This window comes from Paraprevotella clara YIT 11840, assembly GCF_000233955.1.
Taxonomy (GTDB): Bacteria; Bacteroidota; Bacteroidia; order Bacteroidales; family Bacteroidaceae; genus Paraprevotella; species Paraprevotella clara.
In genome coordinates this window covers 1-84,878 of the sequence record NZ_JH376604.1, presented here as the reverse complement: position 1 = coordinate 84,878, position 84,878 = coordinate 1, and the positions used below count along the sequence as shown (strand labels likewise).

General features: G+C 43.2%; 83 protein-coding genes and 1 pseudogene. 32 read left to right on the top strand and 52 right to left on the bottom strand.

From position 1 onward, the window contains the following. The 3 genes from HMPREF9441_RS10065 to HMPREF9441_RS10055 form a co-directional block, all read right to left on the bottom strand. A partial coding sequence (locus HMPREF9441_RS10065; RefSeq protein ID WP_008620785.1) for a glycoside hydrolase family 3 N-terminal domain-containing protein occupies positions 1-2,032 on the bottom strand: 2,032 nt, incomplete at its 3' end. 180 nt (positions 2,033-2,212) lie between these two features. Next, a complete protein-coding gene (locus HMPREF9441_RS10060; protein WP_008620783.1) occupies positions 2,213-4,534 on the bottom strand; it encodes a DUF4861 family protein in 2,322 nt (773 codons plus the stop codon). Positions 4,535-4,683: 149 nt separating this feature from the next. Then, positions 4,684-5,625 carry a TIGR01212 family radical SAM protein gene (locus tag HMPREF9441_RS10055; protein WP_008620781.1) on the bottom strand — a complete coding sequence of 314 codons (942 nt, stop codon included), beginning with the start codon at positions 5,623-5,625 and terminating at the stop codon, positions 4,684-4,686. Positions 5,626-5,726: 101 nt separating this feature from the next. Between HMPREF9441_RS10055 and HMPREF9441_RS10050 the strand changes: the two genes are divergently transcribed. Continuing rightward, positions 5,727-7,934: a S9 family peptidase gene (locus tag HMPREF9441_RS10050; protein ID WP_008620779.1), complete on the top strand. Its 2,208-nt coding sequence runs from the start codon at positions 5,727-5,729 to the stop codon at positions 7,932-7,934. A gap of 119 nt (positions 7,935-8,053) precedes the next feature. Here the strand turns inward: HMPREF9441_RS10050 and HMPREF9441_RS10045 are convergent, their stop codons facing one another. The 4 genes from HMPREF9441_RS10045 to mtaB form a co-directional block, all read right to left on the bottom strand. Then, positions 8,054-8,761, bottom strand: coding sequence for an SAM-dependent methyltransferase (locus HMPREF9441_RS10045; RefSeq protein WP_008620777.1), 708 nt, complete (start codon positions 8,759-8,761; stop codon positions 8,054-8,056). Next, complete coding sequence (locus tag HMPREF9441_RS10040; protein ID WP_009388874.1) at positions 8,761-9,744, bottom strand: gliding motility protein GldB-related protein; 984 nt, start codon at positions 9,742-9,744, stop codon at positions 8,761-8,763. The genes HMPREF9441_RS10045 and HMPREF9441_RS10040 overlap by 1 nt, the downstream gene beginning before the upstream one ends. A gap of 122 nt (positions 9,745-9,866) precedes the next feature. After that, the gene (locus HMPREF9441_RS10035) at positions 9,867-10,883 is read right to left on the bottom strand and encodes a glycosyltransferase family 2 protein (protein ID WP_008620774.1); all 1,017 of its coding nucleotides are present in this window, start codon (positions 10,881-10,883) and stop codon (positions 9,867-9,869) included. An 18-nt stretch (positions 10,884-10,901) separates the two neighbouring features. Beyond that, on the bottom strand, positions 10,902-12,245 hold the full coding sequence (gene mtaB / locus HMPREF9441_RS10030; protein WP_008620772.1) for a tRNA (N(6)-L-threonylcarbamoyladenosine(37)-C(2))-methylthiotransferase MtaB: 1,344 nt from the start codon (positions 12,243-12,245) through the stop codon (positions 10,902-10,904). 250 nt (positions 12,246-12,495) lie between these two features. On the opposite strand from mtaB, the gene HMPREF9441_RS10025 reads away from it, so the two are divergent. Then, positions 12,496-12,711 (top strand): PG1828 family lipoprotein, encoded by a 216-nt coding sequence (locus tag HMPREF9441_RS10025; RefSeq protein WP_008620771.1) that lies wholly within the window; start codon positions 12,496-12,498, stop codon positions 12,709-12,711. A gap of 186 nt (positions 12,712-12,897) precedes the next feature. Here the strand turns inward: HMPREF9441_RS10025 and rplI are convergent, their stop codons facing one another. The 3 genes from rplI to rpsF are packed head-to-tail and all read right to left on the bottom strand — an operon-like array spanning position 12,898 to position 13,974. Continuing rightward, positions 12,898-13,344, bottom strand: a complete 447-nt coding sequence (rplI, locus tag HMPREF9441_RS10020; RefSeq protein WP_008620769.1) for a 50S ribosomal protein L9 — start codon at positions 13,342-13,344, stop codon at positions 12,898-12,900. 18 nt (positions 13,345-13,362) lie between these two features. Beyond that, positions 13,363-13,632 (bottom strand): 30S ribosomal protein S18, encoded by a 270-nt coding sequence (gene rpsR, locus HMPREF9441_RS10015; RefSeq protein WP_172604765.1) that lies wholly within the window; start codon positions 13,630-13,632, stop codon positions 13,363-13,365. After that, entirely contained in the window at positions 13,633-13,974 is a 342-nt protein-coding gene (gene rpsF / locus HMPREF9441_RS10010) for a 30S ribosomal protein S6 (protein WP_008620765.1), read from the bottom strand. A gap of 225 nt (positions 13,975-14,199) precedes the next feature. On the opposite strand from rpsF, the gene HMPREF9441_RS10005 reads away from it, so the two are divergent. Together HMPREF9441_RS10005 and HMPREF9441_RS19065 are read left to right on the top strand one after the other, a co-directional pair. Then, the gene (locus HMPREF9441_RS10005) at positions 14,200-14,646 is read left to right on the top strand and encodes a MarR family winged helix-turn-helix transcriptional regulator (protein ID WP_008620763.1); all 447 of its coding nucleotides are present in this window, start codon (positions 14,200-14,202) and stop codon (positions 14,644-14,646) included. Between the two features lie 103 nt (positions 14,647-14,749). Then, the gene (locus tag HMPREF9441_RS19065) at positions 14,750-14,926 is read left to right on the top strand and encodes a hypothetical protein (RefSeq protein WP_230315489.1); all 177 of its coding nucleotides are present in this window, start codon (positions 14,750-14,752) and stop codon (positions 14,924-14,926) included. Between the two features lie 52 nt (positions 14,927-14,978). Here the strand turns inward: HMPREF9441_RS19065 and rprY are convergent, their stop codons facing one another. The 3 genes from rprY to HMPREF9441_RS09985 all read right to left on the bottom strand — a co-directional run bounded on the left by rprY (position 14,979) and on the right by HMPREF9441_RS09985 (position 19,753). Next, positions 14,979-15,683: a response regulator transcription factor RprY gene (gene rprY, locus HMPREF9441_RS09995; RefSeq protein WP_008620761.1), complete on the bottom strand. Its 705-nt coding sequence runs from the start codon at positions 15,681-15,683 to the stop codon at positions 14,979-14,981. Positions 15,684-15,688: 5 nt separating this feature from the next. Next, positions 15,689-17,242, bottom strand: coding sequence for a sensor histidine kinase (locus HMPREF9441_RS09990; RefSeq protein WP_008620760.1), 1,554 nt, complete (start codon positions 17,240-17,242; stop codon positions 15,689-15,691). 351 nt (positions 17,243-17,593) lie between these two features. Further along, entirely contained in the window at positions 17,594-19,753 is a 2,160-nt protein-coding gene (locus tag HMPREF9441_RS09985) for an elongation factor G (RefSeq protein WP_008620759.1), read from the bottom strand. 170 nt (positions 19,754-19,923) lie between these two features. On the opposite strand from HMPREF9441_RS09985, the gene hemW reads away from it, so the two are divergent. Continuing rightward, a complete protein-coding gene (gene hemW / locus HMPREF9441_RS09980; protein WP_008620757.1) occupies positions 19,924-21,114 on the top strand; it encodes a radical SAM family heme chaperone HemW in 1,191 nt (396 codons plus the stop codon). Here hemW and HMPREF9441_RS09975 read toward each other — a convergent pair whose 3' ends face one another. The 10 genes from HMPREF9441_RS09975 to nusB form a co-directional block, all read right to left on the bottom strand. Beyond that, positions 21,115-21,813 (bottom strand): DUF4827 domain-containing protein, encoded by a 699-nt coding sequence (locus HMPREF9441_RS09975; RefSeq protein WP_008620755.1) that lies wholly within the window; start codon positions 21,811-21,813, stop codon positions 21,115-21,117. Between the two features lie 24 nt (positions 21,814-21,837). Further along, on the bottom strand, positions 21,838-22,875 hold the full coding sequence (locus HMPREF9441_RS09970) for a DHH family phosphoesterase (protein WP_008620752.1): 1,038 nt from the start codon (positions 22,873-22,875) through the stop codon (positions 21,838-21,840). Positions 22,876-22,933: 58 nt separating this feature from the next. Beyond that, complete coding sequence (locus HMPREF9441_RS09965; protein ID WP_009388873.1) at positions 22,934-25,051, bottom strand: ComEC/Rec2 family competence protein; 2,118 nt, start codon at positions 25,049-25,051, stop codon at positions 22,934-22,936. Between the two features lie 45 nt (positions 25,052-25,096). Next, on the bottom strand, positions 25,097-25,747 hold the full coding sequence (gene rpe / locus HMPREF9441_RS09960) for a ribulose-phosphate 3-epimerase (RefSeq protein WP_008620748.1): 651 nt from the start codon (positions 25,745-25,747) through the stop codon (positions 25,097-25,099). A gap of 294 nt (positions 25,748-26,041) precedes the next feature. Then, positions 26,042-26,635 (bottom strand): RNA polymerase sigma factor, encoded by a 594-nt coding sequence (locus HMPREF9441_RS09955; protein ID WP_008620744.1) that lies wholly within the window; start codon positions 26,633-26,635, stop codon positions 26,042-26,044. Positions 26,636-26,839: 204 nt separating this feature from the next. Next, complete coding sequence (locus HMPREF9441_RS09950; protein WP_008620743.1) at positions 26,840-27,286, bottom strand: DUF5606 family protein; 447 nt, start codon at positions 27,284-27,286, stop codon at positions 26,840-26,842. An 85-nt stretch (positions 27,287-27,371) separates the two neighbouring features. Further along, positions 27,372-27,971 (bottom strand): dephospho-CoA kinase, encoded by a 600-nt coding sequence (coaE, locus tag HMPREF9441_RS09945; RefSeq protein ID WP_008620742.1) that lies wholly within the window; start codon positions 27,969-27,971, stop codon positions 27,372-27,374. Between the two features lies 1 nt (position 27,972). Beyond that, complete coding sequence (locus HMPREF9441_RS09940) at positions 27,973-28,977, bottom strand: CdaR family protein (protein WP_008620741.1); 1,005 nt, start codon at positions 28,975-28,977, stop codon at positions 27,973-27,975. Between the two features lie 5 nt (positions 28,978-28,982). Next, positions 28,983-29,300, bottom strand: coding sequence for a preprotein translocase subunit YajC (yajC, locus tag HMPREF9441_RS09935; RefSeq protein WP_008620740.1), 318 nt, complete (start codon positions 29,298-29,300; stop codon positions 28,983-28,985). 12 nt (positions 29,301-29,312) lie between these two features. After that, positions 29,313-30,245 carry a transcription antitermination factor NusB gene (gene nusB / locus HMPREF9441_RS09930; RefSeq protein ID WP_008620739.1) on the bottom strand — a complete coding sequence of 311 codons (933 nt, stop codon included), beginning with the start codon at positions 30,243-30,245 and terminating at the stop codon, positions 29,313-29,315. 127 nt (positions 30,246-30,372) lie between these two features. On the opposite strand from nusB, the gene HMPREF9441_RS09925 reads away from it, so the two are divergent. Both HMPREF9441_RS09925 and HMPREF9441_RS09920 read left to right on the top strand, forming a co-directional pair. Continuing rightward, complete coding sequence (locus tag HMPREF9441_RS09925; RefSeq protein WP_172634937.1) at positions 30,373-30,762, top strand: DUF3276 family protein; 390 nt, start codon at positions 30,373-30,375, stop codon at positions 30,760-30,762. A 113-nt stretch (positions 30,763-30,875) separates the two neighbouring features. Then, the gene (locus tag HMPREF9441_RS09920; protein ID WP_008620737.1) at positions 30,876-32,108 is read left to right on the top strand and encodes a DUF707 domain-containing protein; all 1,233 of its coding nucleotides are present in this window, start codon (positions 30,876-30,878) and stop codon (positions 32,106-32,108) included. A 176-nt stretch (positions 32,109-32,284) separates the two neighbouring features. On the opposite strand, the gene HMPREF9441_RS09915 is transcribed toward HMPREF9441_RS09920, so the two are convergent. From HMPREF9441_RS09915 to HMPREF9441_RS09815, 20 genes are all read right to left on the bottom strand, one after another. Beyond that, positions 32,285-33,346: a hypothetical protein gene (locus tag HMPREF9441_RS09915; protein WP_008620735.1), complete on the bottom strand. Its 1,062-nt coding sequence runs from the start codon at positions 33,344-33,346 to the stop codon at positions 32,285-32,287. Next, on the bottom strand, positions 33,321-34,094 hold the full coding sequence (locus HMPREF9441_RS09910) for a galactosyltransferase-related protein (protein ID WP_008620733.1): 774 nt from the start codon (positions 34,092-34,094) through the stop codon (positions 33,321-33,323). Before HMPREF9441_RS09910 ends, HMPREF9441_RS09915 begins: the two co-directional genes overlap by 26 nt. 17 nt (positions 34,095-34,111) lie before the next feature. Then, complete coding sequence (locus tag HMPREF9441_RS09905; RefSeq protein ID WP_008620731.1) at positions 34,112-35,296, bottom strand: hypothetical protein; 1,185 nt, start codon at positions 35,294-35,296, stop codon at positions 34,112-34,114. Between the two features lie 12 nt (positions 35,297-35,308). After that, entirely contained in the window at positions 35,309-35,908 is a 600-nt protein-coding gene (locus tag HMPREF9441_RS09900) for a hypothetical protein (RefSeq protein ID WP_008620730.1), read from the bottom strand. A gap of 34 nt (positions 35,909-35,942) precedes the next feature. Continuing rightward, entirely contained in the window at positions 35,943-38,141 is a 2,199-nt protein-coding gene (locus HMPREF9441_RS09895; RefSeq protein ID WP_008620728.1) for a peptidase domain-containing ABC transporter, read from the bottom strand. Between the two features lie 7 nt (positions 38,142-38,148). Continuing rightward, positions 38,149-39,435 (bottom strand): HlyD family efflux transporter periplasmic adaptor subunit, encoded by a 1,287-nt coding sequence (locus tag HMPREF9441_RS09890; protein WP_244949732.1) that lies wholly within the window; start codon positions 39,433-39,435, stop codon positions 38,149-38,151. A 39-nt stretch (positions 39,436-39,474) separates the two neighbouring features. Further along, positions 39,475-41,289 carry an erythromycin esterase family protein gene (locus tag HMPREF9441_RS09885; RefSeq protein WP_008620716.1) on the bottom strand — a complete coding sequence of 605 codons (1,815 nt, stop codon included), beginning with the start codon at positions 41,287-41,289 and terminating at the stop codon, positions 39,475-39,477. Continuing rightward, the gene (locus HMPREF9441_RS09880) at positions 41,273-42,112 is read right to left on the bottom strand and encodes a hypothetical protein (protein WP_008620714.1); all 840 of its coding nucleotides are present in this window, start codon (positions 42,110-42,112) and stop codon (positions 41,273-41,275) included. Before HMPREF9441_RS09880 ends, HMPREF9441_RS09885 begins: the two co-directional genes overlap by 17 nt. Before the next feature lie 486 nt (positions 42,113-42,598). Continuing rightward, positions 42,599-42,865 (bottom strand): hypothetical protein, encoded by a 267-nt coding sequence (locus tag HMPREF9441_RS09870; protein ID WP_008620700.1) that lies wholly within the window; start codon positions 42,863-42,865, stop codon positions 42,599-42,601. Positions 42,866-42,887: 22 nt separating this feature from the next. Further along, positions 42,888-44,138, bottom strand: a complete 1,251-nt coding sequence (locus tag HMPREF9441_RS09865) for a glycosyltransferase family 4 protein (RefSeq protein WP_244949730.1) — start codon at positions 44,136-44,138, stop codon at positions 42,888-42,890. A 7-nt stretch (positions 44,139-44,145) separates the two neighbouring features. After that, on the bottom strand, positions 44,146-45,135 hold the full coding sequence (locus HMPREF9441_RS09860) for a glycoside hydrolase family protein (protein WP_244949729.1): 990 nt from the start codon (positions 45,133-45,135) through the stop codon (positions 44,146-44,148). An 8-nt stretch (positions 45,136-45,143) separates the two neighbouring features. Continuing rightward, entirely contained in the window at positions 45,144-46,601 is a 1,458-nt protein-coding gene (locus tag HMPREF9441_RS09855) for a TolC family protein (RefSeq protein WP_008620695.1), read from the bottom strand. A gap of 21 nt (positions 46,602-46,622) precedes the next feature. Then, positions 46,623-48,101 (bottom strand): beta-1,6-N-acetylglucosaminyltransferase, encoded by a 1,479-nt coding sequence (locus HMPREF9441_RS09850; protein WP_008620694.1) that lies wholly within the window; start codon positions 48,099-48,101, stop codon positions 46,623-46,625. Between the two features lie 57 nt (positions 48,102-48,158). Beyond that, complete coding sequence (locus HMPREF9441_RS09845) at positions 48,159-49,010, bottom strand: YqhG/Tai3 family protein (RefSeq protein ID WP_008620693.1); 852 nt, start codon at positions 49,008-49,010, stop codon at positions 48,159-48,161. After that, the gene (locus HMPREF9441_RS09840; RefSeq protein ID WP_008620691.1) at positions 49,010-49,633 is read right to left on the bottom strand and encodes a hypothetical protein; all 624 of its coding nucleotides are present in this window, start codon (positions 49,631-49,633) and stop codon (positions 49,010-49,012) included. Before HMPREF9441_RS09840 ends, HMPREF9441_RS09845 begins: the two co-directional genes overlap by 1 nt. Next, positions 49,608-50,207, bottom strand: a complete 600-nt coding sequence (locus HMPREF9441_RS09835; protein ID WP_244949728.1) for a hypothetical protein — start codon at positions 50,205-50,207, stop codon at positions 49,608-49,610. Before HMPREF9441_RS09835 ends, HMPREF9441_RS09840 begins: the two co-directional genes overlap by 26 nt. Before the next feature lie 18 nt (positions 50,208-50,225). Continuing rightward, positions 50,226-50,819, bottom strand: a complete 594-nt coding sequence (locus HMPREF9441_RS09830; protein WP_244949727.1) for a hypothetical protein — start codon at positions 50,817-50,819, stop codon at positions 50,226-50,228. Continuing rightward, positions 50,812-51,432, bottom strand: a complete 621-nt coding sequence (locus HMPREF9441_RS09825) for a hypothetical protein (protein ID WP_244949726.1) — start codon at positions 51,430-51,432, stop codon at positions 50,812-50,814. The genes HMPREF9441_RS09830 and HMPREF9441_RS09825 overlap by 8 nt, the downstream gene beginning before the upstream one ends. 7 nt (positions 51,433-51,439) lie before the next feature. Continuing rightward, positions 51,440-52,819, bottom strand: a complete 1,380-nt coding sequence (locus HMPREF9441_RS09820; protein WP_008620687.1) for a hypothetical protein — start codon at positions 52,817-52,819, stop codon at positions 51,440-51,442. Beyond that, entirely contained in the window at positions 52,776-53,765 is a 990-nt protein-coding gene (locus HMPREF9441_RS09815; protein ID WP_008620686.1) for a UDP-glucuronic acid decarboxylase family protein, read from the bottom strand. Before HMPREF9441_RS09815 ends, HMPREF9441_RS09820 begins: the two co-directional genes overlap by 44 nt. Positions 53,766-53,900: 135 nt before the next feature. On the opposite strand from HMPREF9441_RS09815, the gene HMPREF9441_RS09810 reads away from it, so the two are divergent. Further along, entirely contained in the window at positions 53,901-54,515 is a 615-nt protein-coding gene (locus HMPREF9441_RS09810; protein ID WP_008620685.1) for a DUF707 domain-containing protein, read from the top strand. Between the two features lie 11 nt (positions 54,516-54,526). Beyond that, positions 54,527-54,979, top strand: coding sequence for a hypothetical protein (locus HMPREF9441_RS19310; protein ID WP_009388870.1), 453 nt, complete (start codon positions 54,527-54,529; stop codon positions 54,977-54,979). Positions 54,980-55,100: 121 nt separating this feature from the next. Here HMPREF9441_RS19310 and HMPREF9441_RS09800 read toward each other — a convergent pair whose 3' ends face one another. The 4 genes from HMPREF9441_RS09800 to HMPREF9441_RS09790 are packed head-to-tail and all read right to left on the bottom strand — an operon-like array spanning position 55,101 to position 61,254. Further along, complete coding sequence (locus tag HMPREF9441_RS09800) at positions 55,101-58,451, bottom strand: type I restriction endonuclease subunit R (RefSeq protein WP_008620683.1); 3,351 nt, start codon at positions 58,449-58,451, stop codon at positions 55,101-55,103. A gap of 7 nt (positions 58,452-58,458) precedes the next feature. Then, positions 58,459-58,617: a hypothetical protein gene (locus HMPREF9441_RS18635; protein WP_008620682.1), complete on the bottom strand. Its 159-nt coding sequence runs from the start codon at positions 58,615-58,617 to the stop codon at positions 58,459-58,461. A 14-nt stretch (positions 58,618-58,631) separates the two neighbouring features. Further along, positions 58,632-59,753 carry a restriction endonuclease subunit S gene (locus HMPREF9441_RS09795; protein WP_008620681.1) on the bottom strand — a complete coding sequence of 374 codons (1,122 nt, stop codon included), beginning with the start codon at positions 59,751-59,753 and terminating at the stop codon, positions 58,632-58,634. Between the two features lie 4 nt (positions 59,754-59,757). Beyond that, the gene (locus HMPREF9441_RS09790; RefSeq protein WP_008620680.1) at positions 59,758-61,254 is read right to left on the bottom strand and encodes a class I SAM-dependent DNA methyltransferase; all 1,497 of its coding nucleotides are present in this window, start codon (positions 61,252-61,254) and stop codon (positions 59,758-59,760) included. Positions 61,255-61,823: 569 nt separating this feature from the next. Between HMPREF9441_RS09790 and HMPREF9441_RS09785 the strand changes: the two genes are divergently transcribed. The 4 genes from HMPREF9441_RS09785 to HMPREF9441_RS09770 all read left to right on the top strand — a co-directional run bounded on the left by HMPREF9441_RS09785 (position 61,824) and on the right by HMPREF9441_RS09770 (position 64,840). Next, a complete protein-coding gene (locus tag HMPREF9441_RS09785) occupies positions 61,824-63,077 on the top strand; it encodes a VapE domain-containing protein (RefSeq protein WP_244949725.1) in 1,254 nt (417 codons plus the stop codon). A gap of 145 nt (positions 63,078-63,222) precedes the next feature. Then, a complete protein-coding gene (locus HMPREF9441_RS09780) occupies positions 63,223-63,816 on the top strand; it encodes a 50S ribosomal protein L25/general stress protein Ctc (RefSeq protein ID WP_008620676.1) in 594 nt (197 codons plus the stop codon). Between the two features lie 14 nt (positions 63,817-63,830). Beyond that, positions 63,831-64,394, top strand: a complete 564-nt coding sequence (gene pth, locus HMPREF9441_RS09775; protein WP_008620675.1) for an aminoacyl-tRNA hydrolase — start codon at positions 63,831-63,833, stop codon at positions 64,392-64,394. An 8-nt stretch (positions 64,395-64,402) separates the two neighbouring features. Continuing rightward, a complete protein-coding gene (locus HMPREF9441_RS09770) occupies positions 64,403-64,840 on the top strand; it encodes an RNA-binding S4 domain-containing protein (RefSeq protein ID WP_008620674.1) in 438 nt (145 codons plus the stop codon). Here the strand turns inward: HMPREF9441_RS09770 and HMPREF9441_RS09765 are convergent. Beyond that, positions 64,837-67,086: a cation:proton antiporter gene (locus tag HMPREF9441_RS09765; protein WP_008620672.1), complete on the bottom strand. Its 2,250-nt coding sequence runs from the start codon at positions 67,084-67,086 to the stop codon at positions 64,837-64,839. The two genes, HMPREF9441_RS09770 and HMPREF9441_RS09765, sit on opposite strands and share 4 nt — an antisense overlap. A gap of 6 nt (positions 67,087-67,092) precedes the next feature. After that, the gene (gene pepT, locus HMPREF9441_RS09760) at positions 67,093-68,316 is read right to left on the bottom strand and encodes a peptidase T (RefSeq protein ID WP_008620670.1); all 1,224 of its coding nucleotides are present in this window, start codon (positions 68,314-68,316) and stop codon (positions 67,093-67,095) included. A gap of 202 nt (positions 68,317-68,518) precedes the next feature. Here pepT and HMPREF9441_RS09755 point away from each other — a divergent pair, with 202 nt between their 5' ends. From HMPREF9441_RS09755 to HMPREF9441_RS09730, 6 genes and pseudogenes are all read left to right on the top strand, one after another. Continuing rightward, positions 68,519-72,568, top strand: coding sequence for a DUF5013 domain-containing protein (locus HMPREF9441_RS09755; RefSeq protein WP_008620668.1), 4,050 nt, complete (start codon positions 68,519-68,521; stop codon positions 72,566-72,568). Positions 72,569-72,712: 144 nt separating this feature from the next. Then, positions 72,713-73,516, top strand: coding sequence for a UDP-2,3-diacylglucosamine diphosphatase (locus tag HMPREF9441_RS09750; protein ID WP_008620666.1), 804 nt, complete (start codon positions 72,713-72,715; stop codon positions 73,514-73,516). Further along, on the top strand, positions 73,513-74,670 hold the full coding sequence (locus HMPREF9441_RS09745; protein ID WP_008620663.1) for a glycosyltransferase family protein: 1,158 nt from the start codon (positions 73,513-73,515) through the stop codon (positions 74,668-74,670). The genes HMPREF9441_RS09750 and HMPREF9441_RS09745 overlap by 4 nt, the downstream gene beginning before the upstream one ends. 506 nt (positions 74,671-75,176) lie before the next feature. Then, a pseudogene (locus tag HMPREF9441_RS09740) lies at positions 75,177-75,516 on the top strand (type II toxin-antitoxin system RelE/ParE family toxin). Continuing rightward, on the top strand, positions 75,497-75,802 hold the full coding sequence (locus tag HMPREF9441_RS09735) for a helix-turn-helix transcriptional regulator (RefSeq protein WP_008620651.1): 306 nt from the start codon (positions 75,497-75,499) through the stop codon (positions 75,800-75,802). Before HMPREF9441_RS09740 ends, HMPREF9441_RS09735 begins: the two are co-directional and overlap by 20 nt. A 156-nt stretch (positions 75,803-75,958) precedes the next feature. Next, positions 75,959-76,150 (top strand): DUF6722 family protein, encoded by a 192-nt coding sequence (locus HMPREF9441_RS09730; RefSeq protein WP_008620649.1) that lies wholly within the window; start codon positions 75,959-75,961, stop codon positions 76,148-76,150. A 789-nt stretch (positions 76,151-76,939) separates the two neighbouring features. Here the strand turns inward: HMPREF9441_RS09730 and HMPREF9441_RS09725 are convergent. The 3 genes from HMPREF9441_RS09725 to HMPREF9441_RS09715 form a co-directional block, all read right to left on the bottom strand. Beyond that, entirely contained in the window at positions 76,940-77,620 is a 681-nt protein-coding gene (locus HMPREF9441_RS09725; protein WP_009388869.1) for a hypothetical protein, read from the bottom strand. Between the two features lie 8 nt (positions 77,621-77,628). Continuing rightward, on the bottom strand, positions 77,629-77,979 hold the full coding sequence (locus tag HMPREF9441_RS09720; RefSeq protein WP_008620643.1) for a DUF6864 domain-containing function: 351 nt from the start codon (positions 77,977-77,979) through the stop codon (positions 77,629-77,631). A gap of 65 nt (positions 77,980-78,044) precedes the next feature. Next, complete coding sequence (locus tag HMPREF9441_RS09715) at positions 78,045-78,431, bottom strand: hypothetical protein (RefSeq protein WP_008620642.1); 387 nt, start codon at positions 78,429-78,431, stop codon at positions 78,045-78,047. Positions 78,432-78,569: 138 nt separating this feature from the next. On the opposite strand from HMPREF9441_RS09715, the gene HMPREF9441_RS17825 reads away from it, so the two are divergent. The 13 genes from HMPREF9441_RS17825 (at position 78,570) to HMPREF9441_RS09655 (ending at position 84,738) form a co-directional block, all read left to right on the top strand. Then, entirely contained in the window at positions 78,570-78,761 is a 192-nt protein-coding gene (locus tag HMPREF9441_RS17825) for a hypothetical protein (protein WP_008620640.1), read from the top strand. Between the two features lie 46 nt (positions 78,762-78,807). Continuing rightward, positions 78,808-79,098, top strand: a complete 291-nt coding sequence (locus tag HMPREF9441_RS09710) for a helix-turn-helix domain-containing protein (protein WP_008620638.1) — start codon at positions 78,808-78,810, stop codon at positions 79,096-79,098. 2 nt (positions 79,099-79,100) lie between these two features. Continuing rightward, complete coding sequence (locus tag HMPREF9441_RS09705; RefSeq protein ID WP_244949724.1) at positions 79,101-79,451, top strand: hypothetical protein; 351 nt, start codon at positions 79,101-79,103, stop codon at positions 79,449-79,451. A gap of 317 nt (positions 79,452-79,768) precedes the next feature. Beyond that, positions 79,769-80,128, top strand: a complete 360-nt coding sequence (locus tag HMPREF9441_RS18630) for a hypothetical protein (RefSeq protein ID WP_172634936.1) — start codon at positions 79,769-79,771, stop codon at positions 80,126-80,128. A gap of 531 nt (positions 80,129-80,659) precedes the next feature. Continuing rightward, positions 80,660-80,878, top strand: a complete 219-nt coding sequence (locus HMPREF9441_RS09695) for a hypothetical protein (RefSeq protein WP_008620634.1) — start codon at positions 80,660-80,662, stop codon at positions 80,876-80,878. Between the two features lie 17 nt (positions 80,879-80,895). Further along, positions 80,896-81,138 carry a hypothetical protein gene (locus HMPREF9441_RS09690; RefSeq protein WP_008620632.1) on the top strand — a complete coding sequence of 81 codons (243 nt, stop codon included), beginning with the start codon at positions 80,896-80,898 and terminating at the stop codon, positions 81,136-81,138. Positions 81,139-81,145: 7 nt separating this feature from the next. Then, entirely contained in the window at positions 81,146-81,445 is a 300-nt protein-coding gene (locus HMPREF9441_RS09685; protein ID WP_008620631.1) for a hypothetical protein, read from the top strand. Positions 81,446-81,465: 20 nt separating this feature from the next. Then, positions 81,466-82,404, top strand: coding sequence for an ATP-binding protein (locus tag HMPREF9441_RS09680; protein WP_008620630.1), 939 nt, complete (start codon positions 81,466-81,468; stop codon positions 82,402-82,404). Beyond that, the gene (locus HMPREF9441_RS09675) at positions 82,385-83,179 is read left to right on the top strand and encodes a hypothetical protein (protein WP_008620629.1); all 795 of its coding nucleotides are present in this window, start codon (positions 82,385-82,387) and stop codon (positions 83,177-83,179) included. The genes HMPREF9441_RS09680 and HMPREF9441_RS09675 overlap by 20 nt, the downstream gene beginning before the upstream one ends. Continuing rightward, complete coding sequence (locus HMPREF9441_RS09670) at positions 83,172-83,612, top strand: DUF3127 domain-containing protein (RefSeq protein WP_008620628.1); 441 nt, start codon at positions 83,172-83,174, stop codon at positions 83,610-83,612. Before HMPREF9441_RS09675 ends, HMPREF9441_RS09670 begins: the two co-directional genes overlap by 8 nt. Before the next feature lie 3 nt (positions 83,613-83,615). After that, complete coding sequence (locus HMPREF9441_RS09665; protein ID WP_008620627.1) at positions 83,616-84,053, top strand: hypothetical protein; 438 nt, start codon at positions 83,616-83,618, stop codon at positions 84,051-84,053. A gap of 2 nt (positions 84,054-84,055) precedes the next feature. Continuing rightward, entirely contained in the window at positions 84,056-84,286 is a 231-nt protein-coding gene (locus HMPREF9441_RS09660; RefSeq protein ID WP_008620626.1) for a hypothetical protein, read from the top strand. Further along, on the top strand, positions 84,283-84,738 hold the full coding sequence (locus tag HMPREF9441_RS09655; protein WP_008620625.1) for a DUF4494 domain-containing protein: 456 nt from the start codon (positions 84,283-84,285) through the stop codon (positions 84,736-84,738). The genes HMPREF9441_RS09660 and HMPREF9441_RS09655 overlap by 4 nt, the downstream gene beginning before the upstream one ends. The last annotated feature ends 140 nt before the right edge of the window (positions 84,739-84,878 follow it).

Sequence of the window (84,878 nt, the reverse complement as noted above, 5' to 3'; positions counted from 1 at the left end):
AGATGGCATCGCACGATTCCAACTCCGGTACCAAGGCCATGGCGGAACCCGAGCAGTTGACGAACACCACTTTCTTGCCCGCTGCCTTCAACGCCTTCAGGATGTCGCGCTGCACCTGAGGCAACTCGATAGAAGTACGGTCGCCTCCGGCAAAGCCCGGACAGTTGACGTGGTTCTTTTCCTCACCCTCCAAATCCGGAGATATGCCGCCTACGAAAACAACCGTGCCGGCATCTTTCACACGGTCAACCACTTCGGCGGGAGAAACCTGACGACGAACACCCACGTCGAACTTCAACAAAGCCTCACCCGCAGCCTGCATGTACTCGATTTTAATATCATAATCTTTCCCTGCCGTGGCATCCAAGGCGTATTCTCGCTTTTCGCGGGCATGCTCGCCCCAGTAATCAATGACCTTCTCGCCGTTCACATACACGCGGTAACCATCGTCTCCTTCAATCACCAAATCATATTTTCCACCCTGCGACGGACGGAAAGTACCTTCGTACACCGCTGTGAAGTTTTGCAGGTTCACTCCTGCCGCAAACACGGTATTCCCTCCGTTGTTCTTGTTAATCGGAGTGGCTAATTCCTGCGTGGCGACCGCCTCTCCTTTCATCTCCAGATTATTCCAATACGTGGCCTTCAATCCCGTCCTCCCGTCGTGCGACAACTGATGGAAATAAGAATCGAAGACTTCATTACTCAGAAGGTCGCACCCTTTTTCATATCGCACGTCACGGCCAAGCCTTTCACGAATACCGTCCAAGACCGTATAGGTATGCGAAGGCGTACCTTCGTAGTTTCCCCACTGCATGACGGAATCCACCGCGTTCGGCCCCATTACGACGACATCGCCACGCGTCTTGTCCAAAGGAAGCACCCCGTCGTTGTGCAACAAGACCAAAGACTTACGGGCAATGTCCAAGGCCATCTGCTTATGCGTCTGGCAATCTACAGTATCTATGCCGATGCGACTCCAAGGCACCAACGAGTCGTCATCCATTTCCCCGAGCGCAAAACGGGCTTCCAACAAACGGCAGAGACTGGTGTCGATACGGTGTTCCGTTATCAATCCCCTATCGACTGCCGCTTCCAATTGCATGTAATCCCCCCATCCGCATTCCAAGTCCGTCCCGCTGGTTACTGCGGAAGCACTGGCTGTAGCGGCATCGGGATGCGTCTCGTGCAAGCCCGGGTTGAAAAAGTCACCGATGGCACCGCAATCGCTCACCACCACATATTTAAATCCCCATTCGTCGCGCAGGATTTGATGGAGCAGGCGTTCGCTCCCGCAACAGGGTTCTCCCTCGAAACGCTGATAGGCACACATCACTTCTTTCACATCGGCTTCTTGGACCAATACCTTGAAAGCCGGCAAGTAAGTCTCCCACAAATCGCGCGGGTCAAGCTGTTCCACGTCGAAATAATGACGCTTGGCTTCCGGCCCGCTATGCACGGCATAATGTTTCGCACAAGCGTGCAACTTGTCATACTTGGCATCCGCAGGACCTTGCAAGCCCCTGACCACAGCCACACCCATCCGGGAAGTCAGGTAAGGGTCTTCTCCCCAAGTCTCTTGCCCCCGTCCCCACCGGGGATCGCGGAAGATGTTCACATTGGGCGTCCAAAACGTCAATCCTTCGTTCATCTGCCCGTAGCGGCCTTTTTTGTGCGCATCGTGATATTTCGCACGAGCCTCGTCGCTTACCGTCGTGTACACGGCCTCCACGGCCTTATCGTCGAACACGGAAGCCATACCCATGGTGATGGGATAAACCGTAGCGACTCCGCTACGGGCCACTCCGTGCAACGCCTCGCTCCACCAGTTATAAGGCTTGATGCCCAAACGCTCCACTGCGGGAGAAGAATTAATCATCAAAGAAGCCTTCTCTTTCAGTGTCAACCTCTTCAACAAATCCTCAGCCCGTTCACGAGGAGACAAATCAGGATTCTTGTAAGGTTCGTTCTGTGCCCAGCCTATATCAGCCACGACCAACCCTAACCACAAAACAAATACAGTATTTTTCATGCTTATTTAAATTATAAATGATTCTATCCTGCAAAATAAAATAATTCGCCAAAGAACAGACATGGAGAAAAACACTAATTGCATGGATAATATTAAGACCGCCCCGCCCCATAACGTAAAAGGTCGGTCCTGCTTTTTTGCAAAACCAACCTTTTGTTCAAAACGGCATCGCGACACAACTTATTTCAATGTCACGGCCAAAGGCGTTTTCAACTGACGGCCGTACCGCTCCACGTTTTCCTGCCAAACGGCCATATCCGGCATGTCATACTTGCTCCATGCGGAACCGAAATAACAGGTAAAAGTATCACCCGGTTCGTAGTTGCTGACTCCTACCACATGCCCCACGGCACCAGCCTCTTCTTTCGCCATCGGTACATATTCGACCGACTTCAAGCCTTCGGGGAACAAGCAAGCGATGTATATCAGCCCGTTCATCGCCTCCGGATGATCCATCGCATCGGCATACGCCACATAACCGAGTTTTTTATTCATTACATACGCATCCGGCATACTCTTATGCACGGCAATACCGGCAGCCACCTTACGGGCTTCACTTAAATTGGCATAAGTCACTTCACATTTGTTCAGATGCGTCCCCTTGTCCAGTGTAATGACACGGGTTTCCACCACATCCTTATCCTGACCGATTTGTACCGGGGCAAACACCATACGGGCAGAAAAGCGCAACGGCCCCATGTCCAGGATTTCCACCTCTTTATAACATAAGGGATAGACAAAGGCCTTCCCTTCCATCAAAGCGGGCACACCGGCTCCCATCGTCGGGCCTACCGTATAGGCATCCATTCCGTAACCATGGTCGCGGTGGTAAGTCAACGTACGATGCAAAGCGGCACACTCGCCTCCACGTCCGGCCTTACGCAACTTGTCCTGCAGGCCGTACGAAGTCAACTCGCTATGGTAGAAAGTTTCGAGCATCGGATAAGGCACATTCTTATTAAACACATCGAAACCATAAATGCGTTGTCCGCTTTTCTGGATGGCCGGACCGTATGCCCGCCAACCGTTCCGGTCGTTTTCCCAAGCCAAATCGTCTTCACGCGAAGCATACACACGTCCCCACGACGTGAAACGGTAGTCGGCCGGTAAGCCTTTCACAATAGTCAGTTCGGTGGAAGAAGCGGGACGAACGAAAGCCTGCAACAGGAGCTTACCGTCATGAGTCAACTGATAAGGCACTTCTGCCCTGTCTCCGTCATACACCACAAACTGACGTCCGCCACCGATACCGAGTTTCTCAAATATCGTCTTAGCCTCCAGTTCCACCACATCGTTACGGTTGTCTTTCGTCGTATTCCTTACCTCTACTTTTATGGAAAGGGAGTTCTTATCCTCCACGCTACCATCCAGATAACGCACACGTTCGCAAGCCGCCAACAGCCAAGCCCCCGTACCGAACGGTGCCTGCGACCGAGCATCCACCTTACGGGTCGGGTCGGGCTTCTCGCCAATGGGCTGCACATAACCGATGCTGCCATTGGGCTGAAGCGCCGTAGAAACCAGATAATTCCAAGCTTTCTCAATCACCGGAGCATACTCGGCCTTGTCCAGCAAACCATGGTTTACGCCCCACATCAGGCCGTAGGCAAAGAATGCCGTACCGCTCGTCTCCGGTCCCGGAGCATCCTCTTCGCACAACATACTGCGGCTCCAATATCCTTCCGGCCTCTGGCAGCGTGCCACACCTTGCGCCAACTCCCTGAACCGTTTCAAAAAGAAACCGCGGTGCTCATAGTCCTCCGGCATGTCGCCCAGTACCTTGGCCAAACCTGCCAACACCCATCCGTCGCCACGCGCCCAGAAACTCTTTCCGCCACTGGCAGTCTTCACTTTGGGATAGATATACTTCGCGTCACGGTAATACAACTGCGCCTCCGCATCATACATCAGGCTGTCGCTCCACAAGAAGTTATCGTACATGCGGTCCAGAAACATGCGGTCACCCGTCAACTTATACATCTTCGTCATCAACGGCATCACCATGTAGAGGGCATCCGCCCACCACCAGAACTTGTTCTCATCCAAATGACAGGCGTACGTCATTACCTCCTTCGCACGGGCTACCTTATAATCGGCCGGATTCAGATTATACATGTCGATGTAGGTCTGGAAACAAATCTGCCAGTCACCGAACAACACGAAATCCTGCCCCTCGCCATACGTCTTGTACTTCCAGTTCCGTTTGTCATCGCTGTTTGCGCCCCGCCAACGGTTATGCTCGCACCATTGCTGGCTGTATTCATAATAAGCAACCTTCCCGGTCAGCCTGTAAGCTTCCATGTTTCCGGTGTAATAAGCGGCGTTGTCCCAAAAAGCACGCGTCTTGGGCGAATTGTTCGCCTGCCAATAGTCATTTACTTTCTCTATCAGCCGCAAGACGTCAGCCGACCCCGCGCTGCCTTGTCCTGCCGCAGGAAAAAGCACACCTGCACACCACAAGACCATCCACACGCGCAAAAACTTGAAATCAAAGTGTTTCATGTAGATTAATATTAATAATTAATGAATTGGTTCTTCATGCTTCGCATGTTCCGCAAAAGTAAATAAAAAAAACATAACCACGAAGCTTTTTACGGATTACCTTCCTAAAAAGCAGTATTTTGTGCTCGCGAACAATCGCAAACATACGCCTAACGGGTTTGCTCCCTGCGGTCGGCAAGCCTTCCCTGCCATGCGCCCCGCTCCTTCATCCTGCGCTTCAACCGTTCGGTAAACTCATAGTTTTTCAGTCCCCAGTCGGGAGCAATCAGCAAGTCCTTAGGAGATTGCGATACAAAACGCTCCAATACCAAATCGCTCCTCAGGCGTTCGATATAGTCGATAACCAGCTCGATATATTCATCCGCCGTATACAGATGAAACTGTTCCGGATGCAAAGCATACTCGTGTGCCATACGTGTGCCCCTTATCAGTTGAAGTTGGTGGATTTTCAAAGCGGTCAGAGGCAAACGGGACACCAACGCAGCCTGCCCGACCAACTCGTCACGCTTCTCTCCGGGCAGCCCGAGGATGATATGCCCACCGGTTCGTATGCCTGCATCCGCCGTACGCCGGACGGTTTCCGCCGTCTCGGCAAACGTATGCCCGCGATTGATGCGGACAAGCGTCCCGTCGTCCACACTCTCTATCCCGTACTCCACCATCAGGAAAGTACGGCGGTTCAGTCCGGTCAGATAATCCAGCAATGCCTGCGGCATACAGTCGGGACGCGTGCCAATGACTATTCCCACCACATCCGGCACAACCAAAGCTTCTTCATACTTCCGGATAACCTCATCTACTTCTCCATACGTATTCGTATAAGCTTGGAAATAAGCCAGGAACTTCATATCCGGATACTTTCGTCCGAAAAAGCGCTTGCCTTCCTCCAACTGCTCCGTAATCGTTTTCTCCGTACGGCAATAGGCCGGATTAAACGTCTGGTTGTTGCAGTAAGTACATCCGCCCCAACCTTTTTCCCCATTACGGTTAGGGCAAGTAAAACCCGCATTGATGGAAATCTTTTGTACTTTGAAAGGAAATTCCCGACGCAAGAATTCTCCGTAGTCTGTATATAAATAAGGTATAGCCATACTTTTTAAACCGTTATTGCCTCGCAAAGATAGAAAAAAAACTTATCTTTGCGATAAAATAGTTCTAAGGTTAAGATATTATCCATTACATCTAAAATAAAATGAAAAAGATTACAACCTTTTTAGTCGGATGCCTCCTGGCAGCCGTTCCCGTACATTCGAATGCGACGGGACTTTCATTAAAAGAGTTGTGTGCAGGCGAATATGCCGCCAAACGCATCTATGGCGTGAACCCGCTCAACGACGGAGAAAGCTATTCCCGGCTGAGCGACGATCACAAACAAATCATCACCTATTCCTTCAAGGACGGACAGCAAAAAGACGTGCTGTTCGACGTGGCTACGGCAAGGGACGTCAAACTGGAAAAGATAGACGGCTACATCCTGTCACCGGACGAAAAGAAAATGCTGATACAAACGGAAACGAAACCCATCTACCGTCATTCCTTCACTGCCGTGTACTATTTGTACGACATTGCCAACCGCACCCTCACCCCCTTGTCGGACAACGGCCCTCAACAGTCGCCCAAGTTCTCTCCGGACGGCAATCTTGTCGGTTTCGTCCGCGACAATAATCTGTTCCTAGTCAAACTGCTGTTCAATAACAGCGAAAGCCAAATCACCAAAGACGGGAAATTCAACGAAGTCATCAACGGTATCCCCGATTGGGTGAACGAGGAAGAGTTCAGCACAAGCAGTTCCTTCGACTTCAACGCCGACAATACCATGATAGCATGGATCCGTTATGACGAAAGCAAGGTGTCTACGTTTTCCTTCCCATGGTACAAAGGCAGCCATCCGTCCAAAGAACAGTATGCGGAATATCCGGGCCGCTATGAATATAAGTATCCTATGGCCGGCACCACAAACTCCACCGTCAGCGTACAGACGTTCGATATCAAGGCCCGTGTAATCCGCACGATGAAACTGCCTCTCGAAGCCGACAGTTATATTCCGCGCATCCGGTTTACCAGCGACCCGGCCAAACTCGCTGTCTTCACATTAAACCGCCATCAGGACTGCCTGGAAGTGTACATGGCCAATCCGCGCTCCACGGAATGCAAAAAAATCCTGCGCGACAACGTGGACAAGTACGTCAGTGAAAACGTCTTTAAAAACCTGGTCTTCTATCCCAACCGTTTTGTGCTGACCAGCGAGCGGGACGGATACAACCACCTTTACCTCTACGACTTGAACGGCAGCCTGATAAAAAAGGCCGTCGGCGGCCAACTCATCGTCAAAAGTTTCTATGGATACGACACGGCGGACGGCAGTTTCTATTTTTCCGCCAATCCGGCAGACGACCCGATGCACACGGCCGTTTACAGGAGCGACAGCAAGGGCAAAATAGAAAAACTCTCTGCAGAAGAAGGTGACAACAGTGCCATATTCAGCAAAAACATGAAGTATTACATGAATGTCTATTCCAACATCCGTACACCGTACGTGACCACCCTTTGCAACCGCAACGGCAAGACGCTGAAAGTACTCGAAGACAACCAAGCATTAGTGGCCAAACTCAACAGCCAGAATTTAGGGACGCGCGAGTTCTTCCAATTCACTACGGGAGAAGGCATACAGTTGAACGGCTACATGGTCAAACCTGCCGATTTCAATCCGGGCAAGAAATATCCCGTCGTCATGTTCCAGTACAGCGGTCCCGGTTCTCAACAAGTCCTCGACTCTTGGGGAACCGGCAGCATGGGCGGCACCTTGTATGAACAATACTTGGCACAACAAGGCTTCATCTGTGTCTGCGTGGACGGACGGGGCACCGGAGGACGGGGCGCAGAGTTCGAGAAATGCACCTACCTGAACTTAGGCTACTTAGAAGCAAAAGACCAAGTGGAAACCGCCCTTTATCTGGGTACGCTGCCCTACGTTGATGCCTCGCGTATCGGTATCTGGGGTTGGAGTTACGGAGGCTTCAACACACTGATGAGCATGAGCGAAGGCCGTCCCGTCTTCGCAGCCGGAGTCGCCGTGGCTCCTCCTACTTGCTGGCGTTACTACGACACGGTCTACACGGAACGCTTCATGCGCACCCCGAAGGAAAACGCCGCCGGATACGCCCGCGGTCCGATAAGCCAAGCCGACAAGTTGCATGGCAAGCTCCTGATTTGCCACGGCACGGCCGACGACAACGTCCACTTCCGCAACTCCATGGAGTATGCCGAAGCATTGGTGCAAGCCGGCAAACCGTTCATGATGCTCCCCTATAACAACCGCAACCATAACATCACCGGTGGCAACACCCGTAACCATCTTTACACGAGCATCACGAATTTCTTCATCGAAAATATGAAGTAAGTATTCCGTACTGAGCCACAGCGATTTACATTCTGCGCCAAACGAAAAATCAATCTCAGGAGATTGAAAAACGAATCTCCTGAGATTGATTTTTTATTCTAAAGAAGTCATTCCTGCCCCTACTTGTAAATCAAGAATATGGCCGGAACCTTGGATAAATCCGGAAGAGAATGTTTCTTCCATTCCTGTACCGTTCGTGTTCTTATATACTCTTCTTTACAAGTTATGCCTGCCGCCACACAAAGACGGGTCTGTGGACGGCATGTCCGAAGAATCTCCTCGAACATCTTGGCATTACGGTAAGGTGTCTCGATGAACAACTGGGTCTGATGTTCCGTATATACCCGCTGTTCCAACATTTTAATACGTTTGGTCCGTTCAGCCGGGTCTATCGGCAGGTAACCGTTGAAAGCAAAACTCTGCCCGTTGAAGCCGGACGCCATCACGGCTAAAATCATGGAAGACGGCCCCACCAAAGGAATGACCCGCAGTCCCTTACGTTGGGCAATGGCCACCACATCGGCTCCCGGGTCGGCCACAGCCGGACAACCGGCCTCCGAAATCACACCGACCGGCATCCCTTGTTCCAAAGGGTGCAGATAGGACGCAAACGCTTCCGGAGAGGCGTGCTTCCCCATGGCGTAAAAAGTCAACTCATCTATATTGATGTCTCGATCCACCTTTTTCAGAAAACGGCGGGCCGAACGCAAATCCTCCACGATGAAATGTCTGATGTTCCGGATAACCTCAGTATTATAATCCGGCAAAACCTGTGAATGAGGTGTATCCCCCAACGTGACAGGTATCAAATAAAGTGCTGGTTCCATTACTTTTTGTTTGCTGACGGATGATACCCCGACTCACGGAGAATCTTTTCATAATCATTCTCATGAAGCAATTCACCGATCGTCACCCGGGGATGTGATTTCATATAATGGTCTATGATTTGCAAGCCCAACCACAAACCTATCTGATCCGGGCTGTCCTTCCCGATATAAGGCGTAGTTCCACGAGGCTCCATGAAAAGCCTGATCATCGTCAAATCTGCAGAAGTCAGAACACCATGCCCCATTAGCCAATTCCATACTTCTGTTTCGTTCTCCTTGTACCAAAGCACGCGTTCTTCTTCAAAACCTGCTTCTTGCTCCAAAGAGATATTCCGGCAATGCGCAATCACCCAATGTATCTTCCCGTAATCTGCGATATAATCCAACAAGGTATGCACCTTATCGTCCGGCAAAGGATATTCATGGGACAGATAATAGAACAAAGCATCCGACACCAACCAACTTCGATCCATTACCCGACGCTGATAATCATGATAATATTTGCGGTACAAAGGATAGTCACGCCCCAAATACTTGTCCAGACTGATACCCAACAAGCTGTCGCCCACCACAATACTTTGATTCAAACCGGATATCTGAGTATACATAAACGGTATACGGAAACTGGGGTCAGCCTTCTTGACTTGCTCGAATACCGAAGAGATTTCTGCTTCCTCCACATTCAAATCCGTGTACTCATCATGCACGTCTTCCAACAACACCTGCATAGTGGAGTCAAGATAATACTCCCGCAAACGCTGTTCGATACGCGGTTCCTGTACGGCTCCGATAGCCAACACCTCTTCTATAAGCAACCGTGTCGCAGCCGGGTATTCCGTATTCATACGCTGGAGAGAAGTGAAACTATTCAAGGAAACGAATTCATCAACCAAACGGTCATAACGGAATATTTTTTCTCCTTTATCCGACTGGCTATCCGTCCACCAGGGAACGGAACTCCACCGACAAGAAGAAAAAAACATAGTCAGACCTATTAAAATCAATAAAACTCGCTTCAAAACTTATTATTCGTTAAATACGCATACAAATATACAAACAAATACATTAATCACAAACTATTTTACTAAAAAAAGCAAAAAGAAAACTATATATGGGGCAAATCGGAGTATTTATGACGATTTTGGAAATAGTAAGCCCACAAAATACTAAACCGAGCCTGTTCCGGAATCGGATTCACGACCATACGGGACAGATTTTCCTTCCGGGAGGCCCGAAAATCTTTCTTTTGCTTTCTGAAATCAGCCCTCGCCCGAAATACAGCCTGAAAAGACCGTCTCTCTCCTTTCAGCAAAAATTGGAGAGCTGCCAGTCTGTCCAGCCAAAAACGACAACGCATGACCGTACTTAAACGTTCATCCGGCAGATTCTTATAAAGCATATAAAGGTTATTCCGGAAATTCAAATAGGTCTTATTCGGGCTTTCCTTGGGCAACGTGCCTCCCCCTACATGATAAACCACAGCCGACGGTATACAAACGATATCGTATCCGCGACTGCGTAATCGCCAACAAAAATCTATCTCCTCCATGTGGGCAAAAAAACGGGCATCCAAACCTCCGACTTCATGATAAACGGCACTACGTACCATCAAAGCGGCTCCGGTGGCCCAAAAAACAGGTGCCACAGTATCGTATTGCCCCTCATCGGTTTCCACCGTATTCATTATACGCCCCCTGCAATACGGATAGCCCCAAGCATCCATGTATCCTCCTGCCGCTCCCGCATACTCAAACTTATCCGGTGCATGCCAACTTAAGATTTTGGGTTGGCAGGCTGCTACCTCCGGATGAGTATCCAAATACTGCAACATGGGAGAAATCCAATCGTCTTTCACCTCCACGTCCGAATTCAACAAAACAAAATATTCGGCCTCAATCTGTGCCAAAGCCCGGTTATACCCCTCGGCAAAACCATAATTCCGTTCCAATAAGATTGTTTTCACTGCAGGAAAATCCACAGAAAGAAGCTCCAACGACTTATCCGTAGAAGCATTGTCGGCCACATATATCTCTGCCTGTGTATGAGCCAGCACACCAGGCAAAAAGCGACGAAGCATTTCTTCTCCGTTCCAATTTAAAATGACTACAGCCACTTTGTCCATATCCTTCCCCTCCTACTATTATAATAAGGTGGCACGCAAAGCCGATCTGTCTGCATTAAAATCTCCCAAACGTACACGGACAATCTGATTGTCCAGATTCCCTTCGACAGGCAATTCCACCCGGATATAGTTGGCCGTAAAGCCATGCATCACTCCTTCCGTTCGGGACCTTTCCAACAGGACCTCGGCCTCGGTTCCGATGTAACGCCGATAAAACGCTTCCCATTTCGCATCAGACAGCTCCAATAGCCGTTGGCTACGTCGATGTTTCTCCTCAGGCGAAACGGAATGTTCTATTTTCAGAGCCATCGTTCCGGGACGCTCCGAATAACTGAACACATGCAACTGACTCACATCCAACGAACGAATGAATTCGAATGCTTCTTCAAAACACTCCTCTGTCTCGCCCCTTGTACCTACAATCACGTCCACACCGACAAAGGCATCAGGCATCAGTTCCTTCACACGTGATATCTTCTCTGCAAAAAAATTTGTAGTATAACGGCGACGCATAAGCTTCAACACTTCATCACTACCGCTTTGCAATGGTATATGAAAATGAGGCATAAACGCACGCGACTCTGCACAATAAGCTAATACTTCCTCTGTCAGCAAATTGGGTTCGATGGAAGATATACGATAACGGGCTATGCCTTCCACCCTATCAAGCGCTTTCACCAAATCCAAAAAGCTCTCGCCGGTGGTCTTACCGAAATCTCCGATATTCACTCCGGTCAACACTATTTCACGGCCGCCCTCCGATGCTGCTTGTTCTGCTTGACGAACCAATGAGGCTATGCTACCGTTACGGCTACGCCCACGAGCGTATGGAATCGTACAATACGTACAATAGTAATCGCATCCGTCTTGCACCTTCAGAAAATAACGTGTCCGGTCGCCACATGAACAGGAAGGGACAAATGTATGTATATCTTTCGTAGGTACTGTGTAAGCCTCGTGCTCCGCATCAGCTAGTTTACGTTCTGCCGGCAACAAGGGCAAACGTTCCTCTAAATAACGCAATATATCTCCTTTCTGTTCTGCCCCTAAAACCAGATCCACTCCGTCGATGGCAGAAACCTGCTCCGGTTTAAGTTGAGCATAACAGCCCGTCACCACTACAAAGGCACCGGGATGTTGTCTCACCAACTTGTGAATAGCCTGCCGACATTTATGATCGGCGACCTCTGTCACCGAACAAGTATTCACCACACAAATATCGGCACGTTCTCCGGCTCGCACCGTCCTCACTCCCATCTCCTTCAACAAACGCCCTATTGTAGAAGTCTCTGCAAAATTCAACTTACAGCCTAACGTAAAATATACGGCTTTCTTCCCCTCAAAAACGGATGCTTCTGTCATATCATCTATAGTATAATCCAATCTTAATCACTGTTCTAACCGCAAAGTTACATAATTCTATGGAATAGCACACAGAGAACCTCGAAAAATTAACAGTACATAAAATATTGATTCATTGCAACTTATATAAGTCTTAAAAAATAAGTATCAAAAAAAAGAGGGCAAAGTGTACAACATATCAAAAAAGTATATACCTTTGCAATGTTTTAATAAGCAATTGATTGTTTTACAGATTTAAAAAAGCAAAAAAATGAAAAAGTTAGCATTTTTGTTCGTAGCTTTCGCAGCTATTTCTTTCGCATCTTGCGGTAACAAAACTTCTCAGGCTGAAACTGCAGCAGATACTGACACTGTAGCTGTAGAAGAAGAAATCGTAGAAGTTGATTCTGTAGTTGCTGATAGCGCTGCCGCTGATGCTGCTGTAGTTGCTGATAGCGCTGCTGCTGAAGCTCCTGCTGCTGAATAATTCAGTACAGATACGAACTAAAAGGAACAAGAGATCATACGCGAGTATGGTCTCTATTTTTTTATACCGATTCCTTATTTTCGGAATCTATCTCTTTTAGCACGATAAATCTGATTAATAAAAAAGGGGAACACCCTTCATTGGATATTCCCCCTATAAATAACACACAATATAAATAGCCCTTAATTAAGCTTCTTCCGCTACGACCTCAAAAGGTATCTCAACAGAAACTTCCTTATGCAATTTTACAGTAGCATGATATGAACCCACTTCCTTCACATCTTTCACTACAATAATCTTACGGTCAATATCAAAACCAAGCTTCTTCAACTCGTCTGCAATCTGCAAACTGTTTACCGAGCCATAGATGACACCCGTAGCACTCACCTTAGTAGGAATAGTCAAAGCAACCTCAGCCAACTTATCAGCCAATGCCTGAGCCTCATTCTTGATTTTCTCCAACTTATGAGCACGCTGCTTCAAATCCTCAGCCAACATTTTCTTGGCAGAATCGGAAGCAATCACAGCCTTACCGGTAGGAATAAGGTAGTTACGACCGTAACCTGACTTTACGTCTACAATATCATTCTTGTAGCCCAAGCCTATAATATCTTCTTTCAATATAATTTCCATGCTTACTCCTCCTTATTATTATTTCATCATATCTGTTACAAATGGAAGAAGTGCCAAATGACGGGCTCTCTTGACAGCCTGTGCTACACGACGCTGATACTTCAAGGAAGTACCTGTAATGCGACGGGGCAAAATCTTACCCTGCTCATTCAAGAATTTCTTCAAGAATTCGGGATCCTTATAGTCAATGTACTTAATACCGCTTTTTTTGAAACGACAGTACTTTTTCTTCTTCACGTCTACGGTCGGCGGAGTCAAATATCTGATTTCTGATTGCTGTGCCATGATTTAATCCTCCTTTTTTGATTTGTTATTTCTTCTCTTCTCAGCGTATTCTGCTGCATACTTCTCCATTTTGATAGTCAAAAAGCGAAGTACTTTCTCATCACGACGGAAATTGACTTCCAAAGTTTTAATCACTTCAGGCTGTGCCTTGAACTCCATAAGGATATAAAAACCCGTGGATTTCTTTTCAATGGCGTAAGCCAATTTCTTCAGGCCCCAGTTCTCTTCATTGATAATCTCTGCACCATTGTCAGTGAGGATTCCTCTGAACTTGTTGACCGCTTCCTTCATCTGATCGTCAGATAAAACGGGAGTTAAAATGAAAACGGTTTCGTATTGATTCATAATCCGTTAAATAAATAATTAATAATGTTTTTGCAAAAATGCGGTGCAAAATTACGCTTTTCTCTGCTATTATGCAAATTTTCCAGACCTTAATTCCAATCAAAGCCTTAAAAAAGAGGAGCTGGAAAAGCAGTAGCCTGAAGCTTTAAAGAAATTTAATAAGCTTACACAGCCGCAATCTATAATAAATATCATACCTTTGTATGGTCGAACAATCTGAAGGACATGAGCGAACAATTCAATTTCGATATAAAATTAATCTTTGCCATCCTGAACGGGAAGGTGTCGGCTGCAATCAACCGTAAGCTCTACCGTAACTTCCGGCAGTATAATGTAGACATTACTCCGGAACAATGGACGGTGTTGCTGTATCTATGGGAAAAAGACGGTGTCACGCAACAAGAATTGTGTAACGCCACTTTCAAGGACAAACCGAGTATGACACGGCTGATCGACAATATGGAGCGTCTGAATCTCGTTGTCAGAATATCCGGAAAAACAGACCGGAGAATCAATCTGATTCATCTGACCAAGACTGGACGGGATTTGGAAGAGAAATCGAGATTTATCGCCAACAAGACCCTGAAAGAGGCTCTGCGCGGCCTCAGTGTGGAAGAATTAAGCATAAGCCAGGAAGTTTTAAGAAAAGTGTTTTTAAACACAAAAGATTAAAATGCTCCTTTCCCGTCTTTTTTTCTATGAAAAGTTTCGGAGTTTAAATAATTATGCTTTAATTTGTAGGCTGAATGGAGAAAAACATAAAAAGAAACATACAATGAATAATTTTTTAAAGAATTTGGGTATTCTCTTAATCGTTCTGGGAACTGCGGTATTGGTTCTAAGTTATGTGTGCAACTGGCTTGATTATAACTGGCCTAACGGTATAGCTTTATTGGCTATTGTGGTCGGTATTATCGTCCACATTGTCATGAACAAGAAAATACAAGATTAAGAGGTATAAAAAATGGCCCCGGATATCCTCAAGGAAATCCGGGGCCTCTATCTTATTCCTCTTCTGTTGTGGGGATAATCAGACGATAGCCTTTTCCATGGACGTTGTTGATCTCGATGGAAGGATCGTCTTTCAGATGCTTGCGCAATTTTGTGATATACACATCCATGCTCCGTGCATTGAAATAGTTGTCATCAATCCAAATCGTCTTCAAAGCCAGTTCACGCTGTAATACATCATTGGCATGTGCACAAAGCAATGAAAGCAACTCGCTCTCCTTGGTTGTCAACTTGGTCTGCTTGTCACCGATAGCCAAAATCTGCCGTTGCGTATCGAAAGTGAAACGACCTAGTTTATACATATTCGTTTCTTTTACTTTCTTGCCTCTCACACGGCGTAAGATGGCCTCCATACGGAATACCAGTTCTTCCATCGAAAAAGGTTTGGTGATGTAGTCGTCAGCCCCTATTTTAAATCCGTCGAAAATATCCTCCTTCAGGTTCTTGGCCGTCAGGAATATGATAGGTATTTCAGCATTGACCTGCCGGATTTCCTGTGCCAACTGGAATCCATCCTTTTTAGGCATCATAACGTCCAACACACACATTTCATAACGGTTCTTCAAGAAGGCCTTGTAACCGGCATCTCCGTCCGGAAACAGTTCCGCCTCATACCCCTTGGCCTGTAAATACTCTCTCAGCAACATGCCCAGGCTCTCATCGTCCTCGCATAATAATATTCGCAATTTTTCTTCCATAATTCTTATTTTTTTATTGTTGGTAATGTGATTATAAATTTCGTTCCATGACCGTATTCGCTTTCTGCATGTATCACGCCATTCTGTAGCCCCACGATCTTCTTGACGTAGGCCAGTCCTAAACCGAAACCTTTAACGTCATGTTTATTGCCGGTATGCACACGATAAAACTTATCGAAAATCCTCTTCAAATCATCTTTCTGTATGCCTATGCCGTTATCTTCTATTGAAATATTGATCTTGTCCCCCGTATTCCATGTCCGAAGAGTCAAATGCAGTTCCACATCATCACGCTTATATTTGACTGCATTGTCCATCAAATTGAATATCACATTCGTAAAGTGCATCTCATCCACATAAATCTCCGCCTGTTCGGCTTTGAAATCAGACGATATGCTTCCTCCATTCTGCGACACCTTCAAAGTAAACGTCTTAATGACTCCCGCCAATAACTGATGTGCATCCAACTCTTTCTGCTTAAAAGCTATGTTATCTCTGTCGTACAAAGACATTTGCAATACTTTTTCCACCTGAAAACGCAAACGTTTGGTCTCATCGTTAATGACCCGTGAAAGATTCTCGTACATCGCCTCACTCTTCTTTATCGACTGGTCGCTCAGCATCTGGGCTGCCAATGAAATAGACGAGATCGGGGTCTTGAATTCATGCGTCATATTGTTGATGAAGTCATTTTTCATTTCCGTCACCTTTTTCTGGCGGAATATCACATATATCGTAAAGACAAAAGTGACAAACAGAATGATGGTAAAGGCCAATGCCGGAATCATCATCCGTGCCGTTTCCAGCAAATAGGAGTTCATATCCGGAAAATGAATCCTCACAATGCCGATTTTACCCGCAGGATCATTACGGAACAAGACCTGGGAATATGAATAGTCTTTCCCTTTCTCTTCGTAGTCCGGGCAACGGTATACTTCTCGTCCGTCATTGGTAGCCACCGTGAAATGATAAGGAATACTGATTCCATTATTTTCAAGCGCATTACGGATGTCCTGATCCAGCAATTTGAAATTAATCCGCTCTTCCAGAGGTTTCTCACTCGCTTTATACAAGATAGTGTATATTACTTCATCAAGCAAACCCTTATGATATACATACGCATTCTTCACATACTCCTGAAACGACCTGGTGGCCTCGTCAATCGAATTATTACGCTCGATACGCAACACTTTCGGCATAGTAGAAGGATGCTTCACTATCGTATGCAATTCGAAATCGGAATATATCTTTTCACCTCCGTGTGCAGCTCCTACCCCGTTGCTCGCATCTGCGGTACCGACTGCCCCTCCCATATAAAGCTTGGGCAAAGAATCCGAACTCGGGCTTAAATTGTCCCGCGTAAAGTTCTCCAGATAACGAAACGTCTCGTTCTGCTCCAAGTTACGGGATGCCTGATTCAGACTACGAACTACGGATTCGTCAAATTGCTCCTTCCGCATCTTCACCATCTGCTCGATGTAGCGCATCTGCAACAAAAGAAGTCCCAAAAACGAAACTCCGATAATTACACTTACTATCCAGATTGTAGACCTTTTCATATCAGCAAATATACATATCGAAAACGGGCATTAAGCTCATAAAAACTTATTCCTTCATTGAATTTAACGTTATTAACAATAAAGCAGCATAAAACGATTTATACAAGCAAATAAGGATTGCTTTATCTTAAAAACGAGCGATTCTATGGCCAACAGAAGGATATCCGTATATATTCCTCAAACGAAGCCTCTCACATGTCCTATAGATAAGTTTTTTATTGTGCGGCAAACGAAAAATCATTTGGCTGTGATTGATTTTTCGTTTGGCGCAGAAAAAATCCCGCCTTTCAACTTACTTGTTCACCCAAGCAAAAAAGTCGAAAAGCGGGATACCTTCAGTAGCTTAGTTTATTATTCTTCTTTATCTTGTTTAGCTTCAAAATCCTTAATCAGTTTCTCCTGTACGTCTGCCGGTACCAATTCGTAGCTGGCAAACGACATGATGAAAGAGGCACGACCACCGGTAATGGAACTTAAAGAGGTGCAATAATTAGACATCTCTTTCAACGGCACTTTAGCCACAAGTTTCTCATAACCGTTCTCGCTGGTCATCCCCATAATCATACCGCGGCGTCCTTGCAAATCGCTCATCACATCGCCCATCTTGTCGCTGGGAACAAAGACCTCCACATCGTAAATAGGCTCCAAAATCTTCGGACCGGCCTCTTTAAACGCCATGCTGAAAGCGTTGCGCCCGGCCAACATAAAAGAAATCTCATTGGAATCTACGGGATGCATCTTTCCGTCATACACGATGACACGGACATCACGGGCATAACTACCCGTCAACGGGCCTTGTTCCATACGCTGCATCACACCTTTCAGAATAGCCGGCATGAAACGGGCATCGATGGCACCGCCCACCACGGAGTTGATAAAGACGAGCTTGCCGCCCCACTCCAAGGGTACTTCTTCCTTGCTACGCGCATTAATCCGGAATTCTTGTCCGTTGAAACGATATACTTCCGGATCGGGCATACCTTCATAATAGGGTTCCACAATCAAATGCACTTCGCCGAACTGCCCCGCTCCTCCCGACTGTTTCTTATGACGGTAGTCGGCACGCGCAGCCTTCGTAATAGTCTCACGATAAGGGATACGAGGTTCTTCGAACTTGATGGCTATCTTCTCATTATTTTCCATACGCCACTTCAACGTGCGTAAATGGAATTCCCCTTGTCCGTGTACCAGTATCTGACGCAATTCTTTGCTCTGCTCCACTACCCACGTAGGATCTTCCTCACGCATACGGTTCAAGGCATTCATCATCTTCTCAGTCTCTGCCTCGTTCACGGCCTTTACCGCACGGGTATATTTCGGATTGGGGTATTTGATGAAGTTGAAGCGATTCTCACTATTTTTATCATTCAACGTATTTCCCGTCTTCACATCCTTCAGCTTCACCGTGCAACCGATATCTCCGGCCACCAGTTCTTCAACCTTGATACGGTTGGCACCGGCACAAACGAACAACTGCGACATGCGTTCTTTCGACCCGCGGTCGGCATTGTTCAAATCATCACCTTCATGCACCTTACCACTCATCACCTTGAAATACTGTACCTCGCCGATATGAGGTTCTACGCCGGTCTTGAAGAAATAAAGTGAAGTCGGACCGTCCGCATCGGGAGTCACCTCCATACCTCTGGTATTATGCACTTTGGGCATCTCGCTGACGAAAGGCACGACATTGCCCAAAAATTCCATCAAGCGCCGTACCCCCATATCCTTTCCCGCACAAACACAGAACACCGGGAACATCCCCCGTGCTGCCAATCCCTTGCGGATGCCCTCACGCATCTCGTCTTCGGTCAGCGTTTCGCTCTCAAAGAACTTCTCCATCAATGTTTCGTCGTTCTCGGCAGCGGCCTCGACCAATACCTTGTGCATCTCCATGGCCTTCTCTTTCTGGTCTTCCGGGATTTCCTCTATCGTCGGTTCTCCACCTTCAGGCCCCCAGGAGTATTTCTTCATCAGCAACACGTCAATCAAGGCATTGAAGTCCGGCCCCGTTTTTATAGGATACTGTACCGGAACAACCTTGTTACCGTAAATAGAAGTCAACTGCTCCAATATGGCATCGTAATCGCACTTTTCGTCGTCCAACTGGTTTACCAGAAAAATCACGGGTTTACCTAACTTTTCCGTATATCTGAAATGATTCTGCGTCCCGACTTCCGCACCGTATTGCCCGTTCAGCAACAACACGGCCGTATCCGTCACATTCAGTGCCGTCAACGCCGCACCCACAAAATCATCCGAACCCGGACAGTCTATGATATTCAGTTTCTTATTGTTCCATTCCACATGATATACTGTGGAAAAAACCGAATAACCGTATTCCTGCTCCACCGGAAAATAGTCGCTCACTGTGTTTTTCGCCGTGATTCTGCCACGACGTTTTATCAACCCGCTTTCATAGAGCAAGGCTTCTGTGAGTGTTGTTTTACCGGAACCATCATTTCCCAACAGGGCTATGTTTTTAATCTCGTTTGTTTGATATACTTTCATCGTGTAACATTTAAAGGTAACAACTAAACGGCACGAAATTTAGCAATAAAATCCCACACAGCCAACGATTCCGTGATTTTGTTAATTATGTTTTTAAACATAGTCCGCTTTATTGGGCTATTTTTACCCCTTTCACTACCTTTGCACCACAGTTTTACACCTTATTATATATGGCCGGAATTTACATCCATATTCCATTCTGTACAAGCCGTTGTGTATATTGCGACTTTTATTCCACAACATACGGGGAAAAAGACAAAGCTTACATAAGTGCCCTGACGAACGAATTGCGTTTAAGGGCAAATTACTTGCAACAAGACGGGCAAATGCCCGTAATTGAAACGATATATATAGGAGGCGGGACCCCTTCTACGCTCGATACGTCTTTACTCGAACCTATCTTCGAAGTACTATACCGAACGTACCACGTGTCCGACCGGGCAGAAATTACCATCGAGGCCAATCCGGACGACCTCACTCCACAAAAAATCAAATCACTGCGCACTCTGCCCGTCAATCGGCTAAGCATGGGGGTGCAGACATTCGACGATGGTAAGCTGCGTTTGCTCCACCGCCGACATAACGGGGAGCAAGCCATCCGCGCAGTACATGACTGTCAGGATGCCGGATTCGACAACATCAGCATCGACTTGATTTACGGCCTTCCGGCACAATCCCTTCGCGAATGGGAAACGGACGTGAACACAGCACTTTCCTTGAACGTACAACATATTTCGGCATACGCACTCATCTACGAAGAAGGCACACCGCTTTGGGAAATGCGCAAACGGCATGTCGTGGAAGAAGCTGACGAAGAACTAAGCCTGGAAATGTTCAGTCTTTTAATGTACCGGCTCGAAAATGCCGGTTTCGAGCATTATGAAATCTCCAATTTTGCCCGCCCGGGCCTCCGCTCCCGACATAATTCCAGTTACTGGAAAGGCATTCCTTATCTGGGATGCGGCCCTTCGGCTCATTCTTTCGACGGACGTAACCGACAATGGAACCATCCGGATCTGAACGTCTATATAGACCAAGTAGGGAAATGCCTTTCCTCTGAAGACTTCAACCACGCACCATGGATAGAGCAGGAAGAGCTGAATCTGTACGAAAGATACAATGACTGCATCATCACTTCCTTGCGTACGTCCGACGGACTGAATCTGAGCGAATTGAAACGAAAATTCGGCCAACCATTAACGGATTACTGCCTGCAAGCTGCCGCTGTCCACCTGAGAAACGGACAGCTCGAAATTACGGAAAAAAAAGAGCAAGCCCCCGAAGGCTTGCTCAAACTGACACGCCGGGGAATCTTTCTTTCCGACGGCATTATGAGTGATTTGCTTTACGTTCCAGACTGACTAATTCCTCATCTCCTGATAAGTGATTTCATAAAAACAGGGGTATACATTGGAAGAAGCATCACTATGCCCCTGTGAATGCGGTACAATGAGACGTACTTTGGCTATTTCTTCATCTGCATTGATTTGACGACCGATATTGATATAGGTTAAAGGAACCAGCCACCCCGCAGGCACTGCTTTCGAACCGTAATACTGATACATCGCCCCGCCCCCGTTCACTGACGTATTGAAAGAAGCGGTAAAGGTGCCGTAAGTATCCGTCACATCCATGATATCAGGATTCGTCTGCCAATAAGCCGAATTGTTCGTAGTCTGCACGGAATCTCTCAATATATTGAACTCCGTATAACGGCAAATGATGCGCTTTTGCTGGCCGTTCTTCATCTTTTCACCCGCCCCTTTACGTACAATCTGCATATACACACCGGTATTCTCAAAGACTACGTATTCGTTTCTTTCGAGATTGGTCGTACTGTCTTGGGCATAAAACTCCCCTTCGGAAATCGTATTGATTTTACCGACATGAATCAACTCTTCCCCATCGCTCAAACGAATCACAACATCGCGGTTCAGAAAAGCCGAAATGGCATCACGCTCTTTCTCCCGTTGTTCGGCGTAGGTTTCTCCATTATCACAACTCTGCAATCCCCCTCCTACACCTAACAGAGCAAACAAAATATAAACAATCTTTCTCATATTTAGTTTTTTATAAATCACATTTTATCTATCTGTCAATAGAGAAGCATATTTCTTCAAAGCTTTGCGGACAATCTGTACGGCCTCATCCATCGTACAAGAAAGTTCCCCGCCCGAAGCATTCAAATGCCCCCCGCCATTGAAGAACTCCGCCGCCATCCGGTTACAAGGAAAATCATCCACAGAACGCAAAGACACACGGATATTATGACGTTCGGTATCTTCACGCAGGAATACCGAAAGACGGGATTTTCCGATTTGGAGCGGTATATTCACGAAACCCTCCGTATCGCCTTTCTTATGCGAAAACCGTTTCTGTTCTTCTCTTGTCAAAGTCATCAATGAAGCATGATATTCCGGAAAATACTCCAGTTTGACATATAGCATATACCCCATCAGCCTAAAACGCTCGGCTGAGTAATTGAAAAACACATTGCGGTATATCTTGTCTTTGTCGATGCCTTTTGTCAGTAAGCGGCCTATAATATAATAAATATCGCTGCGATTGGAATTATAGGAAAAACAACCGGTATCCGTCATCATTCCGGTGTAAAGACATACCGCTTCTTCGTATGTCATCGGATCCAAGCCCTCCAACTGCACCAATATACGATAAAGCAATTCACACGTCGAACTCATCTCCTGCCGAGAAACGACCCAATCACAAAAGTCTACAGGATCAAGATGATGGTCTATCATGATCTTAGGAGACTGGGAATCCGTTACGGGTTTCTGTAACCCCTGTAAACGATCGGGGGCGTTGAAATCCAAACAAATAATCAAGTCGGCAGCCGCTACCAAAGGAGCCACTTCGTTTTCATGTTTCTCATAGATACGGACACGTTCCACTCCGGGCATCCATTTCAAGAAATCAGGAAAGATATTCGGTACCACGGGCTGAGCATTCTTGCCTTTTCGCCAAAGGAAATGAGAAAAAGCCAAAACAGCCCCCATTGCATCCCCGTCGGGAGACACATGACAAGTTACAATGATATTGTGTGCCTTATCCAACAACGTACACAAATGTTGCACGTCAACTTCGGACAAGAGATTATCCAACATATAAAAATCGTATTACGGTTTATAATTTACAAATATACTATAAAAAGTCTGCTATTCCTCAATTTAAAGCAACTTTTAACGCTCCTTTGACTTCCATGTCATAGAAATTCCAACCTAATCTGCTACATTCTTGAATATAACGCTTCCTGTCACCTCGCCACAAGGAAGCATCCAGCACCACACAACGGGGATTGAACAAACGGGACAGTTCATGCAGACTGCCATGATAGCCGCGACAAACATAAAGAAAATCAACCTCAGCCCGATGCATGCCTTTTATCCCATCCCAGCGGTTATCCGTAAGCATCAAAAAGGAGATGCCGTTCCTACCCGCCACCAAGCCATGTACGGAAGAAATGTAATTATCCCTAAAATCACCGGTCACGACCACGGGTACGTCCGAAAGTTTCTTTTCCCAAAAGGATTCCGAGATATAAGACATACGCTCTCTCACACTATCCTCTTCAGTCGAAAACAAATAAGAGCGTTCTGATGAATAAATCACGTGAACAGACGGACAAGAAGAGTGATTATAAAACACGATTTCCGGTCGGATCCTGCAAAACTGCCTGTTTACAGCAAAGGCACACAAAGTCAATATCACACTCATAAGTCCGAATTGTACCCGTCGGGTATAAGAGCGGCAGAAAGGCATCACCCAAACACACAATACCACATAGCACCATACCGTAAACCATAGTGACCAATCCGTATGGATCACCGCATACGGCCACTCCATCATCGCACGCAGACAATCATTTTGCCACGTGCCCAACCGGGCAATCCACCATGCACAAACTGTTGTACCGATACCGGTAATCCCAGATAATAATATCAGAGGCATCCCATAAATCAATAGTGCCGTTAAAGGAGATATTACCAAAGTCGCCCATGCCGAATAAAACGAAAATGTACCGAAACGATAAGCCACCAAAGGAACGGTGAACAACTGCGCTGCGAATGACACCAACAAACTTTGAAAAATCCACCTCACATAACGCCATCGCATCAACGGCAACTCCTGAAACCGGGGACATATCGTCAGAATACCGAACATGGCTAAAAAAGATAGTTGAAAGCCCACATCATAGAACCATAAAGGATTGATGCACAACATCAACACCGCACTCATGGCTAAAGAATTAACTGAAAATCCCGAACGGCCGACCAAAGAACCGGCCAACATCAAGGAATACATCAGTGCCGCCCTCACAAGAGAAGGAGGCAAACCGGCCAAAAAGGTATACCCCCAAACCAGTACCGTAGCAAGCATCGCCCCCAGTAGCCGCAAATAGCGCCTCCTACAATAGTTCAGTATAAATAAATTCAACATCGCTACCAAAAAGCCAAGATGCATGCCAGACAGAGCCAACACATGACTGACACCGACTCCCGCATAAATATCCTTTAACTCATCCGACAGTCCCGACTTTTCCCCTAAAGTCAAAGCTGCAAACAAGTCCAAAGCCTCACCCTGCAAACCGGTATTACGATATACCTCCAATATTCTATCTCGCCATAACAGAGCTTTGATGCGCAAATCTACCCCCAAAGAAAGATGCCGTTCCTTATCCTCATATCCATGGATTCGTTTCCAACGCTCCTTTCCGATGAATACACGGCCTGATATACCTTTCACGGCCAAATATTCCGCATAATCGAACTCTTCCGGATTACCTTTGTTTTTCGGTCTCCGGATACGCCCCTTAAAAACCAACTCATCTCCCGTACGCAAAGTTTCCGCCAAAGAATCCCGCGAGAAAGTCAACCATAATTTACCGGTTTGCCTCACAGAAGAACCGTCGTCTCCGGCCACCAACATAGCCTCTGCCCCTACCGTACGGGATGAAATCTGAGGAGTATTCAACAATATGGCATGATATTCACGTTCCTCATCCGTCCAAACCCCACGTAGGTTCTCCCACGCATAAAAGGAACGCCACAATCCGAAAAAGAAAAACAGAAAACAAACAGAAACACCGAAAGACACGTAGCTTCTCAACTCACCATGACAAGCACGCCGATGCAACGAATATATACCTGCCCACAAACACCAACCACCGCTTAGCAATACTCCTATGGAAAGAAAAAGTCCGGCCCAACCGCTACTTTCCGCATATTGCCACAACAATCGTCCCAGCCACAAACCGGGAAGAAGCGGAACAGCCAGCCTCACAAAAGGGTATTTCCGCCAAGATTCCGAACAATCTCCAGTCAGCGTTTACAAATTTTTCAAAACACGAATCTCTTCTATGGCATCTGCCGCATGAAAAACAGCACTTCCCGCTACCAACACATCCGCACCGGCCTCGACCAACAACCGTCCCGTATCACGGTTCACCCCACCATCTACCTCTATCAAGGCTTTCGACCGGCTTCCGTCTATCATACGGCGCAATTCCCGCACTTTATCTAATGTATGGGGAATAAATGTCTGGCCTCCGAATCCCGGATTGACAGCCATCAACATAACGATGTCCACATCCTCGATGATATCTGTCAAAGACGAAACAGGAGTGGCCGGATTCAATGTCACTCCGGCTTTCATACCGGTCTCCTTGATTTGCTGTACTACACGATGTAAATGCGGACAAGCCTCTACATGTACATTCATGGAATAAGCCCCCAAAGCTTTCACCTCATTCAGAAACTTTTCCGGTTGCACAATCATCAGATGCACATCCAGCGGCTTCTCACACAAACGAGCCACATACTTCAAAACAGGAAAACCGAAAGAAATATTGGGAACAAACACACCATCCATGATGTCGATATGCAACCAATCGCATTCACTACGATTAATCATGTCCATTTCCGATTTCAGGTTCCCGAAATCGGCGGACAACAGGGAAGGAGCCACAAAATGCTTCATAGTACATATATTTTAAATACGTATATATGCACAAAGTTATATTAAATATCCTATATGCGCAAGCAAGCACACTGTAAAATATGCCACCTTACTTCAAAATCATTCTGGCAAACTCACCGTCTGCAAATTCCAATTCTTTATAACTGCGTGCGAATAGCTTCAGAAAAGCAATAGTCCGCCGCGACGGTCGCTGCATTCCATTAGGTATAGTTATATCCATAAGCTGTCAGGTTACTTAAATCTGCTATTATAACGCTCTGACCGCTTATTTAGTATATCGCAGGATAGTTATTTTTAAGAAATAGCCAAATGAAGTTCCTTTTTCACCGCCATCTTACGTAAGTTCAACAAAGCATAACGCATACGGCCTAAAGCCGTATTGATACTTACCCCTGTTATATCTGCAATTTCCTTAAAAGACAATTCCTGATAATACCTCATGAAAACCACTTCTTTCTGGTTTTGGGGCAAGTGTTCTACCAACAGTTTCACATCATCAAGCACCTGTTCCCGCACCATTTTGGATTCCACATTCGTTTCAGCCAATTTGATGTCATTGAACAAATCATACTCCACTTCATCGTTAGACACACAATTCTCATTGCGGGTCTGCCTGAAATAATCAATAATCAAATTATGGGCAATGCGGGTAATCCATGCCTGAAACTTGCCATTTTCCACATAACGTCCCTGCTGAATAGTCACCACAGCTTTCATAAACGTTTCCTGGAATATATCATCAGCCACATCTTGATTGTGCACAATAAAAAAGATATAAGAAAAAATCTTCTCTTCATATCTCTCCAACAAGATGTCAAAAGCACTATTATTACCTCCGGCATACAGTTTAACCAACATTTCGTCAGTCAAATTTGCAAAACTCTCCATCCTTCTTTATTTTATAGTTAAGTAAGAGTATTCCGATAGGCAATAAACGTTTAATAATTAATAAATGAGTTAACCGGATGCAAATAAAAGAAGAAATTTGGAATTACACAAATTTACGGGCAAAAATTATTCTCTGTTTAAAAAAACAGGGGGAAAACACATCCATGCCCTCCCCTGTTATTTGTACATTCTATACCTTTAGATTTATTCCTGTTCTGCCCGGTCGGATATATGGTCTCCCTCCGTAGGAGCCAAAACCTCGTCAAAATCCGTCATACCGGCCTTGACCAACAAATTATACCAGCTTACCAACTTCTTGATATCGGCAGGATAAACGCGGTCACGATCATAATTAGGCAATATCTCTGCAAAATAAGAAGCCAGTTCCTCACGTGAAGCCTTTTTATAATCAAAAGCAGAAAGCTGACCCTTCTCTTTTTTCTTCAGACTATTCAAAACTTCTCTCAAAGGCACTTCACCCTCATCCGTATACATGGCTATATCTGCCAGGGAAATTACCTTATCGGTAGCAAAAGCCGGCATACGTTTCTTCACCTCGTCCAGCGTTTCTACAATCAAACTACGGTTTCCACGCGAAACCAACTTATACAAACCGGGTTTTCCGGAAATAGCCAAAATCGTTTCTAACATATTCAGGTTTATATTTTATTTTTCAAAACAAATGCAAAGATAGCCCTTCACCTACTTTTTTTCAAAATCTTCTTTCTAAAAAAGCTTAATCTTCACGCAGCCGCCCCCTGTCAATCTTCACCCATATATCTCTTAAGGCACCCTCCACATCCGAGCCCCCATCATTATTTATAATATAATGCGCCCGTCTGCAACGCTCTTCGTCCGACATCTGGGCTGCCATACGCGCTTTTACCTGAGCTTCGGAAGCCCCGTCGCGTTTCATGACACGCTCCAAGCAAACTCTTTCCGGAGCACGTACCAACAAGACTTCATCCACCAAACGGTCGAAACCGGACTCGTAAAGAATGGCACATTCCATAACGACCAACGGTCCGTCCTGCTTATCCACCCATTGCAGGAAATCATCCTGCACCACCGGATGTACAAGCCGGTTGATACGCTCTGCATGGAGCGGAGAGGCAAATAAATATGAAGCTATCCGTTCACGGTTCAATGTCCCGTCCGGCATATAAGCCCGCTCTCCGACCCAATCCACCAATCCCCGGCGAATGGTTGCAGATTCCATCATCAAACGCTTTGCCTCCTTATCCGTATCATATACGGGAATATGCCGACGACGTAATAAATCCGCCACATAACTTTTCCCGCAACCAATACCCCCCGTAAGACCAACCTTAATCATATCACTCGTTTTCTTCCTGTACTTGTTCTATCAGATAATCCACCTCAGAAGGGTCTATACGCACATTCGATACTCCAGACGGCATCGACTTTAGATGAAGCTGTATTTTCGGACTGCGGTTCTTCATTAGTTCTTCGTACGTGACAGCCAATACAAAATCGTCCGCCGTAATTTCCTTAAACCGACTCATCCCCACACGAAAAGTAACTTTTACTTTTGAAGGAAATGTACGCAAGTCCTTACTACCGGGAAAATTCACGCCGAATACGGGTACTTCCACCGTTTTCTCCGTATATAAATCTATCATCACATTCATCTCCACCTGATCGGGGATGAACTTCGCCCCTCTCACAGGACGCAACATGCTTATCGTCTTTTCGTTAGCAGACAAATCCGAAAAATAAACCGGAGTGATAAAAGCTTCGGTTATGGTATCCAAAATAGCGGAAGGCGCCAGCACTTCCACCGAATCAGGTGTAAACTCCACCCGTTGCAAGTAATACTCCGGAGAGGTTTCCACGACTCCGGCCAACTTGACCGGAACCTTCTTACGAGCACCTTTATTAAAAAAAAACTCCAGTGTATCCGGTTTTAAAGACACAATACGAGTGGAAGACAACAACTGTGCCTGTACTTTCTTCTGGACATCCAAAAGCGTAACGGAAACACGTCCTGAAGCGTTTCCCTTGTCATAATCCTTATAATCCACCCGTACAGGAACTTGTTCCGTACCATAAATATAACGAACCAAAACCGTACCTTTATCTCTTACCATAACATTTAAATCAGAAGGCAAATCCGATGTAATGACCACATCAGACGGCACATTCTCCAATTTCAAAGGCACTTTCAATTCTACATCGAATGTCTCATTCAAAGATTGCAACAGCCAAAAAGCCGCAGAGACGAAGAAAAAAAACAAAAAAATCAAGAACTCCTTGTTTTTAGGCCCTAACAAGAAGTTCTTGACTGTAGTATAGTATTTCTTGAACTGAACTGAATCCATTACGGTTATTTACCTGCGGCCGTGTCGGTCGGCACACCGGCATACACTGAATTCTTAGCGATTTTAATTTTTACGCCGGAGGCTATCTCCACCATCAATGTATTATCAAGTTCATTCACTTCTTTCACTTTTCCATAAATTCCGCCTGCCGTTACCACATCGGTACCCGGAACGATACTGTTTCTGAATTTCTGGATTTCTTTTTGTTTCTTATTCTGAGGACGAATCATAAAGAAATACATGATGGCGAAAATAGCGACCATCATAATAATCATAGACATGCCTCCGCCTTGTTGCTGCAATAAAATTGTCAATAAATTCATGGTTATATTATTTTAATTGTTTGTCTTCTCTAATTTTTTCTCTGCTACTAATTTTTTGGAAACGGCATCCAACAATCCATTCACGTATGCCCCACTACGCGGCGTACTGTAGATCTTGGCTATATCTACATACTCGTTTAATGAGACATTCAACGGAATATTGGGAAACGTCAGAATCTCTGCCAATGCGATTTGCATAATCAACAAATCCATAAGGGCAATCCGATTGAATTCCCAGTTCTTCGTGTTGTCGCTTATCAGTTTACGGTAATATTCCGCATTCAACAACGTGTTACGGAACAAACGATGGGCGAATTCCCGATCCTCTTCATCCTTGAATTCCGGTAAAAGTTCCTGATCGGCTCCTTTGGCCTCGTCAAAACGCTTGATGGTCTTCAGCACAAACGTATCCACGATATATTTGTCATCATTCCAATACAGGCTCATGTCTTCAAGCAAAGAGTCCAGCTCTTCATTATTACAAATGACATTCTTATATATCTTGCGCCATAACTCCCGGTCCTGTGCATAAGAAGACTCTGCCGACGCCATATATTCTTTGTAGTAATCCGTCTCTATTATTTGCTTGTACAACGAACGCACAAAATCCTCCTCGTTCACCCAACTTTTTTTCTGGTTTTCACGAAAATCCAACAGTTGTTTATTCACTTCCAACTGCATGATAAAACGATTGTCAATGAACTTCGTGCTGGGCGGTTCGCCCACCTTGATACGGTTATACCTACTTTGCGCCGTCTCTACGGCACGTTCTGCTATCCGGTTGATTTCTACCATTAAGGTCAATAGATAATTATACAAATCGTATGCTTTGGCCAGACTGAAAAAAAGCTCTTTTTCCGCCGTATCTATGTTCTTCCCCCCATTTTGGTAATAAGCATAAGTAATCTGAACAACCTTTAAGCGTATAATCTCTCTGTTTATCATATAATATTATATATTGTAGTGCAAAAGTACGTATTTTATAGATAAAAAGACCATCTTTCCCTCATTTTTTTTGGATGTTTTAAAAAATATTCTCAATTTTGAAGTAGTTATTTATAAACCGCAAAATATGGAAGATTTCAAAAAGAACCAAGAAAGGGATAAAGACATAGTCTTTTCCAAATCCGTAAAGGCAGGAAAACGCATTTATTATGTGGATGTGAAGAAAAACAGAAAAGGTGAATTATTCATAGCCCTCACAGAAAGCAAAAAAGTCATATCGGGCGATACGGAATCTCCATCCATAAATTTTGAAAAACATAAAATATTCCTCTATCAGGAGGATTTCGAGCACTTTATGTCCGGGTTGGAAGAAGCTGTGAACTTCGTCCGCGCAGAACAGCCAGGAATAGAACCGCGACAAAATTACAATACAACAGGTGATGAAAGTAACATAAGTTCAGATTTGAAAATTAACATGGACTTAAACGTGGAAGATATCGGATTAAATGTAGAATAACGCTAACATATAAAGGAAGTAAAAGGATAGGTTTGGAATCACATGATTCTAAACCTAATCTTTAATAGCTCCAAAATTTGCTTCCGGAAAGATTAACCTAATATTCCAAACTCATGAAACAAGCTATACTTTTTTTAAGCGAAAAATCGGATTTCTGTATAACTGAAAAATTCAACCATTTATCAGGAACATATCGTTCTGATGAAAACGATATCATTTTTCTTTACCACCAAAAAGAAAAGCTTGTACCCGATACGATTAAAAAGTTCCCTCACTATATATTCACATCCAATATTTTACAAGATATGGGATATCGGGCTATAGCTCCACACCTGATTCCAGGTAGTAACCATTTCCCAATTCTTAAATTTTACCTGTCACATCCTGATTATGACTACTATTGGCTCATCGAAGACGACGTGTATTTTAATGGTAATTGGAAATCATTTTTTGCCCTCTTCACAACATATACATTTGATTTTATATCAGCATACCTGAGAAAATACCAAGAAGAGCCGGATTGGTATTGGTGGAATACCTTGCAAACAGGACGTGAAAGAATCGACGAGGAAAATAAGATACATTCATTCAATCCAATATATAGATTATCCAGACAGGCTCTTGCATACCTCCACGAAGCACTTTTAAACGGTTGGAGTGGACACCATGAAGTATTAATTCCAACTTTGCTATCACAACGGAAATGTAGCATGGCAGATATGGGTGGAAACGGGCACTTTGTTATTGATGGATTTCACAACAAACTTTACGATAAAAATACATTTTCACATCTTCCGTTACCCATCCAAGAAGAAAAACCCAATATGCTTTATCATCCCATAAAGGAAAAGTACATGCCTACGTCATATAAACTAAAAAAATATTGCGTGATTTCTGCTGTTGGTTCAAAAAGCTTGCACAAGAAATGGCTTCAAGGCAAAGAGTCTACTTTGTTTGACTTACACCTCATTGTATATGATCAATCATTCAATACCTTTTATGAAGACGCAGTCTTTATCAGTTATCATAAAGGGAACAAGTTAAATTTAGTATTTGATTACTTACAACACCATCCTGAGTATTTGGAACATTACGACTATTTTTTTCTTCCAGACGATAATACTCAAACCGATGCCTACCATATCACCAGAATGTTTGAATTAATGGAGAAATACCATTTGGACATAACCCAACAAGCGTTAATAAACTCTCATTTCAGCCATTCTCATCCCCTGTACGAAGAATCATACTTTATAAAAAGTACCAATTCTGCAAAAATAATGACCTATTTTTTCTCACGTAATGCCCTGAAAAAGGCTCTTTCCACATTTTACACAAATCACTAATCAATACCAACCATAACTACATATCCCCATTATCACCATTACAACGACACCTTCAGGCACAATACAATTTTGCTTAACAAAAGCCAATACTCCATCTGGATACATCTAAAAAAATCCACAAAAAAAACACTCACGAGAAAAGCTTAAATACGGATATATAGTTATATCCAGAAAGTTTAGGAACTATTTTTTCTGAACATTCTATATATTAACATGCTCACAACTAATCCTCCTATGCCATCCAATAACACACACTTATTTCCAAACGGCTCATTATCATATTGAGTACCCAATATCAAAAATAACTCTTCCACCTCTTGCTTGTATTTTTTATCATTCAATAACACTAAAAGGAATAAAATTTCAACATTTTTTGAAATAGAACATATAGATAGACAATTTCTAACCAATTTATCATAGTCATAAACCATTAAAATTTTATTACAAACATCATCTATATTCATAACATTATTGATTTTATTCAGCACCGTTAATAAATATAAGACATTCCATTGTTCTTGGGGTAACTCTATACTAGTACCTAAGTTCTTTATAATAAAAGATATAAGTTTTTTCACCTTTACATTATAAATATCCAACTTATAAAGTTCATACAAAAAATACAATAAACAAGGAAGGTTCCACATCAAATCATATGTTTTTTTCTTTTCATTTAGGGATTTTATATTCTTGTTCAACAATCTTTCAATACAATCTAATACATCAACAGCCAATAACTGTTTGCAATGTAATGTTCTCAAATTTTCTTCACCAAAAGCACCATTTCGAATACAATATAAAAAATAAAAACCAAAGCCCAATATGCCATTTTGAATATTCAATTCAATAGGAGGACAATGAATTAAAGACTGACTCACTATTCCCCAAATCTTTTGCAGTTTATTCTTTGCATCATTATCAATAATCAAAAAACCACGTCCCATTAAATATTCTAACCCTAAACCATAGTCTAATAACCCTCCGTCAAATCGAATAGGAAAATGAATATTATTACCTATCTCCAAAATATCCTCAAATAATGACTCTGCAAACAACTCGTAATCCTTTTGTTGATATACGCTATTAAGTTCATAAAACAGAATCACAAGGCCCATTTTCCCCTTCAACAGACTTACATCCTTAGATTTCAAATCTTTTGAAAGAATCTCAAAAGAAATCTGTTTAATAAAATCATCTATATTTTTCATATCATCACCAATTCCAATGTTTAATTTCATCACATAATTCTTTTTTAGACATCTTACATATCCTAAGCAATTCTTTGATTGAATCTTCTTCTCTTTTATAGTCTCCGAAACAACTATTAATCCCTCTTGGGTGAGACAAATGAAACATTGGTCCCTCAACTCTTTTAATATTATATTCTAAAATTTCCCATCTCTTTAGCCTTTCTTGATCTTCAGGCCCCCAACCATAAAAATTCTCATTTTCCCCTCCAGAACAACTATACATAAATCTATTCGCAAGAAACCCTCCTCCTATCGCATAAATGCCATAAGGCAAAACAAAGTGATTCTGTACCGCATATAAAGACTTTATATCTGAGGATACAATAAATAATTTTCTATATTTCAAAGTTGTATCTAAAAAACGTCCATCATAAGGATATACAATATCAGCACCCCCATGCCTCAACAGTTGTATAGAACTTATAATTTGTTGACACGAAACAATAACATCAGCATCCCAAACAGCCAAAAAAGGAGTCACAACAAGCTTGCTTAAAACATTCAAGTATTTAGTTCGATGAAAGACAGGATTTTTATCCTGCATATAAATATAGTCCACTCGAGAATCTAACAACTTTTCCAAAATATTATTCTTAACCTCGCAAGCTTCCAAAACGATTATTTTTGTATCAAAACAATGTAATAAATAATTAGTAGAAGCTATAATGTTCTCTATACGTTCTATCGTATCCAAGCGAACTGGTATAATAAAAGTCAAATCTTTCAAATACATCATATTATTCTACTTATAAATTATTTCAAATTAACAATCCAAGATATTAATTCCTTTTTAGCCATTTCATCCATTATATAATAATTATACACAAATGTTTCATTAGATTCACTTTTTGTTTTCAAATCAACATCATATTCTATTTTTTTACGACTTAATCCATGGCCTAAATCTCTAAAAAAAACAATTTCAAAATTACTTTTTTTATACTTTCTTTTTATAGATAGTGCTTTATCGTAATTATCTTCACAATTAAAAGATTTGTCATTCCCAGATAAACCAATATACACAGGAATATCTATTTTAGCATAATATTTTTCCGGCCTCCATTGGTACATCTGTATGGCATTGTTCTTAGAAAAGAAAGACTGAGAAAACATACTATCTACCCAAATATCAAATCCATCAGTTTTCCCCTTTTTCATTTCTGCCTTAAAATGAGTTCCATTCCATAAATCCTTTATAATCAAAGCCGATTTTTTCTGTATCATAGTATCATCTTTTCCATAATCATATATATATTGAACTACAGAATCTATTGTTTCATACAAGCATCTAGCAATAGCCTCTTCCATCTTTTCACCCTCAAAAGAATTTCCCTTAAAAATAAAAGAAGTATCCGCTAAACATTGTTTCATCCATACAGCACTAGGAAGAATAAAATCTTTCAAACGAAAATCCACCCTCACAAAATCCTTACCCTCGGTCAAGTTAGAGGATAAAATCACCAAAAAATCTACGCTTGAACTTTCTGAAGCTAATACGACTGCCGCACAACCAGAAGAACCTGTTCCAGTCAAGCCTAATTTCATATGTCGGGTCATATCCATACCTTTCAATATGTTTAATGCATCCTTCGCATCACGCGCTATATCCATATACCCGTAATTCAAGCTTTCCCATACAGGATTCATTACCTCAGGGAAGAAATATTCATAGTATGCAATTCCCTTCCCTAATAAATCACAAGCGAATGAATTTTTCTTCTTCAAAGCTGCTACCTGAGTTGTGGGAACAGGATTACGTTCCCCAACCTTTATCAATAATTTATCTGTACGACAGGATATATCCGGAATATACAAAAAGCCTATTACTTCCATTCCACATGAAGAACGATACTCAACTTTCACTGTATCCACCTTTACATGTGCTACTATTCGCAACATTACGCTGCACAATATTACAATCATTACAACTCTTTTCATGATTCAAATAATTTACTCAGTTGCTTGAGGAGCATCTTTCCCATATTTATTTCTCATATATTCATTTCCATATTCATTTGCAGACTTTTCAGACGGTAAATTATAATAATCTTCATCGGACATATTACACACATAACCATAAGCACTAAATCCCCCACAGTACAATGCATATCCGTACATATAACCTAAATAAGCTCCTACCATACCCCCTTTAATACCAACATAAGCATAACCAAGTGTACCACCGATACAAGCAGCCTTCCCTCTCATTGCCTCTTCTTGTAAAAAATGTCCATATTCATGCACCATATCATTAATATCAAAAGAATTAGGGTTATCTCCCACATATATTGTACCACCTATCTGACATGCAGTTCCTCCAACTGTCGGCCCATCTCCACTTCCAACGTTAACACCTTCAAAAAAATAAGTTGAACCATCATTTCCTTTATAAATAGTTCCTTTTACTCCGTCAATCTCCGTTACTTCCAAGAAGCCTCCACCGATTTTTATCGGATTTCCTCCACCTACAAATTCTTGCGACTGGGAAGGTGTCAACACTTTAAAATCAATTCTCATTTGATCAATTGATAATTTTTTCAAACTTTTCATTAGGATTCTATTTAAAATAATAATTTAACAAACACTATTCTCCGAGTTTCTCGGCTTGCGAAGAAACCAATGCATAATACTCCCCTTTTTGCGCCATCAAACTTTCATGGTTCCCAATTTCTACAATACGCCCCTGATCCATTACCACAATTTGATCTGCATTTCGTATGGTACTAAGCCTATGAGCAATAACCACAACCGTACGATTCTCAAAAGCCGTATTCAACGCGTCTACGATTTTCTTTTCGTTAATGGTATCCAAAGCATTGGTCGCCTCGTCTAAGAATAAAAATTTAGGGTTACGATACAACGCACGAGCTATAAGCAGCCTTTGCTTCTGCCCTCCACTCAATCCCCGTCCATTTTCCCCTATTTTCGTATCATATCCTTTAGGCATGGCATGAATCTCATCTTCTATTTGTGCTATTCGGCTACAGAGGTGGAGTTGTTCATAATCAATCTTCTCATCATCCAAAACAATATTATTCAATATTGTATCACTAAACAACTTTCCATCTTGCATTACAACCCCACAAAGTGCCCTCCATTGCCTCAGGTTTATAGCCGTCACGTTCATATCTCCCATCTTAATATCTCCGTAACTTGGCTTATACAAACGAATCAACAATTTCAATAAGGTAGATTTTCCACTTCCGCTTCCGCTTCCGCCTACAATTGCCGTAACCTTATTTTCAGGTATCGTTAAATATATATTTTTCAATACCAAAGGAGCATTCACCGTGTATTGGAACATCACATTTTCCAATTTTATATCCTTCCTTTCCGGCAGAATGGTTGTAGAACCCACAGATAGCAAATCTTCTTCATCATCCAAGTTTCGGATTTCATTCATCCTTAAAAAAGAAATCTTCGCATATTGAGCCGATACTACAAAATTAATAAACTGTGCTAAAGGGCCATTTAGCATACCTATGATAAATTGCGTAGAAATCATAACCCCCATTGTAATTTCTCCTTTGATAACGGCTGTAGCACAAAAGAATACAATAGACATGTTTTTAATTCCTTCGACAAACTGCGCCCCGAGATTTTGTGTATTGGTCACAGTCAAAACCTGCTTATTCACCCGATATAATCCAGCTTGGATTTCCTCCCATTTCCATCTTCTAATCTTTTCATAATTATATAGTTTAATATCCTGAATAGCCGAAACGGTTTCCACCCAATAACTTTGATTTCGAGATAACAATTCAAAGTACTGCCAATCAAACTTTTTCCGTACTTTCAAAAACAACAAAACCCATATTACATATACTACTGACCCACCAAGAAAGATATAAAATATCGTTGCATTATAAAGCAATAGAATCACGGAAAACACAAAAAATGTCAGTGTAGAGAATACCAAGGCCAAAGAGTTATTCATAATAAAACTCCGGATACGTTCATGATCCTGCGCACGTTGCAATATATCCCCCAACAACTTGTTCTCAAAAAACGTAACCGGAAGTTTCATCAATTTAATCAAATAATCAGATATTAATGCAATGTTAACCCGTGCAGTAATATGCATTAAAAGCCAGTCCCGAATGACATTGAAAATCATAACGCTCACTAAGATACTCACATTACCAATCAATACCATATTGATAAAATTTACATCCGAAGTCTTTATGCCGACATCAATCACAGCCTTGGATATAAAAGGAAGAAAGCCCTGTAGCATCGTAACAAACAACATAATGACAAAGATAAGGCCAAACTTTCCCTTATAAGGCTTCAAATACCTCAATATACTCAGAAAGCTATCCTTTTGCTGCAACTTTTCTGTTTTCGAAAGTTTAAAGTCCGCTGTCGGTTCAATGGCCAACAACACTCCTTCTTTCTTCTCATCCAGATACCACCCTTTTTTAAATTCCTTGTAGGTATATTTCACATGCCCTTTCATAGGATCCGATACCAACACATGCTTTTTCGTCACACCATACACGACAACAAAATGATTCTCATTCCAAAATACGATGACGGGGAAAGGCACCTTATTCACCAACTCTTCCATTGTACATTTCAGAGCCAGCGAATGCAAGCCGATACTTTCCGCCCCCGTACTCAAATCCAATAAAGAGACTCCCTCTTTCGTTAGTCCACATTTATCCCTCAAGTACTGTAAGGAATAATATTTCCCGTAATACTTTGCTATCATTTTCAACGTAGCCGGACCACAATCCTGAGAATCCATTTGATATTCTATCGGAAATCTTTTCCAAAACATAACTTTCTTATTTTGTACTTTTTGCTTTTAAATTATCAAATAAACGTTGTATCAACCGCTTCGGTTTCGTAATAATCTCTATGGAACCTTTAGTTTCAAAGTTTAAAGACAACTGTTTTCCAAAATTCGTTCTCAATCCGTCAGGAAACGTTACGGTCACAAGATACGTTTCCACCGTACCGTTTTGGGTAGAAATCGTATTTGTCAATTGGGATACGTTTTGTACTCGACCTTTCAATAAACCATATTCATCATAAGGATAATCCGTCAGTTTCACATTTGCCTCCTGCCCCGATTTAACCTTCCCTGCTCCTACAGATGTCATATATACCTCTCCTATCACCTCATTCTTCTCCGGCAAAATCGTAAACAGTTCTTCTGAAACTTGCACATGCGTATTTTCACGCCAAAAACCTAAATATTCCAAATCCCCTCCTTCAGGAGCAATCAACAGATATTTAATTTTCCATACATTCAACTGATTCATCAACTCGTTATAATTTACCAATACACTTTCGTATGCTTTTTGTAAAGTTTCAGACTCTTCAATATTAAGCCGGTCTATCTCCAGTTTGTTTTTATTAATATCTGAAAGTTTAGACAAATGCGAACTTTGTAATCCAACCTCCGTTTCTTCTTGAGCGAGCAATGCATTATGTTGATCATCATAATTCAATTTACTGATTCCACCTTTCAGCAATAACAAACTGTCTTTTTTCAAATGTTCCCTTTCATTTGCCACAATCCTACCCACCAATTTCAGTTCCCGTTTCAGATTGTCTGCCACTTTTCCATCCACATCTATTTGTTTTAATAACGTACTCTTCATATTGGTATATAATTCTGATTTTCTATATTGGTCATACACCCGATAAGAAAGTAAAAAGGAATTATACACCGAACTCAAATCTCCCAATTCCAATCCGGTTGGTAACGTCAGTTCCGTGTCCATTCTGATATCCTCTCCAACAAGTTGCTCCAGAGTCTGTATGTCATCCATATCGGCTCCATTCTCAATATAAGCTATCAAATCCCCCTCTTTTACTCTTGCTTGATTGGAAACCATTAAATGAATACGTCCATTTGTACCGGCCAATAAACGAATAGGCGCATGCGTGCCCGTTATGGAAATTTGGCCATCCACTGTATCAGGATATTTAATAAGATATCCCAATAACAATACAACTCCCATCAACCCGCCTACCACCAATGCAATCCAACCCGACCACCGTGTCGGCATCCGGTCTATAATATCACGGATTTCTTCGGAACGTTCCATCTCTTGTTTCTCCATTTTCTCACTCATTTATCTTCATAAAAGATTATACAACAATCATTTTTTACCATTAGACAGAATTTCACACATTATTTTTTTTCGATATTTCTGCCTATTAATATCCTTAACCATTATATCAGTATTTCTTTTTGGAGTATTTAAGACTGTATCAGTTACAAAAAAAAGACCATTGTATCTTGAATATAAATTCATGGGATAAAATTCCTGTTCGAGTTGAAAGAGTCCTCCCCAACGAGTCAGAAGTAATCTATCAAGTTTCCTTGTTATGGGAACATACACCGATAAGTACTTCCTTTCCATCAAACTATACTCCAGACTGCCTTCCGGTGTAAGTTGCAACTCCCTATCTTCAATCTTAAAATCTTGCCCATACCTCTCCGTATTTCCACTACTAACCGATAATAAATAACACATATATTCCCCTCCGTATCTATCTTTCAAAGCCTTTCCTAAAGGTTTTACATCTATTGGATTTGGATAAGAAGAAGCTAAATTAAGATGTGAAACTTGACCACATAGAAAAATTCGTTCCGAATTATACCCTAAATGTTCTATTAAAAATCGAGAACGTTCAAACATCATTGAATCTCTTGCAATGCTTCCCCCTACCCTATCTTTATTTATTTTCTGGGCATATCTCAAAACAAGATCAATACACTCGTATTCCTCTCCACTCAATATTTCTAACATTTCTGCTTTTCTCCCCTTAAATAATCCATTGGCCTGATACCATTCTCCCGACACCACTAATTCCGCCAATTGATTTACGGCTCTACTTTGTTTCCCGGTATTCACCCAAACCAAGAAATCAAACAGCATATCTCCACAATAACTATGAGAATCCGCTTTTTCATATTCATAATCTATTCCTAATATACTTACCTGCTCCTCCTCAGCTCTTCCGGCATTAAACATCCTCAATTCTTCCAATAAAAAAGGATTTGGAGCATCATAAAAAAGTACAGTATCTAAATCAACCTCTTCATGATGTATATAATGATTATAAGCTAAAGAAGACTCTAGAGACCTCTCTATAAGAATAAGTTTTGTCCGTCCATGGTGGACTTGTTCCATTATTAAATTAGCTTCCAACCTCTGTATCCCGCTGCTTCTATGGACAGATTCACACAAGCCTATAATTTTAGCAGGACAAACCGAAAAAATCGAATCCCCAATATCTCCCACATTCAAACTTATAGTTGTATATTCCTCCTCCGTAACAGGAAATGGAACTCTAACCTCAAAATCATCAATAGGTTTACCATCTAAAGATATGGCACAACGAGACAATGTCAAAGTAGCAGGTTTCATGGGGATTCCTTCTGCATATATTCTTATGGATAAAAGGCTTACCTTCTGAGAAGGAAATGATATGGAATACTTTCCCCATAAACTATCTGGATTAAACAACAACGTATCCAAAAAAAGCCTCTTTTCCTGTTCTGTTTCCCCTCCTATAATTAAAGCAACTTTTCTTAAATTATTCCCTTTACATTCCAACCGCACACACCCATCTTTTGTTGCTTGTAAAGGCATTAGTATCTTTTGATACAAATCGACTTTTAATTGATTCATTTCCTGTATGGGAAACCCCTCCAACCCACAAAATTTCAAAAGTTTGCGCCCATCTTCGTTCTCTATATTTGGAATATGAAAGTTACTATATACAGGATTCTGTAACCACGGATATCCATTTTCACACCTCTTTGACAAATCAAAATCCAATCGATATACATCCGTATAACATCTCTCCGTTACTGAATTAGAATGAGTACAAGAAAATGTTACAAGCCCAAGTAATATCAAGAAAAAGAAATTCATAAATCTTCTCATTTTATCGGAAATGTTCATACGCATTTTTCCCCATATTCAAACCATCTTGTAATCCTTTCGCATAATAAAAAGTAGACCAATCTTCTTCAGCTACAGCATAATTCACCATAGCATATAAATCCACAAAAAAACTGGGGATACTACTAATACCTGCCTTAAAACCTATTTCAAATCCACCTTTATACATGGTATCCCAAGTATCGTTTGGAATAGTTGGTAAACTATTGAGATCATAAGTAATATTTCCATTCGAATAGACAATCCTCACATCTTTTGCCAGTCCTTGAGACGTAAAAAATGAATAAGGATCATCCTCTGGCCAAACCGTTATCTCAGGAAAATATCCGCTTTTGTCATAACAATCTTCCTCTGGGTTATATGCTCCCGAATCAATCCATATTCCAGAATTATTCAAATAACCAGAACTAATCCACACACCGGATTCATCATAATATCCATTTATATATCCGGATCCCGTCCAATAACCGGACGGTACCGTTCCGCCATCGTTTCCCGTATTACCCAAAGCCATCGTCATTATCTGATGATTTTCATACAAAGACATTTGAGAATCAAAAGTCTCACATACCAAATCTTCATCCGTTCCGAACGAAGAAGATGGAATATATTGCATGGAGGAATCCGAACCATCTCTTCCGTCCATAAGGACAAAGCCTCCATTCCACGTACCGCCATTCAACATGTTCTCATACTCTTTGTAAGTAAACGGATCCAAGTTACCACCCGTACCGCCACCAACAAAACAACGTTGTTCCGTTTCGCTCACATGCTCCATTGTATGCGCCAATGACTGTAAATCTTTCAATGTCAACTTTTTCATATTCAATTTTATTTTATGAAAATTTCCTCTATTCGTTTCCTAAGTATCATATTGAATTAATTACCCCAACCATCTCTTATTCCAAACAAGATCCCCACGCTTAGAGGTACAAGAAATGAACCTACAATCAATAGAAAAGTTATCAACTGATGGGGCATCCTATAAAGAAATGTGCTGCCAAGCCTGCGATTATATTCTTTCAAGACTTCTTGTCCTTTTTTGCAATGTGCATAAACATACCAAAAAGGGAAAGAAACCAAACCATAAAAAACGAAAAAGCATATCTTACCATACTTCCCCCCACTTATGACATATAACACCTGAAATCCTGTAAAGTATTCCACATACAGCCCCACACCTAAACAGATACATAACAAACAAACGCTCAATGTCACAATACATACCCCAACAGGAGCATTTCCGAAATTCCTGTTCCATTGATTTGTTTTATAAAGGCTGCAATATAAAAAATCAACACACCACATATCAGTAACCAATCATTGTATCAGTAACCCCTATAACGTAAGATATCGCAATCCCCCAACCGGGTATGAGCATAAGCAATTTCTGCGATGTGTCAAATGTACCAACAGGCATCTTTACAGTAATCGGAATATTCCTATGAGCAACTTCTCCTAATACTATATAGTTACCATCAGTACCGCCACCAACAAAACAACGTTGTTCCATTTCGCTCACATGTGCCATTACATGCGCCAATGACTGTAAATCTTTCAATGTCAACTTTTTCATGAATTCGTTTTTAGTTTACATTTTATAAATCATTCTGTAGTACTGCCTGATACAAATTATGCGTTTCTTCCACCATCCGTGTTTCCGTAAATCTGTCAATGAAAGTATGCCTTGCATTATGTCCTATCCGTTCACGTAAGTTTTTCTTCTCAATAAGTTCTAAAATAGCAGTGCTTAACTGTTCCAAATTCACTGTAAGTCCGACATTCTCATCATAACAAGTGGGAACCTTAAGAGCATTCTCGTTTTGAACGAAAAGTTCATCTAACCCGTCCACATTCGTAGTGACGACGGGCAGTCCAAACATCATCATTTCCAAAGCCACGTAACTACATTGTTCTTGTAAAGAAGCAATTATGCCTATCTCATTGTCTATATAACATTGTTTCAATTCCTCAAAAGGAATCAACCCTGTAAACTTCAAGAACAAATTCGGATACTCTTCTTGCCATTTTTCCCTCTGCTTCTGAGAGCATTGTCCTGCAACAGTCAAAATAACCGGATACTTTTCCCGAACGAGATTCAGCGCTTTCAATATCAGATGCAATCCCTTACTTTCGTTCATATTGCCTACATAAAGACATTTCACAGGAAAATCCACCTTTTTCCTTCTTATATTTCTCTCTTTACATTCGTCTTTCATTCCATTATAAATCACTCGTATACGAGAAGAAGGGACAACACAAAAACGTAATATAAAATCTTTTGCACACGCTGTCACACAAACCACAGCGTCCGAAAAGAGATACGACTGCAATTCGTATCGTTTAGATATAAAGTCCGACATCCGGACATCCCCCTTACCGAGATAGTATTTTTGATACAAATCATTGAAACGTTCTTTATCCGTATTGTACAACCCCTTCCATGGAATGCAATGCAAATGCGTAATGATTTTACATGGAACCCTTTGTTTTATATACATAGCCAAATCTATCAAATTCAGCGTATGTAAATGTAGAATACAAATTCCACCTTTTTCAAAATCCTCTTTTAACAAATGAAATACCACTTTATTATAATCTCGCATGCAATGGGGATTCCCTAACAACCGATTCATATCATGTGGAAGCGGAATTATTATTTGCACATAGCCGTCACATACAATTCGTTTGATTCCTAACAATTTTCTATCCCATGTAAATCTTATCCAAGTTACATGATAAATATTTTTTTGAGACAACAATCCGGCTAATATATTCAAATATCGGGTAACTCCATTCATAGCCCCCACATTGATCATATCCATCAAAAATAAATTAACATTTTTCATTTTCATTTCATGGTTTAAATAAACAATTCATCCGCCCCATGTCCATCTTATCACATTCTCCCATAAGTTGACATAATAACAACAAAAATCGCGAAACCCCGTCACCATATCCAGACAACAGCATCTTAGGATGCAAATGAGATAAAAGTTCCTTTTCTATCTCATCCAAAGGCTGATTTATCAACCTTTCTGCAATCCACTTACTTACTTCAATGTTATGCACCTTATCTATTAAAAGTAAATGTAGCACATTCATAAAGTGTTTTAACGGCAGCCCCCGCAAAAGCATAGGCCATTCATATAAAGTCCGGCGTTTATTTTTTCCATTCCAACCACCTGTTTGTTCTATATAAAAAGAATGGATAGCAGAATGCTTACCACTAATCCTTCCATACATCTCTATAATATTTTCCCGTTCATAAAAACCATCAAATCGTGACAACTCCAAATAAGTAACAAACAAATCAGGAAATGACATCCTAAAATTTTGATTGGGTTTCATTTCGTATGCCTCTAAAGCACAAAGGATTTGACTTTCAACACTCTTATAAAACCCATACCTTAGACTTTCCATTTCTTCCCAACCACACTGTTTCGTAAGGAAATTCATAAAAAAACCTAATGCTATGTCCTGCACCATATATCTATGCTTGTTAATCCCATCTTCAATATAGCCACAGATCTGGTAGATCCGTTTTTTAAACAACTCATCAAGATCTGTATCAATAAAACGGTAATGTGACAAATAAGCCAACACAAAACCTATCCCCGCCCATCCTTCTTGAAAGCCCATATCTGCATCTTGACTTAAAAGCGATTTCTGAAACAAATTAAAAGCCTGTTCCTCCAAAAAAGAATCATCCAACATACGGGCAGATTCAAACAAAGCCAGTGCAACTCCAGCTTGCCCGTTATAAAAACCAGCAGATTGATAAGCACAACTATCCAACAATACATAATCAGCAAAATGCCTGATTACCATTCTTACTCTTTCCATATCCTCTTTCATGGCACCAACAACTCCTCTAAAGATTGTTTACGTACAAAGTCATAAAGCGACAAATGACGTAAATTATAGTAATTTACATACAGACTCTCCATAGCTGTATAATAGTCTTGCATAGCCGTATATTGTTCTTGCCTCGTTGAAGTCAATTCGTATACGGAAATCTTGCCTAATGCAAATTTCTGTACCGCCAACTGATACTGCCTGCAAGCCAGTTCATATCCCCTTTCCATCAAATCGTAAGTATGCACAGCATAATTATAATTATTGATCTGTTCTTTCTGATTACTTAAAAAATCCAGTTCCGACTTTTCTATTTCTAATAAGGTAGCCTCATATTCATTGCGGGCTATCTTTCGCTTATTCCTATTAATCCCCCACTGAAATACAGGAATTGACAACCCTACACTTATATTCTGTTGAGAATTTGGATGCCTATAGGCTGTAAAGAAATCCTCAGCATACTGGTTCAACCCATAATTCACAGAAATAGTCCCGTTAAACCTCGTTTCTGCCTGAGCTTGGAACAAATCATACTCAGCCTGTTTACGTTGCATATCCCAAGCCAATCTCTGAGGATTATTTCTTTCGATGTACCGAATGACCACGTCTTCATTTAAAAAGCCAGGCAATATATCTTTATCCGGATACTGAATGCTTATCTGTTCGTCAATTCCCAACTCGGCAGATAATTTCCGCAAATTCTCGCGAAATATTCGTAACGCATTCTCATAAGCATAATTAATGTGCAAGCCTTGTAATTCAATTTGGTTGTAATCATATTCCGTAATATAACCTTCTTTTAGTTTCAGTTCGGCTATCTGCAACAAAGTATCATTGATTTGAATGTCCTCACGAAGCTGTTCTTGCTCTAATTTACTCAGAAATGCCTCCAAATATAAGACTAAGACTTTCTGCTGTATTGAAGAAACCGACGTACAATAATTTTTCAATGCCAAATCATACCTTAAACGATAAAGGCTTCGTTCCATGATGTTTTGCTTACGCCCACCCCAAAACGATTGGCTGTAACTGACATAAAAAGGAGTTGTTGTGAAATTATTACGATTGTCGGAATGTTCTCGCAAAACACTCACGCTACTGTTTAATGCAAAAGTTCCTCCTGTATGAAATATTTTTTGTTGTATAGTCATCCCTACACTGCTACTCGTAGAATAATCTTCTACATTAAGATAGTTTCCATCCAACGCATTTTGCAGAAGCTTCAAAGAATGATTAAATTCAACCAACCGGGTCGTCAACTGCAAAGCCGGGAGAAATTCTTTCTTATAGTTATCAAAAGTAAGTAATTCATTTTTCAAACGTAGTAATTCTACCTGTACAGAGGTACTTTTCAGTGCCAATTCATTTATCGCCATTTCCAATGTAATGGGGCGATCTGCCCTCAACAAAGGGCAAGGGAAGTATAAAAGTAATATAATCCAGAAGCTTTTCATTAAGGTTCTTTTTACAGAATGTTATTTAAGGTCGGTTCCTGTTTTCTCAAATAAAAACAAAGAGGTCTTATAATCCGGCAAAGAAGCCGAAGAGCAGAAATAATCAGTCCATCCGTCACTTTTTTTGTAACCGAATTCTTCCAACCTTCTTACAACATATTCTGCCGGACGCAGACTCACATACCCTAAAGTTCCTGCCCCGACAGCAGGCCAGGATAGTAAAATATACCTTTTCGTCAATCCAACCAAATTTGCCAAAACCTGATTTTCATGTTCCCGATTTATATATGGCAGTACATCCAAGCATACAGCCAAATCAAACGGAGTACCATCTGTTTCCAATTCATCTGTCAAATCAGCAACAGTACAAGGTAATCCCATAGGATAAAGAGAAGTTACAAGTTCTTGAGTATAAGGGTTTCCGTCAAATCCAACCACAGGGATGTCATTTTTCCGCAATGCAGCCACGTACATTCCACACCCACATCCGGCATCCACAACATTCACCACCCCTGCCAACCGACAAAATAAAACCATTGTTTTTGCCAAAGAAGCATCATAACGAAACATATTAAGCGAACGGTATACCCATACCCCATTTTCCAAGAAACGTATGCCATGGTCTGACAATAAATACCGATCAATCCACATTGTCAGCGGTTCATAATAAGGAGACTCCATTTTACGGGCAAAAAAGGCAGTACTTTTCACCACTCCTTCAAAATGTTCCTTCCCCAGATTAGACGGATTATTACCGTTCTCGCACATCCATCTCACATATCTCAGATTATTGTTGACAATTAGGTTCCCAGGCATTTTGTTCACCAAAACAGTCGTCACATAGCTCTCTTCCGGAGCAAAAGTAAATCTCATCCGACGGTAAAAAGCCGGATGTTTACGGGTATAACCCACTAACACGTCGGCTGCCTCACGGGTAATAGAGAACCACTGTGAACCACCATATAAATGATAAAACTGGTCTGGGATCCGTCTTTTAATATGCAACCTCTTATGCCATACGTAAAATTTATAAATGATTCGCTTTCCTTTAGGTGACCTACCGTCTATATAATCATAAGGCATGTAATACTGGAAACGATAAAACCCGTTATAATCGCGCCCCACAAAAGGAATATGTTTATAATCCAGATAAATCTTTCCTTTATTCTTTTCAAAAAAAGCAAGAAATAAAGGCAAAGGCTTCACAGGATAATCCTGACCACTGATCAAATGAAAATATGCAGCATCAGATTGCTTCATCGCCAACCGAAGCAGGTACAGTTCCACCTTCAGCATGCTGAATCCTCCCCAGTGCACATCATACTTCTGAACTACTGCTTTCACCGAATCATATTCATACAATTGCCCTATCTCATCCTTTGTGAACTTACTTTTCTTATCCACGTGGACGAACACTTCGCAATCCTTTGCAAAATATCGTATAAGTCTACACAACAAAGGATAATTCTTATGAGCCAAAATAAGCACAGCGTGTTTCATGGTGACATGTTCTTTTAAAAACCTATAAACATTCGCTCTTTCCTTTTAACAAAATTATTAGAAGTCATCCACAATCCTATCTATTTTATAACCTCCTCCTTCTTTTTTCAGGTATACCAAAAATGATTTCTCCCAAGACTTATCTATTCTATATGAAACTTGGTATTGCAACGAATCTTTTCTTTCACCCCCCAATGATGATTTCCAAAAAGCATCAAAGTCCGAGTTATCTACCAAGGCGTCATACGTCAATATCCCATCATATTCCTTATAATATTGTTTCAAAGAATCATATTGCATTTTAAAATCAGAAGTACAATACATTTCACGTAAATGAGACAATCCTATATCTAAAGTATCCGGCATAATCACATATAAGTTTGTATACACCTGATAAAAAGTCCGAAGAAAAGAGTCTGGTTCATCATCTTCGATCCTTACTGGAGTTACTTGAAAAAGAGAATCTCCATACTCTTGTCCTCCCCATAAAGGAACCACATAGGTAATACGAGGTTCCCTCGAAAGATTGTCTAACCGAAGCGGAATTCTTACAATCTCCGAATGCTCATAAAATCTGTAAGAGATTTCATACCATAATCCTTCCAAATGCCTACACGATAATGTTTGCAATGCATAATCCGTATAATCCTGAGCACGAAGAAAAACATTTATATCATTAACTGAAGACACACGTATACATTTATCCCTCATATTCTTAGTTAAATATTCTTTTTCCAAAGCCATCAAGTCCTCCATTTCTCGCATATATAAACTATAAAAAGATAAAATCCGTTGCTCTACTGATTCAGTATTACAATGTTGATTTTCATCAGTTACATTTATACTACGAACATAATCTACTGAATATAGAACAAATATCAATAATATTATATAGATTTTTTTCATCATCAGTGCAAGAAATTAAATGGAATATATTGAAACTCATAGTGGCCACGCCCCATGTCTTCCTTCAAGATTTTTATCCCCCATGGATAATACCTTTTTCCATACATCCGTGGATATTTGATTTCCTTTTTCATGCGACACGACACATCAGACAGGTACTCGGCCGGAATCTTTTCACTCAGGGAGTCTAAAAAAGAAAAATGATCCACGGACACAATCCTACCATCGCCATCCAGCATGAACACAACGAAAAGCGGTAACCGGAATTCTTTTCCCAAGGCACCAATATTCTCTACCAGAAAATCCCCCAGTTCTTTGTGGGATTTCCATATATACGGATTGGAAAGACTATGATAAGTACGCCACAAATCAACATCCAAATCACGAGCCCGAACCGTATCTTTGTATTTATACTGGCAGACATAACTTTCATGCTCTTTTTGGAAATAGACACGAAACATAGGAATCTTCCCCCTCCATTTCGCATGCGTCCAAACCGCCGTATCTCCATTAGACAAAACCTCGCGCTTGAATTCCCGCTCAGCCTGGCCATAAAGGGAAAGGGGAAGGGGAAGGAAACACGCCACAAACATAAACGACTTAATAATAACCACAAGACCTTTCATAAAATACTCCTTCCTCAGAAAAATAAGATGTCAAATCAACGAACAAAAACATGCAACCCATCGTCATGGAGGCCGGAGGCAGCGGATATTGACAGATATTTTTTATATGACGAGAAAAGTCATACAAACGTTCTGCCGTGAATACCCTCCTCACTTCATGTGGCATCGCAAAAAAAGGTATCAATACCACACGTCCATTGGAATCTACCGCACAATGAAAGAAAAACTCACCGCCACTGTTTACCAATGCCATGCGTTCCTCATACGTCAGCATTTGGTAACAAAAATTTGTCAAGGTGGCATGATACTTTTTCACGTAAGCATCAAACAGTGTTGTGTACCCCCAGTATATGGAAACCGCGCCTTCATTGTAATCCTTTTCATTCTGCCTCACTTTTTCCAACTTATATCGGGGAATATCATTTAAAAAGAACAATGTATCACATCTTCCATTTTTCCAACAGACAGTGTCCCCATTGGAAAGGATTTCATAACCTTCTCCCAATATTTGGCCGGAGGCCGGATGGATACACACCATCCAGCACACCGCCAACAAAATACACACTACTTTCATGGACATCATCAATATCGCCTAATAAACAGTCGCCGAAATATCCGAAATCCATGGAAATGTATAATGACCGATATTCACGTCTATAAGTTCTATACTTATTCCCCACGGATAATAATCCTTGCCCGGCAAGGAGGGATACTTTATCTCCGTTTTCATGCGGCGGGAAATGGCCGAGAATACTTCGACAGGCATTTTTAACATTTTAGGATTATCTGACACGTACATCCGGCCTACTACAGCAATCCTGCCCTCTTTATCAAGCATAAAAGACACATTCTGGATTTCTATCGTATCCGGTGCAGCCATTGTCGCCATGCAACCTATCAAAAGGTCACCCAACTTTTTCTGAACCTCTCTTAACCCAGGCTTACGAAGGCTTTGGTACATCAGCCATACGGACTCGTCATCCGTCTTGGCCGTATCACGGTAATGGAAAAACTCCACATACCTTTCATACTCTTTTTGGAAATAGACGTAGTTTCCCCACAAACTGTCACGACCCCATACGACCGTATCCCCTTCCGGCAAGGGGACACTTTTTAATATCCGCACATCTTGGCCGTAAGCCTTAAAGACTGAAAGGCACAGGCACAACAAAAACACTCTAATCATATTCGTAAACTTTTTCATATAACACACCCGAAAGGTAATTAGGCCTCAACAGAGAAAGTCCCGCCGTCACAAACATGCAGCCAAAAGTCATGGACGAAGGAGGCAGGGTGAACTGCGCGTTGTTCTTGATATGCCGGATCAGTACATACAAGCGCTCTGCCGGGAAATACTCCCACAAAGAAGGAGACACGTAAATATAAGGCACCAGGCACACACGTCCATTGCAGTCTACGGCACAATCAAACCACAACTTCCCTTTGTGTGCCAACAAGGCCTCTCGTTCCTCATAAGTCAACAACTGCACAAAGAAGTTGGTCAACACGTCATAATCTGCCCTTACATATCGGTTATATCGCATCCCCGAAGGCCAAAACTCCGGCTCCAATATCCTCGCTCCATAATAATCCATCTGGTACTGCCGAACCTCCCATTCATACGTATACCGGGGGACATCCTTCAAAAACTCCGCCATGTAAGTTTTAAAAGGCCCTATCTTCCAACAAACGCTATCCCCGCTGTAAAGGACATCATACTTTACGATTTTACCATAATCACCGGCATAACCTAATGAAAAGTAAAACAGCAACACCATGCAAGCACTTAACCTTCTCATAAACAGTTTATTTTACTTGAACACCGGAAAAATCCAACACTTTCTCCCACTCCCACTTATAATTGGGATCCGGGGCTTGGGCATATTTTTCATAAGCCGCTTTGAGCGATTTGTCCGTTGCTTTCTCTGCCAGTTCTTTGTGACGATCCCTAAAGCCTGCATACATCTTGTCAAACTCGGCACTCTTAAAGGCATTCTTATCCACCGTGATAGTGGTATCCCCTAACTCAACATATTTTCCATGCCAATCGTAAAAAGCAGAAAGGCCCTCGTTGGTAATCTTATTCATATTAATATTTCCTCTTATACTATCCATCAGGAAAGCTTGAAATTCACCATTTGAATGGCTTGTCGCACCATCTAACGCATCTAAAATTTGGTCTTGATATGCATGTAGCATTTCATGTTTTAATGAATTGACATTCATATTGGCATCATAAATATACATGACATTATTCTTTGAATCATATTGAGGATTATCCAAATCTTCGTTTATTTGAATATCCAGTTTTTTGAATATATCCTTTTGCGCTTGGGTCAAGCTCTTCCATTCTTCCCCCTTTACGACATTATCCTTGAACCGTTCCTCATCCGTCTTAGAGTCATTTCCACCTCCGTGTCCAACCCCATGACCTCCAGTTATAATCCCATTGGAAGAAGAACCACCCCCAACTAAAGAAGCCCCACTTCCACCGGATGTACCTCCTCCTACATTATTGCCACTGCCCGTGTTTCCACTTCCATTATGTCCTCCGCCATCAAACAAACCACCTATGTCTTGGAAACCACCACCGAAACTTCCACCACCGGATCCCGGACGAACCACGACCTCGGAAGTACCTCCTTTTTCCGGGCGTACATCAACTTCTGACAAATCACGCTCAAAAGCCCAATCACCGGAAACCTTATCAGTCCAACCCGAACCGTCCCAATAACCAGAAGCCGTTACATAACCGGAACCATCCCAATAGCCCGAACCATCCAAATAACCTGATCCCGTCCAAAAGCCTGAACCATCCCAATAACCAGAAGGCATCGTGCTACAATTCTCGCTATCACCATCATTCAAATCCATCGTCATGAGCTGGTGGTTGTCAAACATCGAATACAAATCGTGATTTTCTGCTGATTCAGGCAACAAATCTTCCTCTGCCGAAGTGGAAGAAGGTATATATTGCATCGACATTCCTGTCGAACCTGATTCGTCGGTCATCACAAAACCGCCTTCCCAAGTACCGTCACCCAACATCGAACGGTATTCTTCCTCACTGAACGGATTCAGATTGCTACCTGTGCCGCCACCCACGTAAACGCGCTGTTCCTTCTCACTAACCACCGGCAACTCATGAGCCAATGACTGCAAATCCTTTAATGTCAACTTCTTCATGTTCCTTTGTATTTAAAATGTTTTTAAAATAATGTATCGTATTCAACAAACCTTCATTCAAAGAAACCATAGGCTTCCATTCCAACATTCGGCATGCCAACCCTATATCCGGTTTTCTTCTGCACGGGTCATCCATCGGAAGAGGGCGACAAACGATTCTCGCATCAGATTGAGTCAACTTTATTACCTGAACAGCAAGGTCTTTTATGGTACACTCCTCCGGATTTCCCAGATTCACAGGACCGGTAAACGAATCGACCGTGCACATCATACGGAGCATACCATCTATTAAATCATCTATATATTGAAAACTGCGGGTTTGGCTTCCGTCTCCATATAGAGTTATATCTTGCCTCCTTAAGGCTTGGATGATAAAATTAGAAACAACCCGGCCATCATCAAAAGACATATTGGGGCCATAAGTATTAAATATGCGAATAATCTTCACCGGCAATCCATGCTGACGATAATAATCCATACATAGGCTTTCTGCACAACGTTTACCTTCGTCATAACAGGAACGGACACCATTCGGATTTACGTTACCCCAATAAATTTCCGTTTGAGGGTGTACCTGAGGATCACCGTAAACCTCACTGGTAGAAGCCTGCAAGAATCGGCTATGATTTTTCCGCGCCAACTCCAATAAATTCAACGTCCCTATTACCGATGTTTTCAGCGTATATATGGAATCCTTTTGGTAATGCAATGGAGAAGCCGGACAAGCTAAATTATAGATTTCATCTATCCCTACAATCGATAAAGGCTGAAGTACGTCATGCCTTATAAATTTGAAATAAGGGAAAGCGTAAAGATGTGAAATATTCTCATAGCGTCCTGTATAGAAGTTATCTATACAGGTCACTCTATGACCTTGTCTTAATAGAATCTCACATAAATGAGAACCTACAAAACCCGCACCACCCGCAACTAATATGTCTTTCATATTGAAATCGGTTTTTTATGGTTTAGATAAATGCAAAAATACATTTTATTTTTCATATACAATAGACTTAAACAGGTTTTTTTGTGTATTCAACTTATTTTTTATTAAATTTGTCCTCATATTAATATATAAAGTATGAAAGAGAGAGACTGCGTAATTGCGGCTATAGGGAAAGACAGCCTGCATCAAAATTGGATAAAGGGGTATAAAAACTTCGACCTCCACCTTATCATATATGATGATTCTTATGACAAATACAAGAATGATACGGAATATATTTGTTCAATGAAAGGATATAAGCTCAAGTTGGTATATAAATACATGAACCGCCATCCTGAATACCTTGAAAAATATGAATATTTTTTCATTCCGGACGATGACATCCTGATGGACAGCCAAAACATCAATAATTTGTTCATGTTAATGCGAGGATACAACCTACAAATTGCACAACCAGGATTGAGCGACTCATATTACACTTATCCCCACACTTTACGAAACAAACTGTCCGTACTCCATTATACCAGTTTCGTAGAAATGATGTTCCCATGCTTTTCCAAAAATGCATTAAGGAAAGTGTTACACACGTTCAATGCCAATGAAAGCGGATGGGGAACGGAATGGCATTGGCCTATATTAATAGATTCTAATCAGAAAGACATGGCGGTAATAGACTGCCTGAAAGCAATCCATACCCGCCCAGTACAAAGTTATCGGCCACAAAATGTAAAAAAGGAAATGATTACGTAAAACAACACAGATTGAACACCTCTATCTCCATATATGGATATTTACCACGTTCGAAAAAAGAATTAAAGAACAATGGCTATGTTATCACTGATCTACAAACATATCATACTTACTTGAAACAACTTGATAAAATAGCACACTATTTAATCACATCACTTCATCAAGAAAATAATATACCACCAAAAGGAATGGACGGACTGGAAGGCGTCATCTTGTTCTTCATAAACTATGCCCGTATTTCAGAAAAACGACACTATAAGGATGTGGCTTTATCTCTGTTGAAACAAGTATATCACATGGATGACAAGACGAGCCAACCTAATCTTTTAGCAGTTTTCGAACAGATTAATATAAAAAAAATACCAAAGCTTATCTTTCCTTCCTCCGAAACACCTTCTTCTCCAACATCCACAATCTCGGAATATCTCTACACAGGATTCACTTTATTGGCACTCCTGTCCTAAATATTCAACCGAAACATGGATAGCCGTGGGATGTTCTTACCTTATCCCACTTCTCATAATTACTGCCGCCAACACAGGAATCAGCGGCAGTACCGGGGCTTGAAATTGTCCTTTCAGTTGTTTACACCGCAATCACCTGACTGATAAGTTTCACATAATCTATAAGTGATTCGCGACTATCACGGAAGATGACAGGAAACTTATTGAAAGGTGGTTGTTGCAATACCACGGTGGCAATATCGCCATTCTCGCACACATAGCGGATGAGCATGCGCAGATACTCCTCTTGCATACGAGTCAGTTCCGCGCCATGAATCAATGCACGATATTTCTCCAATGCCACTTCCTGCTCCACGCCAATGATGGAACGGATGAAGGCGGCTACGTTATGCTGATAGGGTTTCGTCCTTGTTTGTGCCTCAAACTCAGCCTTGGAGCCCAGTTCTTCCCAGAAAATCAGCTCTAACCGGGTGATGTCTTGTCCGGAAAGAGGTTCAAGGTGGTATATCTTTTGCAATGTGTCATCGTCCGATAAATGCTCTTTGAGATAGTCTTCCACCCTGCGGCGATAGGTACGGATAGGGGTTACATTGACCCCAGAATTGTCCTCTTCAAATGTGTCCGTCACATTGATGATAAATGTCTGTCCTCCCATGCCGCCATCCATGTATTGGATAAGGTCACGAAGTTCCAACCTTATGCGTTCGAGCGAACCCAAACTTTTCGATTCCCAGAAACGAGCAGACAACACCTCGTTCAGTACATCCATCTTAGCCATCACTTGTGGAATGGAAGCTTTCTTCTCTTTGAGACAACCGGCTATGTCCATTATTTTCCGCTCTGATGATGTGGAATTGACAGTTTCATCTACCAATGCAAGTTGGGATTTAAGTACAAGTGCATCAAACTTTAAAGCAGAAATGTCTGTTATCGCATTTTTGAATAAGGGTGAGATATTACCTTTCATTGCCATCACATCGCCAAGAGTCAAGCAAACCATAGCTTCCGGCGTGGCGTATGTCTCTACGGCTTTCAGTTGAAGGCGCACATCTATCCGGTTTCTGTTCAGATTAGCTATTTGCTGGTGCAAGATGTCGGCAAGGTTATCGTGAAAAGCCTTTGATTCTTCTTTACTTTGATGTGTTCCATCCTGCAAGGCGAATTTAATATCTGTGCGCAGATTAAAAAGCAGACTTACAATAGACTGCGATTTTGCCGGTTTGGCACCTTCGGGATTCATCTCGAAATATTCAAAATTCCGATAGAAGTCGAATATCAAAAACTCTTCCTTATCTTTACCTTCGCCAAACAGGTTTTCGCACAAACGTGTACCTCTACCTATCATCTGCCAAAATTTTATCTTAGAGTGAATAGGTTTGAAGAAAACCAAGTTCACGATTTCAGGCACATCAATGCCCGTATCAAGCATATCGACCGATACGGCGATTTGAGGTAGCCTTTCTACGTCTGCAAATTTGTCAATCAGGTCGGATGAATACTTTTCTTTATCGTCAATTACCCGGCAGAAGTCTGGCCCCAAGTCAGGGTAAAGGACAGCAAACCGTTCGGCTATGAGTACAGCATGTTTGTGGTTGTAGGCGAATATGATGGTTTTGCCTATCAGGGTACCGTCTTTCACACGGATACCATCGTTCATCAACCTGTTCAGCACATAGTCGACGGTATTGTGGTTGTAGATGTATTTGAATATTTCCGTTGCATTGATGGTGCGGCTATACGGGTCGTCCGGTTCTAAGCCAGCCTTCATCTTCTCATACTCGAAAATCTCATCCAACTGCTCCCGTTCTTCCGGGGTAAGCTGATCGGGGTCAATTCCTTCCGTCAGAATCTTTGAGTTATCTTTTATTGCACGGAACGGCTTCAGATACCCATCGGCTACCGCTTCGTCATATTCGTAGCTGTCGGTCGGCTCGCCCTGCTCCATCCCGAAGAGGTCGTATGTGGAGCGGTCCACTTCATCGCGTGGAGTTGCCGTCAGTCCCAAGAGCAGCCCGTCAAAATACTCGAAAATAGCTCCATACTTGCCAAACACACTACGATGAGCCTCGTCAATGATGATGAGGTCAAATCTGCCTAATGAAAACGTCTTGGCATCCTTGTCCAAATGTCCTATCATGGTCTGATAGGTGGAGAACAGGATGCGTGCCGATATATCCACATCACTGTCACGCAAGGAACTGACCGTCATATTGGGCAACAACTTGGCGTAATTCCTTTTTGCCTGATTGACCAGCTCTATACGGTCGGCCAGGAACAGCACATTCTTCACCCAGTTGTTCCGCACCAACACGTCTACGAGCGAGATGCTGACACGCGTCTTTCCCGTACCGGTAGCCATTACCAACAAAGCACGGCGGTGCTTGCTGTTGTAATGCTTGCAAACCGATTCAATCATCCGCTTTTGGTAGTTACGGTTGGTTATCCTGTCCGAAATCTGCAAATCAGTAATATCCGCCCGACCACGCTGCGCAATCATACGGCGCAACTCATCAATGGTATGGAATCCCATTACTTTACGTGACGGATAACCGATTCCATCTATTATATTGGTTTCAAAACCATTGGTGTAATAGATTACCGGTCGAGGACAAACGTAGCGTGCAGCCAAGCAATCGGCATATAATTCCGCTTGGTGACGACCTGCTACAGCATCCACGCTAGTACGCTTTGCCTCCACTACAGCCAGTGGCGTTCCGTCCGCATCAAACAGTACATAGTCTGCATATCCCATACCGCTCTCATTAGGCATACCTTGCACCTCTATCTCTATTCCGGCTTGACGAGGAACGATTTTTCCCACCTGTTCTGTTACTGTCCAGCCTGCTTCGTGAAGTAACAGGTCGATATACAATTTTCGGGTTTCCGCTTCCGAGAGGTCGTTTACAACAGGCCGGGCTTCCACTGTTGCAGGCTGTGCATCGGAACTTTCTCCCACCGCCTGCGCCAAGGCATCAGCAGATTGCGTGGTAGCGGCTTGTGCTTGGTCGGGTTGAGGAACAACGGTAAGCGTACTCGTTTTTGCCGACTGAGGAACCAACTCTTTGTCAAAGTCAGGCAATGTATCAATCACCTGCCAAGCCAACATGATAGAACCCACAATGTAATAAAGGTTCAGCACGGCAAAGAAAGATTCACGTCGTCCCACAAATCCGTCATTGGCGTGTGCTGCATTGTTTCCGATTTTGCGTACATAGTGGATGCGTTTCATCAGGTCTTCGCTATTTACAAATGCCGTGAAGCGTTCATCGGTGGTGAGCGAAAGCAACGAAGCACGTTCTCCTATTTGCCACCCCTTCAGGCGGTAAACGGTCTTAACCATTGTTTCCAGCGCCAGCCGTGCCTGCTGTGCCGAAATCATCGGATTAGTCGCTTGAAAATCCTCTGCTATGGCACAATAACGGTGGATTGTTTCTAATCCGTCTATGTCTTTTATAATGTCAAAGTTCCTCATAACTTAATTAATTTACAGTATCACTTGCCGTATCATTTACAGTATCATTCATGATAACTTGATACTGTAAAATTCTGTCTTTTTCAAGATTTGCAACCTGTTGGTCTATCCCCGAAGCTGCATATCGGCTGATGGTCTCTATTAGTTTCTTGTCTATTTCTTTCATGCCATTGTCTTGTTTTAGGAGAAATAATATTGCATCCGTTCTTTCATCAGTGTTTCTGCATCGGCTAATTGCTGGCGAATCAACTCTTTCTGTTTTTCGATGGCTTCGACTTGGGCTGCATATTTTTTCTGCATACCAATAGGAGGAACGGGTATAGGCAAACTACTTAATAGTTTTTGGTTTATATTCTGAATACCAATACCATTAGATTTCAAAATATGAGTATTCTTAAATCCTATATCCGTTAATGTAGCTATCAGGTACTTATTTATAATCTCCACAGACTTCCTAAATCGAATGCAGAACCCACTGAATGTTACTTCTGTGCTATTAGGAAAAACTTCCAAACATCTCCCCACCAAATTTTTATTTCCATTTGAACGTACAAACACAATATCTTCGTTATGAAGCAAATATTCTTGTGAAATGTCTTCAATGTTAATATAGGATATATTGTCGAATGAAGAAAGACATTTAATGTTTTGGAAATCTCCAACACCTATTATTTTCAATGGCTTTCCTATCTCTCCCTTACTATAGTTTAGCCCATTTTTGAAGTTGCCAAGTTGCCCCATTTGTATAATATCCCAACATTTATCATTAACCGCAACATTACCAAAGGTATCAACGAATATAGATTGCGCAAGGACATCAAGGTCGGCAATCTGCGCCTTGTAGCCGTCAATCATTTTTTGCAGTGTATCCAATTCTGTGGCAATAGTGCATTGCTCATTATTTTTAGGCAATTTAATAAGAAGTTTTGAAAATCGCTTTACATCTAAATTCTTTTGAGCGGCACCTCTTGCTAATGAATATATTTTGTCATTTAATGCAAAAACATGCCATTTTAAAAATTGGAATAATAATAAATTAGTTTTGGGATGAAGCGTTAATCCACTATCATTGAGAAAGAATTTACCTTCAATAAATCTTGTACATTCCTTAGAAAGAGCAAAACGAGATACTGTAATAGCGTTTTCTCGATTATAACTCTTTGTGGTAAAGGTTGCGCCACCTCCACCATATACATAATATTGCCCGGCTTCTGTCTGTTTTTTGACAATACGTGTTCCAAATTGAATATCGCAAACACTATCCAACGTACAAGATAACCATTTCGATTTATCCACTTTCATACCCTCACGAATTTACCAGTTTCTTAAACTCTGCAAAGGCTGCATCAATAGTCTTCTGCCTTTTCTCCATTCGAGCGATAATCGTTTCCGGAGCTTCGTATTCAACCGCTTCACGTTCCACCTCGTGATAACGTTTATAACTGAGGTCGTAGCCGTTGGCACGAATCTCATCGGCAGTAACAAAGAACGATTGCTCTTTGCGGCTGCGGTCGGTTTCCGCTTCGAGGTTGTGGAAACGGGAGATGACATCGGGAATATCGTTTTGTTCGGGCTGTGGAGTGCGTTGTGTGGTAAGCGAGAATCCATCGGCACGCATATCGTAAAACCAGACTTTGTCTGTTCCACCTGCACCTGTTTTCGTAAAAATGATGATGGCGGTGGAAACCCCGCTGTAAGGCTGGAACACCCCCGAAGGCATCGTGATGACGGCTTGCATGCAATGGTTGTCCACCAATGCAGAGCGTATCGTCTTATAGGCTTTTGAATCGCCTGTGAGAACCGTGTCCGGCACGATGGAAGCACACCGACCGCCCGACTGAAGCATCCGCATCATCAAGGCAAGAAACAGCAGTTCGGTTTTCTTGGTCTTGACAGCCGCTTTCAACGTATGCGCTATGTCGTCAGTATCGAGACTACCTGCAAACGGAGGATTGGCCAGACAAAGGGTATAGCGGTTGGTATCGTCATTCTCGTCCGACAACGAGTTACGATAGTACAGATTGGGCTCATCCACATCGTGAAGCATCATATTCATACAGCCTATGCGGAGCATGGAGGCGTCCGAGTCCGAGCCATGAAATATCTCTTTGCGAAAACGCTCCTTCTCTTCAATATTAAGCAATTCATCACTTTGATGCTCTGTAATGTATTTGGCTGCTTCCATGATAAAACCGGCAGAGCCCATAGCCGGGTCGCAGATAGTATCGTCAAGAGTTGGGCGCATCAGTTCCACCATCATACGGATGATGTGACGAGGGGTGCGGAACTGTCCGTTAGTGCCCGATGCCGCCATTATGCCGAGCATGTACTCATACACGTCCCCCATCATGTCCGCCCCATCGGAAGAAATTTCATCAATCCCCTCAATCACACGTGACAAAAAACGGGCATCGGTGATTTGAAAAACAGTATCTTCCATTGCTTTACTATAAGCCGACCCCTCTTTTCCCACATAACGCAAAAAGATAAACACATCGTTGCGCACCCGATTCAACATCTTTGTCGGCTCCATTTCCTTGAATACGTGCCAACGCATTTCATTGTATGGCACATCTTGGTCGGTAGTCGGATTGTGCCACATACCATCTGGAAACGTAGGGTTAAGCAGGAGATCGCCTATAAGATTGGCAATTGCTTCCTTTTCCAACTGTTTGTCATCGAGCATCTTCATAAAGAGCAAATAGGTTATCTGCTCAAATATCGCCGAAGTGTTGGTAAACCCTTTGTTCCAGAATGTCTGCCACACAGCATCCACCTTTTGTTTTATATCGCCGGTTATCATATTGTTATCTATCTCTTATCTTTAATATCATCAGTTTGTATGCAAAGATATATAATCTTACGCTATATAAACAATATCTTAAAACCTTATTCGATATAATACTTATTAGAATATTTTTAAATACTATAAATATTTTACTCTACGATATGCCCCGTACAATCTGCGCCAAACGATTTTCCGTTCTAAGCCAAACGATTTTTCAATCTACTGAGAACGATTTTCAGATATGCCGACATCCGCTTTACGAGCTTTACCGTGCCGAACACCAGATAAAAAGGAGACGTGGGTGTTTTCCGGAGAGTATTCTCCGCTTCTCCACCTCCCACAAACGGTTTTTCACCCGAAAAGGTTCGCTTCCTTCATACCTCTTCTATATCAACGTTTTAAGGTGAACTTTCTGCCTTTACATCCTTCACCGGGATTTCACCGGGAAATGATACACTGCATACAGATTCCGATTTACAAATGTAAACCGACTGGTAATCAATAGGGTTATGGTGAAGGGCTTGACAAGGGCTTTTTCATGTCGTATATTTGCAGGCAGAAAACAGACCCTAAACACAGCTACTATGGATTTCAAAAGGATTGCACATAATGCCGTAAGGCGATGGAACGAAAAACGAACGGAAAGAAAGACGATGGGTACGACCCACGTCGCTACACCGCAGGCGGAAACGCTCCCGAAAGCCGCTAACCTCGAATCCGCCCTCGGCGGCTTCCTCGCCGAACGATACGAGTTCCGCTTCAATGTGCTCACAGAAGCCACGGAATTCCGCTGTCTGTCTGATGAGGGAAACGGGACATTCCGGCCCGTCACGGAACGCGACCTGAATGCCATCTGCCTCGAAGCACACCGCCACGGCATCGACTGCTGGGACCGCGATGTGGCACGCATGGTGCACTCCGCTGATGTACGGGAATACCATCCCTTCCTACAGTATTTCCAACGGCTCCCGACATGGGACGGGCGCGACCGACTGCACGACTTGGCCACCCGTGTGTCGGACAGTCCCCTGTGGATACAAACCTTCCACCGGTGGATGCTCGGACTGGCCGCGCAATGGGCCGGACTCTCCGACGGACTGCACGCACATAGCACCGCGCCCCTGCTCGTCAGCGACGAACAAGGACTCGGCAAGTCCACCTTCTGCCGCGCCCTGCTGCCACCGGAGTTACAGGATTACTACACCGACAGCGTGAACCTCGCGCGTCCCGACAAGGTGGAACGGCAGCTCACCGAGATGGGCCTGCTGAACTTGGACGAATTCGACCGCATACCCGAGAAGAAACACCCGCTCCTGAAGAACCTCATGCAGCTCTCCGCTCTCAACCTGCGCAAGGCGTACCAAAGGCACAGCCAAGCCCTGCCGCGCATCGCCTCCTTCATCGGCACGTCCAACTCGCGCGAACTGCTTTCCGACCCTTCGGGAAGCCGTAGGTTCATCTGTGTGCTCGTGGAGCATCCCATCGACAGCACGGGTATCGACCATGCGCAAATCTACGCCCAACTGAAGGCGGAATTGGAAAGAGGGGAACGGTACTGGTTCAACCACGGGGAAGAGAACGCCCTGCGGTTGCACAACGCGGCTTTCTACCGCATCTGCCCGGCTGGGGAGGTATTACGCCGTTACTATCGTGCGGCTCAGCCGAACGAGAAGGTACGGCTGCTTTCGCTGCCCGAAATATTCGCACGGCTACGGCGGCTGGAACCCGGAGCGATGGCAGGCATAACGCTGCCCAAGCTGGCTCAAGCCCTCGTAGCCGCAGGAGTACAGAAAATACACACACATTACGGAAACCGGTACCGCGTGGCAGAAATATGAAAAAACGCCCGCAACATTTGGCCATTCCGACGAAAAGCCGTAATTTTGCACCGCTTTTCAGCATCATCGAAAGATGCACACATCGTGTGATGGTGAGATTAAGCATAAATCACTTAATTTAGAGTAACACAAAAAAATTAATGCAATGAAAGAAATTAATGTAAAAGGTACAGCAAGAGCTGCATTCGGCAAGAAGGCTGCGCGTGAAATCCGTAAAGCTAACGCCGTACCCTGTAACTTGTATGGAGAAGCAAAAGACGAAAACGGTGCACCGGTCGCATTGCCCTTCACCGTAACAAACGACGAACTGCGCAATCTGATTTATTCTCCGGACATCTATGCCGTAAACCTGAACATCGACGGCAAAGAGTGTAAAGCCATTCTGAAAGAAATTCAGTTCCACCCCGTAAAAGATAACGTACTGCACGTGGATTTTTATGAAATCACCGACACGAAGCCCATCGTGATGGAAGTGCCCATCAAACTGAACGGTTTGGCTGAAGGTGTGAAAGCCGGTGGTCGTCTGGCTGCATCCGTACGTAAATTGAAAGTAAAAGCTGTTTATACCAATATCCCCGAACGCCTGAACATCGACGTGACGAGCTTGGGTCTGGGCAAGACTATCAAAGTCGGCGAACTGCATTTCGAAGGTTTGGAATTGGTTACCAGCAAAGAAGTTGTCGTTTGCCAGGTTAAGATGACGCGTGGTGCAAGATCTGCCGCATCTGCTGACAATTAATCCATAAACTGCGAATGAAATACTTAATTGTCGGTTTGGGCAATATCGGAAGCGAATATGCCGGAACCCGTCACAATATAGGTTTTAGAGTATTGGACGCCTTGGCTAAGGCGTCCAATCTTGTTTTTGAGGACAAACGCTACGGCGCTGTGGCTTCCCTCTCGCTGAAAGGGCAGCAACTGGTGCTTTTGAAACCGTCCACCTACATGAACTTGAGCGGAAACGCCGTCAGGTACTGGATGAACAAAGAGAACGTTCCTCTTGAACGTATCCTGGTGGTCGTAGACGATTTGGCTCTCCCGTTCGGTGCCCTGCGTATGAAACCAAGCGGAAGTGATGCCGGTCATAACGGATTGAAAAACATTGCCTCCGTCTTAGGTACACAGGCTTACGCCCGTCTGAGGTTCGGCATCGGTAACGATTTCCCCCGGGGCGGACAAATCGGCTTCGTACTGGGACAATTCACGGAAGAGGACTTGAAAACCATGGACGAACGGGTGGGACTGGCTTGCGAAATGATAAAAAGCTTCTGTCTGGCCGGTATCCAGATTACCATGAACCAATTCAACAAGAAGTAGAAGAACGTATGAATGAAGCGAGAATAGACAAGTGGCTGTGGGCCGCCCGCATCTTCAAGACACGTTCGATGGCCGCCGCAGCCTGCAAGAAAGGGCAGATTTCCATGAAGGGGGCGCAACTGAAACCTTCACGTACCGTCAAACCCGGCGATGTCATTGAAGTGCGCAAACCTCCTGTCACTTATTCTTTTAAGGTCAAGCAGACCATAGAAAAACGTGTCGGTGCCAAGCTGATTCCGGAAATACTGGAAAACGTCACTCCGCCGGAACAATACGAACTTCTGGAGATGAGCCGCCTGAGCGGCTTCATCGGCCGCGCCCGTGGAACCGGACGCCCTACGAAGAAAGACCGCCGGAGCTTGGAGGAGTTCACCACACCCGAATATTTGGACGACCTGTTGTTCGACTTCGATGTCGAGGACGAAGAAGGCGGGGAAGACGATTAAGGCTTACCGGAAAAAAGCCGGGACAGGGCTTCCTTCTCCCCTACCAGCCAAATGATGTCTCCGACACGGAAAACCCTTTCGGCCTCCGGCTTCTCCAATATGCCGTCGGGGGTCTCAATACCTACAATCATACAGTGGTACCGGTCGCGGATGCCACTGTTTTTTATTTTCACCCCTACGAATCCGGACACCTCGGTAATCAGGAACTGTTTCAACTGCATCTCACGGTCCTGATATTCCGCCTCTACAATGACCGTATTCGCTAATGCACCGGAAAAACGTTCTATCTGTTCGTCCGTACCTATCACCTGAATATGGTCGCGAGGATAAATACGGTCATTGCCGTTGGGAATATTCATATAGTGCGTTCCGCGAATAATGGAAACGACGTTGACCTCATAACGTTGCCCTAATTTTAAATCACCCAGTAAACGGCCTCCCCAAATAGACTCTTCCGGAACTTCAAAGTCTGCCAGATGCAAATCCTTAGACAGCAGCCGTTCGGCATAACCGGGCTGCACTTTACCATCGCGACGCGCCAGCATGTCCCGGCTATGCAGATTGTCCATAAAGACTTTCTCCATCCGGATGGAATTCCGACGCAACGGACTGGACAAGGAGATGCCCCCGACAATCAACAGGGCCAACAACAGCAACAAGGGGTCGGCAAACGGCACTAAAAAGCGAATGATATAAAAAATGAGCATACAGACCACCACCGCCCTTACAATAAGCGTAAAGACCAACGGCAAACGGTTGTAACGGCTTTCCTTCCACAAGGCCTGAAACAAAGACGAACGGCGGCCGCGTGCCATGATACCCCGCAAAAAAGGAGCGATGCAAAGCAGCGTGACGACTCCGCAAAGCGCATTCGCCCACCAATGGGGCAGTATCTCTCGGGTAAAGGGTAACAAAAAACGGAAAGACAGCGCAATGACCGTCACGGAAAGAATCGTGAAGACCACAATCTGCCTCAACATGGCGGAAATCAATTTCTTCCAATTTCCGGAATGACTCTGCACCACCGTGCCCGGCGTATAGCGTTCCAACCACGCCACCCAACCGTGGGGCAACACGCGGCACAACCAGCAATAAGCCGGACCGGAGGCTTTCAGCATATAAGGCGTAGTGAAAGTCGTCACTACGGAAACAGCTACCACAATAGGATAGAGGTAATGGCTCGTCACGCCGAGCGACATCCCCAAAGAAGCGATGATAAAAGCAAATTCCCCGATTTGCGACATACTGAAACCGCACTTCATCGCCTCTTTCAACGGCTGCCCGGCCAATACGAAACCGAACGTCCCGAAAAAAGCCTGCCCCACGATAATGGTCAAGGTCAAGGCCGCTATCGGCCAAGCATACTCAACCAATACTTCCGGGTCTACCAACATCCCCACAGACACGAAGAAGATGGCACCGAACAAATCCTTCACCGGAGCCACCAGCTTTTCTATCCGCTCGGCTTCTACCGTCTCGGCTAAGATGGAACCTACCACAAAGGCACCGAACGCCGCACTAAAACCCGACTCCACAGCCACCACGGCCATGACGAAGCAAAGCGCCAACGACACGATCAACAAGGTCTCGCTATTCAGGAACTTCCGGTTTTTCCTTAATATAATAGGTATGAGGTATAATCCGACTACAAACCAAAGTATCAGGAAAAAGCCCAAACGGAGCAATCCTTCTATCAGTTCCTCTCCTTCTATATTATGGCTCACGGCCAAAGTGGACAACATCACCATCAACACAATGGCCAGTATGTCCTCCAGTATCAGCACGCTGAGCACGACTCCCGCAAACTTCTTCTGCAAAACACCCAAGTCCTGAAAAGCCTTGTATATAATGGTAGTGGAGGACATGGCCAACATTCCGCCCAGATAGATACAATCCATGCTTTTCCATCCGAACAGATGCCCGACGGACGTGCCCAGAAACATCATGCAGAATATAATGGTAAGGGCGGCAATGACTGGTGCCGCCCCCATTTTGAGTATTTTCTTGAAACTGAACTCCAATCCCAACGTAAACAACAAGATTATGACACCGATTTGTGCCCAAATATCGATACTGCCCGAATCATGTACCGACGGGGTATAAATGAAATGAGGCCCCGCAATAAAACCCGCCACAATATACCCTAAGACTACCGGCTGCTTCAACCACTTGAATAAAAGGGAAACCACAGCGGCAATCAGCAAGATCAACGCCAAATCTTGAATCAACGTCGGAATCTGTTCCATTTTCTACTATCTTAAGGCCGTCAACTCTGCTATCTTCACAATGGTCATCATCGCCTTTTCCATACTTTGTACCGGAACAAACTCATGGCGCCCGTGAAAATTCAGTCCCCCGGCAAAGATGTTAGGGCACGGCAATCCTTTGAATGAAAGCTGCGCCCCGTCTGTTCCCCCACGAATCGCCTTCACCCGACATTCCACGCCGGATGCCTCGATGGCTTTCTTCGCAATGTCGATGATATGCATCACCGGCTCCACCTTCTCGCGCATGTTGTAATATTGGTCACGCACCTCGACCGTCACCGTACCCTCCCCGTTTTCCGCATTCAGTTCTTCCGCCAACTGCCGCACGAATGCCTTACGGTTTTCAAACTTCTGCCGGTCGTGGTCGCGTATGATATAAGACAAGACGGTTTCCTCCACCGTACCTTTCATACCCGTCAGGTGGTAGAAGCCTTCATAGCCTTCCGTGGTTTGCGGGGTTTCGTCCGAAGGCATTCTTCGGATGAACTCGGCCGCTGTCAGCATGGCATTCCGCATCTTGCCTTTGGCATATCCGGGATGCACGTTCAGCCCTCTCACCGTCACCTTGGCCGCCGCAGCGTTGAAATTCTCGAACTCCAGTTCACCGACTTCTCCGCCATCCATAGTATAAGCCCACTCGCAGCCGAACTTCTCCACATCAAAAAGATGCGCTCCCATACCGATTTCTTCATCGGGATTAAAGCCCACCCTGATTCGGCCACGCTTGATTTCCGGATGTTCCCGAAGGTAGACCATAGCCTGCATGATTTCCGCAATACCGGCTTTGTCGTCAGCTCCCAACAAGGTATAGCCGTCCGTGACAATCAAATCCTCTCCCACATGGTCCGACAATTCGGGAAATTGCTTCGGCGAGGTGACAATTCCCTCTTCAGCGCACAATACAATGTCCCCACCATCGTATTGCTCCACGATTCGCGGCTTCACATCCTTGCCCGAGTAATCCGGCGAAGTATCGATATGAGCTATAAAGCCGATTGTAGGCACTTCGCGTTCCGTGTTTGCAGGCAACGTGGCGTACAAATATCCATGTTCGTCCAACGACACCTCCTCAAGCCCTATCGCTTTCAATTCGTTCTCCAAATATCGCGCAAACACCATCTGCTTGTCAGTACTCGGACAACCTTCTCCTTCTTCACTCGACTGCGTGTCAAAACTCACGTATTTCAAAAATCGTTCTATCAGTTCCATAATTCATCATTCGTTTAATCTAAGTCGTAAAATTAATCAATCCTACAGTTTTTCGCAATAAAGGACTACTTTTTTGTCCTTTTTTTATGTTATAAAACATGATAAGGCGATTTTCTCTAAAATAAATAGATTTATTTTTTGTGCACGCACACTTTTATTGTATATTTGACACCAAATAATTGACCTCATCAATAATGAAACCATGAAAGGAACTGTATTAGGATTTTACAGCATGTTACTCGGTTGTGCGGCTACATACGGACAACAAGATATCACATCCATTTATTTGGCCAATCCCTCTTTCGAAGAGGACGCAACGGCGTGTACACAGGATTCCCCCAACGCGATTTATGAAGGCGACGAAGGACTGCGGGGATGGAACCTGTCGCCCAAAGGATGGCAAACCACCAGTCCTGGAAAAGCACTTCTCATCAACAAGGAATGTGCCACGGACAACGGTTTCGGCAAAACGGAAGCAGCCGACGGAGAATTTGCCTACTACCAACGTTTCGGTTGGGGCAGTGCAAATTCGGAAATGCGGCAAACCACATCCACACCCTTGCCGGCCGGAGAATACGAACTAAAATTCTTCAGTAAGGCTTTTGCCGCCAACAATGCCGCGACCAGTGCGACCGTCACTGTCAGCGACGAAGCATTGAAATCGCTGGATAAACTGACGATAATCTGCACGAACGGAAGCGCAGGCATCATGGGAACTTCCTCATGGACGGAAAATTCCCTAAAATTCAAACTGGAGGAAGAATCCGCCATTACTCTGTCGGCACAAATGAGTTGGGGCAACGGCGGAAGCTGCATCGCATACGACCATTTTACGCTGACGCAACTGCCGGAGGGCAGCCTCGACCCCAACGCACCGAGTATTGAAGGCGGCACGGAAGACCAAGTGTCCTCCCCCACCGAAGGTGTCATATCCCATGAATTCGTGGAAGAATCTGCCATGCAGCAGGATCTGTTGCAAATGTTAGCCAACTCTCTGACATACGCCCATAATATATGGTACGACTGCGCGACACCCAACAGTAAAGGGGAAACTTGCGGGTATTTCAAGGCGAACAGTGCCGGACAAAGCAACGAGGACGGAGTGCGCACAAATGCCGACTTTTCCATGATTTGCGCTTTCCTTTGTAAATATGGCAAAGGTAAAGTCACCCTTCCGGAAGGCGTCACTTGGGACATGGTGAAGGACATGGCCATGAAGTCGCTCGTCTTCGGTTATTCCACCCATAAAGCCAATAAATTCAAAATTACTTCGGACAACAAATATTGGGGTTCCGTCAGCAATGCCGACCACGTATGGGAAAGTTCGCTTTGGGCCACGTCATTGGCATACGCCTCTTATTTCCTGAACGAAGAATTGGACGAGAGCCAAAAGACTTATATTTACAACATGATCAAGGCGGAATGCAATTACGAACTGGAGCGCAGCATTCCCACGGGGTACAACGGCGATACGAAAGCCGAAGAAAACGGTTGGGAAACCAACATCTTGTCCTGTGCTTTGGGGCTATACCCCGACGATGCACTGGCCCCCAAATGGTTCGACCGCCTGCGTGCGTTTGCCATCAATTGCTATTCGCACGTCGATGACGCCCAAAACACTACGGTCATCGACCCCGAATATGACGAGACCACCGTACAAGACCTGTACATCGGCAAAAACCTGTATGACGACTATACATTGCAAAACCACAATTACTTCCATACTTCTTACCAGAATGTCGTGATGCAGGAGCTGGGCGAATCCCATCTGGCTCTCCATCTGTTCCAGGGAGGAAACCCGAAATGGAAGACCAACGCCTTGATGCACAACAACCAGAAAGTCATGGACGAAGTGCTCTGCCGTCTGGCGTTGGCCGATGGAGAACTGGCTATGCCGAACGGCAACGACTGGAGCATGTTCCTCTACGACCAAATCACCAGCTACACCACGGCTGCCTGTTTCCTGCGTGACCCGAATGCCCTGATGCTGGAAAATCTGGCTTACAAACATATCAAGGCCCGCCAGAGCACGACACAGGACGGAAGCTGGTTGCTCAACAGCGACATCGGCCCACGACGTATGGGTGTGGAAGGACATCGCGTCATGATGACTTACCTAATGCATGAACTGGCTTCTACGGCCGACATACAGGCCACATCCTGGAAAGACTTCAGCCAATCGCAGGAACAAGCCTACATCTTCACCCCGCAAAACATAGTACGGGCCAATACGCCCGACCGTTTCAGCGTATTCTCGTGGAGCAACGGACTGAAGAGCTATACCGGATATATCGCGTCCAACAAACCTGACAAAAACAAAATCATCGTGCCCTATAAGAAGAACAACACGGGAAACATCCTGGGTTGGTACACCGTAAGCGGCAAGGCCACAGATGCCTCGCCCGTCATCAGCGGCATCTACGACCTGAACGGGAACAGTTACACCATGAACGGCAAGTTGATGACCAACGGGAACAGTCTGGAAAACAACTTCACTCTCTTCTCCACTCCGGGCAATGCTTTCATCTACATGGATTACGTGGTGGGCAAAACCAATGGAACCATTACCGAAGAGAAAGGCGGTCTGATGGCCATCAGCACCGATCCGTTCACAAAAGAGAAACGTACACTCTACCATAGCAAAGGACGCCTGCAAACCGATGGCAGCCAGTTGAAATCATTCATGGGAAATTGGGTCAATATCGACAATGAGGTAGGAATCGTGAACACGACCACCGACAAGTCCATCGCCTTCGGAGACCGTGAACTGAACAGTTCCATCTTCCTGTCCAAGATTTATCCGGTTTACTCGGCCGACGGACGTAGCTTCAGCAACGGAAGCATCGTAGACCGCCGACACATTATATATTATAGTAATGTGGACTCAGCCGACACGGAACAGTTGGCCGCTGACGTACTGTCCCTGACGGCACAAGTAGCCGAAGGTTGGAACGGCGTCATCGTCAGCGACCCTGACAGTGCGCGTTATCTACTGTTGAGCAACTATCTCGGAGAAACGGCCTGCACCCTGAAAGACATCCTTTTGCCAGACGGAGCACCGGTCTTCACGGAAATGACTGCCGTCAACGGGCAAGGCGCCACGGCCACATTCCGCTGCGACGTGAACCACAGCGTGGCCAATACGCTCCGTGTATTCATCCAAGGCGACGGACTTTCCGCCCGACAGATGGAAAACGACTCTTGCGGTGCCTACCTCTATAATTATAGCGGACAAAAGCAACAAGCCCAAGTCACGATTTGGGCTGACGGGAATAAACTGACCGCACCGGTCACTGTGGAACATGAATCTTGTGTATCCGTCAAAGCTGTCGGAAACGAAATCCTCATCGAAACCGTAGACCTCAAAGAAGAACAGGAGGAGTTTTTCGATGTCACCGCACAGTTTCTCTCCAATCCCGGTTTTGAAGAAGACCAGACCTATGGAACGGAAAGCAAAGTGACATTGAACGGAGTGGTCTACGATCCTTGCTACATTAATACGGTCAAAGCTGCCGACAGCAAATGGCCGCAAGTCCTGCCCATCCAAGGTTGGACACCCGGCAACGGATTGAAAGGCGGCTCCAACTTCGCCGTACTGTATTCCATGCCTTACAGCACCACCATGTATTGCGTATCTCCGTCCAACGTGGGCAATTCGGCCAGTATCATGGCGGCTCCTGCCACGGATGATGCCTGCGGCAAACGCTGCCTGAGCATCCTGAACTCCTGGGACAGCGGCAATAACAGCATCTCGCAAACCTTCACCTTGCCCAAAGGCGAATACAAATTGAGTTTTCTGGCACAATACGTGTGCGCCAACGAAATGCGGCACATCAACGATTACACCATCGCCACGACCGGCGACAACCTCAATTATTCCCGTTGCGGCATCCGTTTCGGCGACACGGAAATATACAAATATCCCCGGTTAGCCAACCATTGGGAAACTGTGGAATGCCCTTTTTCGCTTGAGACGGAAACGCAGGTGACCGTCAGCATGGGACTCGAAACCACAGCCGGAGTAGGAGCTGCCTACAACACCCGCCTATACATCGATCAGGTAAAACTATACAGCAAAGACGAAATCATAAACGACGTATCGGGAATCCTCGGTGAAGCGGATACAGAAAATGTCGATGTGTACAACCTGCAAGGCATGAAATTGCGTAGCAATGTCCCCGCCAAGCAAGCCACAAGGGGATTGTCTAAAGGCATTTACATCGTAGGACATAAAAAGACTATCCAACATTAACCTCAATATTCAACTGTTCGAAAGAGAGACTCGTTCCCGACGGAATAAGTCTCTTTTCGCTTTGTTACCGTATTCTCACCGAAAAGAAACCGGGTTGTCATATCCCACGCCTAACTTTGTAGCGTCCTAAAAAAACAGAAGCACATGGAACAAAGAAGGCATTACCGCACGCTCGTGCTCTCCGACATTCATTTGGGTACCTCGCATTCCAAAACAGAAGAAGTCAGCCATTTCCTGAGCCACGTCAATTGCGACCGCCTGATTCTCAACGGCGACATCATAGACGGATGGCATCTGAAAAAAGGCGGTACGAGAAAATGGCAGCCCCGACACACCCGTTTCTTTAAAGTACTGATGAAAATGATGGAACGCCAAGGCACCGAAATCATCTACGTCCGCAGGAACCACGACGATTTTCTGGACAATCTGACTCCTCTCACGTTCGCCAACCTCCGCATCGTGAAAGACTATGAACTGGAAAGCGGCGGCAAACGTTACTTCGTCACTCACGGTGATATATTCGACCGGGTCACGACACAAATGAAATGGCTCGCCCTGTTGGGTGACCTCGGCTATACTCTCCTGTTGGCTTTCAACAGTTTCTACAACCGTTACCGCGTACGACACGGCAAACCTTATTATTCGCTTTCGCAGCATGTAAAACAAAAAGTGAAGTCCGCCGTCAACTATATTTCGGACTTCGAACACACCTTGGCCGAATTTGCCCGTGCCCGCAAATACGACGGAATCATTTGCGGACACATCCATCATCCGGATAATACCGAATACGAAGGCATACATTACCTCAATTCCGGCGACTGGGTGGAGACCCTTTCCGCACTGGCCGAAGATGAAGACGGACATTGGAACATCATTTTCTATACGGACATCGCCGACAGCCTCCCGCAAGACACACCGGCCACCAATTTACTGACCATAGCCTCATGAAATTCCTGTTTATCGTGCAAGGAGAAGGAAGGGGGCACCTGACGCAAGCTCTCACACTCGAAGAACATCTGCTACGCGAAGGGCACGAGGTCGTAGAAGTACTTGTCGGCAAGAGCCGTAACCGGGAACTACCAACATTTTTTCGGCAAAAACTCAAAGCTCCCCTCAGTCGTTTCGAGAGTCCGAACTTCCTGCCTACCCCTGCCAACCGCAAAAACAACCTGACGGGAAGCATACTTTATAATATCGTGCGCTTGCCGGCATTCTCCCGAAGCATCCTGTTCATCCGCCAACGCATCAAAGCCTCCGGCGCGGACATCGTGGTCAACTTTTACGAACTGCTGACCGGGCTGACCTACCTGTTCTGTCGTCCCGAAACCCGACAGATATGTATCGGACACCAATATCTTTTCCTCCACAAAGACTTTCGTTTTCCTCGGGTAAACCGTACTCAACTCGGACTTCTGAAAATGTTCACACGGCTTACGGCTATCGGTTCAGACCGTATGCTGGCTCTTTCTTTCAGCAGGATGGCCGATGATAAAAAGCAACGTATCTACGTCGTCCCCCCTCTCTTGCGCAAAGAAGTTCTGCAACAAACGGTATCCGAAGGCCGTTACATCCATGGTTACATGGTGAATTCCGGATTCTCGTCCCAAGTCATGGCCTGGCATAAAGCGTATCCCCACATTCCTCTTCGTTTCTTTTGGGACCGCAAAAACGAAACGGAAGTCTGCCACATCGACGACACGCTGAGTTTCTATCCATTAGACGACCACGCCTTCCTGAAACAAATGAGCGGATGTCGTGCCTATGCCAGTACCGCCGGATTCGAATCTATCTGCGAAGCTATTTACATGGGCAAGCCTGTCTTGATGGTTCCAGCGCATATAGAACAGGAATGCAATGCCTACGATGCCATGTGTGCTGGAGCTGGTATTATCTCCACCAGTTTCTCTTTGGACCGTTTATTAGAATTCAGTTCGACCTTCCACCCCAACCGTACATTCATTTTCTGGGCCCATAATGTCAACTTACTTATCGAACATCTCATCCGGGAGCCGGAACCCACCCCCCAGTCCTTATATACAGAGAAAATACTACAACTTTTCAGGCGTTACAAACCGGTTTTCTATAAATACCTAAACACCTAAACTCGTCCTTCAGGTCAAACAAAAACAAGCAGGCATCAAAAAAACACAAAATACTATCTATCAGGGAGAAAAAAATATATCTCTTAGTAAGAGAGCAATGGGGATTTCCATTGCGCTAATTTATAGAGATTTATGTTTTCGGATGGAACGATTTCATCAACATTTGGAAGCGTTTGCGAACGAAAAAAAACAATCCTATATTTTGCAGGTTCGCTGATTTTGCTTAATTTTGTCGGTGAAGAAGGTTTTTTATTCCACTTGTATATCTCTTACTAAGAGAGCAATCATGCAAGCGAGCATGAACGGAATAAGAATTGTTTTTCATTATTGAAATTAGGTTAATGTAAAGGTAGCTGTCTTGTGAAAGACGGCTATCTTTTTTTAGTCTGAACCCGTTGGAAAGCAGAAAACGAAAACATACAAAAATCCCCAAATACAAAACACATAAAAAGGCTCGGGCTTTTTTGTGCCTTAAAAGTTGTATCATATTGAAACTTCTACTATCTTTGCTATATAAACATAAAATCATAACATACGGCGGATATTTTGAGAGATTCATCTCCACTTTGACGGATAAAGAACTGAAAAAGTTGGATTATATTATCTCTTTGCTTGAAATAGAAGATAAGTTGCCCGTAAAGTTCATAAAATTCTTGCGTGACGGATTATATGAATTACGTATGGAATATAGCAGTAATATTTATCGGGTATTCTTCATCTTCGACGAAGGCCAAAATAGTTGTCCTCTTCAATGGATTTCAGAAGAAGACACTGAAAACACCACAATCAGAAATTGAAAAGGCATTAAAAATAAAGGAGGCATATTATGGAGACAAACAATCATAAAACAAGTGATTACAGTGCGGTTCTTGAACAAAGATACGGAAAACTGGGAACCACAGAACGAACTAAGTTCGATGAAGAAGCATACGCTTTCTACACCAGCCAAATACTCCTTAACGCAAGGAAAGAAGCCCAAATGACACAGTCGGAACTTGCCGAACGTATAAATGCCACAAAGTCCTACATATCACGGATCGAAAAAGAAATGATTACGCCAAGCGTATCTACTTTTTACAGAATAATAAATGCACTTGGAATGAGAGTTGAGATAGTCAAACCTTTCATGTGAGAAAACATGTATTTAACAGACTCTTTGATAAACCCAAAGAGAAATTATACATTGTCCTCATTGTGAGAAAAGTTTTAATATTAGTATAAGGTTGACAGACGAGCAAAAGGAGGTGAAAACATTGCAAGGGATTGAATAAAATGTTATATTTGCGGTATGTGGAAAGAGAAATTAGGCGCATATCTTATTGATGTGTCAAAATATGTGTTGACGGGTGTAGTAATTGCATCCTTGTTTAAGGACTTAGGCGAAAGCAAGATGTTAATCTATGGGCTTGGCTTGTTGGTGGCTTGTTCCACCCTCTTAGCCGGGTTGGTATTAAGTAATAAAAAGGAGGAGGAAAAATAATGGAAGCCATTTTTGTATTGTCTGCGATAGGTTTGCCTTGCGTGGTGTTCTTGATTTGGTGCCTTACCCCATCGGGCAAACGGTGGTTAAAGGCCAACCACATGATTTAACAGTAACACGGGCTATCAGCTCTCAAAGGTTTACGGGTGGCGGTTTGGCCATCCGTTTTTTCATGGCAAAATCCCATCCTATCTAAAGGAGATTTCCTCTATTTGAATTTAACAAGAACGGGCATCTGAAAGAATACCAATCCCTCTATCTATTGAAACGCCCAAAAAGGTGGATTATTCGAGTTGGTAGGTAGAACGCAGGCAAAATTCACAAACAAAAATCCCTAAGTATTTATTAATTATATACTTAGGGATTTTTCTCGTGACCCCGGAGGGATTCTAACCCTCGACCTTCAGAACCGGAATCTAAGAGGAGATATTTGCTAACTACTTATTTTTGATTTATTTATATTTATTTTATTGCGATAAGGGAAAACAATAGGTAAACAATTTGCAAAACTATTCCTTAAACGCTCTGCCTATCCTCTCACCTGTTACCCATCCATCTCTGAATCAGAGTTCAAATATTCCGGCCGTGAGGCTCTGATATAAAATCAAGAATTAATTGACAACAGAAGGCGTACCGAAACGATGCGCCTTTTTATTATATTCAACATTGGATTGGGAAAAGACGCTGCTTTAATAATGTACCTTATTTCCATATCTTTATTTGGTGGATGGGGTGTCAACTATGATTTTGTATGAGAGGAATCAGGGTTATAGTCGCTCGTGATTCTACTTATCTCTTTGTTTGCTGATGTTTTTTAGTGCTTACCGTTTTACCGCTTTTCGTTTCAGAATTGTGGTTTTGGGAATTTGTTTGTTGTGTATCTATTTTGACAGGATTTATATCAATTTTATTGAGACTTATAGATGATTTTTTTACGAAGTCGTTGTATAAATCAAATATTTCGTCGGTTAAAGGAATTTCTTTTATAAGTTCTCTTACTTCTTTTAATCTATCTACTTGATATTGTTCCATTTGTGCGCTGAATCCTAATAAATCCTTGCATTTGCATATAATATCATTAGAAGTGTCTCTTTTTTTGCATTTTATTGAAATGTTTATCATGTAAATATGAGTGTCTATCAATAAATTCCATTTTTTTGTATCTCTAAAATCAGTCCATAGCACCTTTAATGTATTATACTGGTTTTCATAATAGTCCTTCATTATCCCTTTTTTCGCGCTGCTTTGAATTTTTTTCACGTTTTTCTCTATCTTTTTATCGATAGAAATTATATTAAAAATCTGCCACGCCATCAATATTGTAATTATTAATCCTAAACATGCACATACCCATCCATAAAACCCATTAGGGTCATATTCTACTTTCCCTATTCTTGCGTTTGCAATTGCTATTGCAGAAATAGATAATAATATTGAAGCTATATTTAATACCGTATTTATACAATTCATAGATTTAACTATTTAGATAACAAAAGTGTATAATAGAAAATCGAACATATTTCATCAAGCTGTGAAATGTTAAAAACAATATATAAATCTCTTCCTTTCAATTTACCGATTTTTAAAGGAGTTTGAGAATTTAGATAGCCTTTTACAGGTACATTTTTCACTTCTATAATTAATGTATTATCATTCGGCTTTGTATAAGCCGATGCTTCCTTGCCATCATTGATGAAAATAAATCTAATTTCAATTATATCCACGTTTATAGAGAAAGGAGTTCCATTGCTTATTACAGCCATATTACTAAATAGGACCTCATAATCACCCAAACACTCTTTTATTTCTATTCCGTTTAATCCGACCATAATGTTATAGTTATATTTGCATTTATTTAAATTTAATAGAAACCTATTTAGTTGTTGCTTTTGTATTACTTACTTAATACCTGAATAACCTTGTCTTTCAATCCCATTTTGATAAATTCATCATCATCAACATCAAGCTCAACGACAACTTTAGTCGAACCTCTCTTCCCTAAACGAAGAAGTTCTATTTCCTTTTTCAATTTATTAATTTCCTGATACGCAATATTAAGTTCGTTTGTTATATCTTCATTTGATGATATTGATTCCTCATCAAAGAAATATCCAACAGGCACTTTATAAAAAGAAGCTATCTTTTGTAACAAGTCTACTTTGCATATACTACCTTTATATATAATATTATACATAGTTTGATAGGTGGTTCCAATTTTTTGAGAATCAGCATATTTATCATCGCTTTTCTCAAATAAAACCTTCAATTTCTCCGTATTCATATCAAATATACTTTATAAATAATGTTAATAGCGTGTATCTTATATAAAGCAAACTTGTTCAATTATAAAACATACTTTATATTTGCACTATAAAGTTATAAATAAAGCACAAATAATAAGTATCATAAAGAAATAAATATGGAAAAAGAAGTAGAAAAAAAGCCGATTGGGCCGACATTGAAGAGAATGCAAGTAGGGGATAAGGAAGCATTCCCACTTTGGAGAGCATTATCTGTACGCTCTACTATCGGTCAGATACAAACAGTGACGGATATGCGGTTTTCCACACGTTCGGAGTATCCGAACTTTATTGTAACACGTAACCAGTAAGGATATGGTAATGTATAATAGATTCTAAAAATGCAAGGAAGGATTTATGAACATACAAGAATTGATAGCCAACGGCCAAAATGTGACAATATCCGTCACGCCTGCCGACCTGAAGGAGTTTGCCCTGACGGTGGCCGAAGAGGTCAAATCCCTGTTGGCCAAAGAGGGCAAGCCGGACAAAAGGCTGACACCCAAAGAAGCCGCGCAACAATTAGGCGTAACGTTATCGACTTTGTGGAGATGGGATAAGGAAAGTTACTTGTCTCCAGCCGGACGTATCGGGCGAAAGCCATATTACTTGCAAGCCAGATTGATACAATCAAATAAAAGGATATGATTATGAAAGACGTAGAATTGAAAAGCCTTTTGGCCACGATAGAAGATGCTTTGGTAAACGAGTTCGACCATCGCAAACGCTCATCTTCCATTTGCATGAGCGGTGAGACGTGCGACCTTGAAGTATCATACGATGCTTTGACGGGCAAGGTGGAAGCCATGATATACGGTGATGATGTCCGCAAGTCTTACCCAAACGTCCAAAAGCTGATAGAGGATTCAATAAGCACCGAAAAAATAGACAATGAAGTGTACCTCGAAGAGATGCGGGATGATGAAGAATACGAGGCCGTAATGGACAACCGTATGGCCTTAGACCGCGCATACGGTTACGGATACGGGATATATTGGTGATGGGATGAAGCCGGGGTTCGATTCCCCGGCCACCAGCAAGACAATAGTTCTTTGACATATTGTGAACATCAGCCATGCCGGAATGTTGGCGAGCGGAAACGCGGAGAAACCACCCAAGCGGAAGGCTGAAAGAGAAAGCGGACAGCGGGATTTCACCTTATCCCATCAAGTATATCGCATTGGGGCGCGAGCACGCTACCGCCGAAACTCATGATACATATAATCCACCGCAAAAGGCGTGATGCCGTCAATCGAATTGGCGCGGTGGAACATAACAAACCATTAAGTTCACAGCAACAGATTATAAAGTTTGCGTAATGAAACGGAATAACTATCGTCAGAGGTATAAAAAAGATGGGAGAACAAATCTTCAAGGGAATCCCACTTGCGCATGTCCCCAAAATGGAGGATTATCTTCCAAAGATGATTGTTCTCTTCAAAAAACGGAAGAATTGTCGCGGATAGATTTGAGTAAATTTCCCGTTGGTACACGGGTTGTTCGAGTGTCGCCATATTTGACCTTAGATATTCCCGACAGTTTTTTTGAGCAGAACCAAGGTTCGCATGAAGACAGAGGATTACATAATCTTTATACGAAAGAAGGCTATCTATCCGAAGAACATCGCAAAGAACAATTAGCCTTTTTAAATGGGCGATCGCCGAAAGGTCGCAAATAGCTTCCTCAAACCATATCATCCCTGATATATCACCGGACATTGTGCCGTTAATCAGGTGGTGGCAGTACTCATGAGAGAATTGGTAAACCCAACGCCACCAGTCGTCACCACTTACATGTAAGCATATCTTATGGCCAATTTGACCATTATCATATATGGTAGGGCATTCATCCTTGTATGATATTATGCAATCACTTGTATGGAATACATCATTTCCTATCCAATTTGAGAAATCAATTTGGACTTGTTGTAATAGGCGGTAGACAATATCCTTGTTGTAGTTGCCAAAACGAGGGTCTTCCGCAACGTATAAATTTGTTGAAATTCTATTTGTAATCATAAGTTTTAAATGTGACGCTGCAAATATAGAATAATCCCGGCGTACTTCCAATATCAAAGTAAGTTTTAAGTGTGACGATTTTTCTTTTACTTCATTGGAAGTGCGCCTTTTTCAGATACATCCCCTCCCGTAAGATTCGGGGTAACAACCGGTTTAAGCCGTTGAGGGGAACATGAACCAAAACAAACAATATGAAAACATTAAGAAACATTGGAATTGCCACATTGTTTATAGTGGCATTGGGATTGGCTGGACACGCTGACCGGACAAACGAGATAGTAAACAGCCTGAATCCGCATGTTTATGAACTCATCAAAGGTTTGGGGCATGACACGGACAGCGAGATAGCCAAAGAATACATGGCTCACAAAGAGTATTATGACACATTGTCAGATAAAAATTTATGGTAAATGAAAGGAGGTAAAATATGATAAAGGAAATAGTGATAGATGAAAATTATACTCATGTTGGCTTATTTGATAGCATGAAGAAGGGGGATGTGTACAAAGTACCGTTCGAGAAAAAAAGATATAATGGAATCAGGGCAGAATCAAGCCGTAGAAATAATAAGGGACGGCTTCTGGATGAACTAAAAACAGCAATGGATGTGAAGTTTAGGGTTTCTGCAAAAGAATATCCCGGTTATATCTCTATTATATGTATAAAGTGAAATTATTATGGATATTCAAGAACTAAATACTGTCATAGCAGACTTTGTTCAAGTGGGCTATATGCAGGCCGTCAAGGCGTATGAGCCACCGCAAGACTTTGTCCGAGTATCCGAAGTAAAACAGTGGCTAAAAATGATGCGGATAGACATCAAGCGTTTTAACCGTTTGGTTTCGGAAGGTGTGATTCGGGCTACAAGGAAAGGAACTGGACGAAACTCTCCGCTTTACTATTCAAAAGCTGAAATAAAACAAGCACTTTCTATGGCGAATATAGCCGGGATTGTAGCGAGGGGAACAATAAAATAATTCTTTTAAAACAAAATATTATGAGCTTGATTAAGAAATCCAATGAATTAGTTATCCCATCAATCGTAAAGATTATGATTTACGGTCAAGCCGGTATGGGAAAGAGTACGTTAGCTTTGAGTGCACCGAAACCGTTGTTGCTTGATTTCGACAACGGTGTAAAACGCGTGAACATGGCGCATCTTGACGGTGTGGACATCGTTCAGATAACCTCTTGGCAGGACGTTCAACAAGTATTGCAAGAAAACCTCTCCGATTATCAGACTATCGTGGTTGATACCATCGGTAAGATGATGGACTTCATCATCACTTACAAATGTGGTACAAGACAGCCACAAATCAAGGACTGGGGAGGTATCAATGCCGAATTTTCATGGCTAACCCGTACACTTTCCTCTTTGAACAAGAATGTGGTATTCGTAGCTCACCGGGACACGCGCAAGGAGGGAGACGATACGGTTTTCATCCCGGCATTGCGTGAGAAGTCCTACAACTCCATCGTGACGGAACTTGACCTTTTGGGATATTTGGAGATGCGCAATGAGAACGGCATACAGAAGCGTACAATCACTTTCGATCCTACATCAAGGAATGATGGAAAGAACACCTGCAACTTGCCGGGCATCATGTTCGTGCCTAATATCCTTGACAAGGACAGCAACCCAACGGTAAAGAACGACTTCATTACCACCCGGGTAATCTCTCCCTATCTTGGCATGTTGCAAAAGAAAAAGGAAATGCAGGAAGAATATGAGAAACTGATTGCGGAAATCAAAGATTCAATAGAACGGGAAGTGACTGATGCCAAGTCGGCCAACGAATTTGCATCCAAGATAAAGGACTTCAAACATGTTGGCAGTTCATTGGAAATGACAAGAAACATATTTTCGGCCAAGGTGAAAGCCCTTGGGTTGGTATATGACAAAGAGACCAAGACTTATGCAGACAAGGCAGCTTGACTTTAAGTTCTATGCAACGCTTCTCGATGCCTTCACGGGGTATCTGAAAAGCGACGCGATATATGAAAGGTATTGGGGATTCAGCGAGAATCCCCCGCATACCCCCGAAGAGTTCAGGGAAAAGCAATTCCAAAGCCTGATAGACACGATAAACCGTGTCCCGTTCGACAGTGAAGCAGCCGACAAGGGGACGGCTTTCAATGAAGCCGTCGATTGCCTGATTGAAAATCGCCCTCCGGTTGGAATGCAGTTTATCAAAGTGTATGAGGGTGGAAAGATAGCGTGCAGCTCTTTCAAACCGGGCAAGGAAGAAAAAGTAGTGGAACTTATGGCAGCTTACAACAGCCGCGCTTTTCTGTTCCCCATGCCTTTATTGAAAGAGTTCGCCAATTATTACAAAGGCGCACTTACGCAGCAATTCGTACAGGCCGTTTTACCTACGTGCTTCGGCAATGTACTTCTATATGGCTATATAGACGAACTGATGCCCATGTCCATACACGACATCAAAACCACAGGGAGTTATTATGTAGGCAAGTTCAAAGACCACTGGCAGCATGTTGTCTATCCGTATTGCCTGATGCAGAATGGTAGCGATGTAAGGCAGTTCGAGTATAACGTGACCGATTTCAGGCAAACCTACACTGAAAGCTACACATTCGTTCCGGAACGTGATATTCCCATCCTCACGTCACATTGCGAGGAACTAATCCGGTTCCTGAATGACAACAGAGATTTGATAACTAATAAAAAAATATTCGCAGAAGATGAGTAACCAAATAACAGGACGGCTGACCTGGTTCGGCCAAACCGTCCAAATCCCATCCAAGAATGGAGGCAACCCGTTTTTAAAGCGTGAGTTCTTACTCGATGCAACTATACACGATCCTTATACTGGCGAGCGAAGTCAATATGAAAACATTCTACTTCTTGAAGTTTCCGGCGAGAAATGCGCTGAACTTGATAACTTTAGAGTTGGTGATGTAATCACGGTTTCTTTTGCTTTGCAAGGTAGAGAATGGACGAATCAAGACGGACAAACAAAGCGTATGGTTTCCATACGATGTTATAAACTGGAAGCGAGAAAACCGGTACAACAACCGGCACAACCTTTCCAACAGCCAACGTCACAACCGGGCACCGACATGCAACAGTTTCCTCCACAAGTGGATGATAACGGGAATCCTAAAGACGACCTTCCTTTTTAATCTATGAGGTACGACGGTTCCAATGAACTTCATGCCCGGCAGGCGAGGGCAAAATTAGAAAAGCTCATCAAAGACAAAAAGATATTTGACTTGACTGAAAAGAAGCCCCAAAGAAGCATTCAGGCCAACAAATACCTTCACGTCTGCCTTTCATACTTCGGATGCCAAATCGGCGAAACCATGGAGTATGTGAAGAGGAACTACTACAAGATACTTTGTAACCCCGATACTTTCATAAGGGAGAGGGAAGACAAATACCTTGGCCGTGTGAAATACCTGCGAAGTTCCTCCGAATTGGACAGTTCGGAATTTTCCCTTACGGTAGACCGTTTCCGTAACTGGTGTTCATCAAATGCCGGTGTCTATATCCCAAGCCCTGATGAAGAAAGGTTGATACAATTAATGGAATTAGAGATAGAACGTAATAAAGAATTTATTTAATTATGAATGAAAGTAACATATCACGAGACCACATCGCGCTTGAAGCGATGAAAATAATACTGGATAAAAGCATAAAACAACGTATCACTCCCGTCCAACGCATCAGGAAATTGGCAGGGCTGAGATACGAAGTTCGCTCTTTTTTCATACACAATCCCGGCAACGTGGCCGAGTCGGCTTATGAAATCGCCGATGCGATGATAGCCGAAAGGGAGAAAGGAGGCAAGCAATGAACGAATGGTTTGAATGCAGCGTCAGATATGAAAAGACGCTTGAAAACGGAATGCAGAAATATGTGAATGAGCCTTACTTGGTGGAAGCCATCAGCTTCACCGAAGCCGAACAGCGGTTTATCGAAGATATACAGCCGTTCATGGCCGGTGAATACGAAGTCAAGGCCGTGGCCAAACGGAAAATCAGCGAGCTTTTTGAAGACGACAAGGAGCTTGCCGACAAATGGTTTAAATGCAAGGTCGCATTCGTCACGTTGGATGAAAGGAGTGGCATTGAAAAGCGTAAAATGCAAACCATGATGGTACAAGCCTCCGGCTTGTGGGATGCCGTGAAGCGTTTGGACAAAGTGATGGGATGTACCATGGCCGACTACGAGATTGCATCTGTCAGCGAGACGGCCATCATGGACGTGTTCCACTACAAGGAGACGGAGGCATCCCATGGAGAATGATTTCATTCCAGATTGGTGGATACCGGAATAAATAGAAAACACAAAACGAATTAAAAAAAATATGGAAAAGAATGATATTTTGAATAGCGATTGTGATGTCCGCAGTAGTGCCGCAGGAAACCCGAACACGCCTGTCGGCA

What these genes read in the sequence shown, in the direction of transcription:
- HMPREF9441_RS09780 (WP_008620676.1), top strand. Translation starts at nt 63,223, where the DNA reads ATGAAAGAAATTAATGTAAAAGGTACAGCAAGAGCTGCATTCGGCAAG.
- HMPREF9441_RS19065 (WP_230315489.1), top strand. Translation starts at nt 14,750, where the DNA reads ATGAATAATTTTTTAAAGAATTTGGGTATTCTCTTAATCGTTCTGGGA.
- HMPREF9441_RS10035 (WP_008620774.1), bottom strand. Translation starts at nt 10,883, where the DNA reads ATGGACAAAGTGGCTGTAGTCATTTTAAATTGGAACGGAGAAGAAATG.
- HMPREF9441_RS09985 (WP_008620759.1), bottom strand. Translation starts at nt 19,753, where the DNA reads ATGAAAGTATATCAAACAAACGAGATTAAAAACATAGCCCTGTTGGGA.
- HMPREF9441_RS09850 (WP_008620694.1), bottom strand. Translation starts at nt 48,101, where the DNA reads ATGAAACACGCTGTGCTTATTTTGGCTCATAAGAATTATCCTTTGTTG.
- HMPREF9441_RS09950 (WP_008620743.1), bottom strand. Translation starts at nt 27,286, where the DNA reads ATGTTAGAAACGATTTTGGCTATTTCCGGAAAACCCGGTTTGTATAAG.
- HMPREF9441_RS09785 (WP_244949725.1), top strand. Translation starts at nt 61,824, where the DNA reads ATGGATTTCAAAAGGATTGCACATAATGCCGTAAGGCGATGGAACGAA.
- HMPREF9441_RS09830 (WP_244949727.1), bottom strand. Translation starts at nt 50,819, where the DNA reads ATGATTAGAGTGTTTTTGTTGTGCCTGTGCCTTTCAGTCTTTAAGGCT.
- HMPREF9441_RS09660 (WP_008620626.1), top strand. Translation starts at nt 84,056, where the DNA reads ATGAATGAAAGTAACATATCACGAGACCACATCGCGCTTGAAGCGATG.
- HMPREF9441_RS10050 (WP_008620779.1), top strand. Translation starts at nt 5,727, where the DNA reads ATGAAAAAGATTACAACCTTTTTAGTCGGATGCCTCCTGGCAGCCGTT.
- HMPREF9441_RS09705 (WP_244949724.1), top strand. Translation starts at nt 79,101, where the DNA reads ATGAAAGACGTAGAATTGAAAAGCCTTTTGGCCACGATAGAAGATGCT.
- HMPREF9441_RS09820 (WP_008620687.1), bottom strand. Translation starts at nt 52,819, where the DNA reads ATGAAGAAGTTGACATTAAAGGATTTGCAGTCATTGGCTCATGAGTTG.
- HMPREF9441_RS17825 (WP_008620640.1), top strand. Translation starts at nt 78,570, where the DNA reads ATGGAAAAAGAAGTAGAAAAAAAGCCGATTGGGCCGACATTGAAGAGA.
- HMPREF9441_RS09815 (WP_008620686.1), bottom strand. Translation starts at nt 53,765, where the DNA reads ATGAAAGACATATTAGTTGCGGGTGGTGCGGGTTTTGTAGGTTCTCAT.
- HMPREF9441_RS09750 (WP_008620666.1), top strand. Translation starts at nt 72,713, where the DNA reads ATGGAACAAAGAAGGCATTACCGCACGCTCGTGCTCTCCGACATTCAT.
- coaE (WP_008620742.1), bottom strand. Translation starts at nt 27,971, where the DNA reads ATGATTAAGGTTGGTCTTACGGGGGGTATTGGTTGCGGGAAAAGTTAT.
- HMPREF9441_RS09900 (WP_008620730.1), bottom strand. Translation starts at nt 35,908, where the DNA reads ATGAAAAGTTTGAAAAAATTATCAATTGATCAAATGAGAATTGATTTT.
- HMPREF9441_RS09915 (WP_008620735.1), bottom strand. Translation starts at nt 33,346, where the DNA reads ATGAAATTAAACATTGGAATTGGTGATGATATGAAAAATATAGATGAT.
- HMPREF9441_RS09905 (WP_008620731.1), bottom strand. Translation starts at nt 35,296, where the DNA reads ATGAAAAGAGTTGTAATGATTGTAATATTGTGCAGCGTAATGTTGCGA.
- HMPREF9441_RS09710 (WP_008620638.1), top strand. Translation starts at nt 78,808, where the DNA reads ATGAACATACAAGAATTGATAGCCAACGGCCAAAATGTGACAATATCC.
- HMPREF9441_RS09670 (WP_008620628.1), top strand. Translation starts at nt 83,172, where the DNA reads ATGAGTAACCAAATAACAGGACGGCTGACCTGGTTCGGCCAAACCGTC.
- HMPREF9441_RS09800 (WP_008620683.1), bottom strand. Translation starts at nt 58,451, where the DNA reads ATGAGGAACTTTGACATTATAAAAGACATAGACGGATTAGAAACAATC.
- HMPREF9441_RS09790 (WP_008620680.1), bottom strand. Translation starts at nt 61,254, where the DNA reads ATGATAACCGGCGATATAAAACAAAAGGTGGATGCTGTGTGGCAGACA.
- HMPREF9441_RS09680 (WP_008620630.1), top strand. Translation starts at nt 81,466, where the DNA reads ATGAGCTTGATTAAGAAATCCAATGAATTAGTTATCCCATCAATCGTA.
- HMPREF9441_RS09955 (WP_008620744.1), bottom strand. Translation starts at nt 26,635, where the DNA reads ATGGAGAGTTTTGCAAATTTGACTGACGAAATGTTGGTTAAACTGTAT.
- HMPREF9441_RS10005 (WP_008620763.1), top strand. Translation starts at nt 14,200, where the DNA reads ATGAGCGAACAATTCAATTTCGATATAAAATTAATCTTTGCCATCCTG.
- rpsF (WP_008620765.1), bottom strand. Translation starts at nt 13,974, where the DNA reads ATGAATCAATACGAAACCGTTTTCATTTTAACTCCCGTTTTATCTGAC.
- HMPREF9441_RS10040 (WP_009388874.1), bottom strand. Translation starts at nt 9,744, where the DNA reads ATGTTTTTTTCTTCTTGTCGGTGGAGTTCCGTTCCCTGGTGGACGGAT.
- HMPREF9441_RS10060 (WP_008620783.1), bottom strand. Translation starts at nt 4,534, where the DNA reads ATGAAACACTTTGATTTCAAGTTTTTGCGCGTGTGGATGGTCTTGTGG.
- HMPREF9441_RS10055 (WP_008620781.1), bottom strand. Translation starts at nt 5,625, where the DNA reads ATGGCTATACCTTATTTATATACAGACTACGGAGAATTCTTGCGTCGG.
- HMPREF9441_RS09975 (WP_008620755.1), bottom strand. Translation starts at nt 21,813, where the DNA reads ATGAGAAAGATTGTTTATATTTTGTTTGCTCTGTTAGGTGTAGGAGGG.
- HMPREF9441_RS09895 (WP_008620728.1), bottom strand. Translation starts at nt 38,141, where the DNA reads ATGTTTTGGAAAAGATTTCCGATAGAATATCAAATGGATTCTCAGGAT.
- HMPREF9441_RS09715 (WP_008620642.1), bottom strand. Translation starts at nt 78,431, where the DNA reads ATGAATACGGAGAAATTGAAGGTTTTATTTGAGAAAAGCGATGATAAA.
- HMPREF9441_RS09685 (WP_008620631.1), top strand. Translation starts at nt 81,146, where the DNA reads ATGGATATTCAAGAACTAAATACTGTCATAGCAGACTTTGTTCAAGTG.
- rpe (WP_008620748.1), bottom strand. Translation starts at nt 25,747, where the DNA reads ATGAAGCATTTTGTGGCTCCTTCCCTGTTGTCCGCCGATTTCGGGAAC.
- HMPREF9441_RS09665 (WP_008620627.1), top strand. Translation starts at nt 83,616, where the DNA reads ATGAGGTACGACGGTTCCAATGAACTTCATGCCCGGCAGGCGAGGGCA.
- HMPREF9441_RS09840 (WP_008620691.1), bottom strand. Translation starts at nt 49,633, where the DNA reads ATGAAAGGTCTTGTGGTTATTATTAAGTCGTTTATGTTTGTGGCGTGT.
- mtaB (WP_008620772.1), bottom strand. Translation starts at nt 12,245, where the DNA reads ATGACAGAAGCATCCGTTTTTGAGGGGAAGAAAGCCGTATATTTTACG.
- HMPREF9441_RS18630 (WP_172634936.1), top strand. Translation starts at nt 79,769, where the DNA reads ATGAAACGGAATAACTATCGTCAGAGGTATAAAAAAGATGGGAGAACA.
- HMPREF9441_RS09770 (WP_008620674.1), top strand. Translation starts at nt 64,403, where the DNA reads ATGAATGAAGCGAGAATAGACAAGTGGCTGTGGGCCGCCCGCATCTTC.
- HMPREF9441_RS09940 (WP_008620741.1), bottom strand. Translation starts at nt 28,977, where the DNA reads ATGGATTCAGTTCAGTTCAAGAAATACTATACTACAGTCAAGAACTTC.
- HMPREF9441_RS09765 (WP_008620672.1), bottom strand. Translation starts at nt 67,086, where the DNA reads ATGGAACAGATTCCGACGTTGATTCAAGATTTGGCGTTGATCTTGCTG.
- HMPREF9441_RS10045 (WP_008620777.1), bottom strand. Translation starts at nt 8,761, where the DNA reads ATGGAACCAGCACTTTATTTGATACCTGTCACGTTGGGGGATACACCT.
- yajC (WP_008620740.1), bottom strand. Translation starts at nt 29,300, where the DNA reads ATGAATTTATTGACAATTTTATTGCAGCAACAAGGCGGAGGCATGTCT.
- HMPREF9441_RS09855 (WP_008620695.1), bottom strand. Translation starts at nt 46,601, where the DNA reads ATGAAAAGCTTCTGGATTATATTACTTTTATACTTCCCTTGCCCTTTG.
- HMPREF9441_RS10025 (WP_008620771.1), top strand. Translation starts at nt 12,496, where the DNA reads ATGAAAAAGTTAGCATTTTTGTTCGTAGCTTTCGCAGCTATTTCTTTC.
- HMPREF9441_RS09880 (WP_008620714.1), bottom strand. Translation starts at nt 42,112, where the DNA reads ATGAAAAAGTTGACATTGAAAGATTTACAGTCATTGGCGCATACAATG.
- HMPREF9441_RS09795 (WP_008620681.1), bottom strand. Translation starts at nt 59,753, where the DNA reads ATGAAAGTGGATAAATCGAAATGGTTATCTTGTACGTTGGATAGTGTT.
- rplI (WP_008620769.1), bottom strand. Translation starts at nt 13,344, where the DNA reads ATGGAAATTATATTGAAAGAAGATATTATAGGCTTGGGCTACAAGAAT.
- HMPREF9441_RS18635 (WP_008620682.1), bottom strand. Translation starts at nt 58,617, where the DNA reads ATGAAAGAAATAGACAAGAAACTAATAGAGACCATCAGCCGATATGCA.
- HMPREF9441_RS09910 (WP_008620733.1), bottom strand. Translation starts at nt 34,094, where the DNA reads ATGATGTATTTGAAAGATTTGACTTTTATTATACCAGTTCGCTTGGAT.
- HMPREF9441_RS09835 (WP_244949728.1), bottom strand. Translation starts at nt 50,207, where the DNA reads ATGAAAGTAGTGTGTATTTTGTTGGCGGTGTGCTGGATGGTGTGTATC.
- HMPREF9441_RS09745 (WP_008620663.1), top strand. Translation starts at nt 73,513, where the DNA reads ATGAAATTCCTGTTTATCGTGCAAGGAGAAGGAAGGGGGCACCTGACG.
- HMPREF9441_RS09825 (WP_244949726.1), bottom strand. Translation starts at nt 51,432, where the DNA reads ATGAGAAGGTTAAGTGCTTGCATGGTGTTGCTGTTTTACTTTTCATTA.
- HMPREF9441_RS09870 (WP_008620700.1), bottom strand. Translation starts at nt 42,865, where the DNA reads ATGAAAAAGTTGACATTGAAAGATTTACAGTCATTGGCGCATGTAATG.
- HMPREF9441_RS09720 (WP_008620643.1), bottom strand. Translation starts at nt 77,979, where the DNA reads ATGGTCGGATTAAACGGAATAGAAATAAAAGAGTGTTTGGGTGATTAT.
- hemW (WP_008620757.1), top strand. Translation starts at nt 19,924, where the DNA reads ATGGCCGGAATTTACATCCATATTCCATTCTGTACAAGCCGTTGTGTA.
- HMPREF9441_RS09860 (WP_244949729.1), bottom strand. Translation starts at nt 45,135, where the DNA reads ATGGAAAGAGTAAGAATGGTAATCAGGCATTTTGCTGATTATGTATTG.
- rprY (WP_008620761.1), bottom strand. Translation starts at nt 15,683, where the DNA reads ATGGAAGAAAAATTGCGAATATTATTATGCGAGGACGATGAGAGCCTG.
- HMPREF9441_RS09695 (WP_008620634.1), top strand. Translation starts at nt 80,660, where the DNA reads ATGAAAACATTAAGAAACATTGGAATTGCCACATTGTTTATAGTGGCA.
- HMPREF9441_RS09885 (WP_008620716.1), bottom strand. Translation starts at nt 41,289, where the DNA reads ATGAACATTTCCGATAAAATGAGAAGATTTATGAATTTCTTTTTCTTG.
- HMPREF9441_RS09810 (WP_008620685.1), top strand. Translation starts at nt 53,901, where the DNA reads ATGAAAGAGAGAGACTGCGTAATTGCGGCTATAGGGAAAGACAGCCTG.
- HMPREF9441_RS09890 (WP_244949732.1), bottom strand. Translation starts at nt 39,435, where the DNA reads ATGGAGAAACAAGAGATGGAACGTTCCGAAGAAATCCGTGATATTATA.
- HMPREF9441_RS09730 (WP_008620649.1), top strand. Translation starts at nt 75,959, where the DNA reads ATGTGGAAAGAGAAATTAGGCGCATATCTTATTGATGTGTCAAAATAT.
- HMPREF9441_RS09920 (WP_008620737.1), top strand. Translation starts at nt 30,876, where the DNA reads ATGAAACAAGCTATACTTTTTTTAAGCGAAAAATCGGATTTCTGTATA.
- HMPREF9441_RS09970 (WP_008620752.1), bottom strand. Translation starts at nt 22,875, where the DNA reads ATGTTGGATAATCTCTTGTCCGAAGTTGACGTGCAACATTTGTGTACG.
- HMPREF9441_RS09675 (WP_008620629.1), top strand. Translation starts at nt 82,385, where the DNA reads ATGCAGACAAGGCAGCTTGACTTTAAGTTCTATGCAACGCTTCTCGAT.
- HMPREF9441_RS09690 (WP_008620632.1), top strand. Translation starts at nt 80,896, where the DNA reads ATGATAAAGGAAATAGTGATAGATGAAAATTATACTCATGTTGGCTTA.
- HMPREF9441_RS09755 (WP_008620668.1), top strand. Translation starts at nt 68,519, where the DNA reads ATGAAAGGAACTGTATTAGGATTTTACAGCATGTTACTCGGTTGTGCG.
- pepT (WP_008620670.1), bottom strand. Translation starts at nt 68,316, where the DNA reads ATGGAACTGATAGAACGATTTTTGAAATACGTGAGTTTTGACACGCAG.
- HMPREF9441_RS09865 (WP_244949730.1), bottom strand. Translation starts at nt 44,138, where the DNA reads ATGAAAAATGTTAATTTATTTTTGATGGATATGATCAATGTGGGGGCT.
- nusB (WP_008620739.1), bottom strand. Translation starts at nt 30,245, where the DNA reads ATGATAAACAGAGAGATTATACGCTTAAAGGTTGTTCAGATTACTTAT.
- HMPREF9441_RS09735 (WP_008620651.1), top strand. Translation starts at nt 75,497, where the DNA reads ATGGAGACAAACAATCATAAAACAAGTGATTACAGTGCGGTTCTTGAA.
- HMPREF9441_RS09655 (WP_008620625.1), top strand. Translation starts at nt 84,283, where the DNA reads ATGAACGAATGGTTTGAATGCAGCGTCAGATATGAAAAGACGCTTGAA.
- HMPREF9441_RS09845 (WP_008620693.1), bottom strand. Translation starts at nt 49,010, where the DNA reads ATGATGAAAAAAATCTATATAATATTATTGATATTTGTTCTATATTCA.
- pth (WP_008620675.1), top strand. Translation starts at nt 63,831, where the DNA reads ATGAAATACTTAATTGTCGGTTTGGGCAATATCGGAAGCGAATATGCC.
- HMPREF9441_RS09925 (WP_172634937.1), top strand. Translation starts at nt 30,373, where the DNA reads ATGGAAGATTTCAAAAAGAACCAAGAAAGGGATAAAGACATAGTCTTT.
- HMPREF9441_RS09725 (WP_009388869.1), bottom strand. Translation starts at nt 77,620, where the DNA reads ATGAATTGTATAAATACGGTATTAAATATAGCTTCAATATTATTATCT.
- HMPREF9441_RS09990 (WP_008620760.1), bottom strand. Translation starts at nt 17,242, where the DNA reads ATGAAAAGGTCTACAATCTGGATAGTAAGTGTAATTATCGGAGTTTCG.